The following is a 110,914-nucleotide window of genomic DNA, read 5'->3' as shown; positions in this document are numbered from 1 at the left end:
GCACGGGCGTCGGATGCTCAGGACCACGGACGCGGCCAGGACCGTGACGAGGACGGCGAGGCCAGCAGGTGGCGGGATCCCCGGGATGCTGCTCGATGAAGGCGTCGTCGCCGACCGTCAGGACGGCGAGCACACTGTTTACGGCTACGACGGTGTTGCAGCGGCTGACGGGCTGGCCACGATGGTGACAGTCAAAGCCTCGGCGGTCGTGGGGGAGGAAGCCCGTCCCGAGTCGGGACAAGAGGTTTGTCCCGAGTCGGGACATGACGCCCGTCCCGAAAAGGGACAACCAGAAACCCCGCAGAACAGTTCGGAGCCGCGCGCATGCTCAGCAGGATCCGCCCGCTGTCCGGCCCCCTCGCCGCGCCGGTCCCACAGGAGCTGAACCGTGACGCGGCGGTCGGAAACGAGCCGCGAAGGGAGGGCCGATCGACGCCGTAGGAAGCCCGGCGGTTGCGCAGGCCGACTTGAATGGCAGTCCCGTGCGACTACTTCAGAGCGTCCTCGATCGCCTCGAAGATGTCCGCGTCGGTCTCCTTCTGCCAGTCGGGCAGGGCAGCCCAGTCGGCGACATAGCCCGGCTTCGGGTTCTCGAAGTGCTTGTACATCTGCGCGGTCCAGCAGGTGGCGACAAAGCGGCTCTTCTGCTCGCGGGTGAGGCGGGAGGCGTGGCGGTCGCTGAGGTCGAGGAACTGGCGCACCTGGTCGTGGACGGCGCCGGCGGCCTGGCGCTCCCACTCGGGTGTCTCTTCCCAGGGGGTGACGTAACCGGGCTTGGGCTCGCCGGGGAAGTGCTTGCGCACTCCGGTGATCCAAGCCTCGCGGAACAGTCGGGCGCCCTCGGACTGCGACATGCCTTCCCCTCTCGTCACGTCGTGCACAGTGCGTCGATCTCGGCGCCCAGCTCCGCCACACGAGCGTCGCGGGTGAGCGGGCCGAGGTCGGTTCGTAACCCCAGAAGCTTACGGGCGACGTAACCCGAGGAGGTCGTGCGGGCGAGTCGCAGCGCCTCCCCGCCGTAGGCGATTACTTGGTCGGGGTCCTGGCGCCGGGCGCCGACGGCCGCGAGGTCGGTCAGGACCGCACCGCGTCGGCGGAAGGACTGGCCGGAAGCGAGGATGTCCTGGCTGAGCGCGCTGCTGAGTGCCTTCTCGGCGAGGTCGAGGCGACCGAGCTGGAGGTAGCGCGCGCCACGCTCTTCTGCGAGGCGGGAGCCGTCGAAACGCAGCCAGCCACCGTTGTGGGCCGCCCCGCTCAGGCCGGTCACCTTCTCCGCCTCGTCCAAGGCGCGTTCGCAGGCGGAGAGGTCGCCGAGGCCGGCGTACGCCTCGGCCTGGACGGCAGCGACCCAGTAGCGGGTGGACAGGGAACCGTCCCCGCGCCTTGCCACCTTCTCTGCGGCCGACAGCGCGCCGACCGCGTCGGCGTACCGGCGTTCGTACAGATCGACGTAGGCGTGGCGGACGAGGGCACACGCCCACAGGTCGTAGGACTTCGCCTCCTGGCTGGCAGAGGCGGCGAGCGTGTAGGAGGCGGCGGCGTCGGTGTAGCGGTTGCCGTCGAAGGCCAGTTCTCCGGCGAGCTGGAAGAGGTCACCGGCCGCGCCGCACAGGGCCTGTGCTTCGACCTCGGGCCGTCCGCCGAGGGTCTCGTTCAGGGCGGTGAGCTGGTCGCGGACGACCGGGTAGACGGAACGCTTGGCGCGGGCGAGTTGGTAGACCTGCCACAGGTGTCCGTTCATGCGCAGGAAGTCATCGGACATCCCGCGCAGCGCGCCCTCCGCGAGGGCTGCGCCCTCATCGGGGGGCAGGGCCACCAGGGCACTGGTGACGGTGATGGCGCGCAGGAACTGGCGTCGGATCATGTCGTCGAGGTCCCCTGAGCCATGGTGGTCGCGAGGCGGCGGCCCTGCCGACTCCGGTCGGACTGCTTGTGGCTGTCCCACCAACGCGTCGAGTTCGTCAAGGTCGAGGTGGAGCAGCTCGGCCAGCCGTGGTCTCAGCGGCGGCTGCGGCGTGGTGGTGCGGCCTTCCCAGCGGCCGACGGTTCGTCGGTCCACGCCGAGGGCGTGCGCGAGCTCTTCCTGACTGTAGCCCAGCGCCCTGCGCCTCTCCGCAAGCCCCATGCCGCCCCCTTTCCACGCATCAACCCGCGTCTAACCCGACGGCACCGGGCTGTCCCAGAAGTGTCCCAGGACTGGCCCGTGGATGCCGTGGTCTGCGCCAACGCGAGCCGCTTTTCTGGACGTTGTCAGAAACGACAACGGTGGAGGCCGGAGAAGGGGTGCGGACATGGCAGCAGGAAGCGTCACGTCGTCCGAGGTGGCTGGAGCGTCGATTGTCCTGGAGGCGGTCGACGAGGCCGTGGAGACAGCGCTGGCCATCCGGCTGTCGATGCCCGAGCGCCCGGTGATCGACGCCACGACCCGAGACCTGGTCAGCCACCTGAGAGTGCTGATGGCCGAGGAACTCGGCTTTGACGAGGACCCGGCCGTCCAGGCGCTGTTCCGGGAGGGCTACCGGGTCCTCGACCTGACGCGTCGGCCGACGGAGCAGTCCCCCCACTTCATCGCCTACCAGTACATGCGCGACGTCGGCGCGCTGACCAGACGCTTCGCCGACGTCTACCGCGCGACCCGGAAGAAGGACCAGAACGATGGCTGACCAAACCCCGGCCGAGCCGCCGGTGTGCCGGATCGGCGCCACCCTGCCCGACCAGGAACGAGCACGACGCGTCTTCGTCGGCCGACCTGGCCTCGCGCCGACCGTGGGGCAACAGTGTGGCAAGGACCAGGGCGCGCGGTGAAAGGCCAGGTCACGGCTCAGGTCATGTACATCGCGTGCGTCATGGTGCTCGGGGGATCGATCGTGGTGGCGGTGTCCCGGGGATGGTGAGCCGGCGGCGCAGCAGGCGAGGTCGCCCCTATGGCTGGCGGCAGTGGCTGCCGTCGGCCCTGATCATCGTCTCTACTACCCCGGTCGCCTGGGCTCTGTGGCACCTCGCCCCCGACTGAGAGAGACCACCGGTCCGCTCCGGACCTACCGACTCCCGCTCTGGCCGAGCGAGCCCTCGGGAAGACCCGGTCCCCACCGGGGAAGGGCTCAGCCGCTCTCTCCCCTCGGCCAGAGCGGGCCCCCACCCAACGAGCTCCCGTCCAGTTCGCCGTGAACGCCGGCGGCAGGGACGGGTCCGGGCTCCGCAGCTCGCGGGGCCCGTCCACCCACTCCGCAGGAGGAAGGAACAGCCATGATCATCGACGAACTCTTCACGGGAGACCTGGTCACCGGCGTCCCCAGCATGGACGCGGCGCTGCTCGACAAGATGCCCGGCGGCGGCGACAACGGCGACCACTGCAGCTGACCGGCCGGTGAACGCGGCGGAGCAGGGCCTGGCGTCCTGCTCCGCCGCTCCGTAGAGGAGGGGAGCGGAGTGCTCTCGTTTCGTGTGCGACTGGCAGACACCCGGGACGCCGGCTGGCGATGGGACACAGACCGCTGGGTCAAGGGGGAGAGCTGGATCCGACCCGCTCACGCAACCGTCCTGGTCGCGGACCTCATACCGGGCGACGGATCGAGCGTCTGTGTGCTGGTGCGGGAAGACAGAGACGGTGAAGCCGACTACACGTCGCTGCTCGTCCGGCCCGACGAGATCCAGGTCTCGGCGGGAATGCTGGGTACCGTCCCGCTGTACCTCACAGCTGTCGGCGACGAGATCTTCGGGTCCTGGGACATCGTCGACCTCCGGCCGCACCTGCGACCTGACCAGCTCAATCCACGAGCGGTCGCCCGCACCTTGAGCCGCCAACACCGCTACAGCACCGACACCCTCTTCGACGGCGTGTACCGACTCACCGAACGCGCTACCGCGGTCTTCACGCCGGCAGGGCTCTCCATCCTCTACCCCGAGCCCGCCCAACACGTCCTGGAACCCCGCAGCCTCCGTAGCGGAGTGGACCCCGTGACCGTGTTCGACGCACTGCTCACCGAGGCCGTGGCCGAGTGGCGATCGACGGCCGGCCGCGTCGGCGTCGAGGTGTCAGGCGGAGCGGACTCGGCCAACGTGGCACTGTCCGCCGTCGCGGCCGGATTCGGCTCCGTGCACACCATGGGGCTGCTCATGGGCGGCCGGATCGGCCAGCTCCAGCGAGACCGGCGCCGCTCACTGGTGGATCACCTGGGGTTGCGGGACACCGCCGTGCCGGCGATGCAGCACCCGCCCTTCGTGCCTGGTGGCGTGAGGGAACGCAGACGGCCGCACGATCCGGCAGGCGCCTTCTACCAGGAAGCGTTCGACGTCGTGCGCGGGCACGTGGCCGCACACGGCTGCGAGCTGATCTTCACAGGTGGCGGCGGGGACGAGGTCAACGCCCACCACTCGCGTACGGAAGCCGGACTCCCGCCGATGGAGCCGGTGCCATGGCTCGGCGACAAGGCCACCGCGGCGCTGGCCCAGGTGAACGAGAACCTCGCTCCCATCCCGGTCCTGCCTGTGCCGACGCTCATGGCATTCGGCCTGCACAATCCGGCGTACGTGAGACTCGGTATCTGGCCGGTGGCCCCGCTCGTCCACCCCCGGATGATCCGCTTCATGGAACAGCTGCCGTACGAGTACAAACGCGACAAGAGGATGTTCCGCGACCGACTTCGGCGGACGGGTCTGCCCGAGTCCGTCGCGGCTCCGACCGAGCCGGAGAACTTCCTCGCGGTCATGGAGTCGGGACTGCGCACCTACGGGCTCCCTCTCCTGGACGAGATGCTGACCGATTCCCTGCTGATCGATCTCGGCTACGTTGATGCCGACGCCCTCAGCCGGGCCCGCGACCACGCCGAGCGGACTCCCGCGGTGCCCGACCTGCTGTGCGACACACTCGCCCTGGAAGTCGGACTGCGGAGCCTCGCATGAGCGGCCTGGACATCGCCGAATCCAGACACCTGGCAGCCTCCAACCTCTTCTACCGAGACCCCGCCCTGTACGACAGAGTGCAGTCTGACAGCACCAGCGCGAGCAGCTGTCGGGCGCTCGTCCATCGGCACCGCCCGGACGCCCGCACTCTGCTGGATCTGGGCTGCGGAACCGGGAGAGACCTGGAGCTGCTGGCCCGCCACTTCGACTGCATCGGTGTCGAGTTCCAGCCCGGCCTGGTCGACTACGCCCGCCGCACACGGCCCGGCCTCGACATCCGCCTCGGCGACATGCGCACCATCCGACTCGACCATACCGCTGACGTGCTGACCTGCCTGGGAAACTCCCTCTCCTACGTGCACGACAACCAGGACATCCAGGCGGTCTTCCGGACCTTCGCAGCGCACGCCCGTCCCGGGACGCTCCTTGTACTCTGCTGTTCCGTAGCGCCGATCGAGCGTGATGAGCCGCAGGAAGCAGAGGTCGAGACCGGATCGGGCACGGCCCACGTGACCATCAGCTATGAGTGGGACCTGCGGACCCAGATGAACACCATGCGTCGGCAGTGGGTGTTCAACTCTGGTGAAGAAACACGGGACGTGATCCGTCGGCGTGTTCTCGGGCCGCGTGAGCTGGAGCTGTACGCGACGCTCGCCGGCTTCGACGTCCTCCAGATCACCGACGGGATCGGAGCAGGCACCTTGCACGGGCCTACCGCGTACACCGTGGCCCGGTACAGGTGATCAGGACGCGGTCGTCAGCGCCCACGGCGGGGATCATTCCCTGTCGGGCCGGGCACCGACTGCGTGGTGGGCGCCGAGTGCGAGGTGTGCCGGTTGGCTCGGAGGGCCGTGGCGTTGCGGTCGTCGGGTAGTGCGGGCAGGTGAGCGCTGCGGCGCAGGCGCCAGACGAGGACGTCGCTCATGGATCCGGCGGAGCGTAGTTCGCGCCGTGCCGTGGCTTCGGTCAGCAGGGCGGCCGGGTCATGGCCGGCCCTCCGGGCGTCGTCCAGTGTGGCGGCCAAGGCGGGCCAACCGGACTCGGCTTGGATCTGGTCGGCCAGCTCCGGCAGCACTTGGTGGAGCAGGTTCGCCTGCTGTTGCCGAACACGTTGAGTCAGCCGCCGGCCTCGCTGGCTCAGTGCGGTCATGGGCTGGACTGAGGCGGCCTGGTAGGCGGCGCGGAGGTGCTCGGCGGCTTGCTGGGCTGCTGTGGCCTGCTGGGTGTGATGCTTCCTGGCGTGCCACTTTGCCGCGGCGGTCACGACGAAGACGGCCATGTCGATGAGCATGGCCGTGCAGGCGCCGTCTTCGCCCCGGCCCAGGACCGGCCCGCTGTGGACGAGATCACGGGCGGCTTGTCGCAGGCCCCGGTCGTGCCCGCGTACCGCCTTCACGTGGGAGCGGCTCGCGCGCTCGAACGCGGAGGCTGCCTCGCGCAGTTCGGCCCGGGTGTGGGCGGCGGAGGTCTTGGCCAGCGCGTCCAGGACCTCTCCGGTCGCGGCGATCTGGGCTGCTGCGGTGCCGTCGTCGCCGTGGTCGATCACCAGCAGGGCCTGCCACGTGGCAGCCGCGGCCCGCCGCCGCGCGAACGCGGGGCCTGTCACGGGCGGCAGTGCAGGCTGATCCGGCCATGAACCGTCGATGGCGGTGGGCGTCTCCGAGGGCCGGCTCCAGCGTTCGCGGACACGGGGCAGGGACAGGTCGGGCGCCAGCTTGGAGCCTGAGTAGAAGACCGGCTCGCCGTCCTTGTTCCGGTCATCAGGGAGGGCGACCTTGTACCCGAGGAGATCGCCGGAGGGCGCGAGACGCTTGCGGATCAGCAGACCGGCGGCGGCCAGGCGGTCGAAAAACTCGTCCGTCGAGGCAGCACCGGCCACTGCCCGGCGCACGGACTCACGAAGTTCCTCCCGCGCTGTGCGCTCCCGGCCTTCCCGCTGGGCCTTGTGCCGTTCGGCGCTGGTCGGACGACGGGCTGCGGTGCCATCGCCGGTGGCGAGGCGGCGCAACCCGTAGTCGATCTCGATCACGCGGGCTTCCGCTTGGGAACGCTTACCGTCCTGGCGGATACGGGCTTGGCGGCCGTCCTCTCGTACGACGGTGGCGATGATGTGAATGTGGTCGTCGGCGTGCCGAATCGCTGCCCAGCGGCAGGCGGCGTCGTCACCGTCGGGAGCGATGCCGGTGGCGGCGACCATTCGGCGCGCAATCTCGCCCCACTGCTCGTCCGACAGGACCGGGTCCTCAGGAGCGGCGCGTACCGACAGATGCCATACGTGCTCGGCGGGCCGGCGGTTCTTCGGCAGGGCGTTGACCGGCTGGTCGAGCAGCCGCTGGAGATCGCCGTACGTGGCATCGGAGTCGCGCCCGGGATCAGGGGCGAGGCTGTCCCAGGCGGCCACCAGGTGCGAGTCTGTGTGCTCTTCGTGCGTGCCGGGCCCGTACAAGTAGTGGAGCAGGCCGATGGTGCGCGTGCCTCTTGCGTGGACGCGGGGGATCACCCGGCTGTCCTGTTGTCCAAGTGGTGCTGGGTGAAGGCGTCGACGCGCCTGGCGGCGCGCTGGACGGCGGCGAGGACCGCCTCTGCCTGCGATGCGTCGGCGCCGGAGTTCAGCGCCTTGGCGACCTGGTTGAGGTTGTTGCCGAGTTGCCCGAGGTGGCGCCGCAGCGCGAACAGCTCGTGCAGCATCTCTCGCTCGCCTGCGATGTCCGCGGCGGTACGGCCGAGGTCGTGGGCGGCGTCGAGAGCGGAGCGGGCGAGGAAGCCGGCGATGCTCATGTGGCACGTGGCGGCTGCTCGGGCGAGCAGTTGGTACTCGGCGTCGTTCATGCGGCAGCTGGGCTGGTGCAGGCGCTTGTTCTCGTCGCGCAGGCGTTCGCGCTGCTGTATGCGGGGCTGCGACGGAGAGGTGCGCGCGCAGTCGATGCTGTGGTTCGCGTGTAGCTCTTCCCCGCCGGTTTGCGATCCGTCCTCGGTCGCTTCCGGGCCCGCCGCTCTCGGGGCGGGAGACGCAAGAGCATTGCTCCCGTCGGGAGCAATGCTCTTGCACCAACTTGCTCCGTCGGAGGCTGAGATGGTGGCCCCCTGACGCACGTCGTCAGGAGTGTGCTGATGTGGTTGGTGCATGGGTCGCTTTTCTGGGTGGGTGTTCCACGGTGAGAACCCGTAGCGGCGGCCGTGCGCGGCTGGCACCGGGCGGGCTCGTTACGGGACCGTGTGGGGTGGGCTCCAGGTTGGAGCGGTCCGCGGGGACCGGTCCTCTCTTCCTCTGCGCATCACGCTTGGGGACCGCGGGCCGCGTTGTGCGGGTCTTCGGTCCTCGGCAGGACCGAGACCTGGCAGGGCTCGGTCCTCCCTCACGATTGACTGTCATTCGCGGTGCAGGACCGTTGTTTCCGCCCACCTGGGGGCTGTGACCTGCTGCTTTGCCAGGAGACCGTTTTCGTGTCCGACGGGACCGTCGGGGACCGGTCCCCGAGACGTACGGGACCGGTCCCCGATGTCTGGTGAGGACCGGTCCCCACCTCGGGCGGCCACGGTCCCGGGACCGGGATGCTCGGTCCTCGCATGTGCCATCCGGTCCCCGGCCATTGAGGACCGGTCCCCGACACCCTCGCTCGGTCCTCGACGCGGCACGCGGCCGGTCCTCCTGGTGAAAGGACGCGCGCTCGCAGACTGCCCTTCCGTCGTCCGGTCTTCTTCCTCCATCGTCAGGGGGAGCGGTGACGTCGTCTGTCAGGGCCCTTGAGGATGACGCGGTCGGTCATCTCCGCGAGGCGGGAAGCGACGCGGTCACCGAGGGTGGTGCGCAGCTCGGCGGTGGGGAGGTTGGTCGTGATGAGGGTGGGGAGCATGTGCTCGTACCGGTGGTTGATGAGCCGGTAGGTCAGCTCCTCGGTCCACTCGCTGGTCTTGGCCGCACCGAGGTCGTCCAGGAGCAGCAGTGGGCTGCGGGCCAGGGTCTGCAGGTCGCGTTCGGCGTCGTGGCCGGCACGGGGACGCAGGCGGGCGTACAGGTCGGCGGTGGTGACGGCTTCCCAGCGCAGGCGGACCCCGCGGGTGAGGAGTGCCCGGACGGCGCCGTACGCCTGATGCGTCTTGCCCGTGCCGGTGGGGCCGGCGATCAGCAGGGAGGGACCCTCGGCGATGCCGGGCCCACTGGGGCCGGGGCGTCCGGCATGGGCGATGTGGTCGGCCCAGGTGATGATCTGAGGGTGGTCGGCGAGGGCGCGGCGGTAGCGGGCCGGGATGCGGGCGTCGGCCAGCTCCAAGGCGGTGACGGGTTCGGCGGGCGGCTCCGTGGCTACGGCGCCGGGGTCGATGCCGCGGCCCGCCAGTATGCCGTTCAGACGGTCGGCGAGCAGGCCGACGGGCTGGGGTTCGCGGGTGAGGGTGGAGGTCAGAGCTGTTCTCCGTAGGCGGCTTCGGCGTCGGCGGGGTTTGTCCACGGCCTGTGGATGACGGGCTGGGCGAGGGCGGCGTTCATGGCCTCGTGCACCAGGCTCGGCAGGATGCTGGGGTGCTTGCCCTTGGTCCTGTGGAGGACGAGCCCTGCCCTGATGTGGTCGGGAGCGATGCCTTCGGCGAGCAGCTTGCGCACCTCTCGGCCGAGATGGCCCAGGACGTCCTGGGGCGGGCGGTGGGCGCATGCCGCGCTGTATTCGGCGATGAGCTGCTTGGCCGAGACGGTGCTGGCCGCGGGGGCGCTTGCGCCCCCCGAAGGGGTAGATCCTAGATCCATGATCCTAGGTCCTAGATCCGGACCGTGAGGTGTCACCGCGGCCTCAAGCACGAGTCCATGAGGTTCAGGTGAGGGCTCACTGACTGCCTCCTGACCTGCGGTTTTGTTGGTGGTTTCCGTTTGGTTCGAGGGATCGTGTGGGTTCCGTGCCCCTTCACTGTCACCTCCGTGAGGGTTCGGCGCATGGTCCGCGACGGCTCCGTGCGTTACGGACGGCGCGGGTGCCACGGCCTCGACAGTCTTGGTGCCGCCCGGGGCACCGTTCGGATCGTTGTGGCGAGGGCAGGCCGGGATGCGGCTCTTGCTGGCCCGGTTGATCTTCTGGTGCTTGTGCCACGTGACGATGTGCAGGTAGCGCTTGTCGTCCGGGCCCTTGTACCGGCAGACCAGGCCGGCGTCGGCCAGCTGGGCGAGATCCTTCTCGACCTCGGCGGGAGTGTGCTCCGGACGCAGAACCCACAGCTGACCGGCGATGATCGCCGCGTGGTCGCGATAGCGGCCTTGGTCGTCGGCCTGAGTGAGCAGGCCGAAGAAGGTGCGCTCGGCGGTCAGGGTGACGACGGCGAGGGATTCGGAGACGAAGGCTTCGGGCTTGATGGTGCGGATCCGTGCCAAGAGCGGAGTGTTCCTCACTCGGTGGCCGATGGGCGGGCACCCATGGCTCACCGTCGGTCGTGACGGCAAAGGCGGGGGAGTTGGCCGGCCGTGGACGCGAGGCTGGCTGAGAGCCGGTCGCGCTTTCCGGGGGTGTCGTCAACATAGCCACACCCGAGCGGCACAAGTCCAGCCCTGACCTGTCGAATCTCTGTCGGCAGAAAGGCCGTCGGGAATCGGGGCGGCGAGGGCGGCGTGAAAACGGTAGGTCACGATCGGCGGTTGACCAAATAGTTGTTCTGGGCGTCAAGCCAGAAGGATCACACCGGCAAGGCGTTGACGTCCGGTGAGTGGCGAAGCTACAACACAACACCCCACGTCAGAGACGCTGTCGAGCACTGCTCGGGCCGCCGTCACAGGGAACCCATCGACGAAATGGCCACCCGCCTGCCAAACGCACGGCGGCGCAACATAGCCGACGATCGCCGGTTAACCAAACCGGCGAACACAGCCGAGAATTGGAGTCATGGCAGCACGTTCACTGGAAATCGGCGCAGCCGGGATAAGGGCCGCCCGCACGATCGAAATTCTCCGCACCGAGCGCGGCCTCTCCCAGCGAGAGCTGGCCGCTCGCGTCACCGCCCTTGGCCGGCCAATGTCCAACACGATGCTGTCCCGCATCGAACGCGCTCAGCGCCGCTGCGACGTCGACGACCTGCTCACCCTCGCGCAGGCACTTCGCGTCCCGGCCCGCGCCCTGCTCCAGGACTCCGCGACCTGTTGAAGCCACCACCGGTCCGCCGTGCCCGCTCCAGTTTCGACCTCGGTAAGGAAGTCTCACCGTTGCACCGACTCGCAATAGCCCCGGCCCGTTGCACTCAGCAGCACAGCCGAAAGGGGGCGGTCGCCCATGACTGACCGCCTCCTGACGGTGGCCGAAGCCGCCGAACAGCTCGGTACCGGCGAACGCTTCGTTCGCCGTCTGATCGCCGAGCGCCGCATTCGCTACGTCAAGCTCGGACGTCCCGTGCGCGTCCCCGAGAGTGCCGTCACCGAGTACATCGAGGCGCGCACGGTCGAGCCGACCCGGCGCACCCGCACTCGGTACGGGCGGGCCGCCTGATGCCGACACGCAAGCTCCAGCGTCGTCGGGAGTTCGGTACCGTACGCAAGCTCCCGTCCGGTCGATGGCAGGCCCGCTACCTGGGCCCGGACGGGCAGCGCCACAAGGCCCCCGAGACCTTCGACACGAAGACCGACGCGCAGGACTGGCTGAACCTGGTCCGCGCCGACATCGAGCGTGACCACTGGCGTGACCCGGACGCCGGCGCGATCAACTTCGAGAAGTACGCCCTTCGCTGGATGGAGGAGCGCGGTCTGGCCCCGACCACGGTCGACCGCTACGACGGCCTGCTACGCCTGCACCTCCTGCCGGTCTTCGGCAGCAAGGACCTGGACGAGATCACACCGCCTTCCGTCCGCACCTGGCGAGCCGAGCGGCTCAAGGCAACGGGTGCCACGACGGTCGCCAAGTCGTACCGGCTGCTGAAGGCCATCCTGCAGACCGCGGTCGATGACGACCTCCTGCGGACCAACCCGTGCCGGATCAAGGGCGCCGGTCGGGAGGAAGCCGACGAGCGGCCGACCGCCACCGTGGAGCAGGTCTTCGACCTCGCCGACGCCATGGGTCCGCGCTGGCGCCTGATGGTCCTGCTCGGTGCCTTCGCCTCGCTTCGCCCCGAGGAGCTGGCTGAACTGCGCCGCCGCAGTGTCGATCTCGACGAATGCTCCCTGCGGATCACGCATGCGTCACCGGAGCTGACCAACGGCAGGAGGGTCACCGGCGATCCCAAGTCCCGAGCGGGCAAGCGCACCGTTTACTTGCCCGACTTCCTCCTGCCCGAGCTGCGACGCCACGTGCAGTGGTTCGCCGAGAAGGAGCCGGATGGTCTCCTCTTCGTCGGGGAGAAGGGCGCTCCATTCCGCCGCTCGACGTTCGGACGGAAGTGGCGCAAGGCCAGGACGAAGGTGGGGCTGCCCGACAACTTCCGCTTCTACGACCTCCGGCACACCGGTAACACCCTCGCCGCCGACACCGGCGCCAAGCTGAAGGACCTCATGGTGCGCGCCGGCCAGTCCTCGGAGCGCGCCCAGCTCATCTACCAGCACTCGACGGTCAAGCATCAGCGGAGGCTGGCCCAGGGGATCGACACTGAAGTGCGCGAGCGCTTGCGTGAGGCGGGTGCCGATCGGTCGGAAGCCAATTAGGCGGACCGGTATCGGGGCTACGAGTCCGGCGGGACGGTTCCATCGGCCGGACTCTGGAGGCAGGCGACGGTCTCCGCAGCACCGTGCGCCCCTCGTGCCCCCTTGAGGGATGGCAGCAACTGAGATCAGCTTCTCCCTGTATGCAGTGACAGGGGAGTTGTGGCCGGTCGCGATCAGCCACAGCTGGAGGGGGTAGTAATGGCGATCAAGCTGGTGTCCGTTTCGCCCGCGCAAGAAGAGTTGATCGTTAAGGCCATAGCCCTGGGGGACCGGTACACGAAGACGCTGGGGCTTCTGACGCCTCCTGCCTATGAGAAGGCAGCTGAGGACGGTGGCCTTCTGGTCGCGGTCGAGGCCGGCGAAGTGATCGGCTACGCGCTGTTCGGGCTGCCGAAGAGGAGCGCGCGTATCCGACTCGCGCACCTGTGTGTGGCTGAGGAGGAACGGGGGCGGGGAATTGCGGGCCGTCTGGTGGAGGGCATCAAGGAGCGGTATCCACAACGCCTTGGGATCAAGGCCAAGTGCCGTCGGGACTATGACCTGAGCGGGATGTGGAGGAGTCTGGGCTTCGTTCCGGACGGTGAGGTCCGTGGGCGTGGTCGTGACGGGGAGATCTTGGACGGCTGGTGGCTGGACCTCGGCCATCCGGACCTGTTCACGGAGATGGAGAGCGACGCGCTCCTCGTGGTGACGGTCGACCATGGTGTGTTCGCCGATCTGCGCGGCCTCACGGACACCACCGGTGCCGAGGAGTCCCGTGCGCTCGAAGCCGGATGGATGGCGGATCTCGTTGAGTTTGCCTACACCCCGCAGTTGGTCCATCAGATCCGGGACCTCACGGACACGGCAGAGCGTCAGCACCAGCAGGCGGCGCTGACCGGGCTCCACAAGCTCTCTACCGGCTCCGCGGCCGTGGAGGAGCGAACCCGCGAACTGGTGCAAGCCGCTACGCAGGCGGTTCCCGGCCTGGCTGCCAACCCAGCACTTCTGCGAGGCATGCGGTATGTGGCCGAGACCTCGTGTGCTGGTCTACAAGTCCTGGCGACCCGTGATCCGCTGCTGTCTCGCCTGACAGATGTGGCCTGGGAGGTGGCTCGCGTCCGGGTCGTCTCACCGTCGACCGTGACGCTTCACGTCGATGAGCTGCGGCAGGCCCAGGTGTATCGCCCGGCTGACCTGATGGGGACGGAGTTCCGGTCCGCGGAGGTGGCGCCGGGCGCGGAGGATGAACTGGTCGCCTTCTTCGAGCAGTCGGGCGCTGACGACGGCTCAGCCTTTTCTGAGCGGCTGCGGTCGCTGAACGAGGGCGGGATCGCATGGCGTCGTGAGCTTCTCCGGGACGGCCAGGGCCGACCGGTCGCCCTCTACGCGTGGTCGCTGGACGGCCGAACCCTGGTTGTACCCGTCCTTCGCACAGCTGGCCACCCCCTGGAAGAGACCCTGGCCCGGCAGCTCCTCTTCCTGCTTAAGCGGCTCGGGAGGGATTGCGGGGCCGAGATCGTCCGCATCAGTGATCCGCACCCCTCCGAGGCGGCGCGGGCCGCGGCCGGTGACGACGGCTTCTTCGAGCACAACGGCGAGCTCGTCGCGCTCCTGGTGAACGTGTGCGGGACCGCCGCCGAGGTGGAGGTGGTGGCCGGCGGGTTGGCCCGAGAGCTTGCTGTCGATGCGACCGTGCTCGACGTCGGCATGCCGGCGGAGGTGACCGCCGTGCTGGAGCGTGCGTGGTGGCCGGCCAAGGTCATCGACTCCGAGCTGCCGTCCTTCATGGTGCCCATCAAGCCGCGCTGGTCGACTGAGCTGTTCAACGTCCCGGCCATGCTCATCGCGCGGAGCGACGCCCTGGGCATCAGCAGGGAACACGTCTACTACCGATCTTCGCAGCGTCGAGGAGAGAGCGTCCCGGCTCGACTGCTCTGGTACGTCAGCGACGGCAACTCCACGGGAGAGGGTCAGAGGGTGGTGGGCAGCTCGCGGCTCGACGAGGTGCTCATCGACACTCCGGATGTTCTGTTCTCGAAATTCGAACACCTGGGCGTATATGGTCGGGCTGAGGTCGAGAGGGCTGCAGACGCGTCCGGTCACGCCATGGCGCTGAGGTTCTCGGACACTGAGATCTTCCCGAAGCCGGTGACGCTGCGCCGATTGACCTCGCTGGCCAGGGGCCGGGGGCTAACGTGGTCGCCTGGCTCGCTGATCTCGCTGTCCAAGATCAGCAGTGAGCTGTTCCAGGCGGTTTACCAAGAGGGGCACCGAACGACGTGAGCGATCCGGAACGCGCGATGCTGCTGTCCGTCCACCCGCGCTTCGCCAACGCGATCCTGGCCGGCAGCAAGACGGTGGAGGTTCGCCGCCAGCGCGTCGCCGCGCCTCCGGGAACGCCCGTCCTCTTGTACGCGACCGCGCCCACCATGGCGGTGGTGGGCATGGCGCGCATTGCCGCCATCTACGTCGCCACGCCCAGCGAGGTCTGGTCGGCTCATCGGGGACAGACCGGGATCACCCGGCGGGAGTACGACGCCTACATGAGCGGCGCGAGGCAGGCGAGCGGTCTCACGATGGAGAATCCTGTCTCCTTCGATGAGCCGGTATCGCTCAATGCGCTGCGCTCCGCCGGGTCCTTCCACCCTCCGCAGAGCTACCGCTACATGAAGGGCGACGAGCTTCGACAGGTGGCCGTGGCGGGACCTGTCGTGGGCACGGCGCTTCGCGAGGCGCTGGGAGACCTGGTACCCGCCTAGTGCTGCACTCGCCGCCGGCGGGGCCGAAGCACCGGACGGGGCTTCAACGCAGGGCGTGGCGAATCTTCAAGCGTCCGTATCCCATGACCCCGGAGATTCGAATCGTCGGCCCGCCGGGCCGGGGCTGTCGCGGGATCTTGTAGCGCAGGTCCTTCCATCCCGTGCTCAGTCCTTCGACGTCGACCACCGCGTCCCGGGGCACCGTGATCCGGGCCCCGCCGGTTCCCAGTTGCAGCTCAATGTCGACGATCGGGTGCTCGATGACCGCCCGGGACAGGTCCAGGCGCACCCTTCCATATGCTGACTCGACCTTGAGGACCCGAGGCACCCGCCACGCGCCACGCCGCTTGATCCGCCCACCGGCGGCGGCGATCGTGGCAGTGCTTCCCGGTTGCTCCTCCGGGAGCGCGACCAGAGCGGACGCGAGTTCGCTCCGCGTCTTGGCGCTGAGCACCTGGTGGAGGTGCTCGTCCAACACCTCGTGTGGGATGAGCCCTTCCGCGTACGCCTCCTGCAGACGTCGCACGGCTGCCTCGCGGTCGCCTTCACGGATCAGTGAGGGCGATTCTTCCGGTAAGGAGGTCACGGGTTCACCGTACTGCCGAGTCGGCGAGGTAAACCCGTCAAGGCAGGCCCGGAGACCGGGGCGCCACCCGTCCCGCAAACCACCCTTTGCGTATGCGTCTTGGTGACCCTTTGCGCCCTGTGTGGCGCAGGTCACACGAATTGCGTCTCGCGATATGGGACGCCGGGGCAGGTTGATGCCTGCTGGGCACCCGAATGGCGCTGGTGTGGCGGCCTGGACTCGACTTAGGGCACGCCGAGGGCACGCCGCCCTCTGATTGGACTAGACAACAAGTAAGGCCCAGATCGGTGATCTGGGCCTTCTTCGTGGAGCGGGTGACGAGAATCGAACTCGCGCTCTCAGCTTGGGAAGCTGATGTTCTACCATTAAACTACACCCGCGCAAGATCCAGAACCGCTCCACCGGGAGTGGTCCGGACGCTCGCTCACTCTACCTCATCGCAGGCCCCCGGTGTCCAAGACCCGGGGGCCTGACGGTGTTTCAGGGTGTGGAAGCGGCTGCGGCGGGCACACGGCGGGGCGTACGGTGAGGGCGTTGTGCGCGACCGGGGTGCCGCCTGGAGTGCCGTTCCTTTCATCCCGTAACGTGGCTTTTGTCGTCAGGGCAGCAAGCCAGACGCGGCTCTTGGGGAAGGGACTCTTGGACTTGATGGAGCGCACCGTCGTCCGCTGTGCCGATGGGCACGTGTTCACCGCCGCCTCGTTCCCGATGCAGCAGGCCGAGCGCCTCGGCCCCGGCCGGCTGCTGCGTTGTCCGCGCTGTGCGCGGCTCCGCAGCGTCGTGCCGGTGACCTTGCAGAAGCGGTAGCGGAGACACACGGGGCACAGGACACCCGACGCGGCAGCCAGCGGCAGCGAAGCCGCAGACAGAGGGCACAGGCGCGCGGGACGGCCGGTTTCGGCCGTCGCGCGCGCCTTGCGTATTCTCGGGGCGTGCTTCTCTCAGACAAGGACATCCGGGCCGAGATCGACGCCGGGCGGGTGCGGATCGATCCCTACGACGAATCCATGGTGCAGCCGTCCAGCATCGACGTACGTCTCGACCGCTACTTCCGGGTGTTCGAGAACCACCGCTACCCCCACATCGACCCCTCGGTCGAGCAGGCGGACCTCACCCGGCTCGTGGAGCCGGAGGGGGACGAGCCGTTCATCCTGCACCCGGGCGAGTTCGTGCTGGCCAGCACCTACGAGGTCATCTCGCTGCCCGACGACCTCGCCTCGCGTCTCGAGGGCAAGAGCTCCCTCGGGCGGCTCGGACTGGTCACCCACTCCACCGCCGGCTTCATCGATCCCGGCTTCTCCGGTCACGTGACCCTGGAGCTGAGCAACCTCGCCACGCTCCCCATCAAGCTGTGGCCGGGTATGAAGATCGGACAGCTCTGTATGTTCCGGCTCAGCTCGCCGGCCGAGCACCCGTACGGCAGTGAGCGGTACGGCTCCCGCTACCAAGGGCAGCGCGGGCCCACGGCCTCGCGGTCCTACCTCAACTTCCACCGGACGCAGGTGTGAGCGGCATGCGTGAGAACCTCAGCTACGAACAGTTCGGCGTCGCCGTCCGCGAGCTCGCCCAGACCATCGCCGACGACGGCTACCAGCCCGACGTGGTGCTCAGCATCGCCCGCGGCGGCGTCTTCGTCGCCGGCGGTCTCGCCTACGCGCTCGACTGCAAGAACATCCACCTGGTGAACGTCGAGTTCTACACGGGCGTGGGGACCACCCTCGAGATGCCCGTCATGCTCGCGCCCGTCCCCAACGCGATCGACTTCACCGACAAGAAGGTGCTGATCGCCGACGACGTCGCCGACACCGGCAAGACCCTCAAGCTGGTCCGCGACTTCTGCCTCGACGCCGTCGCCGAGGTGCGCAGCGCCGTCATCTACGAGAAGACGCAGTCGCTGGTGAAGTGCGAGTACGTGTGGAAGCGCACCGACGAGTGGATCAACTTCCCGTGGAGCGTCCTCCCGCCGGTCACCCCCTCCGGTGAGGCCCCCGCCTTCAACAAGGAAGCCCTTTAAGGCTCGTCACAGCACCAGCACGATCTTCCCCCGCACATGCCCGCCCTCCGAGTGGGCGTGTGCCTTCGCGATCTCCTCCAGCGGGTACGTCCGCTCCACGCGCGGCGTGTAACGGCCCTGCGCGCCGAGCGCGGCCGCCTCGGCAAGGTACGTCGGGTCGTTGACCGTGTCGGCCGCCCGTACGCCCAGGCGTCCCGCGTTCAGGTGGTCGGCGACCGTCACCACGCGGGAGGGGTCGCCGGCGATCTCCACCAGCTCCCCGAGCGACCCCGACGCGGCCGTGTCGAGCACCAGGTCGATCCCCTGCGGCGCCACGTCCGCCAGACGCTCCGCGAGCCCCGCCCCGTACGTCATGGGCACCGCGCCCAGCGCCCTGAGGAACGCGTGGTTGTGCGCGCCCGCCGTCCCGACCACCGTGGCCCCTGCCGCGCCCGCCAGTTCGACGGCCGCGCCGCCGACCCCTCCGGCGGCGCCCTCGACCAGGAGCGTGCGGCCGGACAGCGGGCCGAGCGCCTTCAGGCCGCTCAGCGCCGTCACGGCGGCCAGGGCCGCCCCGGCCGCCTCCTCGTCGCTCCACGCCTCCGGCGCCGGCGCCCAGGCCGACAGCACCGCCAGTTCCGCCGTCGCGCCCGTCACCCCGCCGAGCCCGAAGACGCGGTCGCCGAGGCCGACGCCCTGCACGCCCTCGCCGATCCGGTCCACCAGGCTCACGGCGTCACGGCCCGGGATCGCCGGCAGGTCCACGGGGAGGAAGTCCCGCACCGCGCCGCCGCGCACCTTCCAGTCGACCGGGTTGACGCTCGCCGCGGCGACCCTGATCCGTATCTCGCCCGGGCCCGGAGCCGGGTCCGGGGCCTCCTCGACGGTGAGCACCGTCGGGTCGCCGTACTGGTGGTAGCGGGCTGCGCGCATGATGATCTGCCTCCTGCACACAACGGGACGGCCCCCGGCGTGATGTTCACGCCGGGGGCCGTCCCTGTCTTCCGCGCCCGGGTCAGTGCAGGCCCTTGAACGAGTTCCAGCCGCCCGAGCCGACCAGCACCCGGCTGCTGTACGAGCCCTTTCCTGTGGACGCGTACCGCCACAGCTTCCCGGCGGTGTCGCGGGCCAGCAGGTCGGTGCGGCCGTCGCCGGAGAGGTCGCCGGTGCCGACGAGGGCGGAGTAGGCGTTCCAGCCGCCGCCGACCCGCTCCCGCTTGGTCACGCTGCCGGCGGCGGTGCCGTAGTACCGCCACAGGACACCGGCGGAGTCCTGGCCGAGCAGGTCGCCGCGTCCGTCGCCGTTCAGGTCACCGGCGCCGGTGATCCGCTTGTACAGCTTCCAGTTCAGCTGGATCCGCACCCGTGCCTTGAGGTGGTGGTCCGCCGTGCCCGCGTAGAAGTAGATGTCGCCGGTCGTGGTCTGGCGGGCGATCAGGTCGGCGTATCCGTCGCCGTTGAGGTCGCCGGGTGACGTCAGCAGGTCGTACTGGCCCCAGCCCTGGCCGATCACCGTGTACGGCGACGAGGCGCCGACGACCTTGCCGCAGCCGGGGCGGTAGGCCCGCAGCTCGTTGCCCAGCCGGACCAGTACGTCGGCGCACCGGTCGCCGTCCACGTCGCCGACGGGCACGATCACCGCGCCGGCGGGAAACGCCCCTGCGGTCCCGGCGGTGCGGGAGTTCACTCCGCCGGTCCCGGTGCCCCGGTACATCCACACGACCCCGGCGGAGTCCGTGGCCAGCAGGTCGCCGAAGCCGTCGTCGCCCGCCATGTCCCGCCACACGGCGGCGCCGCCGGTGACCTTCACGGTCCCGGAGACGGACAGGCCGGCGCCGGTGCCGTCGGCGGGAGTCGCGGCCAGGGTCCAGGTGTAGGCGCCGTTCGGGACGTACCGCCCGGCCGCGTCCTTGCCGTCCCAGGAGGAGGACAGGCGGCCGCGGGCCTCGCCGCCGGACAGGGTGCGCACGGCCTTGCCGCTCGCCTTGTTCTTCCAGGTCAGCGTCCAGGAGGCGGCGGGCTTCGACAGCCACCAGCGGGACGTCCAGGTCTTCCCGGCCTTGATGTCCAGGGCGGACGACGACGTCTCCGCGTCGATGACGGCGAGGGGGGAGGCCGGGACGCCCGAGGGGACGATCCGCACCCGGCGGTCCGCGCCCGTGTAGGCGACGTGTCCGCCGAAGCGGTCCACGGTCCATCCGGCCCGGGGCACGGTCCGGGCGCCCAGTTCCGCCGCGGTGACGATGACGCGCTGGGGCAGGTCCGCCTCGGTGGCGCCCGCCTGGAGGCCCTCGTGCAGGTCGACGAGGGTGAGGCCGGTCGTGTCCGACTGACGGACCAGGTAGCCGTCCCCGAGGAGCGCCTTGTCGGTGCCGAGCTTCAGGGAGCGCCCGGTCTGCCGGTCGTGGACGCCGCCGCCCCGGTAGTTGGGCCAGGAGTCGTCGCACTGCCAGTACACCCAGCGCCCTACGGCCTGCAGTTCGCGGGGGACGCATCCGGCGTCGAAGGTCTCGCCCGCGGCGCCCGTCGACAGGTTCTTCGCCGTCACCGTGGTCGGGAGGTTCTGACCGGGGTCGTCCCAGCCGGCGGTGGCGCTCCACAGGGTGCTGCCCCAGACGGCCGACGCGGTGATATTCCGCTTCTCGAGGACGCTGCCGGTGTCGCCGTCCTCGAAGCGCAGGACGGCCTGCGAGCCGCCCCAGGCCTGATTCACCACGCCGTACCGGCCGGACAGGTCGACGAGTTCGGGGGCGCCGAGCCCGGAGGTCACCCGCGGGCCCCAGGCGGAGTCGCCGTTGCGGTAGAGCATGGTGACGTCCTGCTCGGCGCCGGCCTCGCGGCCGTGGTGCCCGTCGCCGGAGGCGAACATGGTCACGCAGTAGCCGTTCTCGCTGTCGCCGCAGTCGCTGTCGCGGCCGCTGACGAGGCCGTCGACGGTCGAGTGCAGCTCCTCGGGGCGGCCGGAGGTCTTCAGCCAGGTGCTGCGGTAGGCGCCGACGTAGGTGTGCGGCATGAAGAGCTTGGAGTCGTCGGCCGTGGTGAGGATGCCGCTGCCCAGCGAGATGCCGAACGGTTCGGCCTCCCGGTCCTCGATGTCCGCGACGCGCCTGCGGGTGACGGTGCCGTCGGCGGCGGGCGTGAGGAGGTGGTAGCCCCAGTCGAGCGGGCCGTAGTCGGTGTCCTTCTCGGCGCCGGCCACCAGCAGCGAGCCGTCGGGCGTGCGGTGCACCGAGGGGGAGGCGACGGTCAGCAGCGACTTCCAATTGCCCTCGGTGTCCTCCAGGGCCAGGTGGTTGCCGCGGTACTCGTTGTCGCCGGGGTTGGGCGGGGCCACGGTGGCGAACCGGCCGGCGAAGGGCAGGATCGTGTAGTCGTGCGCGCCCACCTCCCGCAGGTCCAGGGTGGTCGGCTCCGCGTCCAGGTCGTCCCGCCGGTACACCTGGGCGGCGTAGGACTCCGGGGCGCCGAGGTGGAAGACGGTGTCCTGGTCGAACCAGACCTGCTCGCCGTGCGTGGAGAGCGCCTTCAGGGACCCGGTGGCGAGGTCGACGACCCACCACCCCTGGTGCATCGTGGTGTCCTCCCACTTGATCGCGCGGACGGCCACGGACCGGGAGTCGCCGTTGCTGATGGTGAGGTTCCAGCCCTCCGGCAGGCCCTCCAGCTTCTGGTCCCGCACCTGGCCGTTCTCCGTGCGCAGCAGGTGCAGGCTCGTCACCGCGTTCTCGGCGCCGGTACGGGTGATGACGGTGTCGCCGTACGTGGCGACGTACGACTGGCCCTCCGGGATCGGGACCGTGACCGTCGGTCCGTCGCCCGCCCGCTGCTGGAGCGTCACGTGCGGGGACGGGGACGCCGCGTAGAGGGCGACGGTGTCGGAGCCGTGGCCGAACTCGCCGGGGTACCGGTCGAAGCGGAAGTCGTCGACGTCGTAGGCGAGCGGCTTGGGCAGCCGGTGGTCGAGGACGGTCGTCGTGCCGGTGGCGTAGTCGATCCAGCGCAGGCGGTCGTCGCCCTCCCGCGCGGTGAGGAAGCCGGTCTCGCCGGTGTTGAGGACGAGGGTGGCGCGGGGCACGAAGCGGGCGCCGGGGCTGATGACGACGGGTTCGGCGGATGCCGTGGCCGGGTCGGCGGCGGTGGCCGTCCCCGTGGTGGCGCCGATGCCGGCGGTCACGGCGAGCGTGACGACGAGAGCTGTACGGCCGAGCGCACGCCGACGGCGCACGGCCCGCTTGTCCAGCGGACGATTCACGTGTGAAGTCCCTCCCCAGGGCGCCGCGCAGGGGGGCGTGTCACGATGTCGCCGCTCGTCCTGCGCGAGCAGGGGCGACAGTAGCAGGAGGTGATCACGGCGCGGCAGGGGTGGGACCCCGGCGTCACGTGCACACCGGGGCCCGACCGGACGGGTCCAGAGCGGGGCTAGAACGTACCCAGCTTCACGATCGACAGCAGTGCGATCAGCTGGATGGACGACGCGCCCAGGGCCTTGGGCCAGGGCAGGTCGTGGGAGCGGCTGACCATCAGGGTGAGCAGGGCGCCGCCCGCCACCCAGGTGGCCCAGCCGAGGAGCTGTACGAAGGTCGCGTCGCCGCCCGCGAACATGGCGAACACCAGACGCGGGGCGTCGCTGATGGACATGATCAGCATCGACAGTCCGACGGTGGGCTGCCAGGCGCCGTTGCCGCCGAGCTGGCGGGCCAGCGTGTGGGTGACCACGCCCAGGACGAACGCGCTGATCACCAACGCCACGGCCGTCGTCAGCACGATCGGGATCGCGTTGGACAGCGTCGCGTTGATGGCGTCCTCGCGGGCGCCGTCGAAGCCGAAGACGGCGAGCAGGCCGTAGAGGAACGTCACGACGAGGGCGGGGCCCCACATCGTGTAGTCGCGCATCTGCAGGAACGTCTGCTGCGGCGACAGGACGATGCCCTTCAGCAGGGCCTTCCAGTGCAGCCGGGGGCCGACCGGGCCGGCGGGCGGCTGGTGGACGTCGTCCTGGCGGTACTGGTCGTCGATCGAGAACGCCTGCGTGTGACCGGGGTTGTTGGCAGCGTACGGGTCGTGCGGGGCGCCCTGCGGCCCGGTGGGGTAGCCGCCGTCACCGAAGTACTCCGGCTCGCCGTGACCCCCGTGACCGCCGTAGCCGCCCGGGGCGCCGCGGCCGGCGTGCGGCTGCGGCCAGGGGCTTCCGCCGCCCGCGCCCTGCCCGTAGGAGGGCGGCTGCGGTGCCGGCGGGTAGCCGTACGACGGCGCGGGCGGTGTCTGCCGCCCGTGCGGGGGGTGGGGCGGCCGCCCCTGGGGCGCACCGTCGTTGTTCCGTCCGCGTCCGATCCTGAATCCAGCCACGTAACTGAACGTACCTGGTCCGGGGCGGCCGTGTGCCGGGCCCCGGCCACGCGGCCGGGCATTGCTGCCGAGCTGTGACATCCCCTAAGGGGAGTACCCGCATCACCCGGAAGGGGAGTGTCCGGAGCCCTCGGACGGGTCTGCCCGGAGACTCCGGGAACGCCGAAGGGGCCGCCCCTCAGGGCGGCCCCTTCGGCACTCGGCCTGCGTTACTTCACCGGCTCCGGCTCAGGCGCCGGTTCCGGCTCCTCCTCGCCCGCCGGGTCGACCGGGGTCTTGACCGACTCCAGCAGGAGCTGGGCCACGTCGACGACCTGGGTCGACTCCTTGGCCTTGCCGTCGTTCTTCTTGCCGTTGACCGAGTCGGTCAGCATGACCAGGCAGAACGGGCAGGCGGTGGAGATGATGTCCGGGTTGAGGGACAGGGCCTCGTCGACGCGCTCGTTGTTGATGCGCTTGCCGATCCGCTCCTCCATCCACATCCGCGCGCCGCCGGCGCCGCAGCAGAAGCCCCGCTCCTTGTGGCGGTGCATCTCCTCGTTGCGCAGGCCCGGGACCTTGCCGATGATCTCGCGCGGAGGCGTGTAGATCTTGTTGTGGCGGCCCAGGTAGCACGGGTCGTGGTAGGTGATGAGGCCCTCGACCGGCGTGACCGGGATCAGCTTGCCCTCGTCCACCAGGTGCTGCAGCAGCTGCGTGTGGTGGATGACCTCGTAGTCGCCGCCGAGCTGCGGGTACTCGTTGCCGAGGGTGTTGAGGCAGTGCGGGCAGGTCGCGACGATCTTCTTCGCGGACCGGGGCTTCGCCGACTCCGGCGTCACCTTGCCCTCGTCGTCCATCTCCTCGCCGAACGCCATGTTCAGCGCCATGACGTTCTCCATGCCGAGCTCCTGGAACAGGGGCTCGTTGCCGAGGCGGCGGGCGGAGTCACCCGTGCACTTCTCGTCGCCGCCCATGATCGCGAACTTGACGCCCGCGATGTGCAGCAGCTCCGCGAAGGCCTTGGTGGTCTTCTTGGCGCGGTCCTCCAGGGCGCCGGCGCAGCCGACCCAGTACAGGTACTCGACCTCGGACAGGTCCTCGATGTCCTTGCCGACGACCGGGACCTCGAAGTCGACCTCCTTGAGCCACTCGAGGCGCTGCTTCTTGGCCAGGCCCCAGGGGTTGCCCTTCTTCTCCAGGTTCTTGAGCATCGTGCCCGCCTCGGACGGGAACGCGCTCTCGATCATGACCTGGTAGCGGCGCATGTCGACGATGTGGTCGACGTGCTCGATGTCCACCGGGCACTGCTCGACGCACGCGCCGCAGGTGGTGCAGGACCACAGGACGTCCGGGTCGATGACGCCGTTCTCCTCGGCGGTGCCGATCAGCGGGCGCTCGGCCTCGGCGAGGGCGGCGGCGGGCACGCCGGCCAGCTGCTCCTCGGACGCCTTCTCCTCGCCCTCCATGGTCTTGCCGCCGCCGGCCAGCAGGTACGGGGCCTTGGCGTGGGCGTGGTCGCGCAGCGACATGATCAGCAGCTTCGGGGACAGCGGCTTGCCGGTGTTCCACGCGGGGCACTGCGACTGGCAGCGGCCGCACTCGGTGCAGGTGGAGAAGTCCAGCAGGCCCTTCCAGGAGAACTGCTCGACCTGGGAGACGCCGAAGACGTCGTCGTCACCGGGGTCGGTGAAGTCGATCGGCTTGCCGCCGGAGGTCATCGGCTGCAGGGCGCCCAGCGCCGTGGAGCCGTCGGCGTTGCGCTTGAACCAGATGTTGGGGAAGGCCAGGAAGCGGTGCCAGGCCACACCCATGTTGGTGTTCAGCGAGACGACGATCATCCAGACGAACGACGTCCCGATCTTGATCATCGCGGCCAGGTAGACCAGGTTCTGCAGCGTCCCGACGGACAGCCCGTCGAAGAGCTGGACCAGCGGGTACGAGGCGAAGTACGCCGGCTCGTAGCTGTCGACGTGGTGCAGGGCGCCCTCGAGGCCGCGCAGCACGTAGATGGCGAGGCCGATGATGAGGATGACGGCCTCGACGAAGTACGCCTGGCCGGACTTGGAACCGGTGAAGCGGGACTTGCGGCCGGGCCGGGTCGGCAGGCTGAGCAGGCGGATCACGATCAGGGTCGCGATGCCCAGGATCGTCATGACGCCGATGAACTCGATGTACAGCTCGAACGGCAGGAAGCCGCCGATGACCGGGAGCGTCCAGTCGGCCTGGAAGAGCTGGCCGAAGGCCTGGGCGAGGGTCGGCGGCAGGGTCAGGAAGCCGACGGCGACGAACCAGTGGGCGATGCCGACGATGCCCCACCTGTTCATGCGGGTGTGGCCGAGGAACTCCCGCACCAGGGTCACACTGCGCTGGTAGGGGTTGTCGGTCCGGGTGCCGGCCGGGACCGGCTGGCCCAGCTTGAAGTACCGGACGAACTGGCCGATCGCGCGTGCGAGCAGCGCAACGCCGACCACGGTCAGGACCAGCGACACGATGATCGCGGCGAGTTGCATGGGGGCTCCTCGGGCCTGCGAGGGGTTCAGGGGGCGGTTGTGTCGGGGGGTTCACCGGGGTGCGCCGTCCGGCATCCCTCAGGCTTCCGGCCGGCGGCCGGCCGGTTCCGTTCGGTTCCGTCCGGCTTCCCCGAGATTACTAAGCGGTAACTTATGCAGTCCGTCTGAGACTACCCCCATCTCAGGCCGCACTGTAGCCGGGCGCGGGGTGATCTGAATCGCTGAGGGTTGCCTATGAAAGCGCCCTTCCGGGGGTGTCCCGGATGGCGTCCGGGATCCGATCGTGTTATTCACGCCAAATCAGTCCATACGCCCCTAACTTATATCCGTGCTCTACGGGATCGCCGCCGCCGCCACCGCACTGCTGCTCTCCGCCTTCTTCGCCGGAGTGCTGCGGACCCCCGCCCTGCGTCTGGGACTCACCGACCGCAGGCGGCGCCGGCCCCTGCCGCTGTCCGGGGGAACGGCCGTCGCGCTGGCCACCGTCCTAGTCGCGGCCGGCGGCGACGCCACCGGTCTGCTGCCGCTGGGCTCCGGGGTCGGCCGGGTGGTCACGGCCGCCGGCTGTGTCGCCCTGCTCGGGCTGGCCGCCGACCTCCGGCGGCTGCGCTGGTGGGTCACGCCGGCCGGCACGGCGGTCGCCGCGGGCTTCGTCGTGCCGTACGAGGAGACCGGCGTGGCCGCCGGAGCCGCGGCCGTGGCGTGGATCGCCGTCGTGACCGCCGCCTTCCGGGGGCTGGACCACGCCGACGGGCTGGCCGGCACGGTCGGCGCGGTGGGCGCGTTCGGGGTCGCCGCGTGCGCCACGGCCGAGCTGATGGACGGCCTCGCCGCGCTGCTGGGCGTGCTGGCCGCCGCGCTCGCCGGGTTCCTGCTGCACAACTGGTTCCCCGCGCAGGCGGGCCTCGGGGCGGCCGGCGCGCTGTTCACCGGTTTCCTGCTGGCCGCGTCGGCGGTTTTCGTACGGGCCGGGCAGGGAATCGGAGCCGGGGCGTCCGTGCTGTACGCGCTGACGGCGATCGCGTGTGCGGACGCGGCCCTGGTGGTACTCGGGCGGCGGCTCGACCGCCGTACCGTGACCCGTGGACGCCCCGACCACCTCGGGCACCGGTTGCGGCGGCTCGGTCTCGCGCCCCGCGCGGTGCCGGTGCTGCTGGGCGCCGGTGCCGCGGCAGGGGTGCTGGTCGCGGTGTGCGTGCACACCGGCAGGCTGTCCCCCGGGGCGGCGTGGTGGGTCGCGGCGGGCGTCGCGGCGCTCGTGCTGATGCTGGTGAGGCGTCCCGTCACCCCTGTTTTCCGTCCGCGTCAACGTGTCGCCAGCGCGTCGCCGCAGGTCACAGCGCAGTTGCGTGTAAGGAGCGGATAAGAGTTGAGTCTGCTCGACTCAGCTCTGTTGACCCGGCGGCGGCCGTCATGCATGCTTGAGTCTGTTCCACTCAAGTCAGCTGGAGGAATCGAAATGGCACGTGCGGTCGGCATCGACCTGGGCACGACTAACTCCGTCGTCAGCGTTCTGGAGGGCGGCGAGCCCACCGTCATCACCAACGCCGAGGGCGCCAGGACCACGCCTTCCGTCGTCGCCTTCGCCAAGAACGGTGAGGTGCTGGTCGGCGAGGTGGCCAAGCGCCAGGCCGTGACCAACGTCGACAGGACCATCCGGTCGGTCAAGCGCCACATGGGCACCGACTGGAAGATCAACCTGGACGGCAAGGACTTCAACCCGCAGCAGATCAGCGCCTTCGTGCTGCAGAAGCTGAAGCGGGACGCCGAGGCGTACCTGGGCGAGAAGGTGACCGACGCGGTCATCACCGTCCCGGCGTACTTCAACGACGCCGAGCGCCAGGCGACCAAGGAGGCCGGCGAGATCGCCGGTCTGAACGTGCTGCGCATCGTCAACGAGCCGACGGCCGCCGCCCTGGCGTACGGCCTCGACAAGGACGACCAGACGATCCTCGTCTTCGACCTCGGTGGCGGTACCTTCGACGTCTCCCTCCTGGAGATCGGCGACGGTGTCGTCGAGGTGAAGGCCACCAACGGTGACAACAACCTCGGTGGTGACGACTGGGACCAGCGCGTCGTCGACTACCTGGTCAAGCAGTTCCAGGCCGGTCACGGCGTGGACCTGGCCAAGGACAAGATGGCGCTGCAGCGTCTGCGTGAGGCCGCCGAGAAGGCGAAGATCGAGCTGTCCTCGTCCACCGAGACCTCGATCAACCTCCCCTACATCACGGCTTCCGCCGAGGGCCCCCTGCACCTCGACGAGAAGCTGACCCGCGCCCAGTTCCAGCAGCTGACCGCGGACCTGCTCGAGCGCTGCAAGACCCCGTTCAACAACGTGATCAAGGACGCCGGCATCTCCGTCAGCGAGATCGACCACGTCGTCCTGGTCGGCGGTTCGACCCGTATGCCCGCCGTCGCCGAGCTGGTCAAGGACCTCACCGGCGGCAAGGAGGCCAACAAGGGCGTCAACCCGGACGAGGTCGTCTCCATCGGCGCCGCGCTCCAGGCCGGTGTCCTCAAGGGCGAGGTCAAGGACGTCCTCCTGCTGGACGTCACCCCGCTGTCCCTCGGTATCGAGACCAAGGGCGGCATCATGACCAAGCTGATCGAGCGCAACACCACGATCCCGACCAAGCGTTCCGAGATCTTCACGACGGCCGAGGACAACCAGCCGTCGGTGCAGATCCAGGTCTACCAGGGCGAGCGCGAGATCGCGGCGTACAACAAGAAGCTCGGCATGTTCGAGCTGACCGGTCTGCCGCCGGCGCCGCGTGGCGTCCCGCAGATCGAGGTCTCCTTCGACATCGACGCCAACGGCATCATGCACGTCACGGCGAAGGACCTCGGCACCGGCAAGGAGCAGAAGATGACCGTCACCGGCGGTTCGTCGCTCCCGAAGGACGAGGTCGAGCGCATGCGCCAGGAGGCCGAGAAGTACGCGGAGGAGGACCACGCCCGCCGCGAGGCCGCCGAGGCCCGCAACCAGGGCGAGCAGCTCGTCTACCAGACCGAGAAGTTCCTCACGGACAACGCGGACAAGGTGCCCGGCGAGATCAAGACCGAGGTCGAGGCCGCCGTCGCCGAGCTGAAGGAGAAGCTCAAGGGCGAGGACACCGCCGAGATCCGCACGGCCACGGAGAAGGTCGCCGCCGTCTCGCAGAAGCTGGGCCAGGCGATGTACGCCGACGCCCAGGGTGCGCAGGCCGCGGGCGGCGCCTCCGCCGGCGCCGGTGAGGCCAAGGCCGACGACGACGTCGTCGACGCCGAGATCGTCGACGAGGACCGGAAGGACGGTGCGGCGTGACGGAAGAGACCCCGGGCTTCGACGAGCAGCAGCAGCCCGATGTCCCTTCCGGCGCCACGTCCGACGACGCCGAGCCGCAGGCCGCCGCTCCCTCTCCCGAGGAAGAGGCGGCCCCGGCCGGGGACACCGAGCAGAACGCCGCTCTGGTGGCCCAGCTGGACCAGACCCGCAGCGCGCTGAACGAGCGCACGCAGGACCTCCAGCGCCTCCAGGCCGAGTTCCAGAACTACCGCCGCCGTGTCGAGCGGGACCGGGCAGCCGTGAAGGAGACCGCCGTGGCGAATCTCCTGACCGAACTGCTCCCGGTGCTGGACGACATCGGCCGCGCCCGTGAGCACGGCGAGCTGGTCGGCGGCTTCAAGTCGGTGGCCGAGTCGCTGGAGACCACGGCGGCCAAGCTGGGCCTCCAGCAGTTCGGCAAGGAGGGCGAGCCCTTCGACCCGACGATCCACGAGGCCCTGATGCACTCCTACGCCCCGGACGTCACCGAGACGACGTGCGTGGCGATCCTGCAGCCGGGGTACCGCATCGGCGAGCGCACCATCCGCCCCGCGCGGGTGGCCGTCGCCGAGCCGCAGCCCGGCGCGCAGACGGTCAAGCCGGCCGAGGAGGGCACGGAGGCGCAGGCCGAAGGGGAGAACAAGGAGAACGGTGGCCCGGAGGAGGGCTGACGTCACGGCTGACGCAGGGAAGGAGGGACGTCGGGGATGAGCACCAAGGACTTCATCGAGAAGGACTACTACAAGGTCCTCGGCGTCCCCAAGGACGCCACCGAGGCCGAGATCAAGAAGGCGTACCGGAAGCTCGCCCGCGAGTACCACCCGGACGCCAACAAGGGGAACGCCAAGGCGGAGGAGCGGTTCAAGGAGATCTCCGAGGCGAACGACGTCCTCGGCGACCCCAAGAAGCGCAAGGAGTACGACGAGGCGCGCGCCCTCTTCGGCAACGGCGGGTTCCGTCCGGGGCCGGGCGCGGGCGGCGGCTCCTTCAACTTCGACCTCGGCGACCTCTTCGGCGGTCAGGCCGGCGGCCAGGGCGGCTTCGGCGGCGGGCTCGGTGACGTCTTCGGGGGCCTGTTCAACCGGGGCGGCCCGGGGACCCAGCGGACCCAGCCGCGCCGGGGCCAGGACATCGAGTCCGAGGTGACGCTCAGCTTCACCGAGGCCATCGAGGGCGCGACCGTCCCGCTGCGGATGTCGTCGCAGTCGCCCTGCAAGGCCTGTTCGGGCACCGGCGACAAGAACGGCACACCGCGCGTGTGCCCGACCTGCGTCGGCACCGGTCAGGTGGCGCGGGGCTCGGGCGGCGGCTTCTCGCTGACCGACCCCTGCCCGGACTGCAAGGGCCGCGGTCTGATCGCGGAGGAGCCCTGCGAGGTCTGCAAGGGCAGCGGCCGGGCCAAGTCCTCGCGGACGATGCAGGTGCGCATCCCCGCGGGGGTCAGCGACGGCCAGCGGATCAGGCTGCGCGGCAAGGGGGCGCCCGGCGAGCGGGGCGGCCCCGCGGGCGACCTGTACGTCGTCGTGCACGTCGGCGCCCACCCGGTCTTCGGCCGCAAGGGCGACAACCTGACGGTCACGGTGCCGGTGACGTTCCCCGAGGCGGCCCTCGGGGGCGAGATCCGGGTGCCGACGCTGGGCGGCCCGCCGGTGACGCTGAAGCTGCCGCCGGGCACACCCAACGGGCGCACCCTGCGCGCCCGCGGCAAGGGGGCGGTCCGCAAGGACGGCACCCGCGGTGATCTGCTGGTCACCGTCGAGGTGAGTGTTCCCAAGGACCTGTCGGGGAAGGCTCGTGACGCCCTGGAGGCGTATCGCGAGGCAACCGCGGACCAGGATCCGCGGGCGGAGCTGTTCCAGGCCGCGAAGGGAGCTTGATGCGATGGACGGCCGTCGACGCAACCCGTACGAACTGACCCAGGACACCCCGGTCTACGTCATTTCGGTGGCGGCCCAGCTCTCCGGCCTGCACCCGCAGACGCTGCGTCAGTACGACCGTCTGGGACTTGTGTCGCCGGACCGTACGGCGGGCCGGGGCCGGCGCTACTCGGCCCGTGACATCGAACTGCTCCGTCAGGTGCAGCAGTTGTCGCAGGACGAGGGCATCAACCTGGCCGGAATCAAGCGCATCATCGAACTGGAGAACCAGGTCGCCGCCCTCCAGGCCCGTGTGGCCGAACTGGAGGACGCGCTCGACGGCGCGGCGGCGGCCATGCGTCAGCGCGAGGCAGCCGTCCATGCCTCGTACCGCCGTGACCTGGTGCCCTACCAGGAGGTGCAGCAGACGAGCGCGTTGGTGGTCTGGCGTCCCAAGCGCCAGCAGCAGTCCGACTGACGGCGCGCGAAGGCGAAGAGGGGCCCGTGGGTTCGTTGAACCCACGGGCCCCTTCCCTTATGTACGAGCACACCTGTGGCTATGGTATGCCTGCGTGTCCAGGTGATCCCCGCGGAGTGTCCGCAGGACTTTCACGAGTTCAGCGCACCGTGTCGTGTTCATCTCGTTAAGTGGCTGCCTCTTGACGCGGTGGACGCCGAAGCGTTGGCTTTTCAGTCACATGGGCCGCAAAGCTGTGCCCACGTCCAATACGCACCTGAAGTGAGCCCTCGCATGCGTCGTATCGCCATATCCGTGGCCGCCGTCTCCATGTCCGTCACGCTCGCCGGCTGCGGCATGCTCGACGCGACGGGCAGCAGCGACGACGCGAGCCCCGTCAAGGGCGACGACATCACGGTGGGCCTGCTCCTCCCGGAGAAGGCCAACACGCGCTACGAGCAGTTCGACTACCCCATCTTCAAGAAGAAGGTGGAGTCGCTCACCAACAGCAAGGGCAAGGTCGAGTACGCCAACGCCGAGGCGGACGCGGACAAGCAGGCCTCCCAGATGCAGCGCATGATCGACAAGCAGGTCGACGTCATCGTGCTGGACGCGGTGGACGCGCACGGCATCGCGGAGAGCGTCTCCAAGGCGAAGGACGCCGGCATCCCGGTCATCGCCTACGACCGGCTCGCCGAGGGCCCGATCGACGCGTACATCTCCTTCGACAACTCCCTCGTCGGCGAGGTGCAGGGGCGCTCCCTGCTGGAGGCGCTGGGCGGCGACCTGAGTATCACCGACAAGATCGTGATGATGAACGGCTCGTCCACCGACCCCAACGCCAAGCAGTTCAAGGCGGGCGCGCTGTCCGAGCTCAAGGGCAAGGTCACCATCGCCAAGTCCTTCGACACCAAGGACTGGGACCCGAAGAACGCCGAGAAGAACATGAAGGAGGCCATCAGCGAGATCGGCCTCGACAACATCGAGGGTGTCTACTCCGCCAACGACGGCATGGCGGGCGGCATCGTCAAGGCGCTGCGCGCCGCGGGCGTGACCAAGCTGCCGCCCATCACCGGCCAGGACGCGGAACTCGCCGCGGTGCAGCGGATCGTGACCGGCGAGCAGTACATGAGCGTCTACAAGTCCTACCCCGAAGAGGCCGAGAACGCCGCAGAGATGGCCGTGGCGAAGGTCCAGGGCCGGGACATCCAGTTCGACGCGCTCACCCGCGACCGCGTCGACAGCCCCACCGACCAGGACATCCCGGCGCAGCTGGTGCCCGTGGTCGCGCTGACCCAGGACAACCTGGAGGACACCGTCCTCGCCGACGGCTTCTACGAGGTGTCCGACATCTGCACCGGCGAATTCAAGGACGCCTGCGCGGAGATCGGGCTCAAGCAGTAACTCTGTACGCGTCCGTACATATTCGGCCACCCGCCGGTCCCCGGGCCGGTGCGGTGGCCGGTCCCGTGTTGCACAGCAGGTTCCGGCCGCGCATAGTTGCGCTGCGGAAAGACGCTGATACCGGGGGTGGGATGGGCGATGGCCGGGCACGGGGCGGAGGAGCATCCGCACGGTGCTGACCGACTGTGCGAGGCCGGGGACCGCGTGTACTCCCGGGCCGTACGGCGCGGACGGCTGCCGCGCCGGGAGGCCGAGCGGGTCCCCTGCCTGCTGGAGCTGGCCCTGCTGCACCCCGACCCGGACGACATGGACTGGCTGGTCCCCACCTCCCCGCAGGAGGTCATGACCCGGCTGCTGCGCGGCATGTACGACGAGGTGAGCGCGAGCCAGCGCCGGGTCGGCTCGGCGGTCGCCGCCTTCGAGTGGTACGCGGGTCTCGGCCGCCAGGTGCCGGCCCCGGGCGGGTCCTCCGAGGGCCCCGCGATCCGCGTCCTGGACGGACTGGCGCGTATCCAGGCCGCGATGGACGAGGCGACGCAGGCGTGCACCACCGAGGTGCTCACCGTCCAGCCCGGCGGCATCCGGCGCGAGGCCGAGCTGTCGGAGGGCCTGCACCGGGCGATGGCGCTGCGTGGGCGGGGCGTGCGGATGCGGGACCTGTACACCCATGTGGCCCGGCACGGGCACGGGTTGCTCAGCTATCTGGAGCTGTTGGGCGACGCGGTGGAGGCGCGGACGCTGGACGAGGTCATCGAGCGGCTGATCCTCTTCGACCGCACGGTCGCCTTCATCCCCGCGAACTCCGAGCGCACGATGGCGCTGGAGCTGCGGCACCCGGCGCTGGTGGAGTACCTGGGCACGGTCTTCGAGCGCCTGTGGCGCCTCGCCATCCCGCTGACCGCGCCGCTCCCCGACACGGGCATCGAGGGCATCTCGCACCGCGAACAGTCCATCGCGGCACTCCTGGCGGAGGGCCACCAGGACGCGGTCGTCGCGGAACGCCTGGGCATCAGCGTCCGCACCTGCCGCGCCCACATCGCCCGCCTCTCGGAGACGCTGGGGGCGGCGAGCCGGACGCAGCTGGGGGTGCGGATCGCGCAGGCGGGGCTGGACGGCGCACGGCCGCCGGTGGTCATTCCGCCTGGTCGAGGATCCCCGACCGCCCGATGAGGTAGCCGAGCTGCGCGCGGCTGCCGCTGCCCAGGACCGCGGCGAGCTTGGCGATGTGCTCCCGCGCGGTGCGGATGTTCATGCCGAGCCGGTCGGCGATGACGGCGTCGGTGTGTCCCTCGACGAGCAGGGAGGCGATGGCGCGCTGGCGCGGGGTGACGCCGTTGAGGGTGGGCTTCCGGTCCGCCTCCGGGTACATGGGCGAGGCGAGGTGCCACAGCCGGTCGAAGGTGGTGACCAGGAACGTCACGATCGCCGGGTGCCGGACTTCCAGGGCCGTGGAGCGTTCGGGGCCGGCCGGGATGAAGGCGACCTCGCGGTCGACGATGACGAGACGGTCGGTGATCTCGTCCAGGGAGCGCGCCTCGACGTCGCCGCTGAGGCGTTCGTAGCGCCAGGCCAGCGAGGGCGCGTGGCGCAGGGTGTGCTGGTACAGGGCGCGGATGCGGCCGCCGCGGTCCAGCAGGGCCTGGTCGCGCCGGACGGCGGGCTCGTGGACGGCCGGGTCGAAGCGGACGTAGCTGCGGTACGGCTGGACCGCGAGGAGTTCCGTCGCGTCGGCCATCGCATCGCCGATGACCCGCCCGATGCGCTCCATGCCGTTGTGCCGGGTGACGAGGGAGGACTCCTGCTCCGCCGGCTCACGGGCGCGCAGCAGCGGGGCCAGGGTCTCCGCGAGCCGTTCCTGACGCCGCCGCTCCTCGGCGACGCGGTCCTCGGAGGCGCGCAGCAGCCGGTGCAGGGCGAGGTGCGGCGGGACTGGCTCCAGGCGCTCGGGGTCGTCCTGGGCGGGGCGGAGGAGGCCGAGGCGGAGCAGGAGGGGGGCCTCCGCGTCCGTCGCGGCGGGCAGGCGGCCCTCGTCCAGGGCACGGGCGTACAGGTCCAGTGCCTCCGCCCGGAGGGCCTCGGTGGCCTCGTGTGGCGCGTCGCCGCTCATGCTGGTCGCCCCCCGGTCAGTGGTCCTGCTCGAGAATGCCCGACTGTGCGATGAGATACCCCAGTTGGGCACGGCTTCCGCTGCCGAGCGCGGTGGCCAGTTTCGCTATGTGCGCCCGGCAGGTGCGGACGTTCATGCCGAGGCGGCGCGCGATGGCCTCGTCGACGTGTCCCTCGACGAGCAGCTTGGCGATCGAGTGCTGGATGTCGGTGAGGCCGTCCGCGGCGGTCTCGTAGGGGGTGCCGGCGGTGAGCGGGACCGCCCGGCCCCACATGAACTCGAAGACCTTGATGAGGTAGCGGACCAGCCCGGGGTGGCGCAGTTCGAGGGCGACCTGGCGGTCGTCCCGGACGGGGATGAAGGCGACGGTGTCGTCGCAGATGATGAGGCGTTCGACGAGCTCGTCGATGGTGCGGTACTCCACCTTGCCGTCGGCGAACTGCTCGGTCCAGGCGATGCGTTCGGGGTTGTACCGTGCGGTGTGCTGGTAGAGCGTCCTGATGCGCACCCCGCGTTCGATGAGGGGCCGGTCGCGCTCCAGCGCCTCGATCAGGCGCTGCTCCGGGTGACGGTTCTTCGGCTGGACGGTGAGGACTTCGTGCCGGCATTGCGAGGTCGCCAGGTCGAGCGCCTCGTTGATCCTGTCGAGTCCTTCGAGCACGGTGATGGAGTGTGCCGGTTCCGTCAGGGGTGCGCCGAGTCCTATGAAGGGCTCGAACGTCTCCGCCAGTTCCATGGTCAGCCGTCTGCGTTCGGTGATCTCGCGCTCGATCGGGTCGAGGCGCTGCGCCAGGACGACGGACGGCGGGACGGGGCGCAGCCAGTCGGGGTCGTCGGGATCGGGGTGGAGCAGGGAGAAGTCGACCAGGCAGGGTGCGGCTTCGGCCTCCGCCCGGGGGATACGTCCCGTGCGCAGAGCGTTCGCGTACAGACGACTTCCTTCCGCGCACAGCTCCGTCATGGGATGGGGATGCACGGTTTTGGTCCGATTCGTTGACAAATCTCCACCCCCCAGGCTCCTGAACATGCAGGAACATGATGCACCGATCGTGTGGCCATGACGTGCCCGAATGAGCCATCGTCTTACTTGACGGGGGAAAAGGGGACCTTCGAGTGAGGACGAAGCCGACTATGCGTAAGAGAATGCTTCGCTCGGTGCTTGTCGCCGCCTTCTCCGCCGTTGTGGCCTTCGGTGCGCTGAGTGGCCCTGCCGGCGCACAGAGCGACGTGGAGGGTGACACGGTCTGGTCGAGTGAGGCCGTGGGCGCGGGTGACGGCGAGGACGTGGTCTACCGCCCGGCAGACACTGTCTGGAGCTGACGTGACCACCCCACCTGACGACCGCTCCTTCCGGCGCGAGATGGCCACCGCCTACCGGTCCGGATGGCACTTCATCGACCTGGTCACCGCCATCCCCCACAGCGGTGACTCGTTGATGGTGACCGTCTTCGGTGAGCCCGTGGTCGTCACCCGCGACGAGGACGGCGACGTGCGGGCGTACCGGTGCCTGCGCCGGCCCAGGGGGGCGCCCAAGCCCGTCCGGTGCGCCATCCGGTACGGCATGATCTTTGTGAACCTGGACCAGCGGGACCACCGTCAGGTGGAGTCCGACTCCCGGTCCCCGCGGACCATCTCGGCCACCCCCCGCAGTGCCTGACGCGATTCCCCCGTCGTAAAAAGATCGCGCAGGTGCTTCCCCCCGCAGCGGCGTCACCGTGACCTGAACACGGTGACGCCGCTGCAGTTTTGGGCGACATTTCGGGGTATCACCCGGGTCGGCTGATGGCCGGAAGCCATCGCTTTCCGGTGATGATCACACCGCTCCTCACCCTCGCCCCATCGCCCGCGTGAGGGCGATCTCGATGACGACCCGGTCCGGGTTGGGCCCCGGCATCCGCCCGTACCGCTCGGCGTACCGCTCCACCGCGTCCTGGACCCGCTCCGGCCCCGTGCGTACCCGCGCGCGTCCCTCCAGCGTCGCCCACCTCCCGCCGTCCACCTGGCAGACCGCGACGGGCGCCCCTTCGTCCCCGGCCGCCCGGATGTGGCGGACCTTCGCGCTGGTCCGGTTGGTGATCACCCGTGCGAGCAGATGTTCCGGGTCGTAGGTGACCCCGACGGGTACCAGATGTGGCGTGCCGTCCGGGCGGAGCGTGGTCAGCGTGCACAGGTGCCGCTCGCGCCAGAAGCTGAGATAGGAGGCGTCCGGATCGCCCGGATCGACCGAATACGTGAGGGCCATGCCCCGGAACTTAGCCCTCAAGCCCTCGCGGGTACGACCTTGAGTGGAATAGACTCAAGTTTGTGGACGTTGGCCGAGTCAGCCAGACGCACGCCGAGGGTCATCGAAGGGCACCAAGGAGGAGAACGGACACGTGGACGCCGAGCTGACCAACCGGAGCCGGGACGCACTGGCCGCCGCCGGCAACCGGGCCGTGACCGAGGGGCACCCCGACCTCACCCCCGCACACCTGCTGCTCGCCCTGCTCGCCGGGCAGGAGAACGAGAACATCACGGACCTGCTCGCCGCGGTGGACGCCGACCAGGCCGCCGTACGCGCCGGGGCCGAGCGCGTCCTCGCCGGGCTGCCGAGCGTCACCGGATCCACGGTGGCGCCGCCCGAGCCCAACCGTGAGCTGCTCGCCGTCGTCGCGGACGCGCAGGCCCGCGCGAAGGAGCTCGGCGACGAGTACCTGTCCACGGAGCATCTGCTGATCGGCATCGCCGCCAAGGGCGGGGCCGCCGGGGAGGTACTGTCCCGGCAGGGCGCCACCGCGGACAAGCTGCAGGAGGCCTTCCAGAAGGCGAGGGGGACGCGCCGGGTGACCACTCCCGACCCGGAGGGCCAGTACAAGGCCCTCGAGAAGTTCGGCACCGACCTGACCGCCGCCGCCCGCGAGGGCAGGCTGGACCCCGTCATCGGACGGGACCAGGAGATCCGGCGGGTGGTGCAGGTGCTCAGCCGCCGTACCAAGAACAACCCCGTGCTGATCGGTGAGCCGGGCGTCGGCAAGACCGCCGTCGTCGAGGGGCTCGCCCAGCGGATCGTCAAGGGCGACGTGCCCGAGTCGCTGAAGAACAAGCGGCTGGTCGCGCTCGACCTGGGCGCGATGGTCGCGGGCGCCAAGTACCGCGGCGAGTTCGAGGAGCGGCTGAAGACCGTGCTCGCGGAGATCAAGGAGTCCGACGGGCAGATCATCACGTTCATCGACGAGCTGCACACGGTCGTCGGCGCGGGCGCCGGAGGCGACTCCGCGATGGACGCCGGCAACATGCTGAAGCCGATGCTGGCGCGCGGCGAGCTGCGCATGGTCGGCGCGACCACGCTGGACGAGTACCGCGAGCGGATCGAGAAGGACCCGGCGCTGGAGCGGCGCTTCCAGCAGGTGCTGGTCGCCGAGCCGTCCGTGGAGGACTCCATCGCGATCCTGCGCGGCCTCAAGGGCCGTTACGAGGCGCACCACAAGGTGCAGATCGCCGACAGCGCGCTGGTCGCCGCGGCGACCCTCTCCGACCGGTACATCACCTCCCGCTTCCTGCCGGACAAGGCCATCGACCTGGTCGACGAGGCCGCCTCCCGGCTGCGGATGGAGATCGACTCCTCGCCCGTCGAGATCGACGAGCTGCAGCGGGCCGTGGACCGGCTGCGGATGGAGGAGCTGGCCCTCAGCAAGGAGACGGACCAGGCCTCCAAGGAGCGCCTGGAGAAGCTGCGCCGCGACCTCGCCGACAAGGAGGAGGAGCTGCGCGGTCTCACCGCCCGCTGGGAGAAGGAGAAGCAGTCCCTCAACCGGGTCGGTGAGCTGAAGGAGAAGCTGGACGAGCTGCGCGGCCAGGCCGAACGCGCCCAGCGCGACGGCGACTTCGACACGGCGTCCAAGCTGCTCTACGGCGAGATCCCGGCCCTCGAACGCGACCTGGAGGCCGCCTCCGAGGCCGAGGAGGAGGTCGCGAAGGACACCATGGTCAAGGAGGAGGTCGGCGCGGACGACATCGCCGACGTCGTCGCCTCCTGGACCGGCATCCCGGCCGGCCGCCTGATGGAGGGCGAGACGCAGAAGCTGCTGCGCATGGAGGAGGAGATCGGCAAGCGGCTGATCGGGCAGTCCGAGGCCGTGCGCGCCGTCTCCGACGCGGTGCGGCGTTCGCGCGCCGGGGTGTCCGACCCGGACCGGCCCACCGGCTCCTTCCTGTTCCTCGGCCCGACCGGTGTCGGCAAGACCGAGCTGGCCAAGGCGCTCGCGGACTTCCTCTTCGACGACGAGCGGGCGATGGTCCGCATCGACATGTCGGAGTACAGCGAGAAGCACAGTGTGGCCCGGCTGGTCGGCGCGCCCCCCGGCTACGTCGGCTACGAGGAGGGCGGCCAGCTCACCGAGGCGGTGCGGCGCCGGCCGTACAGCGTGGTGCTGCTGGACGAGGTGGAGAAGGCGCACCCGGAGGTCTTCGACATCCTGCTCCAGGTGCTGGACGACGGCCGTCTCACCGACGGCCAGGGCCGCACGGTGGACTTCCGCAACACGATCCTGGTGCTGACGTCGAACCTGGGCAGCCAGTACCTGGTGGACCCGGTCAGCTCCGAGGAGGAGAAGCGGGAGCAGGTGCTCGAGGTGGTCCGGGCGTCGTTCAAGCCGGAGTTCCTCAACCGCCTGGACGACCTGGTCGTCTTCTCCGCGCTCACCAAGGCCGAGCTGGAGCGGATCGCGGGGCTCCAGATCGACGGGCTGGCCCGTCGGCTCGCCGAGCGGCGGCTCACCCTGGACGTCACGCCCGAGGCGCTTCAGTGGCTGGCCGAGGAGGGCCTGGACCCGGCGTACGGCGCGCGGCCGCTGCGCCGGCTGGTGCAGACCGCGATCGGCGACCGGCTCGCCAAGGAGATCCTGTCCGGCGAGATCAAGGACGGCGACACGGTCCGGGTGGACCGTTTCGGGGACGAGCTGATCGTCGGCCCCGCCACGGGCAAGACACTCTGAGTCACGCTTCCGCTTGCCGGGCCTGACGTGACGTGCGGATCTCCCGCGCGCACGTTGGGCCCGCGGTCTTTCCGGGTACCCCGGACCTGACCGGATCGAGTCAGCCCTCGGCTGACAGGCCCCGTCGGGGCTTGCCACCCCCCTCCCCGCATGGGGGAGGATGGCGGGATCCGTACGAAGGGAAATACACGGTGACCATCGACCCGTCCTCGATTCCGAATTTCGGGGGCCAGCAGCCCGAGCCGCAGCCCCAAGGACCGGCGGGCCCCGTCGTCCCGGATCAGGACCTCGTGAAGCAGCTCCTCGACCAGATGGAGCTCAAGTACGTCGTCGACGACGAGGGTGACCTCGCGGCGCCGTGGGAGCAGTTCCGCACGTACTTCATGTTCCGTGGGGAGGGCGACCAGCAGATCTTCTCCGTCCGGACGTTCTACGACCGGCCGCACCAGATCGACGAGAAGCCCGCGCTGCTGGAGTCCATCGACGACTGGAACCGGCGCACGCTGTGGCCCAAGGTGTACACGCACACCCATGACGACGGCACGGTCCGTCTCATCGGTGAGGCGCAGATGCTGATCGGCATGGGCGTCAGCCTGGAGCACTTCGTCTCCTCGACGGTCAGCTGGGTGCGGGCCGCCATCGAGTTCGACAAGTGGCTCGTCGAGCAGCTCGGCCTGGAGCAGGAGATCAACGACGCGGACAAGCCCGACGACGACGCGTAAGCGCCCACACGCGCGAGCGGCGGCGCCGGCCAGGCGCCCGCCGTGAGGGAGCCCAGCCCGGCCCGAAGACCGGCCCACCGGCCGGTCACGGTGCCGGGCTCTCTCCTGCGTGTTTTCCGCCCTGCCGGGCTGCCTATCCTTGGGGCCATGACAGCCGAGCCGGCCCCGCGCGACGACGACCGAGGCGGCCTGCGCGCCTCCCACGACGACCGTGAGGCGGTGGTGGAGCAGCTGCGCGACGCGGCCGCCGAGGGCCGCATCGACCTCGACGAGCTGGACGAGCGGCTGGAGCGGGCGCTGACCGCGAAGACCTACGCGGAGCTGGACACCCTCACCGCCGACCTGCCGAGGCCGCCGTCCCCGGCCGACCTGCCGATCCTGGAACTGAAGGGCGGCCTCCACGGAGCGTCCCGCGGCCCCGCCCGCTGGGAGGTCCCGGCGCATGTGATCGCGCGCGGCGGCCTGGGCGGGGTGAAGGTCGACTTCAGCCGCGCCGAGTGCCGGCTGCCCGAGGTCACGGTGGAGGCGTACGGGGAGGCGGCGGGCGTGACGATCGTCGTCCCGGACGGCTGGGAGGCCGACACCGGCGCCTTCGACCCCGGCATCGGCGGTCTGAAGGACACCACCACCCCGGGCCGTCTCCCGGGCACCCCCCTGATCCGCGTCGTCGGCTCCGGCGGCATGGCGGGCGTGGTGGTCCGGCACCCGAACCGGTGGGAGCGGCGGAAGCTGGCGAGCAACCCGCCGCGGGGTTAGCCGCGGGTCGCCGGACCGCCGATCCTGCGGGTGAGGCGGCCGATCAGCACCGCGTTGACCAGGCCGGCGAGGGTGATGCCGGCGGTGAAGAGCAGCGTGCCCAGCCAGGGGAGTGCGTACTCGGCGGGCGACGAGACCGCCACGGCGAGAAAGCTGAGCGGGGCCGCCGCGAGGATCGGCCAGATGCCCGCGAACCCGGGGTCCGGCGACAGCAGCACGGCGTACAGGAAGGTGCCCAGGGCCGCCGCGACCACGGCGACGTAGACCCGTGCGGGCCAGTTGTCGACGGCGGCCGCGAGCAGCGCGCGGCGCGGGCGCGCCGAGGGCGCCTGGACCGGGAGCTGCTCCGCCGGTCTGCGGTCCGGTCTGCGGAGGAGCGCGCCGACCGCGGCGGCGTTCACCAGGGCGCACAGCAGCAGCCACCCGCCCCCCACCACGGCCGCCGCCACCTGGGCCGGCCCGCTCCCCGCCGCAACGGCCCCGAAGGGAAGGAGGATCGGCAGGAAGGACAGTGGCGCCGTGAGCAGCGTCGGCGCCATGGCGTACGGACTGTCCGGGGCGACGACCGGCGCCAGGACGCCGAGGCCGACGACTCCCAGGTAGGCGCGGGCGGCCAGGCCGTCCGTGGCGAGTGCGAGGAGGCGACGCGGGCTGAAGCGGGGAGAGGTCGGCATCGAAGGCCCTTCCTGAGCCGGTACGGGTTGGTGTTCGCCACGATGACCGGCAACGCCGTGCCCCGGCATGAGTACCGGTACTCAGCACCGGCGCTAGGGCACTCATCCGCACCCCCGTCGAGGTCAACCCGTACTCACCAGCGCGCACTCCGCCCACACCGTCTTCCCCACCGGCTCCCGCGGCTCCCACCCCCAGCGCTCCGCCAGGACGTCCACCAGGAGCAGGCCCCGGCCGGACTCGCCCTCGGGCGGCGCCACGGGCGTGGCCAGGGGAGGCCGCTTGTCCGAGGCGGCGTCCGCGACTTCGGCCCGGACCAGGCCCGCCGTCCGGTCGAGCACCAGCCGTACGCCGAAGTCCCGGCCCGGGACGTGTCCGTGCCGTACGGCGTTCGCTGCCAACTCCCCTACAACCAGGGCGACCGTGCACGACACGTCCGACGCCGGCGGGTGTCCCCACCCCTCCAGACACCGCACGGCGAACCGCCGGGCGAGCCGCGCGCCGTGCGGCGAGGAGGGGAACTGCGCTGCGGCCGTGGGGGCGAGGGGTTCTGTGAGCACGGCGTGGTCCGTCCTTCTCTGTGAGTGACTTGTCACGTTCCGTGGTCAACGTTCGACGGTCCGGCCTACTCTCAGAAGGGGGTGCGGGCTTACCTTTCAGGCCATAAGGAACGGAAGTGACGCTTTGGCCAACGGAATTGACCCCAGTACGTCGATGGCCGCGCTGTTCGGCGCACGGGTGCGGAGACTGCGGACGGCGGCCGGGCTCACGCAGGCCGAACTCGGCGCGCTCACCCACGTGGTGAGCACCCGGATCACCCAGATCGAGCGCGCGTCGGGCGCGAAACCGACGCTGGAGCTGGCGCGGGCGTTGGATGCGGCGCTCGGTGCGGACGATCTGCTCGTGGAGCTGTGGCCGTACGTGTACCGGGAGGCGTTTCCGGACTGGTCGCGGAAGTTCATGGAGTACTCGGAGCGGGCGGTCGCGGTGCGGCAGTACGCGGCCCATGTGGTGCCGGGTCTGTTGCAGACCGAGGACTACGCCAGGGCTGTGCTCAAAGTCGGCCGAACGCTCAGCAGCGAGGCGCAGTTGGAGGAGCGGGTCGCCCTCCGCATGGGACGACAGGAGCGCCTCGGCGCGCCGGATCGGCCGGAGCTGTGGGTCGTGCTCGACGAGGCGGTGCTCCGGCGCCCGGTGGGCGGGTTGCCGGTGATGCGCGACCAGTTGACGCGGCTGCTCGCTTCGGCGACCGAGCCCCACATCACCGTGCAGGTACTGCCGTTCGACCAGGGAGAGCACGACGTCATGGGCGGCTCCCTGACGGTCCTCACCATGCCGGACGGCAGGGAGGTGGCCTACACGGAAGGCGCGCACCACGGTCAACTCGTCGAAGAACCGGACGAGGTCGCGAGTCTCGCGCTGACCTACGATCGGCTGCGGGCGGCAGCGCTGCCCCCGCTCATGTCGCTCGACATGATCCGATCCGTGAGGGAGGACAACCACCGTGGAGCGAACGTCCCGTCCCGATCTGAGCGTCGCCGCGTGGCGCAAGAGCAGCTACAGCAATCAGGAAGGGGGCGACTGCGTGGAGGTGGCCGACGGCCTCCCCGGCCTCGTCCCCGTACGTGACAGCAAGGTCCCGCAGGGGCCGGCCCTCTGCTTCGCCGGCACCTCCTGGGCCGCCTTCATAGGCGACCTCAAGTCCCGCCGCTCCTGAGCCGGTTCGCGCCCACCGATCCCTCGTCCGCGAGGGCCCGGTGGGCCGCTGACCTCCCCAAAGAACCGGGAGAAAGAACTACCCACCCGCCCACCCTCCCCGCCGGACGGCGGCGCTTCACTCGTGCGGGTGACCGGCTTGCAGGGGCGGGACATGGGCCGTTACGTTCGCGGCGACAACCGCAAACAGAGACGGCCCCCGGCCGGGACTGGCATCCCGAACGAGGGCCTGACCGATCAGGAAGTAGCCCCTTCCCGATGGCTGACTCGCAGTCTAACGCGCGCCTGCGCGCCGACGCCGGTGCTCCGCGCTCCGGAGTGATCCACGTTCGCACCCGTCTCACGGCCGACTTCACCGTGGTCGCCAACGCCCTCGCGCAGCGGCGTGGCAGCGCGGTCACCGTCGGCGTCGCGGTGTACATCCTGTCCCTGCCCAGCGGCAGTCCCGTGACCATCGCGGCCCTGTGCGCGCACTTCACCGAGGGCGAGATCCTGATCTCGCGTGCGCTGAGGGAACTGGAGGCCGCCGGTTACCTGGAGCGCCGCCGCGAGCGGATGCCGTCGGGGCAGATCCGTACGCGGACGTACTTCTACGACGTGCCCGGGGGCACCCCGGAGCCGGACCCGGACGGTCCGCCGGACCCGGAGCCGGACGGTCCGCCGGACCCGCCCCGCCCTTCCAAGCGTCCCGTGGCCGACGAGACCCCCGCCGAGGAACCGTCGGTGGCACTCACCGAAGCGGACCCGCAGGCGGTCGCCGTACTCGCGTCCCTCCGCCACGTCGACCCACGCCTGGTGCTGTCCGAACGGGAGGCCGTGCGACTGGCGCCCGCCGTCACCGCGTGGCTGGCGGCCGGTGTCACAGCCGCCCAGATCACCAGAACGCTGACGACAGGCCTCCCCGACCGCTTCCTGACCCGCCCGGCGGGCCTCCTCGCCTTCCGCCTCCGCGAGACCCCGCTGCCCGCCCCGCCACCCCCGGAGCCCGTGGCCCGCCCGTCCGTCCCGCCCCTCCAGACCTGCGACGGCTGCGACCGCGCCTTCCGCGCCCCGCACCCCGGCCACTGCCGGGACTGCCGCGTCACGATGCCGACCGCCGCCTGACCTCACAGAGAGGTCCGCAACGCCACAGCTCAGCGCCCCGCGTTCTTGAGGCGCGCCGCCGCCTCCTCCAGTACATGCCGCTGCTTGCAGAAGGCGAAGCGGACGAAGGGCGCGCCCATGTCCTGGTGGTCGTAGAAGACCGCTGTGGGGATGGCGACGACGCCCGCGCGTTCCGGGAGGGCGCGGCAGAAGGCGATGCCGTCGGACTCGCCGAGGGGGCGGATGTCGGCGGTGATGAAGTAGGTGCCGGACGGGCGGTAGACGGCCAGGCCCGCCTCCTCCAGGCCCGCCGCGAGGACGTCCCGCTTGGCGAGCATGTCCGCCCGGAAGCCGGTGAAGTACGACTCGGGCAGGGCGAGCGCCTCGGCGACCGCGTACTGGAAGGGGCCCGCGGAGACGTAGGTGAGGTACTGCTTGGCCGAGCGGACGGCCGTGACCAGCGCGGGGGAGGCGGTGATCCAGCCGACCTTCCAGCCGGTGAAGGAGAAGGTCTTGCCCGCGCTGGAGATGGTGACCGTGCGGTCGCGCATGCCGGGGAAGGACGCGAGGGGGATGTGCTCGGCGTCGTCGAAGACGAGGTGCTCGTAGACCTCGTCGGTGACGACGAGGAGGTCCCGTTCCACCGCCAGCTCGGCGATGGACGCCAGCTCCTCGCGGGTGAGGACGGTGCCGGTGGGGTTGTGCGGGGTGTTGATCAGCAGGAGGCGGGTGCGGTCGGTGACGGCGTCGCGCAGCTCGTCCAGGTCGAGGCGGAAGCGGCCCTCGCCGGGGCGGAGCGTGACGGGGACGCGGGTGCCGCCGGCCATGGCGATGGAGGCGGCGTAGGAGTCGTAGTACGGCTCCAGGGCGATCACCTCGTCGCCCGGCTCGACCAGCGCGAGCAGGGAGGCGGCGATCGCCTCGGTCGCGCCGGCGGTGACCAGGACCTCGGTGTCGGGGTCGACGGACAGGCCGTACCGGCGCTGTTGGTGGGCGGCGATGGCGGTGCGCAGCTCGGGGATGCCGGGGCCCGGCGGGTACTGGTTGCCGCGCCCGTCCCGCAACGCCCGCACGGCGGCCTCCCTGACCTCCTCGGGCCCGTCGGTGTCGGGGAATCCCTGCCCGAGGTTGATGGCCCCGGTGCGCAGGGCCAGCGCCGACATCTCGGCGAAGATCGTCGTCCCGAACTCCGCGAGCCGACGGTTGAGAAGAGGACGATCACTGGAGGTCATGCGGGCCATCCTCCGCCGGATCGAGGGCGTCCTCAACTCACCGGCGCCGACGCGTGCGTGTGAAACCTCTGGAGTTGCTCAACTCTGCTTTGGGCGCGGAGCGAGGAGGGCATCTCCCGGTCACACCGTGAGCCAGGCACCCACGGGGGGATGCCACGGGGGATCACGGGGGGACACGGAAGGAGGGTGGCGCCATGATCGTCGGCATCATCCTGGTCGTCGGTTTCGTCCTGGTCGTGACGTTCGCCGTGCGGGCGTCCCGGGGCTCCGGAGCGGGTTCGGGGGGCGGCGGGAGTCACTCCGGGAGCCACTCCGGCGGCAGCTGGTGGGCCGGGGACAGCGGGGGTGGGCACGGATGTGGAGCGTCCTCCGGCGGAGGCTCGTCCTGCGGAGGCGGGTCGTCCTGCGGAGGGGGCGGATGCGGCGGTGGAGGCGGCTGACACGGGGCAGCGCGGCTCCACTTCGGGAGAACGCATCCGCGGCAGCGGGGTCCGCACCTGGGGCGGGCCCCGCTGTGGTGTCTCCGGAGGTGGTGAACCAACCGGTTCCGGATACCGCGTTGTGCGCCGGAGCGCACCGAAGTCAGGGGCGTACGCCGTAGTTGAACACGTGAGCTGTGGAGCCCCCCAGGGGATGGAAAGCCCACGAAGTTGGGTAAAAACGCTGTGGTGGCGGCACAGTTCATGATTCCCTATAAATCAACCAGCGCAGCCGTCGGATCTCCCCGCGGACCCTCTTCCAGCCGGGTGACCGGGCTGACGGGCCGAGTCCCCGGTCCCCGGGGGTGCGCGGACCCGTATCTCTCTCCTGTGTGCTTGCGGAGCCGATCCATGCTCACGACCCTGAACACCGCCTATTCAGATACGCGCGCCGCCGATCTCGCCTGGGCTCTGGGCCGCGAGCCCCTTCCGGCACTGGCCACCCTCGACCTGGAACTCCAGGGCGCCAAGCTGCAGTTGAGACTGCTCGGCGCCTCCCACCAGGTGCTGCTCGAGGAGGAGCGCGGCCTCTGCTCGGAGACGGTGGCGTGCATCCCGGGCAGCAGCACGCCGCTCCCGCTCGGCGTGGCCAAGCGGGTGGACGACTGGGAGTACGAGTTCGCCGCCCGGGTGGAGGTGCTGCCTCCGGGCGCCTTCGCCGGCCGGGCGCAGGAGCTGCTCGCCCTGGTCTCGGACCACCCGCAGGGACTGGCCGGCGTCTTCCCCGGCAGCCCGCACGCGTTCACCGCGATGCTCGCCCGCTGTCACGAGGGCCAGTTCCACTGGCGCACCTGGCACGCCTACCCGCAGGACGGCCAGCTCGTGGCCACCCGGACCCGGGTCGGAGCACGCGTCACCGCGCGCACCGGGGCCGTGCGGGCGTAAACAAATATCACGCGTGTGGGTGACGTTGTGCGATGAGTGCGTGACGTAACGTCCCTGGGGTGATCGATCGGCAGGCCCCCGTTCCGCCCGGCTCCACGCAGACCTGGGACGGTCCGGACGGCCCCCGTAAGGGCGACCCGGGCGACGCGGACGCCCCGGGCGACGCGGACGGCCCGGACGGCCCGGGGAGCACGGTCCCGCTGCCCGTGCGGCAGGGCACCGGACGGTGGCTGGTCCTCGCCGGGGTGTTCGTCTGCGCGGCGTGCGGACTGGTGTACGAGCTGGAACTCGTCGCGCTCGCCGCGTACTTGATGGGCGACTCCGTCGCCCAGACCTCCGTCGTGCTGTCCGTGATGGTCTTCGCGATGGGCATCGGCTCCCTCGCCGCGAAACGGCTGCGGCGGCACGCGGCGGCCGGGTTCGGCGCGATCGAGGCGGCCCTCGCTCTGGTCGGCGGATGCAGCGCCATGGCGCTGTACGCGGTGTTCGCCTGGACCGGCGACTGGGGCGGGATGTGGGCGAGCGGCCCGCGCTGTCTGCTCGTCGCGTTCTCCCTCGCCACCGGGCTGCTCATCGGCGCCGAGGTGCCGCTGCTGATGGAGCTGATCCAGCGGATCCGCCGGCAGGACGCGGGCGGCGCGGTCGCCGACCTGTCCGCCGCGGACTACGTGGGCGCGCTGGTCGGCGGACTCGCCTTCCCCTTCCTTCTCCTGCCCGTCCTCGGCCAGTTGACGGGTGCGCTCATCACCGGCGCGGTCAACGCCGTCGTCGGCGGCGCGCTCGTCCTCGGGCTGTTCCGGCACGACCTCACCCCGCGCGCCCGCCGGCTGCTGCTCACCGCCAACGTGTGCGTGCTCGTGGTGCTCGCCTCGGCGGCCGTCCTCGTCGACGACTTCGAACGGGCCGCCCGGCACGCGCTGTACGGGCCCGATGTACGGGTCGCCGTGCACACCGACGTGCAGGAGGTGCTGCTCACCGGCGGGCGGGGCGGGCGGCCGCTCAACCTGTTCCTCGACGGGCGGCTGAAGGTCAGCGGGAGCGACGAACTCCGGTACCACGAGGCCCTGGTGCACCCCGCGATGCCCGGACGGCACGCGCGCGTGCTGGTGCTCGGCGGGGGCGACGGGCTCGCCGTGCGCGAGGTGCTGCGGCATCCCGGCGTACGGCGGGTCGACGTCGTCGAACTCGACGCGGGCGTGGTGCGGCTGGCCCGCACCGACCCCGCGCTGTCCCGCCTCAACGCGCACTCCTTCGACGACCCGCGCGTCCACGTCACGACCGCCGACGCCTTCGACTGGCTGCGGACCGCGCCCGCCGGGGCGTACGACGTCGTGGTGGCCGACCTGCCGCACCCCGGCATCACCGCCAGCACCAAGCTGTACGCGCAGGAGTTCTACGGGCTGGCCCGGCAGGTGCTCGGCCCGGGCGGGCGGCTCGTGGTGCACGGCGGTGCGGTCGCGTCCCGGCCCCGTGACTTCTGGACGCTCGACGCCACCCTGCGCGCGGCCGGACTGCGCACCACCGCGTACCGGGTGGGCGGACGGCAGGCCGGGTCCGCGGCCGGACCCGACCGCGGGCCCGCGGACACGGCCCGCGCCCACCGCGACTGGGGGTTCGTGCTGGCCGCCGACCGGCACGCCCCGCGGCCCCGTCTCGACCCCGCCGGACCCCGGCCCCGCACGCTCACCGACGCGTCCCTCGCCGCGGACGTCCGGGCGGCGCAACGCACCCGGGTGCCCGGACTCCCGCCGTCCACACTGATCCACCCCCGGTACGGCGACTGACGCGCCGCGACTTCTCGCGGACGGGGGTGCGGTACGGCGTCGCGTGGGTAGGCTCCGCACTCATGGAGCACGAGGTGTTCGTTCCGGTCGAGGCGGAGCGGCTCAGGGAGGTGCTGGACGACCCCGCGCGGGTCGCCCGGGCGGTGCCCGGGCTCCAGCACGACGCCGGTGCGGAACCCGTCACCGGGCGGCTGAAGGTACGGATCGGCGGCTCCTCCATCACCTACCGCGGGTCGGTGCGGATGTCCGCGCGGGACGACGGCGGCTACTCCGTCGAGGGCGAGGCGTCCGAGGCGCGCGGCGACGGGACGGTGCGGCTGTCCCTGCGGCTGACGCCGCGCCCCGCCGACGCGGGTACGGAGCTCGTCGTCACGGGGACCGCCACGGCGGACGGCCGCGTCACGGACCTCCCGCGGGACGCGGTGACCTCGGCGGTCGCCCGCCTGCTGAACCGCTTCGCGGAGAACCTCGCCACGGCGGCGGACGAGCTCGCGGAGCCGCCGGCGCCCCTGGAATCCCCGGAACATCTGGCGGCCGGCGACTTCGAATCCGGCGTGACGACGGACTTCGAGACCACCCCGGAGGCGGAGGACCCGCCTCCGCCGCCACCGCAACGGCCCACGGGCGGGTCGGCGTCCACGTCCCCGTCGGACACCGGCGCGGGGGAGGAGCCCACGCCCGCCTCGGACGCGACACCCGGCGCGGAGGAGGACCCCGGCTCCGCGCCCGCTCCGGAGGCCGAGCCCGGGACGGAAGCCGCGTCCACGCCGGACGACGGACAGGCCCCGGACGACGGACAGGCCCCGGACGACGGACCGGCCCCGGACGACGGTCCGGCGCCCTCGCCCCCCGAGCCCTTGGACGCGGGCCTCCCGGACGCCGTCGACGGCCGCCCCCTCCCCGGTGACGACGCCGACGACTCCCTCGCCGAGGCGGCACACGCGCGCCGGACGATGATCGGCCGCAGCGCCGAAGAGGTCGACCACGCACCCCCACGCGGCCGCTACGCCCCGGTCCCGGCCCCCCAGACGGTCACGTCCTCCACCCCCCTCCGCTGGGCGGCCCCGGCAGCGGCCCTGGCGGTCGCCTCGGCGGTCGTGGCGATCAGGGCCCTACGGCGCCGCCGCTGACGCCCGCTCCCACCCCGTGATCCCCCCAGTAGGGTCGAGGCGTGAGTAACGAACACATCACGCTGACCGCGGGTGACGCGGAGGTGGACGTGCTGCCGGGGAACGGCGGGCGGGTCGGGGGGCTGCGGCTCGGGGGTGTGGAGCTGTTGCGGCAGGGGGAGCGGTTCGGGTGTTTCCCGATGGTTCCCTGGTGCGGGCGGCTGCGGGACGGGCGGTTCATGGACGGCGGCACCGTGCGGCAGATGCCGCTCAACGCGCCCCCGCACGCCATCCACGGCACCGCGCGCAACGCCCCCTGGCGCACCGCCCGCAAGAGCACCGACGAGGCCGTGCTGACGTACGACCTGACCGATCCGTGGCCGTACCCGGGGCGGGTCACGCAGCAGGTGGCGCTCACGGAGGACGCGCTGACGCTCACCATGAGCGTCGAGACGCACGGCTCGTCGTTCCCCGCGCAGCTCGGCTGGCACCCGTGGTTCCTGCGCAACCTCGGCGGTGAGGACGTGACGATCGACTTCGAGCCTGCCTGGCAGGAGGAGCGCGGGGAGGACCATCTGCCGACCGGGCGGCGTATCGACCCGCGGCCCGGCCCGTGGGACGACTGCTTCGGGATGCCCGGCGGCGTCGACGTCACCCTCACCTGGCCGGGGCAGCTCCGGCTGAAGGTGACCAGCCGCGAGGAGTGGGTCGTCGTCTACGACGAGCAGGACGAAGCCGTCTGCGTGGAGCCGCAGACCGGGCCGCCGGACGGGCTGAACACCCACCCGCGCCTGGTCACCCCGCTGGAGCCGCTGGAGGCCTCCACGACCTGGACCTGGACCCGGCTTTAAGCTGACAGGCATGACGGACACGCGTGGCGCGCTGCTGCAGCAGATCAAGGACAAGGCCGTGGTGCACGGCAAGGTGACCCTCTCCTCGGGCATCGAGGCCGACTACTACGTCGACCTGCGCCGCATCACCCTCGACGGCGAGGCCGCCCCGCTCGTCGGACAGGTGCTGCTGGACCTGACCGACGAGCTGGAGTTCGACGCGGTCGGCGGGCTCACCATGGGCGCCGACCCCGTCGCCGCCGCCATGCTGCACGCCGCCGCCGCGCGCGGCCGCAAGCTGGACGCGTTCGTCGTGCGCAAGGCCGCCAAGGCGCACGGCCTGCAGCGCCGCGTGGAGGGCCCGGACATCAAGGGCCGCCGCGTGCTGGTCGTGGAGGACACCTCCACCACCGGTGGCTCCCCGCTCACCGCCGTGGAGGCCGTGCGCGAGGCCGGCGCCGAGGTCGTGGCCGTGGTGACGATCGTCGACCGGGCCACCGGCGCCGCCGAGAAGATCCGCGACGGCGCCGGGGTGCCGTACCTGTTCGCCTACTCCAAGGACGAACTCGGCCTGGACTGACCCGTCCGGCCCCGGCCGACCGGCCATCCACAGGGCGGACGGCGGGATGGACGTTCCGGCCGAGTCTGGAAGGATGTGACCGACAATGACGTCGCATCCAAGGTTCCAGGTCAGGGCCGACAGTACGCAGCACCCCACACCGCACTCTTAAGGAGCGGACAGATGCCCATCGCAACTCCCGAGGTCTACAACGAGATGCTCGACCGGGCGAAGGCAGGCAAGTTCGCCTACCCGGCCATCAACGTCACCTCGTCCCAGACCCTGCACGCGGCTCTGCGCGGCTTCGCCGAGGCAGAGAGCGACGGCATCGTGCAGATCTCCACGGGCGGTGCCGAGTTCCTGGGCGGCCAGCACAACAAGGACATGGTGACCGGCGCCGTCGCGCTCGCCGAGTTCGCGCACATCGTCGCCGAGAAGTACGACGTCAACATCGCCCTGCACACGGACCACTGCCCGAAGGACAAGCTCGACGGCTACGTGCGCCCGCTGCTCGCGGTGTCCGAGGAGCGCGTCAAGGCCGGCCGCAACCCGCTGTTCCAGTCCCACATGTGGGACGGCTCCGCGGAGACCCTCGCGGACAACCTGTCGATCGCGCAGGAGCTGCTGGAGCGCGCCCGCGCCGCGAAGATCATCCTCGAGGTCGAGATCACCCCGACCGGCGGCGAGGAGGACGGCGTCTCCCACGAGATCAACGACTCCCTCTACACCACGGTCGACGACGCGATCCGCACCGCCGAGGCGCTCGGCCTGGGCGACAAGGGCCGCTACCTGCTCGCCGCGTCCTTCGGCAACGTGCACGGCGTGTACAAGCCGGGCAACGTCGTCCTCCGTCCCGAGCTGCTGAAGGAGCTCAACGAGGGCGTCGCCGCCAAGTACGGCAAGCCGGCCGGCTCCCAGCCGTTCGACTTCGTGTTCCACGGCGGCTCGGGCTCCACCGAGGAGGAGATCCGCACCGCCCTGGAGAACGGCGTCGTCAAGATGAACATCGACACCGACACCCAGTACGCGTTCACGCGTCCGGTCGCGGACCACATGTTCCGCAACTACGACGGCGTCCTGAAGGTCGACGGCGAGGTCGGCAACAAGAAGACCTACGACCCGCGCACCTGGGGCAAGCTGGCCGAGGCGTCGATGGCCGCCCGCGTCCTGGAGGCCTGCAAGCACCTGCGTTCCACGGGCACCCGCATCAAGTAACCCGCGCGCCCGACCCGCACGCACGCACACGAAGGAGCCCGGCACCTGCCCAGGTGCCGGGCTCTTCCGTATGCTCCCGGTATGCCCGATGTCCGGCTGGCGTCCCCCCAGGGCAGGTGGATCCTGTTCACCACGGTCCTCGGCTCCGGCATGGCCCTGCTCGACTCGACCGTCGTCAACGTCGCCCTGCCGCGCATCGGCGAGGACCTCGACGCCGACCTCGCCGCGCTCCAGTGGACCGTCAACGCCTACCTGGTCACGCTGGCCGGGCTGATCCTGCTGGGCGGGGCGCTCGGCGACCGGTTCGGGCGGCGCCGGGTGTTCGTCGTCGGCGTGCTGTGGTTCGCCGCGGCCTCCCTGCTGTGCGGGATCGCGCCGAACGAGGGCGTGCTGATCGCGGCCCGGGCGCTCCAGGGCGCGGGCGGCGCGCTGCTCACCCCCGGCTCGCTCGCGCTGATCCAGGCGTCCTTCCACCCCGACGACCGGGGCCGCGCGGTCGGCCTGTGGTCCGGCTTCGGCGGCATCGGGGCGGCCGTGGGGCCGTTCCTCGGCGGCTGGCTGGTGGACGGGCCGGGCTGGCGCTGGGTGTTCCTGATCAACGTGCCGCTCGCCCTGCTGTGCGCGCCGGTCGCCGTGCGCCATGTGCCCGAGTCGGCGGGCGCCAGGGCGGAGGGACGCTTCGACGTGTTCGGCTCGGCGCTCGGCGCGGTCGCCCTCGCGCTGGTGACGTACGCGCTGATCGGGGCCGGCGACGGCTCCCCGCTGGTCGTCGTGTCCGCGGTGGCGGGGCTCGCCGCCGCCGTCGCGTTCGTGCTGGTGGAGAAGCGGCGGCCGGGCCCGATGATGCCGCTGGAGATCTTCGCGTCCCGCCAGTTCTCCGCGGTCAACGGCGTCACCCTGTGCGTGTACGCGGCGTTCGGCGGGTTCTTCTTCCTCGCCGCGCTCCAGCTCCAGGTGGTCGTCGGCTGGTCCGCCCTCGCCGCCGGCACCGCGCTGCTGCCGACGACCGCCCTGATGCTGCTGCTCTCCGCCCGCTCGGGCGAGCTGGCCGACCGGATCGGCCCGCGCCTGCCCCTGACCGTCGGCCCGCTGCTGGCCGCCGCCGGGATGCTGCTGATGCTGCGGGTCGGGCCGGACGCCTCCTACGCCGCCGACGTGCTGCCCGCGCTGCTGGTGCTGGGCCTCGGCATGGTCACCCTCGTCGCGCCCCTCACGGCGTCCGTGCTGGCCTCCGTGGACACCGCGCGGGCGGGCCTGGCCAGCGGGGTCAACAACGCCGCCGCCCGGGCCGCGGGACTGCTCGCGGTGGCCGCGCTGCCGCTGCTCGCCGGGATGGGCCCCGAGGCGTTCCGGCAGCCCGCGCGGTTCGACGCCGCCTTCGACCGGGCGATGCTGCTGTGCGCGGGCATCCTGGTGATCGGCGCGGTCCTCGCCGCCGCGACCGTGCGCCGTCCCGCGCCGGGCTGCCGGCGCCCCGAGTGCCGTACCCACGGCAGTGTGGCCGTGCCCCCGCTGGAGGCGGACCCGCGCCGGGGGAGCACCGCCCTGTGATGTACGAGACTGGACCCATGTCCATTCACGAGAACCTCCTCGGGGGCCCGCCCCCGACCCACCTCCCCGACGACCCGGAGCCGCGCGAGCTGCTGGCGACCGGCGCCACCGCCGCCGAGGTCGCGGGCCGCTACCCGACCTCCTCGCTGGCCTGGGCGCGGCTCGCCGACGAGGCGTTCGAGCGGGACAGCGTCGTCGAGTCCTACGCGTACGCCCGCACGGGCTACCACCGCGGCCTGGACGCGCTGCGCCGCAACGGCTGGAAGGGCCACGGCCCGGTGCCGTGGGAGCACGAGCCGAACCGCGGCTTCCTGCGCGCCCTGCACGCCCTCGCCCGCGCCGCGCAGGCGATCGGCGAGCAGGAGGAGTACGAGCGCTGCAGCCAGTTCCTGAAGGACTCCTCGCCGACGGCGGCCCAGGTCCTGGGCTGAACCGGCCGGAAAACGGAACGTGATCACCACGGGGCCCGCCTGTTTCGACAGGCGGGCCTTGCGGTGGTGGGGGACGATTGCGCAGGATGCCCCGTGGGGACCGGGGCCCCCGTGCCGGTAACGGCAGGGGCGGACCGCTACCCGGAGTACATTTCAGGAGACAGCGATGTCCCACGAGGCTCACGAGCCCGAGACCCCGCATCTCGACTTCCAGGGCACGACGCCTTACGAGGACTACGTCAAGGCCGACGTCCTCACCCACCTCCAGCACACCCTCTCGGACGATCCCGGAGAGATGGTCTTCCTGGTCACCACCCAGGTCATGGAGCTGTGGTTCACCGTGATCGTGCACGAGTGGGAGACCGCGGCGCAGGCGCTGCGCCGCGACGACGTGCCGGTCGCGCTCGACGCGCTGCGCCGCTCACGGCGCGAGCTGGAGGCGCTGAACGCCTCCTGGCGGCCGCTGGCCGGGCTCACCCCCGCGCGGTTCAACAGCTACCGGAGCGCCCTCGGCGAGGGCTCCGGCTTCCAGTCGGCGATGTACCGGCGCATGGAGTTCCTGCTCGGCGACAAGTCCGCGTCGATGCTGGTCCCGCACCGGGGCGCGCCGCGCGTGCACGCCGAGCTGGAGAAGGCCCTGCACGAGCCCAGCCTCTACGACGAGGTGCTGCGGTTCCTCGCCCGGCGCGGCCACCCCGTGCCGAAGGACGTGCTGGAGCGGGACGTGTCGCGGAAGTACGAGCCGTCGCGTGAGGTCGAGGAGATCTGGACGGCCGTCTACGCGGGCGACGAGCGGGACGAGGTGGCGCGGCTCGGCGAGGCGCTGACCGACGTCGCCGAACTGGTGTGGCGCTGGCGCAACGACCACCTGGTCGCCACCCGCCGGGCCATGGGGTCCAAGACCGGAACAGGAGGGTCCGCCGGAGTGGCGTGGCTGGAGAAGCGGGCGCAGAAGAGCGTGTTCCCCGAGCTGTGGACGGCGCGGTCGTATGTCTGAGCTGACGGTGAAGGCGGAGAAGCTGGACGCGGGCGACGAACTCGCCGCCAAGCGCGCGGAGTTCGTCCTCGACGGACCCGAGGGCGCGGTGTACCTGGACGGGAACTCGCTGGGCGCGCTGCCCGTCGCCGTGCCCGGCCGGGTCGCGGACGTGGTCGGCCGCCAGTGGGGCGAGATGCGCATCCGCTCCTGGGCGGAGAGCGGCTGGTGGACGGCGCCGGAGCGGATCGGCGACCGCATCGCCCCGCTCGTCGGCGCGGCGGCGGGGCAGATCGTGGTGGGCGACTCCACCAGCGTCAACGTGTTCAAGGCGCTGGTCGGCGCGGTGCGGCTGGCCCAGGAGAACGGCCCCGGTCGGGACGAGATCCTGGTCGACGCGACCACGTTCCCGACGGACGGGTACATCGCCGGTTCGGCGGCCCGCATGACCGGCTGCGCCCTGCGCCCCGTGGAGCCCTCGGAGGTGCCCGGCGCGCTCGGGGAGCGCACGGCGGCCGTGCTGCTCAACCACGTGGACTACCGCACCGGCCGGCTGCACGACCTGCCGTCGCTCACGGCGGCCGTGCACGCGGCGGGCGCGTACGCCGTCTGGGATCTGTGCCACAGCGCGGGCGCCCTGCCGGTCGGCCTCGACGAACACGGCGTGGACCTGGCCGTCGGCTGCACCTACAAGTACCTCAACGGCGGCCCCGGTTCGCCCGCGTACCTGTATGTGCGGGCGGACCTCCAGGAGCGCTTCGACTCCCCGCTGCCCGGCTGGAACTCGCACGCCGAGCCGTTCGGGATGCGCTCCGAGTACGCGCCCGCCGAGGGCGCGGTGCGGGGGAGGGTCGGCACTCCCGACATCCTCTCCATGCTCGCCCTGGAGGCGGCGCTCGAGGTGTGGGACGGGGTGACGGTCGAGGTGGTGCGCGCCAAGTCCCTCGCCCTGACCGACTTCTTCCTGGAGTGCGTCGGGACGTACGTCCCCGAGGGCCGCGTGGAGTGCCTGACCCCGCTGCCGCACGAGGAGCGGGGCAGCCAGGTCGCCCTGCGCTGTGCCGACGCGGGTCCCGTGATGCAGCGGCTCATCGGGCGGGGCGTGGTCGGCGACTTCCGCCACCCGGACGTGCTCCGCTTCGGTTTCACCCCGCTCTACGTCGGTTTCGCCGACGTGGAACGGGCCGCGCGGGTGCTGGCCGAGGAGCTGGGTTAGCCGGGCGGGGCCGGGACGGAGGCGTCCCGGCCCCGTTCCCGCCGGTCAGCGGGGGCCTCCTGGTGAGAGGACCGGGCGAAGTGCTGGTACCGTCCCGCCCGAACGGCCGCGTACACGCCCGGTCCGGTCGAACCACGTTGTATCGCTGAGAGGTTGGAGCATGACGGACGACGTCGCAGCCGCCCGGGCCGCCGCCGAGGAGAAGTCGGCCTTCTCCCACCCGCCGGTCGATCCGGACACCACGGCGGCCTACGGCGACGACCCCGACCACGTCATCGACTTCTGGACGCCGCGCGGCGGGAACGGTCCCGCACCCGTGGTCGTCGTCCTGCACGGCGGCGCCTGGCGCGCCCCCTACGACCGGCGTCACGTCAGCCCGTTCGCCGCGTTCCTCGCGCACCGCGGGTTCGCCGTCGCGAGCGTCGAGTACCGGCGCGGCGCCACCCAGGCCGACGGCGGCGACCCGGTGGCCGGGCGCTGGCCCGACACCTTCGACGACGTCGCCGCCGCGGTGGACGCCCTGCCCGCGCTGATACGCGAACACCTCCCGGCGGGCGACCCGCGCCGCATCGTCCTCACCGGCCACTCCGCGGGCGGACATCTCGCCCTGTGGGCCGCCGCCCGGCACGTCCTGCCCGCCGACTCGCCCTGGCGCACCGACGCCCCGGCGCCCCTGCGCGGGGTCGTCGCCCTCGCGCCCATCGCGGACTTCGAGGTCGCCGACAAGCTCGGTGTGTGCGGCGGCGCCGCCCGCGAACTCCTCGGCGGCGACGACCACTTCGCCGAGCGCAGGCCGCACGCCGACCCGGCGCTGCTGCTGCCCACCGGCATCGCCACCACCCTCGTCCAGGGCCGCGCCGACATCGACGTCCCGCACGCGGTCGCCGAGTCGTACGCGGACGCGGCGGCGAAGGCCGGCGAGGTCGTCGGGGTCACCCTGCTGCCGGACGTCGGCCACTTCCCGCTCATCGATCCCGCGGCGGACGCCTGCGCGGTCGTCGCGGAGGAGATCGCCCAGCTCGCGTGGTGAGTCCGACTCCCGTGCCCGGGAGGCTCGTTCATACCCCTAGTACCTGAGAGCTACCCCGCGGATGAGTCCCCCGGTGGGACGCGGGTTACCGACCATGCTCCGTAACTTCCCTTCCGTACAAGCCAGATGGCCGGCGGACGGAAAGGAAGCGACGACGATGGAGCAGGGGTGCGAGCGGGAGACTCCGGGCACGAGACCGGTCACGGCGGAGGCCACGGCACAGCGCCTCGCGGGCCGGCTGCGGCGCGGGCTGCTCGCCGCGCTCGTCGCCGCCGCCGTGGCCGTGCCCCTCGCCGGGGCCGCCCGCCCGCAGGCGCCCGCGCCGCCGCCCGCCCAGCTCCCGTCCCCGGCCGTCGCCGGACTCGACGCGACCTACGCCGCCCACCGGGCCAACGCCGCCGAGGCGGCCCGTACGGCGGCCGAGCACGGGTACCGGAACCACGCGGCCATCGAACGCGCCCTCGCCGAACGGCAGTTGCTGTACTTCGACGGACGCGGCGCCGGACTGGTCACCGAGGTGCTCGGCGACCTCGCGCACGCCGACCGGGTCGCCGTCCTGGTGCCCGGCTCCGACACCGGCATCGACACCTACGCCCGCTTCCGCGCCACCGCCGTCGCCCTGCACCAGCGGCTCACGCGGGAGGCGCCCACGGGGGTGCGCACGGCGGTCGTGGCGTGGCTCGGCTACGAGACGCCCGGCACGCTCAGCCCCTCGGTCGCGACGACCGGCCGCGCGAAGGGGGCCGCCCCTGAACTGCGCTCGCTTGTGAGGGACTTGCGCGCGGTCGCCGCCCCTCGCGCCCGCGTCTCCCTCCTCTGCCACTCCTACGGCTCCGTGGTCTGCGCGCGGGCCGCCGGCGGACTCGACGTGGACGACCTGGTCTTCCTCGGCAGCCCCGGCACCGGCGCCGACACCGCCGCCGATCTGCGCACCCGCGCGCGGGTGTGGGCCGCGCGCGGCGCCGCCGACTGGGTCGAGCACGTGCCGCACCTCGACACCGCCCTGTTCGGCACCACCGTCGGCCTCGGCACGGACCCCGTGTCCGAGGAGTACGGCGCCCGTGTCTTCTCGGCCGGCGACGGCGGACACAGCGACTACTTCGCCCCCGGCTCCCTCTCCCTGGCCAACCTCACCCGGATCGTCCTCGGCCACACCCGGGAGGTGACCCGATGACCCGCCTCCCCGTCGCCCTGCGCGACACCGCCGCCCGCATCGACGCGGCCACCCCCGACCGTCGCGACCGCGCCGTGGACGCCCTGCGGGCCTTCGCCGTCCTGGGCGTGGTCCTCGGCCACTGGCTGGTCACCGCGCTGGTCGCGGACGGCCGCACGCTGCACACCGCCGGCCCGCTCCAGCACATGCCGTGGCTGGCCCCGGTGTCCTGGGCCTTCCAGACACTCGCCGTGTTCTTCCTGGTCGGCGGGCATGTCGCGACCCGCTCGTACGCCTCGGCGCGGGAGCGCGGGACGCCGTACCGGCGATGGCTGCACGCCCGGCTGGCGCGGCTGTTCGGGCCGGTCGTCGCCGTCCTCACCCTGTGGACGGCCGTGACGCTCGCTCTGCTGCTGTCCGACGCCGAGTACGCGACCGTGCGGACGCTGGTGAAGCTCGCGCTGTCCCCGATGTGGTTCCTGCTGGTCTTCGCCGCCCTCACCGCCGTGACCCCGCTGGTCGCCCGGCTGCACCCGCTGTGGCCGCTGGCCGTCGTCCTCCACGTCGACGTGCTCCGCTTCGGCCTCGGCGCCCCCGACGCGCTGGGCTGGGTGAACCTCGCCGCGGGCTGGCTCGTGCCGTACACGCTGGGCGCGGCCTGGACCCGGGGCGAGCTGGAGGGCCGCAGGTCCGGGTGGGTGCTGCTGGGCTGCGGTACGGCGGCGACGGTGGTGCTGGTCGCGTGGGCGGGGTACCCGGCCGCGATGGTCGGGGTGCCGGGGGCCGAGGTGTCCAACCTCAACCCGCCGACCCTGGCCGCCGTCACCTTCGGCCTCGCCCAGTGCGGGCTCGCGCTGCTGCTGCGGGACCGGCTGCGCCGCGCCATGCGCCGGCCGCTCGCCTGGGCGGCGGTGGCGCTGGTCAACCTGTCCGCGATGACGGTGTTCCTGTGGCACCAGACCGCCCTGATGGCGACGACCGCCGCGCTTCTCCCGGCCGGTCCGCTGCCGGGTCTGCACACCGTCCCCGACGGCCTCGGCTGGGTCGCCGCCCGGCTGCCCTGGCTGGTGGTCTTCCTCCTCGCCCTCGCGGTGTGCGGGGCCGCGTTCCGCACCTGGGAGCGGGGCGGCCGCCGGCGAGGGCGCGCACGCCCGTCGACGGTGGTCCGCGCGCACCGCCCGATGACCGAGAGGGCCCCGCATGTCTAGGCTGAACGGCGTGGCGGACACGGGGGTGGAGCGCGTACGGCGGTGGCTGGGCGTTCTGCGCGAGGACCTGGGGACCGCGCGCGTCGACCCCCTGCCGCCGTCGACCTGGCTGCGCTGGCTGCCCCACGGGGTGGTGTGCCTCTCCGCCTTCGGCGTGTTCGTCGGCGACCTCCCGCAGCTCCAGGACCACGGTCTGGTCCCCTTCGGGATCGCCTTCCCCGTCGCGCTCGCCCACGGCGGGGCGATGGTGCTCGCGCTGTGGCGGCCGGTCCCGGGCTGGTGGACGTCGATGGCCGCGACGGTGGCGGGCGCGTTCGCGGTGCGCGCCGAGATGGCCGTCGGCGACGGCGAGTCGTTCACCTGGCCGTGGACCTCGGCGGGCCTCATCGGGCACATGTTCGTGATGCTGCTGCTCGCCCTGCGGGTGCGCACCCGGGTGTCCGTGGAGGCGCTGGCCCTGACCGCGCTGGTCACCTGGGTGCTGCAGGGGTGGATCGGCGCCCAGAGGTACCAGGCCACCGGCCTTCTGGCGGTGATCCTCTCCGCCGTCGTGGTCGTCCTCGGCATCGCCCTGCGCGGCCGCCGTGAGGCCCGCGCCGAGCTGGAGCAGCAGACCACGCTCACCGCCGAGGAACGGGCCCGCCGCACGCTGCTCGAGGAACGCGGCCGTATCGCGCGGGAGTTGCACGACGTGGTGGCCCACCACATGTCGGTGATCTCCATCCAGGCGCAGGTCGCCCCGCACCTCGTGAAGGACCCGCCGGACGAGCTGAAGGAGAACCTCGCCGGCATCCGGCAGAACGCCGTCGAGGCGCTCACCGAACTGCGCCGCGTCCTCGACGTGCTGCGCTCGGAGCACTCGGCCGACGACGGCCCGGCCGACGCGTCCGGACGCGCCCCGCGCGCCCCGCACGCCCCGCAGCCCACCCTGGACCGGCTGGCGGCGCTGGTGGAGAACACCCGCGCCGCCGGACTCACCGTGACCACCGAGATCACCGGCGAGCGGCGCCCGCTGCCGCCCGGCGTGGAGCTGTCCGCGTACCGGATCGTGCAGGAGGCGCTGAGCAACGTGCTGCGGCACGCGCCCGGCGCCACCGCGCACGTCACCCTCGCCTACGGGCCGCGCGCCCTCAGGGTGGAGGTGGTGAACACCGCCCCCACCCGGGAGGCGCCGCCGTCCGCCGGGGCCGGGCACGGGCTGCTCGGCATGCGGGAGCGCGCGGTCATGCTGGGCGGCACGCTCACCGCCGGCCCCTGGTCCGGGCGCGGCTACCGCGTCGAGGCCCGCCTTCCCGTGACCGCCCCGTCTGCCACCGACCCCCTCCCCCAGGACGGCACCGCATGATCCGCGTACTGATCGCCGACGACCAGCAGATGGTCCGTCAGGGCTTCACCGTGCTGCTGAACACGCAGCCCGACATCGAGGTCGTCGGCCAGGCGGTCAACGGGTTCGAGGCGGTCGAGAAGGTGGACGAACTCCCCCCCGGACGTCGTCCTGATGGACATCCGCATGCCCGAACTGGACGGCATCGAGGCCACCGCCCGCGTCACCGCCGCCCACCCCGAGGTGAAGGTGCTGGTGCTGACCACCTTCGACCTCGACGAGTACGTGTACGAGGCGCTGCGCGCGGGCGCCTCCGGCTTCCTCCTCAAGGACGCCTCCGCCGAGCAGCTCGCCGAGGCGGTGCGGGTGGTGGCCGCCGGGGACGCGCTGCTCGCGCCGGGCGTCACCCGCCGGCTGATCGCCGAGTTCTCCCGCCTGGACCCGCGCCCCCGCACCCCTCTGCGCCGCAAGGTGGGCGACCTCACCGAACGGGAGACGGAGGTCCTGTCGCTGATCGCGCAGGGCCTGTCCAACGCGGAGATCGCCGTACGGCTCGTCGTCGCCGAGCAGACCGTGAAGACACACGTCGGCCGCATCCTGGTGAAGCTCGGCCTGCGCGACCGCACCCAGGCGGCCGTGTTCGCCTACGAGTCGGGACTGGTGCGTCCCTCCGGTTACTGACCCGGTGCGTACCGTGGCGTAACCCGCCGTGGCCTGCGTAGTACTTCAGACGGACGCCACGGAACCCCTCTCAGCGGGGACGACCCGGCTCACCCGCCCGGCCTACCGTGTGAGCGTGACCGAGACGACGCACCAGCAGCCCGCCGGCGCCCCCCGCTCCGGGGACGGGCGCCGCAGCCCGGAGTACCGGCTGGCCCAGAACTCGCTGCGGGGGCTCCGCGAGGACCTCTTCCGCAACCCCTTCGCCTACCGCCCGCTGGCGCCCCGCCCGGCCGACGGCCCGCTCCTGCGCCGGCTGCCCCCGCGGCCGCGCACGGCCGCGGAACGGCTCCCGCACGCGGTGGTGGCGGCGATCGCGCTGCTCACCCTGCTGGTCGGCACCGTCTCCGGCAGCGAGCCGGGCGGCGACGGCCGGGCCCTGCTGGCCGGACTGCTGTGCGCGCTGCCCGTGGCCGCCACGCTGACCCGGCCGGTCGGCGCGTTCTGGCTGTCCCTCGTGGCGAGCCCGCTGACCGCGCTGCTCAACGGCGACGGGTCCGACTGGCCGTGGATGCCCGGTTCGTTCGTCTCCCACCTCACGGTCCTGGTGGTGGTGGCGCTGCGCACCCGGCCCCGCACCGCCGTGTGGATGTGGGTCGTCACCGCCCTGTACGTCGTGTTCGGGGACATCCTCTTCGGCGGGTCGTACTACTACACCAACGGCGCCCCGATGCTCGTGCTCTCGGCGTTCGCGCTGCTCCTGGTCTGCCTCTGGCACGTCCGGCACACCGCCCAGCAGGAGGTGACCGCCCAGCAGACCGTCACCGAGCAGGAGCGGTCCCGGCGCACGCTGCTGGAGGAGCGCACCACCATCGCGCGCGAGCTGCACGACGTGGTGGCCCACCACATGTCGGTGGTCGCCATCCAGGCCGAGGCCGCCCCGTACCGGGTGGAGAACCCTCCGGAGGAGCTGGAGCGCGCCTTCGCCACCATCCGGGAGAACGCCGTCGCCGCCCTCACCGAGCTGCGCCGCATCCTCGGCGTGGTCCGCGCCGAGGACTACGAGGCCCCGGACGCCCCGCAGCCCACCCTCGCCGATCTGGACGCCCTCCTGGTCAACGTGCGGGACGCCGGGCTGACCGTGGAGAAGGTGGTCACCGGCGCCGTGCGGGAGCTGCCGCAGGGCGTGGAACTGTCGGCGTACCGGATCGTGCAGGAGGCGCTGAGCAACAGCCTGCGGCACGCTCCCGGCGCGAGCGCCCGTGTGGAGATCGGGTACGTTCTCGGCGGTCTCGGCGTTCGTGTCGTCAACGGAGCGATGCCGGAGCCGGGTCTCGTTAAGCCGTCGCCCGGAGCCGGTCACGGCATCACCGGCATGCGGGAGCGGGTCGCCATGCTGAACGGCGAGATGGCCGCCGGACCGACCGAGGACGGCGGCTACGAGGTCGCGGTGTTCCTGCCGGTCACCGCGGTGAACGAGGGTGACGCATGACCATTCGCGTGCTGATCGCGGACGACCAGATGATGGTGCGCGAGGGCTTCTCGGTGCTGCTCAACGCGATGCCGGACATCGAGGTCGTCGGCGAGGCCGTCAACGGCCGTCAGGCGGTCGACAAGGTCCGCGAACTCGCCCCCGACGTCGTCCTGATGGACATCCGCATGCCGGAGCTGAACGGCATCGAGGCGACCCGCGAGATCGTCGCCGCGGACGGCGCGGCCAAGGTGCTGGTGCTGACCACCTTCGACCTCGACGAGTACGTCTACCAGGCGCTGCGCGCGGGCGCCTCCGGCTTCCTGCTGAAGGACGCCTCCGCGCGTCAGCTCGCCGACGGCGTCCGGGTCGTCGCGGCCGGGGAGGCGCTGCTCGCCCCGTCGGTCACCCGGCGCCTCATCACCGAGTTCTCCAAGCTGTCCGACGCACCCCGCGTGCTGCCGTCCGCGCAGGCCGCGTACGGGGACCTCACCGAGCGGGAGACGGAGGTGCTGGTGCTGATCGCGCAGGGCCTGTCGAACGCGGAGATCGCCGAACGGCTGGTGGTCGCCGAGTCGACGATCAAGACGCACGTCAGCCGCATCCTGGTGAAGCTGGGCCTGCGCGACCGCACCCAGGCGGCGGTCTTCGCCTACGAGGCGCGTCTGGTCACCCCGGGCTGAGCCCGCACGTCCTAGGGTGAGCCGCATGGAACAGCGCATCACCCTGATCACGCTGGGGGTCACCGACCTCGCCCGCGCGAAGGCTTTTTACGAGGCCCTGGGCTGGCGGGGCCAGGAGGTCCAGGAGACGGTCTTCTTCCAGGCGGGCGGTCTCGGCCTGGTCCTGTGGGGCCGGGAGAAGCTCGCCCGGGACTGCGGTCTCGAGCCGGGGACGCCGGGCGGGTTCGGCGGCATCGTCCTCGCGCACAACGTCCGCTCCGACGCCGAGGTGGACGAGCTGCTCGCGGCGGCCGACCTGGCCGGGGGCACGGTCACCAGGCAGGCCGTGTTCAACGAGATCGGCTTCTACTCCGGCGCCTTCACCGACCCCGACGGCCACGCCTGGGAGGTCGCCCACAACCCCGGCTTCCCCCTCGCCGAGGACGGCACGGTCACCCTGCCCGACTTCGGCGCCCTTTGACGGAACGCCCGGCACCCCTGGTCAGAGGGCGGGGCGGCGGTCTACCGTCCGTCCATGGCAGCTCCTTCCGACCTCGCTTTCGACCCGTGGGACCCCGCGTTCGTCGCCGACCCCTACCCCGCCTACGCCGAGCTGCGGGAGCAGGGCCGGGTGCGGTACTTCGAGCCGACCGACCAGTGGCTGGTCGCCCACCACGCGGACGTCTCGGCGCTGCTGCGCGACCGGCGCCTGGGACGCACCTACCAGCACCGGTTCGGCCACGAGGAGTTCGGCCGCACCCCGCCCCCGCCGGAGCACGAGCCGTTCCACACGCTCAACGACCACGGCATGCTCGACCTCGAACCGCCGGACCACACGCGCATCCGCCGCCTGGTGTCGAAGGCGTTCACGCCGCGCACGGTCGAGCGCCTGCGGCCGTACGTGGAGCGGCTCGCCGGTGAGCTGGTCGACGGGCTGGTCGCGGCCGGCGGCGGCGACCTGCTGCGGGACGTCGCCGAGCCCCTGCCGGTCGCGGTGATCGCGGAGATGCTGGGCATCCCCGAGTCCGACCGTGCGCCGCTGCGCCCCTGGTCGGCGGACATCTGCGGGATGTACGAGCTGAACCCGTCCGAGGAGGCCGCGGCGAAGGCGGTCCGCGCGTCGGTCGAGTTCTCGGACTACCTGCGCGACCTGATCGCCGAGCGCCGGAAGAACCCCGGCGACGACCTGATCTCCGGCCTGATCGCCGCCCACGACGAGGGCGACCGGCTCACCGAGCAGGAGATGATCTCCACCTGCGTGCTGCTGCTCAACGCGGGTCACGAGGCGACGGTGAACTCCACGGTCAACGGCTGGTGGGCGCTGTTCCGCCACCCCGACCAGCTCGCCGCCCTGCGCGCCGACCACTCCCTGGTCCCCACCGCGGTCGAGGAGCTGATGCGCTACGACACCCCGCTCCAGCTCTTCGAACGCTGGGTGCTGGACGAGATCGAGATCGACGGCCAGGTGATCCCGCGCGGCGCGGAGATCGCGATGCTGTTCGGCTCCGCCAACCACGACCCGGCGGTCTTCGCCGACCCGTCCCGCCTGGACCTCGCCCGCCGCGACAACCCGCACATCTCCTTCAGCGCCGGCATCCACTACTGCATCGGCGCCCCGCTGGCCCGCATCGAACTGGCCGCCTCGATGACAGCCCTCCTGGACCGCGCCCCCACCCTCCGCCTCGCCGCGGAACCGGTCCGCAAGCCGAACTTCGTGATCCGGGGGCTGGAGGGCCTGGAGGTCGAGGTGGCCTGAGGACCCGTACGCCGTGCCTGGCGCCGTGCCTAGCGCGCCGGGACCGTCAGGCCCCAGGCGCCCTCCCGGACCTCCCAGGTGCGGGTGCGGACCGGGCCCGAGACCGTCGCGTCGGCGCGGTAGCGGAAGTGGGCGCCGGAGACCGTGATCGTGCGGGCCTCCGCCGACAGGGGGGACGCCTCCGCGCCGACCGAGGCGGGGCGGACCTCCACGCGGGCCGTGCCCGAGGCGCCGGGGACGACCGAGACGGCCTCCACCGACTGGTGCAGGTCGACCAGGGTCTCCCCGTCCACCTCCACCCGCAGCCGCGTCGGCCCCGACCCGGGTGCGGCGGGCGGCCGGACGGGGGCCAGCGTGCGTACAAAGGAGCGGCAGGTCTGCAGCCACGGCCAGGTCACCCCGCCGGCCGAGTGCCGTTCGGGGGACGTGGAACCCAGCGGAGGGATCCGCAGCGCGCCCAGCACCACGCCGTCGCTGTCGTCGACCAGCAGATCCATCCGCCGCTCCGTCCCGTCGAGCACCGCCCGCGCCGCGGCCACCGCCCCGCACGGCACGCCCAGCGCCCGGGCGAGCGACACCGAGCCGCCCACCGGCACCAGGGACAGCGCGCACCCGGCCAGCTCCCGGTGCCGGTGCAGCAGCTCCACCGCCCGCACCAGCGCCCGGTCGTCGCCCACCACCACGGGACGCCGTGAGCCGCGCCGGGCGAGCGCGCGGGCGAACTCCTCGGGGCCGTCCGGCAGGCACACCTTCGCGCCCGCCGCACCCGCGCGGAGCACGTCCCGCGCGATCCGGACCGACTCGCCGTCCGCCCGCCGGGCGACCGGATCGATGACCACCAGAAGCTGATCGGACGTCGCGGAAGAAGTCCCGGATGTCGCCACCTCGGCCATGCCTCGCTTCCTCGGGTAGCATCTTTGTGCAAGAGCCCCTTTGCGCTATTGCGCCAGGGGCTTCGTCTATTCCGGGGCATCCGGTCCGACGGTTGGCGGCCAACGGTGGTCGCGGTGCACGCGGCGGAGATCCTCCGTGTGCGCCCCTGACCTTGGACATGCCCCGCCCGGAAGGGGTGTACGCGCGTGCCCGCACTTGTGCTGCTCGGTGCTCAGTGGGGTGACGAAGGCAAGGGAAAGGCGACGGACCTTCTCGGTGGTTCCGTCGACTATGTGGTGCGCTACCAGGGCGGCAACAACGCCGGCCATACGGTGGTCGTGGGCGATCAGAAGTACGCCCTTCACCTGCTCCCTTCCGGAATCCTGTCCCCCGGCTGCACGCCGGTCATCGGTAACGGCGTCGTCGTCGACCCGTCGGTCCTGCTCTCCGAGCTGAGCGGTCTGAACGAGCGCGGCGTCGACACGTCCAAGCTCCTGATCAGCGGTAACGCGCACATCATCACGCCGTACAACGTGACGGTGGACAAGGTGACCGAGCGTTTCCTCGGCAAGCGGAAGATCGGCACCACCGGCCGCGGCATCGGCCCGACCTACGCCGACAAGATCAACCGCGTCGGCATCCGGGTGCAGGACCTCTACGACGAGTCGATCCTCACCCAGAAGGTCGAGGCGGCCCTCGACGTCAAGAACCAGATGCTCACCAAGCTCTACAACCGGCGCGCGATCGCCGTCGGCCAGGTGGTCGAGGAGCTGCTGGGCTACGCGGACAAGCTGGCGCCGTACGTCGCCGACACCGTGCTGGTGCTGAACGAGGCGCTGGAGCAGGACAAGGTGGTCCTCTTCGAGGGCGGCCAGGGCACCCTGCTCGACATCGACCACGGCACGTACCCCTTCGTCACCTCGTCGAACCCGACCGCGGGCGGCGCCTGCACCGGCGCCGGCGTGGGCCCGACGAAGATCAGCCGGGTCATCGGCATCCTCAAGGCGTACACCACCCGCGTGGGCGCCGGACCGTTCCCGACGGAGCTGTTCGACGAGGACGGCGAGGCGCTGCGCCGCATCGGCGGCGAGCGGGGCGTCACCACCGGCCGTGACCGCCGCTGCGGCTGGTTCGACGCGGTCATCGCCCGCTACGCGACCCGGGTGAACGGCCTGACGGACTTCTTCCTCACCAAGCTCGACGTCCTCACCGGCTGGGAGCAGATCCCGGTCTGCGTGGCCTACGAGATCGACGGCAAGCGCGTCGAGGAGCTGCCCTACTCGCAGACGGACTTCCACCACGCGAAGCCGGTCTACGAGATGCTGCCGGGCTGGAACGAGGACATCAGCAAGGCGAAGTCCTTCTCCGACCTGCCGAAGAACGCCCAGGCGTACGTGAAGGCCCTGGAGGAGATGTCCGGCGCCCCGATCTCCGCGATCGGCGTGGGCCCGGGCCGCACCGAGACGATCGAGATCAACTCGTTCCTCTAGGAGCGGCCGCCCTGTGCACCGGCGCCCGGGCGGGCGCCGGTGCACAGGCATAGCCTGGACGTGTACGCGGCATGCACATCGACCTGGAAGAGGGTGAGTGCGATGCGCGTGATGCTCAAGGCGACGCTGGACACGGAGAAGTCGAACGAGGCCCTCCGCAGCGGGAAGCTGCCCGACATGATGCGGGAGACCATCGAGCGGCTCCACCCCGAGGCCGCCTACTTCGGTCCGCTCGGCGGCCGCCGGACCTGCCTGCTCGTCCTCGACGTCGAGGACAGCTCACAGATCCCGCCCATCGGCGAGCCGTTCTTCTCGCAGTTCGACGCCGAGGTCGAGATGACCCCGGTGATGAACGCGGACGACCTGCGGAAGGGGCTCTCCGAACTGCGGTGACCCTCAGCTGAAGACGATCATCGAACCCTGCGCCAGGCTCCGGGTGGCCGCCGCGTGGAGGCCGAGCCAGACGTGGCGTTCGCGGGCGAACGGGCTCGGGTCGTAGGGGGCGGGGACGGCCGGTTCCTCCAGCTCGGTGGGGGCCCGCGGCGGCTCGGGAGCGGCCGGCGGGTTCGCCGGGTCGATGCCGATCGACGGGGCGACCGACTCCAGTTCGCGCAGCAGCGCGTGCGAGGAGCCCAACGGGCCGCCCCCAGCGAGGAGTTCGTCGCTGGACAGGGGGCTCGGGAAGTCCACGGGCACGTACGCGCCCGCGTGGTCGTAGTGCCACACCAGATGCGACTGCTGGGCCGTGGTTTCGAACATCTCCAGCAACTGCTCGTAGTCGCCGCCCAGTTCGTCCACCGGGGTGACCGGAAGGCCGCAGACCTGGAGCAGGTACACGCGCCGCAGGAAGTGCAGGGCGTCGTAGTCGAACCCGGCGACCGGGGCGACGTCGCCGGTCAGTCCCGGCATGTACTGGTACACCGGCACCGGCGGCAGTCCCGCGTCGGCCAGCACCGTGTTGTACTGCGCGAGTTCCTCGGCGAAGGGGTTGTCGGGCGTGTGGCACAACACGTCGACGAGCGGTACCAGCCACAGGTCACAGGCCAAAAGAGCACTCCTCGCATCGCGCGGTCGTCGGGTGGGACGTCCGGGTCCGGGAAGACGGTTCGGGACAGCGGTCAGGGAAGCGTATCGGCGTCCCGGGCGGGCGGATCCTCCTGTGCGGGCCGTCGTACAGGTCCCTTACCCGCCGCGTCGGTCGTCAGGCCCTCCACGAGGGACAGGGAGTACGCGGTGTACGCGTCGAGGATGGCCCGCGCGGTGTCGGTGTCGCCCTCGGTCAGGGCGTCCACCAGCTCGGTGTGACGCGCCCACAGCCGGCCCCGCGGATCGGGCAGCTGCCGCAGGTGCTGCACCACGTACACCCACATCTGCACCCGCAGCCGGTGCAGGAAGTCGGTGAGGTACGGATTGCCGAACGCGGACGCCAGCTCCCGCCAGAACCGCAGGTCGTAGCCGATCAGCACGGTGACCTCGCCGGCCAGCGCCGCGCGCCGGGCCTCCTCGCCGCGCCGCCGCACCCCCGCGAGGTGCGCCGCCAGCCGGGGCTCGTCGGGCCGCAGATGCGGCGCGCCGCCGTGGGTGAGCGCGTGGAACATCCCCTCGGTGACCAGGCTGCGCGCCTCGATCATGCCGCGGAAGTCGTCGGCGGAGTACTCGTGCACCCGGAAGCCGCGGTGCTGGTCGGCGTCCAGCAGCCCCTGCGCCGACAGGTCGACCAGCGCCTCCCGCACGGGCGTCGCGGACACCCCGTACTGGTCGGCGATCTCCTTGACGGTGAACTCCTGCCCCGGCTGGAGCCGCCCGGCCAGCACCTCGTCGCGCAGCGCGTCGGCGATCTGCTGCCGCAGGGTGCTGCGGGTCACGGCGACGTTGCCGAGGCGGGGCATGGTCGGGGCGTCTCCCTCATCGCGTTCGAGTGGCGTGCTCGCAAAAGTCCACGGGCACGCCACCTTACGCGGTCCGGGCGCGGCGCCGGATGTTCGAACGGGCGCGAGGGGAGACCCCTCGCGCCCGCCGGAAGGCCGCTGACTCAGCCGGTCACCTCACGTACTCGTCGGCTACCGACAGAGCCGCGTCCAGGGCCGCCAGGCCCTCCTTCAGCTCGGCCTCGCTCGTGTTGAGCGGCGGCACCACATGGGTGCGGTTCATGTTCACGAAGGGCCACAGGCCGGCCTTCTTCGCGGCGGCGGCGAACGCGGCCATCGGGGCGTTCGCCTCGCCGGACGCGTTGTACGGCACCAGCGGCTCCCGGGTCTCCCGGTCGCGCACCAGCTCCACCGCCCAGAACATGCCGGTGCCGCGCACCTCGCCCACGCTCGGGTGACGCTCGGCCAGCTCCCGCAGACCGGGGCCGACGACGGACGCGCCGAGGGAGGCCGCGTTCTCGACGACGCCCTCCTCCTCCATCACGTTGATCGTCGCGACGGCGGCGGCGCAGGCCAGCGGGTGCCCGGAGTAGGTCAGGCCGCCCGGGTAGGGGCGGGTGGCGAAGGTGGCCGCGATCTCCGCGGAGATGGCGACGCCGCCCAGCGGCACGTAGCCGGAGTTCACGCCCTTGGCGAAGGTCATCAGGTCCGGCACGACGTCGTACAGGTCGGCCGCGAACCACGTGCCGGTGCGGCCGAACCCGGCCATCACCTCGTCCAGCACCAGGACGATGCCGTACTTGTCGCACAGTTCGCGGACCCCGGCGAGGTAGCCGGGCGGGGGCGGCATGATGCCGGCCGTGCCCGGGACGGTCTCCAGGATGACCGCGGCGATCGTCGAGGGCCCCTCGAAGGCGATCGTCGTCTCCAGGTGCTCCAGCGCCCGCGCGCACTCCTGCTCCTCGGTCTCGGCGTAGAAGCGCGAGCGGTACAGGAACGGCGCCCAGAAGTGCACGACCCCGGCGGTGGCGCTGTCGGACGCCCAGCGGCGCGGGTCGCCGGTGACGTTCACGGCCTGCTGCGTGCCACCGTGGTACGAGCGGTACGCGGAGAGCACCTTGGGCCGGCCGGTGTGCAGCCGGGCCATGCGCAGGGCGTGCTCCACGGCGTCGGCGCCGCCGTTGGTGAAGAAGATCTTGTCCAGGTCGCCGGGGGTGCGCTCGGCGATCAGCCGGGCCGCCTCCGAGCGCGCCTCGACGGCGAACGCGGGCGCGAACGTCGTCATCCTCGCCGCCTGCTCCTGGATCGCGGCGACGACCTTGGGGTGCTGGTAGCCGATGTTCGTGTAGACGAGGCCGCTGGTGAAGTCCAGGTAGCGGCGGCCGTCGTAGTCCCAGAAGTAGGACCCTTCCGCCCCGGCGACGGCGAGCGGGTCGATGAGCTCCTGTGCGGACCAGGAGTGGAACACGTGCGCACGGTCGGCGGCCTTGACGGCGGCGCCGGCCTCGGGGTTGGGCTGAGGGGTCATGCGCCCGAGCGTAGGCGGCGGTGATGGACGAGCGACATCGGCGGGGTGTCTGCGGTGCGGGGGTTTCCGCGACAGGTTGTCGACACGCGGGAGGGGTGGGGGAGGTGATGCGGGCGTGGGAACACCTGTCCACGGTGATCGAGCGCCTGGGCCCGCCTGTTACGGAACCGTAGACGGCGGCCGGCTCACCCGGCACCGGCCCGCCACTATCCTCGATCCGTTGCTCACTGCGGGGGGAAGGCGGCGCAGCGATGGACCAGCTCGGGATCGGGGATCCGCAGACGATCGGGGGCTACCGGCTGCTCGCACGGCTGGGCGCCGGCGGCATGGGCCAGGTCTACCTCGCCCGCTCCGACCGGGGGCGCACCGTCGCCGTGAAACTGGTCCGCGAGGAGCTGGCCCGGCAGGAGGAGTTCCGCGCCCGCTTCCGCCAGGAGGTACGGGCCGCCCGGCAGGTCGGCGGCGACTGGACCGCGCCCGTGCTGGACGCCGACACCGAGGCGGCCGTGCCGTGGGTGGCCACCGGGTACGTCGCCGGGCCGAGCCTCCAGCAGGTCGTGGGCCACGACCACGGGGCGCTGCCCGAGCGGTCGGTGCGCATCCTCGGCGCGGGTCTGGCGTACGCCCTCAAGGACATCCACGCGGCCGGGATCATCCACCGCGACCTCAAGCCGTCCAACGTGCTCGTCACCATCGACGGGCCGCGCGTCATCGACTTCGGCATCGCCCGCGCGCTGGAGACGGTCACCGACGGCGGGCTCACCCGCACCGGCGCGCTCGTCGGCTCGCCCGGCTTCATGGCGCCCGAGCAGGTGCGCGGCGACCGCATCACGCCCGCCTGCGACGTGTTCTGCCTCGGCTCGGTCCTCGCCTACGCGGCGACCGGGTCGCTGCCGTTCGGCACCGCCAACAGCGGGGTGCACGCGCTGATGTTCCGCATCGCGCAGGAGGAGCCGGACCTGACGCAGGTGCCGGAAGGGCTCGCCGACCTGGTGCAGGCGTGCCTGCGCAAGGACCCGGCGGCCCGGCCCACGCTCGACGAGGTGCTGTCCGCCACGGGCGCGGAGGACACCGTGGCCGACGGCCGCTCCCGCGACCCGTGGCTGCCTTCCGCGCTGGTCGCCCAGCTGGGGCGGCACGCGGTGCGGCTGCTGGACGCGGAGGATCCGCACGCGCCGGGGTCTTCCGGGGAGCCGGTGTCGCTCGGGAAGCCGGTGCCTTCCGGCGAGCCGGGAGGGGACGCGCCCGCCGAGCACGCGCGCGCCGCCGACGACGGCGCGGCCCCGCCCCCGCCGGGCCGGCCCGGCGTGAACCACCTCCCCACCATCGTGGTCGGCCAGGGCGGCGACCCGGCCCCGCCGCCGGGACCGGTGCCGGGCGCGGGCGGCGGAGGCGCCTACGGCCACCCGCGGCAGCACCCGCACCCGCCGGCGTACGGCGGCTACGCGTACGGCGTGAACGGCACCCCGCCCTACGGCCCGCCGCCCTACGGTCCGTACCCCCCGCCCGCCCCCGAACCGCGCCGCGACACCCGCTCCACCGCGCTGCTCGTGGTGATCGCGCTGGTGGTGGCGCTGGCCGCGGGCGGCAGCGTGTACGCGCTGATGAGCGGCGCCCGCGGCGAGGACCGGGCGGGCGGCGACCCGTCGACGCCGGCCGCGCCGAGCAGCGCATCGCAGAGCACGGGCGACGCGTCCACCGCCGACGACGTGCCGCCCTCCGAGACGCGCTCACCGAGCAGCAGCGCGCCCGAGGACGGGTCGGTCCCGGAGGAGTTCCTGGGCCGCTGGTCCACCACCATCGACAACGACAGCGGCTCCCACAGCCGCCGCCTCACCGTGCAGCAGGGGGAGGTCGGCGACGCGGTGATGTCCCTGGTCGCCGAGGGCCCCACCGGCAGCGGCACCTACCACTGCGTCTTCGAGGCCCGCCTCACCGGCACCTCGGGCGGCGACCTCCGGATCGGCCCCTCCACGGTCACGGTCGGCGAACCCCGCAGCGCCTGCACCCCCGGCAGCCCGAGCGAAATCACCCTCCTCCCGGACGGCTCCCTCCGCCGTACCAGCACGGGGACGGGGGAGCAGCTGACGTACACGCGGGACTGACGTCCCCCCGCCGTCTGCGGGCACCCGTGCCGCTGGGCGCAGACGGCACCCCTGCAACGCCGGGTGCGGGTGGTCCGTGGCTGGTCGCGCAGTTCCCCGCGCCCCTTGAGGCGCCGCAGCTGCGGGCAGTCGTGCCGCTAGGGGCGGCACGGGTGGGCGCAGCGGCACCCCGCACACGCCGGGTTGCGCAACACCCCGCCCAGCCCCGCCCCGGCGCCGGTGAACGCACCGCGTGCGAAAAACGCCCTCACCGCGCCTCAGGCGGCCGCTGCCGAGGCATGTTCGGCCGAGCCCCGTTGGGCGCAGCCGCGAACCGCCCGACGGGCAACGCCGTCTCGGCCCGCCCCCCGCCGGCCAAGGAGTTCCGCACACCCAACGGCACCCCGCTCCGAAACTCCAGCATCCAGTCCGCCGTCTCCACCCGGACCAGCTCCGTCACGTCCTCCGTGAACCGCCGCAGCACCGTCAGACACCGCTCCGCGGCCTCGCTGGCCGTCCCCTCCGCGGGCCCCAGCACCTCCCGCACACACTCCGACGCCCAGTCGAACTGAAAAGCCTGCAGCCGCCGCTGCACAGCCTGCGCGGTCGCCACGTCCCGCATCCACCCGGACGTCATCCCGAAGAAACGGTCAGCCGCCACACACGCCACGGCGACCAGCAGCGCCAGATACCCCCACGGAGTGACCCCCTCCGCCGCCCCGGTCAGATCCAGCAGCGGCAGCGCGGCCCCGGCCAGCGCCCCCGCCGCCGTACCGCCCCGCAGGGCCCACGCGCACCGCCGCTTCCACATCCGGTCCTCGAGGTACCACGCGGCGGTGTCCAGCGCCCCGCGCTCCACCCACCGGTACAGCTCGTCCAGCCGCGCGGCCGGCTCCCCCCAGTCGCCGAGCGGGAACGCCCGGCCGACGGGGTCGCCCGGGCGCCGCCCCGCCGCGCCCTCGCCCCGCCCGTCGTGAGGCCGACCCTCGGGCTGCATCTCCGGCTGACCCACCCGGTATCTCCCCTCCTGATGCGACCTGACCGACCCCGCGCGCCCGCGCCCCGCGCACACCGTGCGCGGTCGGCCGGTCACGCGTGGTGCTCGCGCGCCGGGCCCTTCCTACCGCCCAACGGGTGGGCGCGTCGGGGGTTCGCGCGCTTTTACGCCCGGAAGGGGGCCGTGATCAGGTATAGGGCCCGGGAGGAGACTCACCCGAAAGAGTGCCGGGGCGACGGCGGTCCCGAGCACGTAGGCTCGTGCCGAGGGTGCGGCCTCGCACCCGGACGGACCAAGCGAGCCGAGGTACGACTCGACGTACCGACGCGACGTACCGACCTAGGAGCGAATCGTGATCCCCGGTGGTGGCCAGCCCAACATGCAGCAGCTGCTCCAGCAGGCCCAGAAGATGCAGCAGGACCTGGCCAAGGCCCAGGAGGAGCTGGCGCGCACGGAGGTCGAGGGCCAGGCGGGCGGCGGTCTGGTGCGGGCCACCGTCACCGGCTCCGGCGAGCTGCGGGCGCTGAAGATCGACCCGAAGGCCGTGGACCCCGAGGACACGGAGACCCTCGCGGACCTGGTCGTCGCGGCGGTCCAGGCGGCGAACGAGAACGCGCAGACGCTGCAGCAGCAGAAGCTCGGCCCGCTGGCCCAGGGCCTCGGCGGGGGCGGCATCCCCGGCCTCCCCTTCTGACCGGGGCTTCCCGGCCTGCGGGGGCTTCTGCGCGGGGCCGCGGCCCTCTACCGTACGTAGTGAAGGAACATCAGGAAGGACGGCAGTCCGTTGTACGAAGGCGTGGTCCAGGACCTCATCGACGAGCTGGGGCGGCTTCCCGGCGTCGGTCCCAAGAGCGCGCAACGGATCGCCTTCCACATCCTGCAGGCGGAGCCGACGGACGTACGGCGTCTGGCGCAGGCGCTGATGGAGGTCAAGGCGAAGGTCCGCTTCTGCGCGGTGTGCGGGAACGTCGCGCAGGAGGAGCACTGCAACATCTGCCGCGACACCCGGCGCGACCCCGCGGTCATCTGTGTCGTGGAGGAGCCGAAGGACGTCGTCGCGATCGAGCGCACGCGTGAGTTCCGCGGCCGCTACCACGTGCTGGGCGGGGCGATCAGCCCGATCGACGGGGTGGGCCCCGACGACCTGCGGATAAGGGAGCTGCTGGCCCGGCTGGCGGACGGCACGGTCACCGAGCTGATCCTCGCCACGGACCCCAATCTCGAAGGCGAGGCCACGGCCACGTACCTCGCCCGCATGATCAAGCCCATGGGCCTGAAGGTCACCCGCCTGGCCAGCGGCCTCCCGGTGGGCGGCGACCTGGAATACGCGGACGAGGTCACGCTCGGCCGCGCCTTCGAGGGGAGACGACTCCTAGATGTCTGACGCCACGCTGCACGCGACCGAGCAGAACCCGGACGACTTCGCGGTCCAGATCGCCGATCAGATCGAGAGCTTCCTGGTGGCCGTCACGGAGGTCGCGAAGGGCGACGAGCCGGACTCGGCGGTGCCCTTCCTCCTGCTGGAGGTCTCCCAGCTGCTCCTGGCCGGCGGCCGTCTCGGCGCCCACGAGGACATCGTCCCCGACGAGCGCTACGAGCCGGACATGGGCCCCGAGCCGGACGTGGACGAGCTGCGCGAGAACCTGGCGCGGCTGCTGGACCCGATCGACGTCTACTCCGAGGTCTTCGACCCGTACGAGCCGCGCAAGGCCCCGGTCCCGGCCCGCATCTCCGACGACCTCACGGACGTCATCACCGACCTGCGCCACGGCATGGCCCACTACAAGGCGGGCCGCACGTCGGAGGCGCTGTGGTGGTGGCAGTTCTCCTACTTCTCCAACTGGGGCTCCACCGCGTCGGCGACCCTCCGCGCCCTCCAGTCGGTCGTCGCCCACGTCCGCCTGAACCAGCCCCTCGCGGAACTCGACGGCCTGGACACGGACCAGGGCCTGGGCGACGAGGCCCTGGAGGCGGAGGCCGGCAGGGTCATGGCCGAGGAAATCGGCACCCCGTTGCGCATGCGCCCGGTCCAGTAACCGGGCACCGGCAGCTCTTCACGCCCTTCACCGGCCTCCGGCCCGGGCGGCCTCCACGGCCCGGAGAACCAGTGCGCGGTCCTCGGCCCGCTCCGGTGTCCCCTCCGCGGCCTTGCGCGCGTCCGCCAGCGCCCGCTCCGTGGGCTCGGCACCGCGTGCGAGCAGCAGCCGCACCGCTTCGACCTGCCCGAACGAGACGGCCCACTCCAGAGGCGACCGCCCCTTGAAGTCCCGGTCCTCGATGTCGGCCCCGCGGTCCAGCAGCAATTCCACGACGTCCGGGTGCCCGCAGGTCGCTGCGAGCACCAGCGGCACGTGAGGGCTGCGGACGCGCTGCGCCCCGGTGGACACCCCGGCGTCGATCAGCGCCTCGACCACCGCCGCGCGGCCGAACATCGCCGCCTCGGTCATCGGCGTCAGCTCGTGGTACGGGCCCGCGCGCCCTTCCGGGTCGGCCCCGGCGGCGAGCAGCAGCCGGACCACGTCCGCGTGCCCCTCCTGCACGGCGAGATCCAGCGCCGAGCGCCCCTCCCGGTCGATCGCGTCGATACCGACCCCCGAGGCCAGCAGCCGCGCGACCTCCGCCGGACGGTTGTCCTTCGCCGCCAGGGGCAGCGTTTCCGACCTCGCCGTAGGATTCGTCATGCCCCGATCATGGGCCACCCGCGCCGATACCGGGGAACCCCTCGTTGATCGCGAACAGCACCGTCATCAGCGCCGACAGGGACAGCGGTACGACCCAGGGCCCACCCCGCCTCCCGGCTTCCGACGACGTTGAACGCGACGAACGCCCCCAGCACGAACAGTGCCGGCGACGCCCACAGGTGCCGCAGCGCCTGTGGGGTGCCCGGGTCGGTCATGGATGTGTCCCCCGTGCAACGTGCCCCTCGTACCGCCGCGCCGGTCGGGCGACGGCGGCCTGTGCGCGTCGACCTGGCTGGTCAGGCCCGGTGGGTGTGTTCGACGCGGCAGGAACGTAACACGATCGGAAATGCGGTTATTGCGCACTGAACCACCCGCTGGCCGTGAGGGTGATACCGACCGAAAAGGGCCGGGTGCGGTGTGACGCGGGGCACTTTTCCGAGTGGTGGGCGTGGGGCTGGGCAGGAGCCCCTCGCGGACGGCCGATGTCTCACCATGCGATATCGCGAAGGGTGGATTTTCGGACGTCGATAGACTGAGCGGACCGCAGCGCACACATATGTGGGCGGACTGTGGACAACGACGGACTGAGCGAGGAGCGCACGTGGGCCTTGTCGTGCAGAAGTACGGAGGCTCCTCCGTAGCCGATGCCGAAGGCATCAAGCGCGTCGCCAAGAGGATCGTGGAAGCCAAGAAGAACGGCCACCAGGTGGTCGCCGTGGTTTCCGCGATGGGCGACACGACGGACGAGCTGATCGATCTCGCCGAGCAGGTTTCCCCGATCCCTGCCGGCCGCGAGCTCGACATGCTGCTGACCGCCGGAGAGCGGATCTCCATGGCCCTGCTGGCCATGGCGATCAAAAACCTGGGCCACAACGCCCAGAGCTTCACCGGCAGCCAGGCAGGTGTCATCACCGACTCGGTCCACAACAAAGCCCGCATCATCGATGTCACGCCGGGCCGCATCAAGGCCTCCGTGGACGAGGGCAACATCGCCATCGTCGCCGGGTTCCAGGGCGTCAGCCAGGACACCAAGGACATCACCACGCTGGGCCGCGGCGGCTCCGACACCACCGCCGTCGCCCTCGCCGCGGCGCTCGACGCCGAGGTGTGCGAGATCTACACGGACGTCGACGGTGTGTTCACCGCCGACCCCCGCGTGGTGAAGAAGGCCAAGAAGATCGACTGGATCTCGTTCGAGGACATGCTCGAACTGGCCGCCTCCGGTTCCAAGGTGCTGCTCCACCGTTGTGTGGAGTACGCCCGCCGGTACAACATCCCGATCCACGTCCGCTCGTCCTTCAGCGGACTCAAGGGCACGTGGGTCAGCAGCGAGCCGATCGAGCAAGGGGACAAGCAGGTGGAGCAGGCTCTCATCTCCGGTGTCGCACACGACACCTCCGAGGCCAAGGTCACGGTCGTCGGCGTGCCCGACAAGCCCGGCGAGGCCGCGTCGATCTTCCGCACCATCGCGGACGCCGAGATCAACATCGACATGGTCGTGCAGAACGTGTCCGCAGCGTCCACCGGCCTGACGGACATCTCCTTCACCCTGCCGAAGTCCGAGGGCCGCAAGGCCATCGACGCCCTGGAGAAGAACAAGGGCGCCATCGGCTTCGACTCCCTGCGCTACGACGACCAGATCGGCAAGATCTCCCTGGTCGGCGCGGGGATGAAGACCAACCCCGGGGTCACCGCCGACTTCTTCACCGCGCTCAGCGACGCCGGTGTGAACATCGAACTGATCTCGACCTCCGAGATCCGCATCTCGGTCGTGACCCGCAAGGACGACGTGCCGGAGGCCGTGCGCGCCGTGCACACCGCCTTCGGACTGGACTCCGACAGCGACGAGGCCGTGGTCTACGGAGGCACCGGCCGCTGATGACCGGGACCGCAGGACCCGGGCGTTCCGGGCGGCCGACGCTCGCGGTCGTGGGAGCGACCGGGGCCGTCGGCACGGTCATGCTCCAGATCCTGTCCCAGCGCGCGGACGTCTGGGGCGAGATCAGGCTCGTCGCCTCCCCGCGCTCGGCCGGCCGCAAGCTGGCCGTGCGCGGTGAGGAGGTCGAGGTCGTGGCGCTCACCGAGGACGCCTTCGACGGGGTCGACGTCGCCATGTTCGACGTGCCCGACGAGGTCTCCGCCGAGTGGGCGCCCGTCGCCGCCGCGCGCGGCGCGGTCGTCGTCGACAACTCCGGCGCCTTCCGCATGGACCTGGACGTGCCGCTGGTCGTCCCCGAGGTCAACCCGCACGCGGTACGCAGCCGTCCCCGCGGCATCGTCGCCAACCCCAACTGCACCACCCTGTCGATGATCGTCGCGCTCGGCGCGCTGCACGCCGAGTTCGGCCTGCGCGAGCTGGTCGTCTCGTCGTACCAGGCGGTCAGCGGCGCCGGGCAGGCCGGCGTGCGGACCCTGCGCGAGCAGCTCTCCCTGGTCGCCGGCACGGAACTGGGCACCAACCCCGGCGACGTACGGCGGGCCGTGGGCGACAACACCGGTCCTTTCCCGGAGCCGGTCGCGCTGAACGTCGTGCCGTGGGCCGGGTCGCTGCGCGAGGACGGCTGGTCGTCCGAGGAGATGAAGGTGCGGGACGAGTCCCGCAAGATCCTCGGCCTGCCCGCCCTCCCGGTCGCCGTCACCTGCGTCCGCGTCCCCGTGGTCACCGTGCACTCCCTCACCGTGCACGCCCGCTTCGAGGGCGAGGTCACCGTCGACAAGGCGCGCGAGATCCTCGCGACCGCCCCCGGCGTCGTCCTCTTCGACAACCCGGCCGCCGGGGAGTTCCCGACGCCCGCCGACGTCGTCGGCACCGATCCCACCTGGGTCGGCCGGGTGCGCCGGGCCCTGGACGACCCCACGGCGCTGGAGCTCTTCGTGTGCGGGGACAACCTGCGCAAGGGGGCCGCGCTCAACACCGCGCAGATCGCCGAACTGGTCGCGGCGGAGCGCAAGGGCGCCTGACACGGGAGGGCGGCCCCGTGCCGCCGGCGGCCGGGCGGAAAAAGTTCTGGATCACAGAGGATTCATTTGTAGGATCTGTGCGGAGCTTGTGAGCCGGACCGGTCGGTCCAAGCCACTTGAACATGCAACTTCCTGGGCCGAGGATTGCAGACGGGATTCACCTCCCCGCCAGCCGCAACCGAGCGGAGGGCGGGGAGCGTCTTTGCGGTCACCCTTGTCCGGGACGTGGGGACGCTGCTTCCCAGACGTGGGGACGTCTGGAGCCGGGCGTGGGGACGTCCGTTCATATGAAACACAGGGGAAGAGCGGGACGCATGAGGGCATTCGATGTGCTGTCGGTGGTGCTGCCTGACGCGGGTGGGCGGTGGACGGCACGGGTCGGCGCAGACGTGACGCCCGGCACGTACAACCCTTACGGGGGGAAGCGTGTCCAACTGGCGTGGCAGAGGTACTCGACTTCACAGCGCCCCGTGGCACGGCGTTCCGGCCGCCTCGCGGCACGCTCCGGCCCCGCGTGGCCGGCGCGGCCGGCGGCATGCCGGTGATCGCGCCCATGCCCGCAGCGCGCCCCGCCCGCATCCCCGGTCAGCGTGACGGCGCCGACGAGACGGTGGCGGCCGGCACCACGGTCGACCACCTCACCGAGACCTACCGCGCGCACTACCGCTCGCTGCTGGGCCTCGCCGCGCTGCTCCTCGACGACACGGCCTCCTGCGAGGACGTCGTCCAGGAGGCGTTCATCCGCGTCCACTCCGCCCGCAAACGCGTCCGCGACCCGGAGAAGACCCTGGCCTACCTGCGCCAGACGGTCGTCAACCTCTCCCGCAGCGCGCTGCGCCGCCGCATCCTCGGCCTGAAGCTGCTGTCCAAGCCCATGCCCGACATGGCGAGCGCGGAGGAGGGGGCGTACGACCAGCTCGAACGCGACTCCCTCATCAAGGCGATGAAAGGGCTTCAGCGCCGCCAGCGCGAGGTGCTGGTGCTGCGCTACTTCGCGGACATGACGGAGGCCCAGGTCGCCGAGACGCTCGGCATCTCGCTCGGCTCGGTCAAGGCGTACGGCTCACGCGGCATCGCCGCGCTGCGGGTGTCCATGGAGGCGTCGGCATGAGCGACGGCCAGGACGCGCGGGACCCGCGCCCCGAGGAACGCGAGCCGGAAGGCTCGCGGGATTCCTCCGGCGGTACGGAGGACACCGCGACGGGCGGCCAGGAGCCCGCGGACGGCTCGGACGGCTCGGACAGCCCTGACGGCTCGGACAGCCCGGACAGCCGTACGGCCGGATCCGGACGCACCGCCGACACGGTGGGGGAGGATGACTCCGCACCGCAGCCGGAGGCCGAACGGGACCCGGACCCCGAGCCGGAGGCCGAACGGGACCCGGAATCGAAGAGGAAACCGGCCCCGGATCCGGACCACGGGGGCATGCCCGAGGGGGACGGGCTCGCGCGGCTGCGCGCGCTCGTGACACCGCACGGGCAGAACCCGACACACACGCACGCTGGGAACGGAACTGTGAACGACGGCCGGGACGAACAGAGCCCCGAGGGGCTCGACTCGGACGAACTGCATCTGCGCACCCTGCTGCACCACGCCGTCCAGGACGTGGAGCCGAGCGACGGCACCCTGGACTACCTGCGCCGGGCGGTCCCCGCCCGCCGTGCGCGCAAACGCCAGGCACTCGTCGGCGCGGCGGCGGCCGCGCTCTTCCTCGGCACGGCCGTCCCCGCGCTGGTCCACGTCTCCAGCACCTCCGGCTCGGACGCCAACCCGTCGGCCGTCGGCCACGCCTCGCAGGCACAGGGCGGCACCGGCCAGGGCAAGGACCCCGGCAGCGGCGAGACCACCGCGGGCGGCGCCTCCGACGAGGTCGGCGGCGACAAGAAGGACCCCACGAAGGAGGGGGACAAGGCCGGCGCGAGCACCGGTACGAGCACGGGCGCGTCCGAGGGCGGCGACCCCTCCGCCGGCACCGAGGCGGACGCCCCCGCCTGCACCGCCGGCCAGCTCGGCCCGGCCACCGCGACCAGCGCGGCCCCCGACACGGCGGGCGCGGTCTACGGCTCCTTCCGGGTCACCAACGTCTCGGGCACGGCCTGCGTCGTCGAGGGCGCGGGCAGCGTGAGCGCGACCCCGCAGGGCGCGGCGGACGCGGCGAAGATCGGCACGGCCCGGCATGTCGCGGGCGACGCGGCGGCCGCCCTGCCGGACCCGTCGCTGGAGTCGGCGACGGTGGTCCTGGAGCCGGGCGAGGCGTACGAGGTGCGGTTCGCGTGGGTGCCCTCGGAGACCTGCCCGGTCCCCGGCGACACCGCGGGCGGCGGCACGGGCGGCCCCTCGGCGGACCCGACCCCGACGGAGGAGCCGACGAACACGACCGGCGCGTCCACGGGCCCGGGCGCCGCCCCCGGCACGACGACCCAGCTGGTCCGCGAGGACGGCGGCACCGAGGGCAGCGTGGCGGTGACCTACACGACCCCCACAGGCGCGGGCTCGGCCACCACGACGGTCACCAACGCCTGCGCGGGAACGGTCTACTGGACGGGGCTGCTGGCACAGGCCTGAGGCCGCCGCTCAAGGCTCGCGGACGGCGGTGACGCGGCGCGGAGACTGCCCGGCACCGGTCGGCACGGTCAGGGCCTCGAACCCCCCATCGGAGCGGAGCGGCAGCATGGCATGGGCAGTGGGAGGAACGTGCGCGTTCGTGGGGCTGCTGGCCGTCGTGCTGGGCACCGTGACGCTCCGGACGGGGTGGGTCCTGCCCACGGCGCGCCGACACGTCACCAGGCCCGGGCTGCACGGCCTCGGCGCCCTGTTCATGGGCACGTCCATCCTTCTGCAGGGCCTCGTCCACCTCGGCATCCTGGCGGGCGTCTCGTGGGAGGCACGCGTCCTGGGCGAAGTCGGCTGCCTGTTCACCGGCCTGCTCCTCATCGCCCTCAGCCACCTGCTGCCACCCCGCCGCACCTTGGAACACGCCGATCCACCGGGAGCCTGAGGGCTCAAGGGTCACACCCCGGACGTGCTGGACGGCTCCCGCTCCGCCACCGGACCCGCGGAGTCCGCGGAGTCCGCGGAGTCCGCAGCGTCCTCCGCCGTCCCGGCCTTCGCGTTCGGCTCCGCGTCCTCCGGCAGGATGCCCAGCTCCGCGTCGCGCGCGAGTTCCACCTCGCGGCGGAACAGGCGGAACCACATGAAGAGCGCGAAGCCGACGAAGGCGAACCACTCGGCGGTGTAGCCGAGGTTCTGGAACGCCTTCAGGTCGAGGCCGGTGCCGCCGGGGGCGGTCGCGGGGACCGCGCGCATGCCCGAGTCGCCGTCGTTCAGCGTGACCCAGGCGTCGTAGACGTCGTACGGGACCAGGTTGATCAGGGAGGCCGCGCTGATCGCGGCGGTCTGGCCCTGCGGGAGGCCGCTGCGGGCGCTGACGCCGTTGCTGCCGGGCGTCTCGGAGGCCTGGAGCGCTCCGGTGACGGTGACCTTGCCGGCGGGCGGCGCGGGCGCCTTCGCCGGGTCGGGCTCGCCGGGCAGCCAGCCGCGTACGACGGGCAGGGCGCGGCCGGTGTCGGTGCGCAGCAGGGTCAGGACGTAGTAGCCGTCCTTGTCGTCCAGCGTGCGGCCGGGGACCAGGAGCTGCGTGTCGTACCGGCCGGTCGCGGTGGCCTGCTTGCCGGAGGTGGCCTTGGTCACGGGCAGCAGCTCGTCCAGCGGCCGCGGCGCGTCCTTCTTGGCGTCGGCGACCTGCGCCTCCGCCTCACGGTGGTTGTCCACCCGGTCCTCGAACCGGCCCAGCTGCCATGACCCCATGAACACGCAGAAGGGGATCGAGAGCAGCAGGAAGACGTTGATCGCCCACCAGCGCGGAGTCAGCAGAAACCGGTACACGCCCTCAACGGTACGGGCCCGCGGACGGTTCCCGTCCCGCGGGGTGGCCTCCGGGACGGCCCTCGGAGGGCCCGGGCGGGCGTCCGGTGACGGGCCGTGCGCGGTCCGGTCGTCACATCGTGTGAAGGGTCCGGTGGAAGTTCCGGAGGAAGTTGTCCACAGGCTGGGGACCGAGGACGCGCGATGACGGCTCGGACGGGCAGTATGGGGTCATGACTGAGAGCAACGGGTCCGACGCGCCGGACCGGGCGGACCACCAGACCGAGCGAGCGCAGCAGACCGGGGAGATGCCGGACTGGGAGAAGCGCTTCCGCGCACCCCGGGTGTCCCTCCCCGACTGGGCGGAGGACGCCCCCGACCGTTCCCTGTTCGTGTCGAACGCGACGGGGACGTACGAGCTGTACGCCTGGGACCGGGCGACCGGTGAGCAGCGCCAGGTGACGGACCGGCCGAACGGCACGACGGACGGGGTGCTCTCCCCGGACGGCGAGTGGATCTGGTGGTTCGACGACAAGGACGGCGACGAGTTCGGCGTCTGGCGCCGGCAGCGGTTCTCCGGCGGCGAGGACGAGCTGGCCGCCCCGGGCCTGGACCCCTCGTACCCGGCGGGCCTCGCGCTCGGCCGCGACGGCCGCACGGCGGTCGTCGGCCGCTCCACGGACGAGGACGGCACGACGATCCACCTGGTGCGTACGGGCGAGGCGCCGGTGGAGCTGTACCGGCACCGCGAGTCGGCGGGCGTCGGCGACCTCTCCCACGACGGCTCGCTGATCGCCGTGGAGCACACGGAGCACGGGGACGCGATGCACTCCGCGCTGCGCGTGATGCGCCCCGACGGCACGACGGTCGCCGAGCTGGACGACACCCGCGGCGGCACCGAGGAGCTCGGCCTGGAGGTGCTGGGCTTCGCGCCCGTGGCGGGCGACACCCGGCTGCTCATCGGCCACCAGCGGCGCGGACGCTGGGAGCCGATGGTGTGGGACGTGGCGACGGGCGAGGAGACCGACCTGGAGCTGGACCTGCCCGGCGACGTCAGCGCCGAGTGGTACCCGGACGGCAGCGCCCTCCTCGTCGCGCACGGCTTCGAGGCCCGCGGCGAGCTCTTCCGCTACGACCTCGCCGGACGCCGGCTGGAGAAGATCCCCACGCCGCGCGGCGCGGTCTCCGGTGCGACGGCCCGGCCCGACGGCACCGTCGAGTACCTGTGGTCGTCGGCCGCGCAGCCGCCGGCGGTGCGCTCCACGTCCGGCGGCGTGGTCCTGGACCCGCCCGGCATGAAGTCGCCCGGCTCGGTGCCGGTGGAGGACGTGTGGGTGGAGGGCCCGGGCGGCCGCATCCACGCGCTCGTGCAGAAGCCGGCCGGCGCGACCGGCCCGCTGCCCACCGTCTTCGACATCCACGGCGGCCCGACCTGGCACGACAGCGACTCCTTCGCGGCGGGACCGGCCGCCTGGGTCGACCACGGCTACGCGGTGGTCCGCGTCAACTACCGCGGCTCCACCGGGTACGGCCGGGCCTGGACGGACGCCCTGAAGCACCGGGTGGGCCTGATCGAGCTGGAGGACATCGCGGCGGTCCGCGAGTGGGCCATCTCCTCCGGCCTGGCCGACCCGGGCCGGCTGATCCTCACCGGCGGCTCCTGGGGCGGCTACCTGACCCTGCTGGGCCTCGGCACGCAGCCGGACCACTGGGCGCTGGGCATCGCGGCGGTCCCGGTCGCGGACTACGTCACGGCGTACCACGACGAGATGGAGGCGCTGAAGGCCATGGACCGCACCCTGCTGGGGGGCACGCCCGAGGAGGTCCCGGAGCGCTTCGAGGCGTCGTCCCCGATCACCTACGTCGACCAGGTGAAGGCCCCGGTCTACATCTCGGCGGGCGTGAACGACCCGCGCTGCCCGATCCAGCAGATCGAGAACTACGTGAAGCGGCTGGAGTCGCGCAACGCGGTCCATGAGGTCTACCGCTACGACGCGGGCCACGGCTCGCTGGTGGTGGACGAACGGATCAAGCAGATCCGCCTGGAGCTGGACTTCGCGGAGCGGCACCTGCCGAAGTGAGGGGCGCGTCCCGCGCGCCGGGGGAGTCCGGGTTCACCCCTCGGCGCGCGGCGGCTCCCGCACACCCCGTCATGTGGGGACGGGCACCGTTGGCGCGGGGGCGCGCGGCGGCCCCGGCGTCCGTCCCGTCGGGTCGGGCTCACCGCGTACTCCGCGTCCGCCTCCCCAGCAGTTCCGCCAGCCCCCGCCGGGTCGCCGCCAGGACCACGCGGTCGCCGGCGCGCAGGACGTACGTGTCCGGGAGGTCCCACACCAGGCCGGAGCCCGGCGGCTCGGCGCCCGCGGTGTCGCCCCGGGCGGCCGTGTCCAGGGCCAGCACGCGCCAGGCGCCCGGCCGGAACGCCTCCGCCACCGTGCGTCCCTCCAGCTGCGGGTGCCCGTCGACGACGACCGCCGCGAACAGCAGCACCCGCCGCTCCACGGGGATCGCGCCCAGGATCTGGCGCCCCATCATCGCCCCGGCGAAGGCGGGCGCGGCCAGATGGGACACGGACCGGCTGCGGGTCAGCGCGGCCGGGTGGGCGGTGCGCAGCGTGCGGTAGACGGCCTTGGCGAAGTCGTCGTCGTACAGCCGCAGCACCGCGCGCAGGTCGGGGCGTACGGAGCGGGCGTAGAGGACGGCCTCCAGGTTGGTGGTGTCGATGCTGGTCAGCGCGAGCAGGGCGTCGGCGCGGTGGATCTTCGCGGACTCCAGGACGCCCTCCTGCGTGACGTCCCCGACGACGACCGGCACGCGTAACCGCCGGGCGACGGCCATGCCCCGCGCCTCGGGGTCGGCCTCGACGCACACCACGGGGATGTGCAGTTCGCGCAGCCGGGTCAGCACCCGGGTGCCGATCTTGCCGAGCCCCAGCAGCACCACGTGCCCGCTCAGCCCGCGCGGCGGTTTCCGCAGCGCGGACGCCGTGCGGAAGGTGCCCAGCGCCTCCAGCACCGCGGCGAGCAGCACCGGAAGCAGCAGCAACCCGACCAGCCCGGACAGCAGTTGCAGCACCTGTTGCCCGGTCGGCGCGCCGAGCGCGGGCTCGTTGATGGCGAACAGGTCCAGCAGCGTGATGTAGACGGCGCGCAGCGGATGGTCGTCGGTCACCACGATCAGCGCCACCGCGAGCGCCACGACCGCGGCCACCAGCCCCGCCAGCGACCACCGCAGCCGCGCCGAGAACAGCGAGGCGAACGGCATCACCCCGGCCCGCCGGGCGGGCAGCGGGGGACCGGAGTACGACACCTGTTCGAGGACCACCGTGCCGCGCCCGGTCGCCGCCGCCACCGCCTCGGCGTCCGGCAGCAGTTGAGGCCCGTCGCCGCTGTCCTCCGAACCCTCCGCGCCCGCGGGGTCGTTGCTGGTGGCGGACAGCAGCGCCAGCGTGCACAGCCCCGGGTCGGCCACCTCGCCGGGCCGCGGCGGCCGGCGCTCGACCGCCCTCAACAGCAGTCCCTCCGCGTCGACGACCTTGCTGGTGCCGACGAGGGCGGTGGCGACGAGCGCGGGCGCGGTGGTGTCGGCGTCGGACAGCACGGTGGTGGCGATGTCGGCGCCGCCGTGGCCACTGCGTCCCACCGGCGTGCCGCCCGCCAGTTCGGCGGCCTGGTCGAGGAGTTCCTCGATGTGCTGGCCGAGCCGCCGGTTGTAGAGGCGCAGCACCAGACGGAGGCGGGGGTTGAGGCGGCGGGCGGTCAGGGCGGCGCGGATGTTGGTCTCGTCGTCGTCGTAGACGAGGGCGAGCGCGGCGGCCAGGTCCACGCCCGCGTCGGCGAGCACGGCCTCGGTGGGCTCGGCTGCCTCCATCACCCGTTCGTCGGGGACGAGGGTGTCGTCGGAGCCGCCGGTGCCGCGGTTGACGGCGGTCACCATCCGGCCGAACAGCGCCGCGGACGCGGCCCGGGCCCGTCCGGCCATCGGCTGGGGAGGGGTGAGCCGCGAGGGCGGTACGACGAGGACCACCTGTTCCCGGTACACACCCCGCAGTTCGGCGGCGAGGCGGTGCGCCAGCCCGTCGTCGCCGCACACCACCATGTGGGCGGACGCGTCGCTGGGCGGGGCGGGGTTGGGAAGGAGGCTCACCACAGGGCAGAAGACTGCCTGATCATGGCGGCTGGTTCCAGGGCGCACGACTAGCATGACGGGCGCATGCCTGAGGTGGACGCCGTACACCGGGACGTGCGGTGCGTACGTCAACGAGGGAGAGATGTGAGGGAGTTGCCCGGTCGGCCCGACCCGGCCCGCCGGTCCCGTACGCCCCTGAGCCGGCTGCGGGTGCTGTCCGCCGCCGTCGCCCTCGCGGACGAGGGCGGGGCCGACGCGCTCAGCATGCGGAAGATCGCCCAGCGGCTCGGTGTCGTCCCCATGGCGCTCTACAAGCACGTGGCCAACAAGGACGAACTGCTCGACGGCATGATCGACACCGTCGTCGGCGAGATCGACCCGCCGGTCGAGGGCGCGGACTGGAGGACCACCGTCCGGCTGCGGGTGCTGTCGGCCCGCCGCATGCTGCTGCGTCACCCATGGGCGTCCGCGGTCATCGAGACGCGGATGAAGGAGCGCCCCGCCCCGACGCCCGCGGTGATGGCCTACCTGGACGAGATGATCGGCGTGTTCCGCGCCGGCGGGTTCTCGCTCGACCTCGTCCACCATGCGATGCACGTGATGGGGAGCAGGCTGCTGGGATTCTCCCAGGAGTTGTTCGTGGACTCACCGTCCCCCGCCGCGCCTTCGTCCTCCCCCTCGCCTCCGCCGGAGGAGATGGCCGCGCGCTACCCGAACATCGCCGAACTGGCCGGCGCCGTCGCCCATGACGCCGGGTCGGTCGTCGGCGCCGGCTGCGACGACCAGTACGAGTTCGAGTTCGCGCTCGACCTGACCCTGGACGGCCTCGAACGCCTCCGTGACGCAGCCGCCTGAGGGCACGGTCCGCACGCCCCCTTGCCAGGTGTACGGCGTACACCCATCATGAGAGGTGTACGCCGTACACCCACCTCCACATCCCCCCACGTCCACCCTCGGTGCGATGGAGGCGACAGGATGAAGGCGATCGTCCAGGACCGTTTCGGCCCCCCGGACATTCTGCGGCTCGCGGACGTCGACCGTCCCGAACCGGCCGACGGACAGGTGCTGGTCCGCGTGCGCGCCGCCGCGGTCAACCCGTACGACTGGCACATGCTGCGCGGCGACCCCTACGCGGCCCGGCTGCTCGGAGGGATCGGCCTGACCCGCCCGAAGCAGCGGGTGGCAGGCATCGACGCGGCGGGCGAAGTGGCGGCGGTCGGCGCCGGGGTGTCGACACCGAACCCCGGCGACGAGGTGCTCGGTTTCTGCCCCGGAGCCTTCGTCGAGTACGCCGTCACCACCTCGGACCTCCTCGTCCCCAAGCCCGAGGGGCTCACCTCCGGGCAGGCGGCGGCCCTCCCGATGGCGGCGGTGACCGCGCTGCGCGGCATCAGCACGGTGGGCCGGGTCAGGGCGGGGCAGCGGGTGCTCGTGAACGGGGCGGGCGGAGGCGTCGGCACGTTCGCCGTGCAGGTGGCCGTGTCGCTGGGGGCGGAGGTCACCGGCGTGTGCGGCGCGAGCAAAGGTGACCTGGTGCGCTCCCTCGGCGCCGCGCACGTCGTCGACCACGCCCGCGAGGACTGGACGGACGGACGCCGGCGGTACGACGTGATCCTCGACAACGTCGGCAACCTGCCGCCCTCCCGGGTGCGGCGGGCGCTGACCCCGACGGGCACCCTGGTGGCGAACGGCGGAGGGGCGCCGGGGCGGGTGTTCGGCGCGATCGGTGGCATGCTGCGCGTGCTCGCCCTGAACGCCGTGGTCCGGCAGCGGCTGGCGGTGATCGTCCCGTCGGTCCCGTCCGGACCGACGCGGGCGGACCTCACGGCCGTGACCGAGCTGGCCGGGGCAGGTCGGCTCACCCCGGTGATCGGCCGCACGCTCCCCCTGGCGGACGCCGCCGAGGCCGTGCGCCACGTAGAGCGGGGCCACGCGCTCGGCAAGACGGTCCTCGCCGTGCGCTGAACGGCGACGCGCCCACGGACAGGGTGCGGACATAGGGGACGACACCCACGTTCCGCGCCATCCGTGCGGGTGTCGCCCCTACCGTCTCTGGGTGCCGTCACGGATGGTGTGGGCGCGCGCGTCGGGTGAGGGTGTGATCACCACACTTCACACTCCCCCTCTGCCACCTGGGGCGCGTGTGGGCACCGGTCCCCTCGGAAGGAGTCCGCACCCTGATGCACGCGGCATCGCGGCGAACCGGCCTGAAGGACGACCTGTCGGCCTCCGGCGGTCCGCGGTGAGCGTCACGGCGTGGATGGCGGTGGCGGTCTTCGCCGCCGTGTACGTGCTGATCGCCACGGAGTGGGTGCACCGGGTCGCCGCCGCGCTGGGCGGCGCGGTGCTGATGCTGCTCATCGGCGCGACCGACGCCGAGCACGCGTTCTTCTCCGAGGACGCGGGCATCGACTGGAACGTCATCTTCCTGCTGCTCGGGATGATGCTGATCGTCGCGGTGCTGAAACGCACCGGCGTCTTCGAGTTCATCGCCGTCTGGGCGGCGAGACGCGCGCGGGGACGGCCGTACCGGCTGATGGTGCTGCTGGTCGTGGCGACCGGCTTCCTGTCGGCGTGGCTGGACAACGTCACCACCGTGCTGCTGATCGCCCCGGTAACGATTCTGGTCTGCCGGCGGCTCGGGGTGCCGGCGGTGCCGTACCTCATCGCCGAGGTGATGGCCTGCAACATCGGCGGCGCCGCGACCCTGATCGGGGACCCGCCGAACATCATGATCGGCTCCCGGGCGGACCTGTCGTTCAACGACTTCCTGGTCCACATGACGCCGATCGTCGTCGTGCTGATGATCATCTTGGTGCTGATGTGCCGGGTGATGTTCCGCACATCGTTCCACTACGACCCGGAACGCGCCGAGTCGCTGATGGAGCTGGACCCCAAGGCGGAGATCAAGGACAAGCGGCTGCTGCTGATCAGCGGGGTCGTGATCGTCGCCGTCATGGTGTGCTTCGTGCTGCACACCTGGCTCCACATGGAACCCTCGGTGGTGGCCATGAGCGGCGGTCTGCTGCTGCTCGCGGTGTCCAGGCTCAGCCCCGGGAACGTGGTCAAGGACGTCGAGTGGGAGACGCTGGCGTTCTTCGCGGGACTGTTCGTGATGGTCGGCGGGATGGTGCAGACGGGCATCATCGGCGACCTGGGCGAGCTGGCCGCGGAGGCGACCGGGGGCAACCTCGAGACGACGGCCATGGCGCTGGTCTTCGGCTCCGTGGTCCCGTCGGCGATCATCGACAACATCCCGTTCGTGGCGTCGGTGAGCCCGATCGTCAGTGAGATCGTGGCCTCGGCGGGCGGGGCCGGCGAGGCGGAGATGCTGTGGTGGTCGTTCGCGCTCGGGGCGGACCTGGCCGGAAACGCGACGATCATCGCGTCCTCGGCCAACGTGGTGGTGATCGGCATCGCCGACCGCGAGGGCCATCACATCTCGTTCTGGCAGTTCAGCAAGTACGGCCTGATCGTCACGGCGGTCACCGTGTCGGTGGCGGGGGCGTACGTGTGGCTGAGGTACTTCGCACTGGCCTGAGCGACGGTGTGAACGTCGCTGCGTGACCGGCGAAGCACGGTGCGCTGCCGCTCGTTTTACACGCCTCGCACATGTATGCGACGTACACGAAATTTGTCGTACGGTAAACTTTACCTGGCCTTGGCGCTCCGTTGAGCTGCCGAATGCTCAGTCCGCGGGAAGCGGACCCGGATGCGAGGGGGGACGTGACATGAATCGACGCGCTGTACGCCGCGACACGAACCGGCCCGTGCGCATCGACATCACCCCCCGCGACAGCGTTCCCGAACCCGGCGCCGCCGTCTCCGGCGCCTGATCCGCCCGGCCGCCCCGCCTCTCCGTCAAGGGCGCGGCAGCCCGCCCGCACGCCAACCCCGCCCGCCCGATGTGGGCCTCCGGCGTCGTGCCGTACGCGGACCAGGACCACCCGCCGTCACACCTCACCGCACCCCCGCGGGTCCCGCGCGCGACCCGGCGCCTCGAGAAGACCGCCGTCCGCCCGCACACCACCCGAGCCCCTTTCAGGCACTGACGCCGCCGTCACCGACCCGGAGGACCGACGCCCGTGCACAACACCGCCACCATGCTCATCGAACTGGGCGCGATCATCCTCGCCCTGGGCCTGCTGGGCCGCCTCGCCGGACGCGTGGGCTTCTCGCCCATCCCGCTCTACCTGCTGGCCGGACTCGCCTTCGGCCACGGAGGCATCCTGCCGCTGCAGGCCAGCGAGGAGTTCACCGCCGTCGGCGCCGAGATCGGCGTCATCCTGCTGCTGCTCATGCTGGGCCTGGAGTACAGCGCGTCCGAACTGGTCACCAACCTCAAGACGCAGTACCCGTCGGGGGCGGTGGACTTCGTCCTCAACGCGGTGCCGGGCGCCGTGGCGGCGCTGATCCTGGGCTGGGGCCCGGTCGCGGCGGTCGCGCTGGCGGGTGTCACGTGGATCTCGTCCTCCGGTGTGATCGCGAAGGTGCTGGGCGACCTGCGCCGGCTCGGCAACCGCGAGACACCGGTGGTGCTCGGCGTCCTCGTCATCGAGGACCTGGCGATGGCGGTCTACCTGCCGATCCTCACCGCGGTGCTGGCGGGCGCGGGCCTGGCGGGCGGCTCGGTCACCCTGCTGATCGCGCTCGGCACCGTGGGCGCCGTCCTCTACCTGGCGCTGCGTCACGGGCGTCTGATCAGCCGCGCGGTGTCCTCGGACAGCGCGGAGATGCTGCTGCTGGTGGTGCTGGGCCTGACGCTCCTCGTCGCGGGCCTCGCGCAGGAACTGCAGGTGTCGGCGGCCGTCGGCGCGTTCCTCGTGGGCATCGCCCTGTCGGGTGAGGTCGCGGAGGGTGCGAGCGCCCTGCTCACCCCGCTGCGGGACCTGTTCGCCGCCGTCTTCTTCGTCTTCTTCGGCCTGTCCACGGACCCGTCGGACATCCCGCCGGTGCTGGTCCCGGCGCTGCTGCTGGCCCTGGTCACGGCCCTGACGAAGGTCGCGACGGGCTGGTACGCGGCCCGGCGCGCGGGCATCAAGGGCGGAGGCCGCTGGAGGGCGGGTGGCACGCTGGTGGCGCGCGGCGAGTTCTCGATCGTCATCGCGGGCCTCGCGGTCGGCGTGGAGCCCCGCATCGGCCCGCTGGCCACGGCGTACGTCCTGATCCTGGTCGTCGTCGGCCCGCTGACCGCGCGCTGGACGGAGCCGCTGGCGCGGAAGCTCACGGGCCGTCCGGAGACGCCGGTGGAGAAGGAGTTGGCGGCGCCGGAGCCGGCGAAGGTGTGAGGCGTTGAAGAAGGTGAGGGGCTACTCGCGGCCGAGGATGTCGGCGGCGACGCCCACGCCCTCACGGGTGCCGATGACGATGAGGGTGTCGCCGCCGGCCAGCCGGAAGTCGGGCCCGGGGGAGGGGATGGCCTCGGCGCGGCGCAGCACGGCGACGACGGACACACCGGTCTCGGTGCGCATCCGCGTGTCGCCGAGCACGCGCCCGTTCCAGTAGGAGGTCGCCGGCAGCTCGATCCGCTCGGCGACCAGGCCCAGTTCGGCCGTCGCCAGCAGGTTGGGGCTGTGGTGCGAGGGGAGCAGCGCGTCGACGACGGCGGCGGCCTCCTCGGCGTTCAGCTTCAGGCACACCGCGGTGTCGTCCGGGTCGTCCCTGCGGTAGACGTTCAACGTCCGGGAACCGTCGAGATGGGCGATCACCGACAACCGCCGCCGCTCCCGCGTCACGAGGTCGTACCGCACCCCGATCCCCGGCAGCGGAGTGTGCCCCATCCGCCCAGCGCCGCCCATGACCGTCCCCCTACACCGTCTCAGTTCACCTACGGGCCATGACCGACGGCACCCTACGGCACGGGGGGTTGGGGGGCGACATCCGGGCGGGGGGCGAGACGCCCCGGAGCCGGGCGCGGCGGGCCGGGGTGGGACGAAGCCCCAGCGTACGGTGCGCAGGGACCCTCCGTTACTCTGCGGCAGCGCCCGGGGGGAGCCGGGCCTCCACACGCTGGACCGGGGGGTTCCGGTCGGCCCGAGTTCCAGGAGTAGGCCCCGTGAACGGACCGCGCCGCAGTGCGCTGCTCGCCTCCGTCAGGCCGATGCTCGAGCCCGACGAGCGGATCGAGGTCGTGACCATCGTGACCACGAGCCCCGTCTCGCTCGGCAGGACCACGGCGTTCGCCCTGGCGTCGGCGGTCGTGAGCGGCGGCGGCATGACGATGGCCCCGGCGCCGACGGCGATGCACCTGGTCATGACGGACCGCCGCTTCTTCCTCTTCCGAGGGGAACCGATGGTCGTCTGGCCGCGAGAACTGGTGATGACGTTCCCGCGCGCCGGCCTGGTCCGCTCGGAGATCGACGACCGCAAGATCAACTCGTCCTTCGTCCTGTCCTGCCCGGGCCACGAAGAGAGCCTCCAGCTCACGTTCTCGGCGTTCGGCAGGAAGAAGAGGAACCAGATAGCGGCGGCGGTGCCGGTGGGGTGCTGACACCGCAGGCACCGCCTGGACGGCGCGCAGCACGCGGCAGGCGGTGCCGGTCAGGCAGGCGTCCAACGGACGCCGGAGCGCTTCAACAGCCGCTGATACGCGGTGAAGAAGCATGCGACGGCATCGCGAGCGCTCATCGGCGTGCGTGCGGGCGCCGAAGGGGAAGGGCTGCGTGTCGGGTCACACCTTCTTGACCACGATCGTGTCCGGGACCAGCTTCTCCAGGTCGTCGACGTCCGAGGTGAAGACGGTGACCTGTCCCTTCTGCTGTCGCGCGATGACGGCGAGCACGGCGTCGATCGCGTACGTGTGGCCGTGCAACTTGGCACCGGCCAGGAGCCGGCGCGCCTGGCGGGCCTCGTCCTTCCCGATGTCGACGACCTGGAGCCGGGACAGTACCCAATCCCAGCGCTGCTCGGTCGTTCTGCCGTCGTACGCCTCGACCAGCGTCATCGGTGACGTCACCACCTCGGCTTCCCCGCGTGCCGCGAGATCGAGCCAGGCGATCATCTTCCGGTCCCCGCGTACCGCGAGGGACAGGGCTTCACAGTCCAGCACGAAGACGCGAAGGGGCCGCCCACCGCGCTCACCGGCTCGCTGCTTCACGCAGCCTCTCCGGCATCGCGCTTTCCGGCGGCCCGACGCCGCTCGTGTTCGGCGTCGAGTTCGTCCAGCTCCTCGAGCGCTGCCGCCTGCTCGTCCTCGGTGACGGGGCCGTGTTCTTCCTGCAGCCAGTCGACCAGTTCCCGAAGTCGGTCCCGGTCACGCTTGAAACGCAGCGCCTCGGTGACATACGCCGACAGGCCCCGCTCGGCCGCGTCCACGCGGATCTCGTCCAGGAGATCCTCGGGGATCGTGACGGTCACCTTCTTCGTCGCCATACAAAGGACCATACTCCTGGTATCAGACTCCTTACCACTCGGCCCACGTGACCGAGCCCGGTGATCAGACGGCGGTGGCGGCCACGGCCGACGGCTGAGTAGAGGTCGGCGTGGAGTGAAGGCGAAGGGCGGGAGACACGTCCGGAAGTTGATCCTCGACTCGGCTCCCGAGCGGACCCCAGAAGCACTCAGGGGCCCGACCCGCTAAGCGGATTAGGCCCCTGAAGTGGTGTTACGGCTGTCGGGGTGGCGGGATTTGAACCCACGACCTCTTCGTCCCGAACGAAGCGCGCTGCCAAGCTGCGCCACACCCCGGTGTCGCTCGCTGTCGCGGCGACGACGTTTACTTTAGCCCACCGGTGGCTAGAGACGAAATCTGGTTTTCGGGCGGGTGTGGTCCAGGGCCACCAGGAGGACCGCCACGGCGTAGATCGCGAGCCCCACGAGGAGCGCGTTGGCCAGCACGCCGCGGTAGCCGTGGCGGGCGACGTCCAGGAACGGGTAGAGGTAGCGGCCGGCGGAGCCGGGGAGCAGTTCGCCTCGGGCGAGGGTGAAGGCCAGGTACGCCAGCGGGTACAGCAGCCACGTCGTGGCCTGGCGCAGGTGCATGCGGGCCGGTGGTGTCAGGACCAGCCAGTCCAGCAGCGCGGCCACCGGCAGCGCCGTGTGCAGCAGGTGGCCCGCGACCGGCTCGAGCCACGCGGCGCCGCCCCCGCTCGACCCCGCCGTCATGGCGTACGCCGGCGCCGCGTCCGCGAGGGCTATGTGGTGGACCAAAGCCCCTACGACCACATACAGCAGCGCCGCCCCCGTCACCGCGCCCGGCAGCGGGTGCCGTGCCGCCCACGCCCGGCGTGCCGAGGCGAACGTCACCAGCGCCAGCAGCGCCGTGCTCTGGATCACGAAGTAGCTCAGTACCCGGGTGGGGCTGCCGAGGAGGATCTCGATCAGCACGGCCGCCGTCGCCAGCACGGCCAGGGCCAGCCGGTACACCGCGGTCAGCGGCCGGCGCACCGGCGGTATGACGGCTCGGGCGGGGACGGGGGAGGGGAGTACCTGCGGAGCCGTCCGCGGGAGGGCGGGGATGTCCGGGAGGTCCCTGGGTATCGGGGCGGTCATGCCCCCAGCGTGGGACGGCCGGCGGGGTGCGGCGATGTGGCGTGGGCCGGTCGGGTTATCCGTCCGTCAGACAACCCGCCATAACGCCGGCACGCCAACCCGCCGTGACGCCGGCACGCCAACCCGCGAACCCGCCGTGACGCCCGCACACCAACCCGCCATTACGCCGGCATGCGAACCCGCCATGACCGCCGGCCCGCCAACCCGCCATGACCGCCGGCCCCTCGCCCTCGCCTCAGCGCCCCACCAACGTCAGCAGCGTCGCCTCCGGCGGGCACGCGAACCGCACCGGCGTGTAGCGGCTCGTGCCGCACCCCGCCGAGACGTGCAGGTACGACCTGCGGCCCTCCGCCGTGTGCGTGGACAGGCCCTTCACGCGGTCCGTGTCCAGGTCGCAGTTGGTGACCAGGGCGCCGTAGAACGGGATGCACAGCTGTCCGCCGTGCGTGTGGCCGGCGAGGATCAGCGGGTAGCCGTCCGCCGCGAACGCGTCCAGCACCCGCAGGTACGGCGCGTGCACCACGCCCATCGAGAAGTCAGCCCCGCTCGACGGGCCGCCCGCCACCTCCGCGTACCGGTCCCGCTTGATGTGCGGGTCGTCCAGTCCCGTCAGCTCGATCGACGTGCCCTCGATCTTCAGGGTGCCCCGCGTGTTGGTGAGGTTGAGCCAGCCCGCCGAGTCGAAGCCGTCCCGCAGGTCCTCCCACGGGTTGTGGACGGCGTCGACGACCGGCGGGTTGCCGTTCAGGCCGTGGCGGCCCTGCACCTTCTCGACCAGGTAGCGGGCGGGGTTGCGCAGCCGGGGGCCGTAGTAGTCGTTGGAGCCGAAGACGTACGCGCCGGGGAACTCCATCAGCGGGCCGAGCGCGTCCAGGACCTCGGGGACGCCCTCGGGGTCGGACAGGTTGTCACCCGTGTTGATCACGAAGTCGGGGCGCAGGCCCGCCAGCGAGCGCAGCCACCGCTGCTTCTTGCGCTGGCCGCCGACCATGTGGATGTCGGACACCTGCAGCACGCGCAGGGGACGCATCCCGGAGGGGAGGACGGGGACGGTCACCCGTCGGAGTCGGAAGGAGCGGGCCTCGAAGCCCGCGGCGTAGAGCAGTCCGGCGGCGCCGGCCGCCGTGATTCCCAGGGGGATTCGGTATCGCGCGCGCATGGGCCCATCGTGTCAGACCCTGACGGTTCCTCCGTACGACCCTCGGGGCCAACTGGTACGCCCCTCAAATCAGCAGGCGCAGCCGCGGCCGCACCTGCGACAATCAAGTCATGACCACGCTCAAGTCGAAGCTGCAGGATGACCTCAACGCCGCGATCAAGGAGCGCGACGAGCTCCGCTCCTCGACGCTCCGGCTGACGCTCGCCGCGATCACCAAGGAGGAGGTCGCGGGCAAGGAGAAGCGCGAGCTCTCCGACGACGAGGTGCAGAAGGTGATCGCCCGCGAGGCCAAGAAGCGCCGTGAGGCGGCCGACGCCTTCGCGCAGGGCGGCCGTCCCGAGCAGGCCGAGCGGGAGAAGGCGGAGGGCGAGGTGCTGGCCACGTACCTGCCCAAGCAGCTGTCCGACGACGAGCTGAACGCGATCGTCGCCCAGGCGGTCGAGGAGGCCCGCGCCGCCGGCGCCGAGGGGCCGCGCGCCATGGGCGCCGTCATGAAGATCGTGAACCCGAAGGTCGCCGGCCAGGCGGAGGGCGGCCGGGTGGCCGCCGCGGTGAAGAAGCTGCTGGCGGGCTGAGACGCCGTAACGACGGCATACGGCAAAACCAACGGGCTGCGGCCCCTTCCCCGGACAGGGAAGGGGCCGCAGCCCGTTGTCGGACGACCGTCGTCAGTCGCGGCCTCCCGGCCCGTTGCCCGGGCCCTGGATGAAGCCCTCCGGGATGGAGAAGGTCGGGTCCGGCTGGCCGCCGTTGCCGCCCCCGTTGCCGTTGCCGTTGCCGCCGCTGATCAGGCCGCCGATGAAGCCGTCGTCGCCGTTGCCGTCGTCGTCACGGTCCCGGTCACGGTCGCGGTCCTTGGGCTTCTTCGCGTCCGGGATGTGCACCCGGTTGAACCCAGGGGCGTCCTTGCCCTCCAGCGCGCCGGACATCGCGTCACGCCAGATGGGGCCCGGGACGGCGCCGCCGAAGACCAGCTCGTGGTACTGGCCGCCGATGGTGATGTCCCGCATCTTCACCTTCTGGCTGGCGCTGCCCACCCACACGGCGCCCGACAGGTTCGGCGTGTAGCCGACGAACCAGGCGTTCCTGCGCTCGTCCGTCGTACCCGTCTTACCGGCGTTGTCGCGGCCCGAGAGCCCGGCCTGCTGACCCGTACCGGAGTCGATCACGCCCCTGAGCAGCTCGTTCACCGTGTCCGCCGTCTTCTCGCTCATCGCGCGCGAGCACGTGGACTTCGGGACCGGCAGGGACTGCGACTGGTTGCCCGTCTTCTGGGTGATCGACTCGATGGCGACCGGTGTGCAGTACATGCCCCGGGAGGCGAAGGCCGCGTAGGCGCTCGCCATGGTGAGGGGCGACAGACCGGTGGAACCGAGGGTCATCGAGGACGGCACCTCGGGGATCTTGTCCCCGTTGCCCTGGACCACGCCGAGCTTGTCGGTCATGGTCACCACCGGGCACATCCCGATGTCCTCGATCATCTGCACGAAGTACGTGTTGACCGACTTGGCCATCGCGTCCTTCAGCGCGTACGGCCCGACCTCGGTCTCGTTCTCGTTCTCCAGCTTGTAGTCGCCGTCGTTCACCCACGGCTTCTCGCAGCCGCGGACGGTGTCCGGGTACGGCATCTCGTACGGCGCGGAGTACTCCTGCGTCGGCGGCCGGCCCTCCTCCAGGGCGGCGGCGGCCACGAACGGCTTGAACGTCGAACCGGTCGGGAAGCCGAAGTTGGAGCCGCCCCAGGCGGAGTCCACGGAGAAGTTGATCTCCGTCTGGTTCTTGCCGTAGCCGTACGGCTTCGACTGGCCCATCGCGACGATCTTGCCGGTGCCCGGCTCGACCAGCGTGGACGCGGCGGCGACGTTGTCCGACTCGTAGACGTGGTTCTTGAGCGACTCCTGCACCGACTCCTGGGCCTGCGGGTCCAGCGTGGTGCGGATGGTCAGGCCGCCCTGGTTCCAGATCTTCGCCCGCTCCTCGCGGGTCTTGCCGAAGACCGGGTCGTTGAGGAACACCTTCTCCACGTACTTGCAGAAGAAGCCCGCGCCCTTGGCCGCGGTGATGCAGCCGTTCTTCGGCTCGCTGACCTTGAGGCCCAGCGGGGAGCGCATCGCCTCGGCGGCGTCCTCCGGAGACACGTCCCCGACCTCGGCCATCCGCTTCAGCACGACGTTGCGCCGCTTCTTCGCCTCGGCCTCGTCGTTGACCGGGTCGTAGCGGCTCGGCGACTGGACGATGCCGGCGAGGAGCGCGGCCTCCTGGAGGTTGAGATCCTTGGCCGGCTTGGAGAAGTAGCGCTGGGACGCGGCCTCGACGCCGTACGCCTGCTGGCCGAAGAACGTGATGTTCAGGTAGTTCTCGAGGATCTTCTTCTTGCCCAGCTCCTCCTCGACCTGGATCGCGTACTTCAGCTCCTGGATCTTGCGGCCGATCGTCTGCTGGGTGGCCTGCGCGACCTTCGTCGGGTCGTCGCCCGCCTCCTCGACGAAGACGTTCTTCACGTACTGCTGGGTGAGCGTCGAGGCGCCCTCGGAGACCTCACCGCTGCGGGCGTTCTTGTTGAGCGCGCGCAGCACGCCCTTGAGGTCGATCGCCCCGTGCTCGTAGAACCGCGAGTCCTCGATGGCGACGATCGCCTTCTGCATGTACGGCGAGATGTCCTTGAGCTCCACCACCGTGCGGTCGCGCGAGTAGACGGTGGCGATCAGGCCGCCGTCGGCGTCGAGGATGGTGGTGCGCTGGCTCAGCGGCGGCGTCTTCAGAGCGGCCGGGAGCTCGTCGAAGCTCTCCACCGACCCCTTCGCCGCCAGGCCCAGCGCGCCCACGGCGGGCAGCGCGATGCCGGCCAGGACGGCACCGGACAGGACACTGACACCGAGGAACTTGGCGGCCTGCTGCGTGGAGGACAGACCACCGCCCGAGCGCTTCTTTGGCATGGGAGCAGCCTACGTTCTCATTCGCCGGACAAGCGTATATGCCTTGGCCTAAGCTGCACTCAACTGTCACAGCAGTGAGGCCACGTATCAATACGTCCGGCGACCCCGAATCGTTCCGGATCTTCTCGACTTTCTTCGTATGCGTTCGGTCGAGGAGCGTGGAGACCGTGTCCGGATCGCCTCGTGTGTCACGCGGTGCCCGTTGTGACGCAACTGAACTGACCCGCAACGCCCCTTTTGTCACGCATGTCGCCCCCTCACTCCCCCGGGTGATCTGCCGCTTACCCATAGTCCGTTCGGACCATTCAAGATTGGGCCCGCTGGGGGTGTTGCGCTGTGCCCACCTTCCGTAACGTCCTCAACTGGCGGCGGTGAATATGCCGCTGCCGCCGTGGGGGAGCCTCGATTCGGGAGAGGACGGCGCCGGTATGGGCTGGGTTACCGACTGGAGTGCGCAGGCTGCCTGCCGCACTACCGATCCGGATGAACTGTTCGTTCAAGGAGCAGCGCAGAACAGGGCCAAGGCGGTGTGCACCGGCTGCCCGGTGCGCACGGAGTGCCTGGCGGACGCGCTGGACAACCGCGTCGAGTTCGGCGTGTGGGGAGGCATGACGGAGCGCGAGCGCCGTGCGCTGCTGCGCCGGCGGCCCACCGTGACCTCCTGGCGTCGGCTGCTGGAGACCGCGCGCTCGGAGTACGAGCGCGGCACGGGCGTCGTGCCGCTCAACGACGACCAGGTCTACGAGGACTACGCCGCGGTGAGCTGAGAGCTCTCGGTGAGGGCTCTCGGGGGGTCCTCGGCGTGCCCGGTCCCGTGACCGGGCCCACGCGGTTCACCTTCGGCGGTGGGCGGTAGTCCGGGTGGTCCCGGGGCGCCTTGTCGTGCGCGGGGGCGCCCCTGTTGGGCGGGGGCGTACACGCGCACGCCCAACAGGCGTACCCGCGCGCCCCTCACGCCGTACCCGGCAGCTCCGTGCCCCCGGCGGCCAGCCGCTCGCCGATGTCGCGCAGGCCCGCGAGGTCGTGGACGTCGCCGGGCAGGGCGGCCACCTCGGTCATCGCCACCTCGGGGTGGAGCGCCGTGAAGCGGTCACGCGTGCGCCGCTCGCGCTCGAGCAACTGCATGCGCTCCGCGTGCAGCCTCAGCAGACCGGCGGTGAGACGCTCCACCGAGCGCTCGCCGTCCGGCGCGGTGGGTTCGGTCGATTCAGTCGGTCCGTCCTCGGGAGCCGCGCCCTCGGCGTCCTCGGTGGCGGGGGAGCCTCCGTCGGTGACGTTACGCGCGGGTGATTCTGAACTGCCGTACGTGTCGGGAGAGTTACGAAGTCCAGCTTTCCCGTCCGGCTGATCCACAATGCGGGAGTCCTCAAGATTTTCCGCGGCGGCCAGCGCCCGCTCCGCCGACAGCCGGCCGGCCCCGCTGCCGTGCACCCGGTTCAGCACCAGGCCCGCCAGCGGCATGTCCTCCGCGGCCAGCCGCTCCACGAAGTACGCGGCCTCCCGCAGCGCGTCCCGCTCGGGCGCCGCGACGACGAGGAACGCCGTGCCCGGCGCCTGGAGCAGCTTGTACGTGGCGTCCGCGCGCGTCCGGAACCCGCCGAACATGGAGTCCATCGCCGCCACGAACGTCTGCACGTCCCGCAGCAGCTGACCGCCGAGCACCTTGCCGAGCGCGCCGGTCATCATCGACATCCCGACGTTCAGGAACTTCATCCCCGCCCGGCCGCCCATCTTCGCCGGCGCCAGCAGCACCCGGATCAGCTTGCCGTCGAGGAAGGAGCCGAGCCGCTTGGGCGCGTCCAGGAAGTCCAGCGCGGAACGCGACGGCGGGGTGTCGACCACGATCAGGTCCCACTCGTCCCGCGAGCGCAGCTGCCCCAGCTTCTCCATCGCCATGTACTCCTGTGTGCCGGCGAAGCCCGCGGAGAGCGACTGGTAGAAGGGGTTGCCCAGAATCGCGGCGGCCCGCTCGGGGTCCGCGTGCGCCTCGACGATCTCGTCGAAGGTGCGCTTCATGTCGAGCATCATGGCGTGCAGTTCGCCGCCCGCGGAGTCGTCGATGCCCTTCACCCGGCGCGGGGTGTTGTCGAGGGAGTCGATGCCCATGGACTGGGCGAGCCGGCGCGCCGGGTCGATGGTGAGGACCACCACCTTGCGGCCCCGCTCCGCCGCCCGCAGGCCCAGCGCCGCGGCCGTGGTCGTCTTGCCGACTCCGCCCGAGCCGCAGCACACCACGATCCGGGTGTCCGGGTTCTCGATCAGCGGATCGATCTCCAGCGCGCGGGCGGGCGAGAGGTGCTCACGGACCGGGTCCTGGTCCTGCGCCGGTTCCGGACGACGGCTCATGACATCCCCTGCTTCCGGTGGGTCCGACTCGTGACGGGGGCGACGCGGTGGCGCGGGTGACGGTCCGAGGAACGGGTGTGGCCGCTCATGACACGCCCTGCCCGCGCAGCTTCCGCGCCAGCGCGTACAGCCCGGCCAGGTCCATCCCCTCGGCCAGCAGCGGGAGTTCGTGCAGCGGCACGCCCAGGTCGGCCAGCACGGCCCGCTGCTCGGTCTCCAGCGCGTACCGCTCGGCGTACTCCTCCGCCTGCGCGAGCAGCGGCTCCACCAGCCGCTCCGCGTGCCCGCCGCGCCGTGCGCCGCCGAGCCCGGCCGAGGACAGCGTGCGCGCCACGGCGGAACGGGGGACGCTCCCGACGAGTTCCAGGTCGGCGGCGTCCAGCACCTGCGGCCGCACCATGTTCACGATGACCCGCCCCACCGGCAGCCGGGCCGCGCGCAGTTCCGCGATGCCGTCCGCGGTCTCCTGGACCGGCATCTCCTCCAGCAGGGAGACCAGGTGCACGGCCGTCTCCGGCGACTTCAGCACGCGCATGACGGCCTGCGCCTGATTGTGTATCGGGCCGATCTTGGCGAGCCCGGCCACCTCGTCGTTGACGTTGAGGAAGCGGGTGATGCGGCCGGTCGGCGGGGCGTCCATCACGACGTAGTCGTAGACGAACCGGCCGCCGCGGTCCTTGCGCCGCACCGCCTCGCACGCCTTGCCGGTGAGCAGTACGTCCCGTACGCCGGGGGCGATGGTGGTGGCGAAGTCGATCGCGCCGAGCTTGCGCAGGGCGCGGCCGGCGCTGCCGAGCTTGTAGAACATCTGGAGGTAGTCCAGAAGGGCCAGTTCGGGGTCGATGGCGAGGGCGAACACCTCCCCGCCCCCGGGAGCGACGGCGATCTTCCGCTCCTCGTACGGCAGCGCCTGCGTCTCGAAGAGCTGCGCGATGCCCTGCCGGCCCTCGACCTCGACGAGAAGCGTCCGCTTCCCCTCCTCGGCCAGGGCCAGCGCCAGAGCGGCGGCCACCGTGGTCTTGCCGGTTCCGCCCTTGCCACTCACGACCTGGAGCCTGCTCACGCCTTCGAGCCTAAATGCTCACCGCGCGTGGCGGCGGCTCCGGGTGATGTTCCCGCCTCCGTGTGCCGTCCGGCCGGGGGTGACGGCGACGCGGGCGGCGGGCGCGGCAGCGGCTAGAGTCGGCCGCATGACCAAGTGGGAATACGCGACTGTGCCGCTGCTCGTCCACGCGACGAAGCAGATTCTGGACACCTGGGGCGAGGACGGCTGGGAGCTCGTCCAGGTCGTGCCCGGGCCGAACAACCCCGAGCAGCTGGTGGCCTACCTGAAGCGCGAGAAGCAGGCATGAGCGGCGTCGTCGAGTCGCGGCTGGCCGAGCTGGGCCTGAGCCTGCCCGAGGTCGTCCCGCCGCTCGCCTCCTACCAGCCCGCCGTCGTCTCCGGCCGGTACGTGTTCACCTCCGGTCAGCTGCCGATGGTGGACGGCAAGCTGCCGGTGACCGGCAAGGTCGGCGCGGAGGTCACCCCCGAGGAGGCCAAGGACCTGGCCCGCACCTGCGCGCTGAACGCGCTCGCCGCGGTCAAGTCCGTCGCCGGTGACCTGGACCGCGTCGCGCGCGTGGTGAAGGTCGTCGGCTTCGTCGCCTCCGCCGCGGACTTCACCGGCCAGCCGGCCGTCGTCAACGGCGCCAGCGAACTCCTGGGGGAGGTGCTCGGCGACAAGGGCGTGCACGCCCGCAGCGCGGTCGGCGTCGCGGTCCTGCCGCTGGACGCGCCGGTCGAGGTCGAGATGCAGGTGGAACTCACGGAGGCCTGACCCTCCGGGCGGCCGCCCCCGGATGTCCTCCGGGCCACGCTCCCGCCGTCGCCGTACGCCGCCCCGGCCGGCCCCGCGCCTGCCGGGGCGCGGTGCGTTCGGCCTCCGGCGGGGCGTGGGCTCGGGTGCCCCACTCGTCGGGGCGAGGGCGGTCGTCCCGAGCCGTCCGGCCGCCAGGGTCCCTGCCGGCGGGCCCGGGCTGTCGGGCCGCCGCCCCGTCAGGGGCCGTTCGCTGTTGCGGGCAGAGGACGATCGCCCGGTCCTCGGAGGTGCACCCGCTGTCTCCCGCCCGGCCGCCCCACCGGTCGCGGTTACCTCGGCGGCCCGGTTGCCCGGACCATGAGTGTGCCCCCGGCCCGCCGGGCCACCCCGCGTCGCCTCCGTCCCCAGGGGCACTCGAACATCCGGGCGTCTCGGGATAGCCTCCGGCCATGGCGAATGCGCAGGCTGGGGGGCAGTGGTACCCGCCGGAGTGGCCCGGGCGGATCAGAGCGCTGGCGAGCGGTGAACTCACACCTGTCGCGCCGAAACGGGCGGCCACCGTCATGCTCCTCAAGGACACCGGCGCCGGGCCCGCCGTGCACATGCTGCGCCGCCGTACGTCCATGGCGTTCGCGGGCGGCGCGTACGCCTATCCCGGCGGCGGCGTCGACCCGCGCGACGACGAGCGGCACGTCCGCTGGGCCGGGCCCTCGCTCGACTGGTGGGCCGACCGGCTCGGCGTGGACCGCGCCGGCGCCCAGGCGATCGTCTGCGCGGCCGTGCGGGAGACGTACGAGGAGGCCGGCGTGCTCCTCGCGGGCCCCGCCCCGGACGCCGTCGTCGGCGACACCACCGGCGCGGACTGGGAGGCGGACCGCGCCGCGCTCGTCGCGCGCGAGCTGTCCTTCGCGGAGTTCCTCGACCGGCGCGGCCTGGTGCTGCGCTCCGACCTGCTGGGCGCCTGGACCCGCTGGATCACCCCCGAGTTCGAGCCGCGCCGCTACGACACCTGGTTCTTCGTCGCCGCCCTCCCCGAGGGCCAGCGCACCCGCAACGCCTCCACGGAGGCCGACCGCACGGTGTGGATCACCCCGCGCGAGGCGGCCGACGGCTACGACCGGGGCGAACTGCTGATGATGCCCCCGACGATCGCGACCCTGCGCCAGCTCACCGCGTACGGCACGGCCGCGGAGGCGCTCGACGCGGCGCCCGCGCGGGACCTCACGCCGGTGCTGGCCACCGCGCGCCTGGTGGACGGCGAGATCGTCCTCGCCTGGCCGGGGCACGACGAGTTCACCAAGCACATCCCGACCGGGGGAGCCCCCGCATGACGGACGCCACCGCCCTGCCCGGCCAGCCGCGCGGCGGGGTCCTCTCCGGTCCCGCGACCGCGCGGGCCGTCAACGTGCTCGCCCCGAACCCCTCGGCGATGACGCTGGACGGCACGAACACCTGGATCCTGTCCGAGCCGGACTCCGGACTCGCCGTCGTCGTCGACCCGGGTCCGCTGGACGACGGGCACCTGCGGCACGTCGTCGCGACCGCCGAGCAGGCCGGGAAGCGGGTCGCCCTCACCCTGCTGACGCACGGTCATCCCGACCACGCCGAGGGCGCCGCCCGGTTCGCCGAGCTGACCGGCACCAAGGTGCGCGCCCTGGACCCGGCGCTGCGCCTCGGCGACGAAGGGCTGGCCGCCGGGGACGTCGTCACCGTCGGCGGCCTGGAGCTGCGCGTCGTGCCGGCGCCCGGGCACACCGCCGACTCCCTGTGCTTCCACCTCCCGGCGGACCAGGCGGTCCTCACCGGCGACACCGTGCTGGGACGCGGCACGACCGTCGTCGCCCACCCCGACGGGCGCCTCGGCGACTACCTGGACACCCTGCGCCGGCTCAGGTCCCTCACTGTCGACGACGGCGTCCACACGGTCCTGCCGGGACACGGGCCGGTGCTGGACGACGCCCAGGGCGCCGTCGAGTACTATCTCGCCCACCGCGCCCACCGGCTCGCCCAGGTGGAGACGGCCGTCGAGGACGGCCACCGCACTCCCGCCGAGGTCGTCGCCCACGTCTACGCCGACGTGGACCGCTCCCTGTGGCCGGCCGCGGAACTCTCCGTACGGGCCCAGCTGGAGTACCTGAAGGAGCACGGGATCATCTGACGGAACGGCCGCGCCCCCACAGCCGGAGCCGTGGGGGCGCGGGGAAGCCGTGCGGCGCGTCAGCGGGAGCGCTTGGCGAGCCGCTCCACGTCCAGCAGGATCACCGCGCGGGCCTCGAGCCGCAGCCAGCCGCGCTGGGCGAAGTCCGCCAGGGCCTTGTTGACCGTCTCGCGGGACGCGCCGACCAGCTGGGCCAGCTCCTCCTGCGTGAGGTCGTGCACCACGTGGATGCCCTCCTCCGACTGCACGCCGAAGCGGCGGGAGAGGTCCAGCAGGGCGCGCGCGACACGGCCCGGGACGTCGGAGAAGACCAGGTCGGACATGGCGTCGTTGGTCTTGCGCAGGCGGCGGGCGACGGCGCGCAGCAGCGCCGTGGCCACCTCGGGGCGGGCGCTCAGCCAGGGCGTCAGGTCGCCGTGGCCCAGGCCCAGCAGCTTCACCTCCGTGAGCGCCGTGGCGGTCGCCGTGCGCGGACCCGGGTCGAAGAGGGACAGCTCACCGATCAGCTCGCCCGGGCCGACCACGGCCAGCATGTTCTCGCGGCCGTCGGGGGAGGTGCGGTGCAGCTTCACCTTGCCCTCGGTGACCACGTACAGGCGGTCGCCCGGGTCTCCCTCGTGGAACAGTGAGTCGCCCCTCGCCAGGGTCACCTCACTCATGGAGGCGCGAAGCTCCGCGGCCTGCTCGTCATCGAGCGCCGCGAAAAGCGGGTTCCGCCGCAGAACGTCGTCCACGAGTTCTCTCCTATTCGACCTGCTCAGGGGATCTTGGTTCCCCTGCGTGCCAGGGGACCGTGGTTCCCATTTTGCCGGACCGTCCAAACAGTGTGATCTGTCACAAGGATGCCGCACAGGTCGGCCGGGGTATGCGGCAGGGGTCCAATTGGACGCCGATCTTCTGGGTCCGGGGCGGATGTCCGTGCCGGGTCGTAGGCTGGCCGGGTGTCCAAATCGCCGGTGAGAGCACAGGCCGAGGGGGCTGCGCGGGTGAGTGCAGAACGCGATTCCGCTGTGGGCGAACAGGTCTCCGATGGCGGTAGGAAGACGGCGAAGAAGGCCGCGCCCGCCAAAAAGGCTGCGCCCGCCAAGAAGACGGCGAAGAAGACCGCGCCCGCCAAGAAGGCGGCGCCCGCCAAGAAGGCCGCGCCCATGAAGAAGGCGGCTGCCAAGAAGCCCGCTGCCAAGAAGTCCGCCGCGGATGCGAAGGCGCCTGCCGCGAAGAAGGCCGCCGCCAAGAAGGCTCCCGCCAAGTCCTCCGCCGCGGTCAAGAAGGCCCCCGCCCCCAAGAAGCAGGTCGTCGCGCCCAAGAAGGCGACCGTCTCCGTCCCCGCCGCCCCGGCGAAGACGGTCGCCGCGCACCCGCAGGGCGAGTCCCGTACGGCGCTGGTGCGGCGGGCGCGCCGTATCAACCGGGAGCTCGCCGAGGTGTACCCGTACGCCCACCCCGAGCTGGACTTCGAGAACCCCTTCCAACTCGTCGTCGCCACCGTGCTGTCGGCCCAGACCACCGACCTGCGCGTCAACCAGACGACCCCCGCGCTGTTCGCGAAGTACCCCACCCCCGAGGACCTGGCGGCCGCCAACCCGGAGGAGGTGGAGGAGATCCTCCGCCCCACCGGCTTCTTCCGCGCCAAGACCAAGTCGGTCATCGGCCTGTCGAAGGCGCTGGTGGAGCAGTTCGGCGGGGAGGTGCCGGACCGGCTGGAGGACCTGGTCAAGCTGCCCGGGGTGGGCCGCAAGACCGCGTTCGTCGTGCTCGGCAACGCCTTCGGCCGCCCCGGCATCACCGTCGACACCCACTTCCAGCGCCTGGTGCGCCGCTGGAAGTGGACCGACGAGACCGACCCGGACAAGATCGAGGCGGCGGTCGGCGCGCTGTTCCCGAAGAGCGAGTGGACGGACCTGTCCCACCACGTCATCTGGCACGGCCGCCGCATCTGCCACGCCCGCAAGCCCGCCTGCGGCGCCTGCCCGATCACCCATCTCTGCCCGTCGTACGGCGAGGGCGAGACGGACCCGGAGAAGGCCAAGAAGCTGCTGAAGTACGAGAAGGCCGGGCAGCCGGGCCAGCGGCTGAAGCCCCCGCAGGCCTACCTGGACGCGGGCGGCAAACCGGCCCCGCCGCTGGGGGCCGGATGAGGGCAGGCCGGGGGCCCCTGCGCCGCGCGGAACGATCTCGGGAGCGTCGCGCGTTGCACCCGTGGGACGAGGCCGGACGACGGGGGTGGGCATGACGCGCGCGAGCGGGACGCAGGGCGGTCCGGTGGCCCTGAGCAGGGACGGGCTGCCCGAGTGGCTGGACCCGGTGGTCCGCGCCGCCGAGACGGTCCGGCCCACGCAGCTGAGCCGCTTCCTGCCGCCGCGGGACGGCTCGGGACGGCAGTCCGCCGTCCTCATCCTCTTCGGCGAGGGCGAGCGCGGCCCCGAGCTGCTGCTCATGGAGCGGGCCAGTTCGCTGCGCTCGCACGCCGGGCAGCCGTCCTTCCCGGGCGGCGCCCTCGACCCCGAGGACGGCGACCCGCAGGGCGAGGGACCGCTGCGGGCGGCGCTGCGCGAGGCCGAGGAGGAGACCGGGCTCGTCCCGTCCGGGGTGCAGCTGTTCGGCGTGCTGCCGAAGCTCTACATCCCCGTCAGCGGCTTCGTCGTGACGCCCGTGCTCGGCTGGTGGCGCGAGCCCAGCCCGGTCGGCGTCGTCGACCCGAACGAGACGGCCCGGGTGTTCACCGTGCCCGTGGCCGATCTCACCCACCCGGACAACCGTGCGACCGCGATCCACCCCAGTGGCTTCCACGGACCCGCATTCCTGGTCGAATCGGCCCTCGTGTGGGGGTTCACCGCGGGGGTCATCGACCGGTTGCTGCACTTCGCGGGCTGGGAGCGCCCCTGGGATCGGGAGAAGCGGGTCCCGCTGGACTGGAGGGCGTGACAGGGTGGGCGCCGTGCTGCGTAGGACGAGGCGAGGCTTGAATCGGTGAACGTGCTGGACATCCTGCTGCTGGTGGCAGCCGTGTGGTTCGCCGTGGTCGGCTTCCGACAGGGCTTCGTCGTCGGCATCCTGTCGGTGATCGGCTTCCTCGGGGGCGGTCTGGTCGCCGTCTACACGCTCCCCGTCATCTGGGACGCGCTGACGGACAACTCGGAGGTGGGCACCACCGCGGCCGTCGTGGCGGTCGTGGTCGTCATAGTGTGCGCCTCCGTCGGCCAGGCGCTGACCACCCATCTGGGCAACAAGCTGCGCCGGTACATCACCTGGTCCCCGGCCCGGGCGCTCGACGCCACCGGCGGGGCGCTCGTCAACGTCGTCGCG

The 110,914-nt window shown here is 71.8% G+C and carries 105 protein-coding genes, 2 tRNA genes and 1 pseudogene (1 of these 108 running past the window's edge); 72 read left to right on the top strand and 36 right to left on the bottom strand.

Annotated features, from left to right (window positions below):
* Window positions 1-488: 488 nt before the first annotated feature.
* On the bottom strand, window positions 489-854 hold the full coding sequence (locus ACQY0Z_RS06100) for a hypothetical protein (RefSeq protein WP_007453337.1): 366 nt from the start codon (window positions 852-854) through the stop codon (window positions 489-491).
* Window positions 855-868: 14 nt separating this feature from the next.
* Window positions 869-2,125: a helix-turn-helix transcriptional regulator gene (locus ACQY0Z_RS06095; RefSeq protein ID WP_007453339.1), complete on the bottom strand. Its 1,257-nt coding sequence runs from the start codon at window positions 2,123-2,125 to the stop codon at window positions 869-871.
* Between the two features lie 166 nt (window positions 2,126-2,291).
* Here ACQY0Z_RS06095 and ACQY0Z_RS06090 point away from each other — a divergent pair, with 166 nt between their 5' ends.
* From ACQY0Z_RS06090 to ACQY0Z_RS06075, 4 genes are all read left to right on the top strand, one after another.
* Window positions 2,292-2,663 (top strand): hypothetical protein, encoded by a 372-nt coding sequence (locus tag ACQY0Z_RS06090; RefSeq protein ID WP_007453357.1) that lies wholly within the window; start codon window positions 2,292-2,294, stop codon window positions 2,661-2,663.
* Window positions 2,656-2,805 carry a hypothetical protein gene (locus ACQY0Z_RS06085; RefSeq protein ID WP_158002360.1) on the top strand — a complete coding sequence of 50 codons (150 nt, stop codon included), beginning with the start codon at window positions 2,656-2,658 and terminating at the stop codon, window positions 2,803-2,805. Before ACQY0Z_RS06090 ends, ACQY0Z_RS06085 begins: the two co-directional genes overlap by 8 nt.
* A gap of 783 nt (window positions 2,806-3,588) precedes the next feature.
* Window positions 3,589-4,902: a hypothetical protein gene (locus tag ACQY0Z_RS06080; protein ID WP_203550459.1), complete on the top strand. Its 1,314-nt coding sequence runs from the start codon at window positions 3,589-3,591 to the stop codon at window positions 4,900-4,902.
* Window positions 4,899-5,645, top strand: coding sequence for a class I SAM-dependent methyltransferase (locus ACQY0Z_RS06075; protein WP_033276647.1), 747 nt, complete (start codon window positions 4,899-4,901; stop codon window positions 5,643-5,645). The genes ACQY0Z_RS06080 and ACQY0Z_RS06075 overlap by 4 nt, the downstream gene beginning before the upstream one ends.
* A 14-nt stretch (window positions 5,646-5,659) precedes the next feature.
* Here ACQY0Z_RS06075 and ACQY0Z_RS06070 read toward each other — a convergent pair whose 3' ends face one another.
* From ACQY0Z_RS06070 to ACQY0Z_RS06055, 4 genes are all read right to left on the bottom strand, one after another.
* Window positions 5,660-7,402, bottom strand: coding sequence for a relaxase/mobilization nuclease domain-containing protein (locus ACQY0Z_RS06070; RefSeq protein ID WP_054103069.1), 1,743 nt, complete (start codon window positions 7,400-7,402; stop codon window positions 5,660-5,662).
* On the bottom strand, window positions 7,399-7,752 hold the full coding sequence (locus ACQY0Z_RS06065) for a plasmid mobilization protein (RefSeq protein ID WP_390366028.1): 354 nt from the start codon (window positions 7,750-7,752) through the stop codon (window positions 7,399-7,401). Before ACQY0Z_RS06065 ends, ACQY0Z_RS06070 begins: the two co-directional genes overlap by 4 nt.
* Before the next feature lie 860 nt (window positions 7,753-8,612).
* The gene (locus tag ACQY0Z_RS06060; RefSeq protein WP_030401442.1) at window positions 8,613-9,305 is read right to left on the bottom strand and encodes an ATP-binding protein; all 693 of its coding nucleotides are present in this window, start codon (window positions 9,303-9,305) and stop codon (window positions 8,613-8,615) included.
* Entirely contained in the window at window positions 9,302-10,258 is a 957-nt protein-coding gene (locus ACQY0Z_RS06055) for a hypothetical protein (protein ID WP_037640754.1), read from the bottom strand. Before ACQY0Z_RS06055 ends, ACQY0Z_RS06060 begins: the two co-directional genes overlap by 4 nt.
* A 505-nt stretch (window positions 10,259-10,763) precedes the next feature.
* On the opposite strand from ACQY0Z_RS06055, the gene ACQY0Z_RS06050 reads away from it, so the two are divergent.
* The 5 genes from ACQY0Z_RS06050 (at window position 10,764) to ACQY0Z_RS06030 (ending at window position 15,246) form a co-directional block, all read left to right on the top strand.
* Window positions 10,764-11,021 (top strand): helix-turn-helix domain-containing protein, encoded by a 258-nt coding sequence (locus ACQY0Z_RS06050; RefSeq protein ID WP_030401440.1) that lies wholly within the window; start codon window positions 10,764-10,766, stop codon window positions 11,019-11,021.
* Window positions 11,022-11,147: 126 nt separating this feature from the next.
* Window positions 11,148-11,360: an excisionase family DNA-binding protein gene (locus tag ACQY0Z_RS06045; RefSeq protein WP_031043819.1), complete on the top strand. Its 213-nt coding sequence runs from the start codon at window positions 11,148-11,150 to the stop codon at window positions 11,358-11,360.
* Window positions 11,360-12,505: a tyrosine-type recombinase/integrase gene (locus tag ACQY0Z_RS06040; RefSeq protein ID WP_037640757.1), complete on the top strand. Its 1,146-nt coding sequence runs from the start codon at window positions 11,360-11,362 to the stop codon at window positions 12,503-12,505. The genes ACQY0Z_RS06045 and ACQY0Z_RS06040 overlap by 1 nt, the downstream gene beginning before the upstream one ends.
* A gap of 198 nt (window positions 12,506-12,703) precedes the next feature.
* On the top strand, window positions 12,704-14,770 hold the full coding sequence (locus ACQY0Z_RS06035) for a GNAT family N-acetyltransferase (protein ID WP_058916382.1): 2,067 nt from the start codon (window positions 12,704-12,706) through the stop codon (window positions 14,768-14,770).
* Window positions 14,767-15,246 (top strand): ASCH domain-containing protein, encoded by a 480-nt coding sequence (locus tag ACQY0Z_RS06030; protein ID WP_224219990.1) that lies wholly within the window; start codon window positions 14,767-14,769, stop codon window positions 15,244-15,246. The genes ACQY0Z_RS06035 and ACQY0Z_RS06030 overlap by 4 nt, the downstream gene beginning before the upstream one ends.
* 43 nt (window positions 15,247-15,289) lie before the next feature.
* On the opposite strand, the gene ACQY0Z_RS06025 is transcribed toward ACQY0Z_RS06030, so the two are convergent.
* Window positions 15,290-15,832: a DUF1707 SHOCT-like domain-containing protein gene (locus tag ACQY0Z_RS06025; protein WP_037640758.1), complete on the bottom strand. Its 543-nt coding sequence runs from the start codon at window positions 15,830-15,832 to the stop codon at window positions 15,290-15,292.
* 306 nt (window positions 15,833-16,138) lie between these two features.
* Window positions 16,139-16,212: transfer RNA gene (locus ACQY0Z_RS06020), tRNA-Gly, on the bottom strand.
* Window positions 16,213-16,480: 268 nt separating this feature from the next.
* Here ACQY0Z_RS06020 and ACQY0Z_RS06015 point away from each other — a divergent pair.
* The 3 genes from ACQY0Z_RS06015 (at window position 16,481) to ACQY0Z_RS06005 (ending at window position 17,846) form a co-directional block, all read left to right on the top strand.
* On the top strand, window positions 16,481-16,639 hold the full coding sequence (locus ACQY0Z_RS06015) for a hypothetical protein (protein ID WP_168713453.1): 159 nt from the start codon (window positions 16,481-16,483) through the stop codon (window positions 16,637-16,639).
* A 125-nt stretch (window positions 16,640-16,764) separates the two neighbouring features.
* Window positions 16,765-17,340: a dCTP deaminase gene (gene dcd / locus ACQY0Z_RS06010; RefSeq protein ID WP_189897643.1), complete on the top strand. Its 576-nt coding sequence runs from the start codon at window positions 16,765-16,767 to the stop codon at window positions 17,338-17,340.
* Window positions 17,337-17,846 (top strand): phosphoribosyltransferase, encoded by a 510-nt coding sequence (locus tag ACQY0Z_RS06005; RefSeq protein ID WP_019524242.1) that lies wholly within the window; start codon window positions 17,337-17,339, stop codon window positions 17,844-17,846. The genes dcd and ACQY0Z_RS06005 overlap by 4 nt, the downstream gene beginning before the upstream one ends.
* 6 nt (window positions 17,847-17,852) lie before the next feature.
* Here the strand turns inward: ACQY0Z_RS06005 and ACQY0Z_RS06000 are convergent, their stop codons facing one another.
* The 4 genes from ACQY0Z_RS06000 to ACQY0Z_RS05985 all read right to left on the bottom strand — a co-directional run bounded on the left by ACQY0Z_RS06000 (window position 17,853) and on the right by ACQY0Z_RS05985 (window position 25,663).
* Window positions 17,853-18,758: an NADP-dependent oxidoreductase gene (locus ACQY0Z_RS06000; RefSeq protein ID WP_439811930.1), complete on the bottom strand. Its 906-nt coding sequence runs from the start codon at window positions 18,756-18,758 to the stop codon at window positions 17,853-17,855.
* Window positions 18,759-18,840: 82 nt separating this feature from the next.
* Window positions 18,841-22,077, bottom strand: coding sequence for an FG-GAP-like repeat-containing protein (locus ACQY0Z_RS05995; RefSeq protein WP_439811929.1), 3,237 nt, complete (start codon window positions 22,075-22,077; stop codon window positions 18,841-18,843).
* Window positions 22,078-22,244: 167 nt separating this feature from the next.
* The gene (locus ACQY0Z_RS05990; protein WP_254587292.1) at window positions 22,245-23,252 is read right to left on the bottom strand and encodes a Yip1 family protein; all 1,008 of its coding nucleotides are present in this window, start codon (window positions 23,250-23,252) and stop codon (window positions 22,245-22,247) included.
* A gap of 128 nt (window positions 23,253-23,380) precedes the next feature.
* The gene (locus ACQY0Z_RS05985) at window positions 23,381-25,663 is read right to left on the bottom strand and encodes a (Fe-S)-binding protein (RefSeq protein WP_254587291.1); all 2,283 of its coding nucleotides are present in this window, start codon (window positions 25,661-25,663) and stop codon (window positions 23,381-23,383) included.
* Between the two features lie 328 nt (window positions 25,664-25,991).
* Here ACQY0Z_RS05985 and ACQY0Z_RS05980 point away from each other — a divergent pair, with 328 nt between their 5' ends.
* The 7 genes from ACQY0Z_RS05980 to ACQY0Z_RS05950 all read left to right on the top strand — a co-directional run bounded on the left by ACQY0Z_RS05980 (window position 25,992) and on the right by ACQY0Z_RS05950 (window position 33,854).
* A complete protein-coding gene (locus tag ACQY0Z_RS05980; protein ID WP_189897637.1) occupies window positions 25,992-27,029 on the top strand; it encodes an undecaprenyl/decaprenyl-phosphate alpha-N-acetylglucosaminyl 1-phosphate transferase in 1,038 nt (345 codons plus the stop codon).
* Window positions 27,030-27,122: 93 nt separating this feature from the next.
* Complete coding sequence (dnaK, locus tag ACQY0Z_RS05975) at window positions 27,123-28,967, top strand: molecular chaperone DnaK (protein WP_189897636.1); 1,845 nt, start codon at window positions 27,123-27,125, stop codon at window positions 28,965-28,967.
* Window positions 28,964-29,638, top strand: coding sequence for a nucleotide exchange factor GrpE (gene grpE / locus ACQY0Z_RS05970; RefSeq protein WP_189897635.1), 675 nt, complete (start codon window positions 28,964-28,966; stop codon window positions 29,636-29,638). The genes dnaK and grpE overlap by 4 nt, the downstream gene beginning before the upstream one ends.
* Window positions 29,639-29,674: 36 nt before the next feature.
* Window positions 29,675-30,844: a molecular chaperone DnaJ gene (gene dnaJ / locus ACQY0Z_RS05965; protein ID WP_189897634.1), complete on the top strand. Its 1,170-nt coding sequence runs from the start codon at window positions 29,675-29,677 to the stop codon at window positions 30,842-30,844.
* Window positions 30,845-30,848: 4 nt separating this feature from the next.
* Entirely contained in the window at window positions 30,849-31,301 is a 453-nt protein-coding gene (locus tag ACQY0Z_RS05960; protein WP_006134641.1) for a heat shock protein transcriptional repressor HspR, read from the top strand.
* Between the two features lie 273 nt (window positions 31,302-31,574).
* Entirely contained in the window at window positions 31,575-32,684 is a 1,110-nt protein-coding gene (locus ACQY0Z_RS05955; protein ID WP_381726072.1) for a sugar ABC transporter substrate-binding protein, read from the top strand.
* A gap of 138 nt (window positions 32,685-32,822) precedes the next feature.
* Window positions 32,823-33,854: a helix-turn-helix transcriptional regulator gene (locus tag ACQY0Z_RS05950; RefSeq protein ID WP_189897631.1), complete on the top strand. Its 1,032-nt coding sequence runs from the start codon at window positions 32,823-32,825 to the stop codon at window positions 33,852-33,854.
* On the opposite strand, the gene ACQY0Z_RS05945 is transcribed toward ACQY0Z_RS05950, so the two are convergent.
* Both ACQY0Z_RS05945 and ACQY0Z_RS05940 read right to left on the bottom strand, forming a co-directional pair.
* Window positions 33,817-34,791: a helix-turn-helix transcriptional regulator gene (locus ACQY0Z_RS05945; RefSeq protein WP_189897629.1), complete on the bottom strand. Its 975-nt coding sequence runs from the start codon at window positions 34,789-34,791 to the stop codon at window positions 33,817-33,819. The two genes, ACQY0Z_RS05950 and ACQY0Z_RS05945, sit on opposite strands and share 38 nt — an antisense overlap.
* A gap of 16 nt (window positions 34,792-34,807) precedes the next feature.
* Complete coding sequence (locus ACQY0Z_RS05940; protein ID WP_019524254.1) at window positions 34,808-35,752, bottom strand: hypothetical protein; 945 nt, start codon at window positions 35,750-35,752, stop codon at window positions 34,808-34,810.
* Between the two features lie 170 nt (window positions 35,753-35,922).
* Between ACQY0Z_RS05940 and ACQY0Z_RS05935 the strand changes: the two genes are divergently transcribed.
* Together ACQY0Z_RS05935 and ACQY0Z_RS05930 are read left to right on the top strand one after the other, a co-directional pair.
* Complete coding sequence (locus ACQY0Z_RS05935; protein WP_254587288.1) at window positions 35,923-36,111, top strand: hypothetical protein; 189 nt, start codon at window positions 35,923-35,925, stop codon at window positions 36,109-36,111.
* A 1-nt stretch (window position 36,112) separates the two neighbouring features.
* A complete protein-coding gene (locus tag ACQY0Z_RS05930; protein ID WP_189897628.1) occupies window positions 36,113-36,448 on the top strand; it encodes a hypothetical protein in 336 nt (111 codons plus the stop codon).
* Between the two features lie 168 nt (window positions 36,449-36,616).
* Here ACQY0Z_RS05930 and ACQY0Z_RS05925 read toward each other — a convergent pair whose 3' ends face one another.
* Window positions 36,617-37,033 carry a pyridoxamine 5'-phosphate oxidase family protein gene (locus ACQY0Z_RS05925; protein WP_381726077.1) on the bottom strand — a complete coding sequence of 139 codons (417 nt, stop codon included), beginning with the start codon at window positions 37,031-37,033 and terminating at the stop codon, window positions 36,617-36,619.
* Between the two features lie 133 nt (window positions 37,034-37,166).
* On the opposite strand from ACQY0Z_RS05925, the gene clpB reads away from it, so the two are divergent.
* The 3 genes from clpB to ACQY0Z_RS05910 all read left to right on the top strand — a co-directional run bounded on the left by clpB (window position 37,167) and on the right by ACQY0Z_RS05910 (window position 41,242).
* Window positions 37,167-39,764: an ATP-dependent chaperone ClpB gene (gene clpB / locus ACQY0Z_RS05920; RefSeq protein WP_254587286.1), complete on the top strand. Its 2,598-nt coding sequence runs from the start codon at window positions 37,167-37,169 to the stop codon at window positions 39,762-39,764.
* Window positions 39,765-39,955: 191 nt separating this feature from the next.
* Window positions 39,956-40,486 (top strand): YbjN domain-containing protein, encoded by a 531-nt coding sequence (locus ACQY0Z_RS05915; RefSeq protein WP_020700092.1) that lies wholly within the window; start codon window positions 39,956-39,958, stop codon window positions 40,484-40,486.
* A 147-nt stretch (window positions 40,487-40,633) separates the two neighbouring features.
* Window positions 40,634-41,242, top strand: a complete 609-nt coding sequence (locus ACQY0Z_RS05910) for a DUF1707 SHOCT-like domain-containing protein (protein ID WP_439811928.1) — start codon at window positions 40,634-40,636, stop codon at window positions 41,240-41,242.
* Here ACQY0Z_RS05910 and ACQY0Z_RS05905 read toward each other — a convergent pair.
* A complete protein-coding gene (locus tag ACQY0Z_RS05905) occupies window positions 41,239-41,916 on the bottom strand; it encodes an SCO4225 family membrane protein (RefSeq protein WP_381729338.1) in 678 nt (225 codons plus the stop codon). The two genes, ACQY0Z_RS05910 and ACQY0Z_RS05905, sit on opposite strands and share 4 nt — an antisense overlap.
* A 123-nt stretch (window positions 41,917-42,039) precedes the next feature.
* The gene (locus ACQY0Z_RS05900) at window positions 42,040-42,474 is read right to left on the bottom strand and encodes an ATP-binding protein (RefSeq protein WP_254587284.1); all 435 of its coding nucleotides are present in this window, start codon (window positions 42,472-42,474) and stop codon (window positions 42,040-42,042) included.
* A gap of 154 nt (window positions 42,475-42,628) precedes the next feature.
* Here ACQY0Z_RS05900 and ACQY0Z_RS05895 point away from each other — a divergent pair, with 154 nt between their 5' ends.
* From ACQY0Z_RS05895 to ACQY0Z_RS05885, 3 genes are all read left to right on the top strand, one after another.
* Window positions 42,629-43,543 carry a helix-turn-helix domain-containing protein gene (locus ACQY0Z_RS05895; protein ID WP_254587283.1) on the top strand — a complete coding sequence of 305 codons (915 nt, stop codon included), beginning with the start codon at window positions 42,629-42,631 and terminating at the stop codon, window positions 43,541-43,543.
* Window positions 43,500-43,631 carry a DUF397 domain-containing protein gene (locus ACQY0Z_RS05890; protein ID WP_337662796.1) on the top strand — a complete coding sequence of 44 codons (132 nt, stop codon included), beginning with the start codon at window positions 43,500-43,502 and terminating at the stop codon, window positions 43,629-43,631. The genes ACQY0Z_RS05895 and ACQY0Z_RS05890 overlap by 44 nt, the downstream gene beginning before the upstream one ends.
* Before the next feature lie 257 nt (window positions 43,632-43,888).
* A complete protein-coding gene (locus tag ACQY0Z_RS05885) occupies window positions 43,889-44,734 on the top strand; it encodes a hypothetical protein (RefSeq protein WP_381726084.1) in 846 nt (281 codons plus the stop codon).
* A 29-nt stretch (window positions 44,735-44,763) separates the two neighbouring features.
* Here ACQY0Z_RS05885 and ACQY0Z_RS05880 read toward each other — a convergent pair whose 3' ends face one another.
* Window positions 44,764-45,954, bottom strand: a complete 1,191-nt coding sequence (locus ACQY0Z_RS05880; RefSeq protein WP_254588621.1) for a pyridoxal phosphate-dependent aminotransferase — start codon at window positions 45,952-45,954, stop codon at window positions 44,764-44,766.
* An 821-nt stretch (window positions 45,955-46,775) separates the two neighbouring features.
* Between ACQY0Z_RS05880 and ACQY0Z_RS05875 the strand changes: the two genes are divergently transcribed.
* The 19 genes and pseudogenes from ACQY0Z_RS05875 (at window position 46,776) to ACQY0Z_RS05785 (ending at window position 66,244) form a co-directional block, all read left to right on the top strand.
* A complete protein-coding gene (locus tag ACQY0Z_RS05875) occupies window positions 46,776-47,309 on the top strand; it encodes a DUF2617 family protein (RefSeq protein ID WP_189897614.1) in 534 nt (177 codons plus the stop codon).
* Window positions 47,310-47,368: 59 nt separating this feature from the next.
* A complete protein-coding gene (locus ACQY0Z_RS05870) occupies window positions 47,369-49,093 on the top strand; it encodes a polyamine aminopropyltransferase (RefSeq protein ID WP_439811927.1) in 1,725 nt (574 codons plus the stop codon).
* A 62-nt stretch (window positions 49,094-49,155) separates the two neighbouring features.
* Window positions 49,156-50,223 (top strand): SRPBCC domain-containing protein, encoded by a 1,068-nt coding sequence (locus tag ACQY0Z_RS05865; RefSeq protein WP_439811926.1) that lies wholly within the window; start codon window positions 49,156-49,158, stop codon window positions 50,221-50,223.
* Window positions 50,224-50,264: 41 nt separating this feature from the next.
* Window positions 50,265-51,053 (top strand): aldose 1-epimerase, encoded by a 789-nt coding sequence (locus ACQY0Z_RS05860; RefSeq protein WP_381726090.1) that lies wholly within the window; start codon window positions 50,265-50,267, stop codon window positions 51,051-51,053.
* 10 nt (window positions 51,054-51,063) lie between these two features.
* Window positions 51,064-51,612, top strand: a complete 549-nt coding sequence (gene pyrE, locus ACQY0Z_RS05855; RefSeq protein ID WP_254588459.1) for an orotate phosphoribosyltransferase — start codon at window positions 51,064-51,066, stop codon at window positions 51,610-51,612.
* Window positions 51,613-51,774: 162 nt separating this feature from the next.
* A complete protein-coding gene (gene fbaA, locus ACQY0Z_RS05850; RefSeq protein WP_019524277.1) occupies window positions 51,775-52,806 on the top strand; it encodes a class II fructose-bisphosphate aldolase in 1,032 nt (343 codons plus the stop codon).
* 81 nt (window positions 52,807-52,887) lie between these two features.
* Window positions 52,888-54,357: an MFS transporter gene (locus tag ACQY0Z_RS05845; protein WP_381729347.1), complete on the top strand. Its 1,470-nt coding sequence runs from the start codon at window positions 52,888-52,890 to the stop codon at window positions 54,355-54,357.
* 17 nt (window positions 54,358-54,374) lie between these two features.
* Complete coding sequence (locus ACQY0Z_RS05840) at window positions 54,375-54,788, top strand: DUF3151 domain-containing protein (protein ID WP_019524279.1); 414 nt, start codon at window positions 54,375-54,377, stop codon at window positions 54,786-54,788.
* A 166-nt stretch (window positions 54,789-54,954) separates the two neighbouring features.
* A complete protein-coding gene (locus ACQY0Z_RS05835; protein ID WP_439811925.1) occupies window positions 54,955-55,785 on the top strand; it encodes a tryptophan 2,3-dioxygenase family protein in 831 nt (276 codons plus the stop codon).
* Entirely contained in the window at window positions 55,778-56,980 is a 1,203-nt protein-coding gene (gene kynU / locus ACQY0Z_RS05830; RefSeq protein WP_439811924.1) for a kynureninase, read from the top strand. Before ACQY0Z_RS05835 ends, kynU begins: the two co-directional genes overlap by 8 nt.
* A 160-nt stretch (window positions 56,981-57,140) precedes the next feature.
* Complete coding sequence (locus ACQY0Z_RS05825) at window positions 57,141-58,010, top strand: alpha/beta hydrolase (RefSeq protein WP_439811923.1); 870 nt, start codon at window positions 57,141-57,143, stop codon at window positions 58,008-58,010.
* A gap of 157 nt (window positions 58,011-58,167) precedes the next feature.
* The gene (locus ACQY0Z_RS05820; protein ID WP_347225848.1) at window positions 58,168-59,184 is read left to right on the top strand and encodes an alpha/beta hydrolase; all 1,017 of its coding nucleotides are present in this window, start codon (window positions 58,168-58,170) and stop codon (window positions 59,182-59,184) included.
* Window positions 59,181-60,371, top strand: a complete 1,191-nt coding sequence (locus ACQY0Z_RS05815) for an acyltransferase family protein (protein WP_189897597.1) — start codon at window positions 59,181-59,183, stop codon at window positions 60,369-60,371. The genes ACQY0Z_RS05820 and ACQY0Z_RS05815 overlap by 4 nt, the downstream gene beginning before the upstream one ends.
* Entirely contained in the window at window positions 60,364-61,716 is a 1,353-nt protein-coding gene (locus ACQY0Z_RS05810) for a sensor histidine kinase (protein ID WP_439811922.1), read from the top strand. Before ACQY0Z_RS05815 ends, ACQY0Z_RS05810 begins: the two co-directional genes overlap by 8 nt.
* Window positions 61,713-62,376 (top strand): annotated as a pseudogene (locus ACQY0Z_RS05805) (response regulator). The gene ACQY0Z_RS05810 and the pseudogene ACQY0Z_RS05805 overlap by 4 nt, the downstream one beginning before the upstream one ends.
* Window positions 62,377-62,491: 115 nt before the next feature.
* Window positions 62,492-63,847 carry a sensor histidine kinase gene (locus ACQY0Z_RS05800; RefSeq protein WP_254587982.1) on the top strand — a complete coding sequence of 452 codons (1,356 nt, stop codon included), beginning with the start codon at window positions 62,492-62,494 and terminating at the stop codon, window positions 63,845-63,847.
* The gene (locus ACQY0Z_RS05795; protein WP_189897592.1) at window positions 63,844-64,509 is read left to right on the top strand and encodes a response regulator; all 666 of its coding nucleotides are present in this window, start codon (window positions 63,844-63,846) and stop codon (window positions 64,507-64,509) included. The genes ACQY0Z_RS05800 and ACQY0Z_RS05795 overlap by 4 nt, the downstream gene beginning before the upstream one ends.
* 25 nt (window positions 64,510-64,534) lie before the next feature.
* On the top strand, window positions 64,535-64,969 hold the full coding sequence (locus ACQY0Z_RS05790) for a VOC family protein (protein WP_439811921.1): 435 nt from the start codon (window positions 64,535-64,537) through the stop codon (window positions 64,967-64,969).
* 54 nt (window positions 64,970-65,023) lie between these two features.
* On the top strand, window positions 65,024-66,244 hold the full coding sequence (locus ACQY0Z_RS05785; RefSeq protein WP_189897588.1) for a cytochrome P450: 1,221 nt from the start codon (window positions 65,024-65,026) through the stop codon (window positions 66,242-66,244).
* Window positions 66,245-66,273: 29 nt separating this feature from the next.
* Here the strand turns inward: ACQY0Z_RS05785 and ACQY0Z_RS05780 are convergent, their stop codons facing one another.
* Window positions 66,274-67,137 carry a diacylglycerol kinase family protein gene (locus ACQY0Z_RS05780; protein WP_189897586.1) on the bottom strand — a complete coding sequence of 288 codons (864 nt, stop codon included), beginning with the start codon at window positions 67,135-67,137 and terminating at the stop codon, window positions 66,274-66,276.
* Between the two features lie 186 nt (window positions 67,138-67,323).
* Here ACQY0Z_RS05780 and ACQY0Z_RS05775 point away from each other — a divergent pair, with 186 nt between their 5' ends.
* Complete coding sequence (locus ACQY0Z_RS05775) at window positions 67,324-68,607, top strand: adenylosuccinate synthase (RefSeq protein WP_026243734.1); 1,284 nt, start codon at window positions 67,324-67,326, stop codon at window positions 68,605-68,607.
* A 102-nt stretch (window positions 68,608-68,709) separates the two neighbouring features.
* Window positions 68,710-69,000, top strand: coding sequence for a hypothetical protein (locus ACQY0Z_RS05770; protein WP_189897584.1), 291 nt, complete (start codon window positions 68,710-68,712; stop codon window positions 68,998-69,000).
* Window positions 69,001-69,003: 3 nt separating this feature from the next.
* Here ACQY0Z_RS05770 and ACQY0Z_RS05765 read toward each other — a convergent pair whose 3' ends face one another.
* The 3 genes from ACQY0Z_RS05765 to ACQY0Z_RS05755 form a co-directional block, all read right to left on the bottom strand.
* Window positions 69,004-69,654 carry a hypothetical protein gene (locus tag ACQY0Z_RS05765; protein ID WP_254587980.1) on the bottom strand — a complete coding sequence of 217 codons (651 nt, stop codon included), beginning with the start codon at window positions 69,652-69,654 and terminating at the stop codon, window positions 69,004-69,006.
* A 71-nt stretch (window positions 69,655-69,725) separates the two neighbouring features.
* Window positions 69,726-70,496, bottom strand: coding sequence for a GntR family transcriptional regulator (locus ACQY0Z_RS05760; protein ID WP_189897582.1), 771 nt, complete (start codon window positions 70,494-70,496; stop codon window positions 69,726-69,728).
* 151 nt (window positions 70,497-70,647) lie between these two features.
* Entirely contained in the window at window positions 70,648-72,003 is a 1,356-nt protein-coding gene (locus ACQY0Z_RS05755) for an aspartate aminotransferase family protein (protein ID WP_254587979.1), read from the bottom strand.
* Between the two features lie 251 nt (window positions 72,004-72,254).
* Here ACQY0Z_RS05755 and ACQY0Z_RS05750 point away from each other — a divergent pair, with 251 nt between their 5' ends.
* Window positions 72,255-74,108 carry a serine/threonine-protein kinase gene (locus ACQY0Z_RS05750; RefSeq protein ID WP_439811920.1) on the top strand — a complete coding sequence of 618 codons (1,854 nt, stop codon included), beginning with the start codon at window positions 72,255-72,257 and terminating at the stop codon, window positions 74,106-74,108.
* A 247-nt stretch (window positions 74,109-74,355) separates the two neighbouring features.
* Here the strand turns inward: ACQY0Z_RS05750 and ACQY0Z_RS05745 are convergent, their stop codons facing one another.
* Complete coding sequence (locus tag ACQY0Z_RS05745) at window positions 74,356-75,099, bottom strand: SLATT domain-containing protein (protein ID WP_347225853.1); 744 nt, start codon at window positions 75,097-75,099, stop codon at window positions 74,356-74,358.
* A gap of 337 nt (window positions 75,100-75,436) precedes the next feature.
* Here ACQY0Z_RS05745 and ACQY0Z_RS05740 point away from each other — a divergent pair, with 337 nt between their 5' ends.
* From ACQY0Z_RS05740 to ACQY0Z_RS05730, 3 genes are all read left to right on the top strand, one after another.
* Entirely contained in the window at window positions 75,437-75,778 is a 342-nt protein-coding gene (locus ACQY0Z_RS05740; protein ID WP_078492938.1) for a YbaB/EbfC family nucleoid-associated protein, read from the top strand.
* Between the two features lie 90 nt (window positions 75,779-75,868).
* On the top strand, window positions 75,869-76,468 hold the full coding sequence (gene recR / locus ACQY0Z_RS05735) for a recombination mediator RecR (protein ID WP_019524300.1): 600 nt from the start codon (window positions 75,869-75,871) through the stop codon (window positions 76,466-76,468).
* The gene (locus ACQY0Z_RS05730) at window positions 76,461-77,120 is read left to right on the top strand and encodes a DUF5063 domain-containing protein (RefSeq protein WP_189897575.1); all 660 of its coding nucleotides are present in this window, start codon (window positions 76,461-76,463) and stop codon (window positions 77,118-77,120) included. Before recR ends, ACQY0Z_RS05730 begins: the two co-directional genes overlap by 8 nt.
* Window positions 77,121-77,147: 27 nt before the next feature.
* On the opposite strand, the gene ACQY0Z_RS05725 is transcribed toward ACQY0Z_RS05730, so the two are convergent.
* A complete protein-coding gene (locus ACQY0Z_RS05725) occupies window positions 77,148-77,765 on the bottom strand; it encodes an ankyrin repeat domain-containing protein (protein WP_137207520.1) in 618 nt (205 codons plus the stop codon).
* A gap of 601 nt (window positions 77,766-78,366) precedes the next feature.
* Between ACQY0Z_RS05725 and ACQY0Z_RS05720 the strand changes: the two genes are divergently transcribed.
* The 5 genes from ACQY0Z_RS05720 (at window position 78,367) to ACQY0Z_RS05700 (ending at window position 83,724) form a co-directional block, all read left to right on the top strand.
* The gene (locus tag ACQY0Z_RS05720) at window positions 78,367-79,644 is read left to right on the top strand and encodes an aspartate kinase (protein WP_189897573.1); all 1,278 of its coding nucleotides are present in this window, start codon (window positions 78,367-78,369) and stop codon (window positions 79,642-79,644) included.
* Window positions 79,644-80,726, top strand: a complete 1,083-nt coding sequence (locus ACQY0Z_RS05715) for an aspartate-semialdehyde dehydrogenase (RefSeq protein ID WP_439811919.1) — start codon at window positions 79,644-79,646, stop codon at window positions 80,724-80,726. The genes ACQY0Z_RS05720 and ACQY0Z_RS05715 overlap by 1 nt, the downstream gene beginning before the upstream one ends.
* A 535-nt stretch (window positions 80,727-81,261) precedes the next feature.
* Window positions 81,262-81,837, top strand: coding sequence for a SigE family RNA polymerase sigma factor (locus tag ACQY0Z_RS05710; protein ID WP_189897755.1), 576 nt, complete (start codon window positions 81,262-81,264; stop codon window positions 81,835-81,837).
* A complete protein-coding gene (locus tag ACQY0Z_RS05705) occupies window positions 81,834-83,291 on the top strand; it encodes a hypothetical protein (RefSeq protein WP_439811918.1) in 1,458 nt (485 codons plus the stop codon). Before ACQY0Z_RS05710 ends, ACQY0Z_RS05705 begins: the two co-directional genes overlap by 4 nt.
* A 106-nt stretch (window positions 83,292-83,397) precedes the next feature.
* Entirely contained in the window at window positions 83,398-83,724 is a 327-nt protein-coding gene (locus tag ACQY0Z_RS05700) for a hypothetical protein (RefSeq protein WP_254587625.1), read from the top strand.
* Window positions 83,725-83,735: 11 nt separating this feature from the next.
* On the opposite strand, the gene ACQY0Z_RS05695 is transcribed toward ACQY0Z_RS05700, so the two are convergent.
* A complete protein-coding gene (locus tag ACQY0Z_RS05695; RefSeq protein WP_439811917.1) occupies window positions 83,736-84,611 on the bottom strand; it encodes an SURF1 family protein in 876 nt (291 codons plus the stop codon).
* 212 nt (window positions 84,612-84,823) lie between these two features.
* On the opposite strand from ACQY0Z_RS05695, the gene ACQY0Z_RS05690 reads away from it, so the two are divergent.
* Window positions 84,824-86,671, top strand: a complete 1,848-nt coding sequence (locus tag ACQY0Z_RS05690; RefSeq protein WP_189897564.1) for a S9 family peptidase — start codon at window positions 84,824-84,826, stop codon at window positions 86,669-86,671.
* 139 nt (window positions 86,672-86,810) lie between these two features.
* Here ACQY0Z_RS05690 and ACQY0Z_RS05685 read toward each other — a convergent pair whose 3' ends face one another.
* Window positions 86,811-88,688 carry an NAD-binding protein gene (locus tag ACQY0Z_RS05685; protein ID WP_439813349.1) on the bottom strand — a complete coding sequence of 626 codons (1,878 nt, stop codon included), beginning with the start codon at window positions 88,686-88,688 and terminating at the stop codon, window positions 86,811-86,813.
* A gap of 240 nt (window positions 88,689-88,928) precedes the next feature.
* On the opposite strand from ACQY0Z_RS05685, the gene ACQY0Z_RS05680 reads away from it, so the two are divergent.
* The 4 genes from ACQY0Z_RS05680 to ACQY0Z_RS05665 all read left to right on the top strand — a co-directional run bounded on the left by ACQY0Z_RS05680 (window position 88,929) and on the right by ACQY0Z_RS05665 (window position 94,006).
* Window positions 88,929-89,573 (top strand): TetR/AcrR family transcriptional regulator, encoded by a 645-nt coding sequence (locus ACQY0Z_RS05680; protein ID WP_439813348.1) that lies wholly within the window; start codon window positions 88,929-88,931, stop codon window positions 89,571-89,573.
* Between the two features lie 120 nt (window positions 89,574-89,693).
* Window positions 89,694-90,683 (top strand): NAD(P)-dependent alcohol dehydrogenase, encoded by a 990-nt coding sequence (locus ACQY0Z_RS05675; protein WP_439811916.1) that lies wholly within the window; start codon window positions 89,694-89,696, stop codon window positions 90,681-90,683.
* A 295-nt stretch (window positions 90,684-90,978) separates the two neighbouring features.
* Window positions 90,979-92,259, top strand: a complete 1,281-nt coding sequence (locus ACQY0Z_RS05670) for an SLC13 family permease (protein ID WP_381726131.1) — start codon at window positions 90,979-90,981, stop codon at window positions 92,257-92,259.
* A 544-nt stretch (window positions 92,260-92,803) separates the two neighbouring features.
* On the top strand, window positions 92,804-94,006 hold the full coding sequence (locus tag ACQY0Z_RS05665; RefSeq protein WP_189897557.1) for a cation:proton antiporter: 1,203 nt from the start codon (window positions 92,804-92,806) through the stop codon (window positions 94,004-94,006).
* Window positions 94,007-94,027: 21 nt separating this feature from the next.
* Here ACQY0Z_RS05665 and ACQY0Z_RS05660 read toward each other — a convergent pair whose 3' ends face one another.
* A complete protein-coding gene (locus ACQY0Z_RS05660; protein ID WP_254587630.1) occupies window positions 94,028-94,498 on the bottom strand; it encodes a cation:proton antiporter regulatory subunit in 471 nt (156 codons plus the stop codon).
* A gap of 275 nt (window positions 94,499-94,773) precedes the next feature.
* Here ACQY0Z_RS05660 and ACQY0Z_RS05655 point away from each other — a divergent pair, with 275 nt between their 5' ends.
* A complete protein-coding gene (locus ACQY0Z_RS05655) occupies window positions 94,774-95,208 on the top strand; it encodes a hypothetical protein (RefSeq protein ID WP_439811915.1) in 435 nt (144 codons plus the stop codon).
* Between the two features lie 180 nt (window positions 95,209-95,388).
* On the opposite strand, the gene ACQY0Z_RS05650 is transcribed toward ACQY0Z_RS05655, so the two are convergent.
* The 5 genes from ACQY0Z_RS05650 to ACQY0Z_RS05630 form a co-directional block, all read right to left on the bottom strand.
* Window positions 95,389-95,814, bottom strand: a complete 426-nt coding sequence (locus tag ACQY0Z_RS05650; protein ID WP_189897552.1) for a PIN domain-containing protein — start codon at window positions 95,812-95,814, stop codon at window positions 95,389-95,391.
* On the bottom strand, window positions 95,811-96,089 hold the full coding sequence (locus ACQY0Z_RS05645) for a CopG family transcriptional regulator (RefSeq protein ID WP_137207511.1): 279 nt from the start codon (window positions 96,087-96,089) through the stop codon (window positions 95,811-95,813). The genes ACQY0Z_RS05650 and ACQY0Z_RS05645 overlap by 4 nt, the downstream gene beginning before the upstream one ends.
* 241 nt (window positions 96,090-96,330) lie before the next feature.
* Window positions 96,331-96,404 (bottom strand) — tRNA-Pro (locus ACQY0Z_RS05640).
* Window positions 96,405-96,452: 48 nt separating this feature from the next.
* A complete protein-coding gene (locus tag ACQY0Z_RS05635; RefSeq protein WP_439811914.1) occupies window positions 96,453-97,208 on the bottom strand; it encodes a Pr6Pr family membrane protein in 756 nt (251 codons plus the stop codon).
* Between the two features lie 235 nt (window positions 97,209-97,443).
* Window positions 97,444-98,367 carry a metallophosphoesterase gene (locus tag ACQY0Z_RS05630; protein ID WP_137207492.1) on the bottom strand — a complete coding sequence of 308 codons (924 nt, stop codon included), beginning with the start codon at window positions 98,365-98,367 and terminating at the stop codon, window positions 97,444-97,446.
* Between the two features lie 110 nt (window positions 98,368-98,477).
* On the opposite strand from ACQY0Z_RS05630, the gene ACQY0Z_RS05625 reads away from it, so the two are divergent.
* On the top strand, window positions 98,478-98,942 hold the full coding sequence (locus ACQY0Z_RS05625; protein ID WP_019527062.1) for a GatB/YqeY domain-containing protein: 465 nt from the start codon (window positions 98,478-98,480) through the stop codon (window positions 98,940-98,942).
* Window positions 98,943-99,035: 93 nt separating this feature from the next.
* Here the strand turns inward: ACQY0Z_RS05625 and ACQY0Z_RS05620 are convergent, their stop codons facing one another.
* Complete coding sequence (locus tag ACQY0Z_RS05620) at window positions 99,036-101,303, bottom strand: transglycosylase domain-containing protein (RefSeq protein ID WP_254587015.1); 2,268 nt, start codon at window positions 101,301-101,303, stop codon at window positions 99,036-99,038.
* A 428-nt stretch (window positions 101,304-101,731) separates the two neighbouring features.
* On the opposite strand from ACQY0Z_RS05620, the gene wblA reads away from it, so the two are divergent.
* Window positions 101,732-102,070 carry a transcriptional regulator WblA gene (gene wblA, locus ACQY0Z_RS05615; protein ID WP_019527064.1) on the top strand — a complete coding sequence of 113 codons (339 nt, stop codon included), beginning with the start codon at window positions 101,732-101,734 and terminating at the stop codon, window positions 102,068-102,070.
* Window positions 102,071-102,254: 184 nt separating this feature from the next.
* Here the strand turns inward: wblA and ACQY0Z_RS05610 are convergent, their stop codons facing one another.
* Window positions 102,255-103,649, bottom strand: coding sequence for an ArsA family ATPase (locus tag ACQY0Z_RS05610; protein WP_439811913.1), 1,395 nt, complete (start codon window positions 103,647-103,649; stop codon window positions 102,255-102,257).
* 85 nt (window positions 103,650-103,734) lie between these two features.
* The gene (locus tag ACQY0Z_RS05605; protein WP_254587016.1) at window positions 103,735-104,712 is read right to left on the bottom strand and encodes an ArsA family ATPase; all 978 of its coding nucleotides are present in this window, start codon (window positions 104,710-104,712) and stop codon (window positions 103,735-103,737) included.
* Window positions 104,713-104,839: 127 nt separating this feature from the next.
* On the opposite strand from ACQY0Z_RS05605, the gene ACQY0Z_RS05600 reads away from it, so the two are divergent.
* From ACQY0Z_RS05600 to ACQY0Z_RS05585, 4 genes are all read left to right on the top strand, one after another.
* On the top strand, window positions 104,840-105,001 hold the full coding sequence (locus tag ACQY0Z_RS05600; protein WP_003975360.1) for a DUF4177 domain-containing protein: 162 nt from the start codon (window positions 104,840-104,842) through the stop codon (window positions 104,999-105,001).
* Window positions 104,998-105,468: a RidA family protein gene (locus ACQY0Z_RS05595; protein WP_048456988.1), complete on the top strand. Its 471-nt coding sequence runs from the start codon at window positions 104,998-105,000 to the stop codon at window positions 105,466-105,468. Before ACQY0Z_RS05600 ends, ACQY0Z_RS05595 begins: the two co-directional genes overlap by 4 nt.
* A 431-nt stretch (window positions 105,469-105,899) precedes the next feature.
* Window positions 105,900-106,781, top strand: a complete 882-nt coding sequence (locus ACQY0Z_RS05590) for an NUDIX hydrolase (protein ID WP_189897526.1) — start codon at window positions 105,900-105,902, stop codon at window positions 106,779-106,781.
* Window positions 106,778-107,608 (top strand): MBL fold metallo-hydrolase, encoded by an 831-nt coding sequence (locus ACQY0Z_RS05585; RefSeq protein WP_189897525.1) that lies wholly within the window; start codon window positions 106,778-106,780, stop codon window positions 107,606-107,608. Before ACQY0Z_RS05590 ends, ACQY0Z_RS05585 begins: the two co-directional genes overlap by 4 nt.
* A 59-nt stretch (window positions 107,609-107,667) precedes the next feature.
* Here ACQY0Z_RS05585 and ACQY0Z_RS05580 read toward each other — a convergent pair whose 3' ends face one another.
* A complete protein-coding gene (locus ACQY0Z_RS05580) occupies window positions 107,668-108,342 on the bottom strand; it encodes a Crp/Fnr family transcriptional regulator (protein WP_006132548.1) in 675 nt (224 codons plus the stop codon).
* 252 nt (window positions 108,343-108,594) lie between these two features.
* Between ACQY0Z_RS05580 and nth the strand changes: the two genes are divergently transcribed.
* The 3 genes from nth to ACQY0Z_RS05565 all read left to right on the top strand — a co-directional run.
* Window positions 108,595-109,746 (top strand): endonuclease III, encoded by a 1,152-nt coding sequence (gene nth / locus ACQY0Z_RS05575; RefSeq protein ID WP_439811912.1) that lies wholly within the window; start codon window positions 108,595-108,597, stop codon window positions 109,744-109,746.
* 91 nt (window positions 109,747-109,837) lie between these two features.
* Window positions 109,838-110,533 carry an NUDIX domain-containing protein gene (locus ACQY0Z_RS05570; RefSeq protein WP_189897521.1) on the top strand — a complete coding sequence of 232 codons (696 nt, stop codon included), beginning with the start codon at window positions 109,838-109,840 and terminating at the stop codon, window positions 110,531-110,533.
* Between the two features lie 45 nt (window positions 110,534-110,578).
* Window positions 110,579-110,914, top strand: partial view of a MarP family serine protease gene (locus ACQY0Z_RS05565; RefSeq protein ID WP_189897519.1) — the beginning only. It continues 864 nt past the right edge of the window; 336 of the gene's 1,200 nt are visible here — the first part of the coding sequence; its start codon is at window positions 110,579-110,581; its stop codon lies off the right edge, out of view.

This window comes from Streptomyces sp. P9-2 (genome assembly GCF_051903975.1).
In the GTDB taxonomy this organism is placed as follows: domain Bacteria; phylum Actinomycetota; class Actinomycetes; order Streptomycetales; family Streptomycetaceae; genus Streptomyces; species Streptomyces cellulosae.
The sequence above is the reverse complement of the archived record's forward strand: the minus strand, read 5'-3'. Positions and strand labels throughout refer to the sequence as shown.

Bases quoted from the DNA above. Each gene is read 5' to 3' on its own strand.
- ACQY0Z_RS06100 (WP_007453337.1), bottom strand. From the start codon at position 854: ATGTCGCAGTCCGAGGGCGCCCGACTGTTCCGCGAGGCTTGGATCACC.
- ACQY0Z_RS06095 (WP_007453339.1), bottom strand. From the start codon at position 2,125: ATGGGGCTTGCGGAGAGGCGCAGGGCGCTGGGCTACAGTCAGGAAGAG.
- ACQY0Z_RS06090 (WP_007453357.1), top strand. From the start codon at position 2,292: ATGGCAGCAGGAAGCGTCACGTCGTCCGAGGTGGCTGGAGCGTCGATT.
- ACQY0Z_RS06085 (WP_158002360.1), top strand. From the start codon at position 2,656: ATGGCTGACCAAACCCCGGCCGAGCCGCCGGTGTGCCGGATCGGCGCC.
- ACQY0Z_RS06075 (WP_033276647.1), top strand. From the start codon at position 4,899: ATGAGCGGCCTGGACATCGCCGAATCCAGACACCTGGCAGCCTCCAAC.
- ACQY0Z_RS06050 (WP_030401440.1), top strand. From the start codon at position 10,764: ATGGCAGCACGTTCACTGGAAATCGGCGCAGCCGGGATAAGGGCCGCC.
- ACQY0Z_RS06045 (WP_031043819.1), top strand. From the start codon at position 11,148: ATGACTGACCGCCTCCTGACGGTGGCCGAAGCCGCCGAACAGCTCGGT.
- ACQY0Z_RS06040 (WP_037640757.1), top strand. From the start codon at position 11,360: ATGCCGACACGCAAGCTCCAGCGTCGTCGGGAGTTCGGTACCGTACGC.
- ACQY0Z_RS06035 (WP_058916382.1), top strand. From the start codon at position 12,704: ATGGCGATCAAGCTGGTGTCCGTTTCGCCCGCGCAAGAAGAGTTGATC.
- ACQY0Z_RS06015 (WP_168713453.1), top strand. From the start codon at position 16,481: ATGGAGCGCACCGTCGTCCGCTGTGCCGATGGGCACGTGTTCACCGCC.
- ACQY0Z_RS06000 (WP_439811930.1), bottom strand. From the start codon at position 18,758: ATGCGCGCAGCCCGCTACCACCAGTACGGCGACCCGACGGTGCTCACC.
- ACQY0Z_RS05990 (WP_254587292.1), bottom strand. From the start codon at position 23,252: ATGTCACAGCTCGGCAGCAATGCCCGGCCGCGTGGCCGGGGCCCGGCA.
- ACQY0Z_RS05985 (WP_254587291.1), bottom strand. From the start codon at position 25,663: ATGCAACTCGCCGCGATCATCGTGTCGCTGGTCCTGACCGTGGTCGGC.
- dnaK (WP_189897636.1), top strand. From the start codon at position 27,123: ATGGCACGTGCGGTCGGCATCGACCTGGGCACGACTAACTCCGTCGTC.
- dnaJ (WP_189897634.1), top strand. From the start codon at position 29,675: ATGAGCACCAAGGACTTCATCGAGAAGGACTACTACAAGGTCCTCGGC.
- ACQY0Z_RS05960 (WP_006134641.1), top strand. From the start codon at position 30,849: ATGGACGGCCGTCGACGCAACCCGTACGAACTGACCCAGGACACCCCG.
- ACQY0Z_RS05955 (WP_381726072.1), top strand. From the start codon at position 31,575: ATGCGTCGTATCGCCATATCCGTGGCCGCCGTCTCCATGTCCGTCACG.
- ACQY0Z_RS05950 (WP_189897631.1), top strand. From the start codon at position 32,823: ATGGCCGGGCACGGGGCGGAGGAGCATCCGCACGGTGCTGACCGACTG.
- ACQY0Z_RS05945 (WP_189897629.1), bottom strand. From the start codon at position 34,791: ATGAGCGGCGACGCGCCACACGAGGCCACCGAGGCCCTCCGGGCGGAG.
- ACQY0Z_RS05940 (WP_019524254.1), bottom strand. From the start codon at position 35,752: ATGACGGAGCTGTGCGCGGAAGGAAGTCGTCTGTACGCGAACGCTCTG.
- ACQY0Z_RS05935 (WP_254587288.1), top strand. From the start codon at position 35,923: ATGCGTAAGAGAATGCTTCGCTCGGTGCTTGTCGCCGCCTTCTCCGCC.
- ACQY0Z_RS05925 (WP_381726077.1), bottom strand. From the start codon at position 37,033: ATGGCCCTCACGTATTCGGTCGATCCGGGCGATCCGGACGCCTCCTAT.
- ACQY0Z_RS05910 (WP_439811928.1), top strand. From the start codon at position 40,634: ATGACAGCCGAGCCGGCCCCGCGCGACGACGACCGAGGCGGCCTGCGC.
- ACQY0Z_RS05905 (WP_381729338.1), bottom strand. From the start codon at position 41,916: ATGCCGACCTCTCCCCGCTTCAGCCCGCGTCGCCTCCTCGCACTCGCC.
- ACQY0Z_RS05895 (WP_254587283.1), top strand. From the start codon at position 42,629: ATGGCCGCGCTGTTCGGCGCACGGGTGCGGAGACTGCGGACGGCGGCC.
- ACQY0Z_RS05885 (WP_381726084.1), top strand. From the start codon at position 43,889: ATGGCTGACTCGCAGTCTAACGCGCGCCTGCGCGCCGACGCCGGTGCT.
- ACQY0Z_RS05880 (WP_254588621.1), bottom strand. From the start codon at position 45,954: ATGGCCCGCATGACCTCCAGTGATCGTCCTCTTCTCAACCGTCGGCTC.
- ACQY0Z_RS05875 (WP_189897614.1), top strand. From the start codon at position 46,776: ATGCTCACGACCCTGAACACCGCCTATTCAGATACGCGCGCCGCCGAT.
- ACQY0Z_RS05865 (WP_439811926.1), top strand. From the start codon at position 49,156: ATGGAGCACGAGGTGTTCGTTCCGGTCGAGGCGGAGCGGCTCAGGGAG.
- pyrE (WP_254588459.1), top strand. From the start codon at position 51,064: ATGACGGACACGCGTGGCGCGCTGCTGCAGCAGATCAAGGACAAGGCC.
- fbaA (WP_019524277.1), top strand. From the start codon at position 51,775: ATGCCCATCGCAACTCCCGAGGTCTACAACGAGATGCTCGACCGGGCG.
- ACQY0Z_RS05845 (WP_381729347.1), top strand. From the start codon at position 52,888: ATGCCCGATGTCCGGCTGGCGTCCCCCCAGGGCAGGTGGATCCTGTTC.
- ACQY0Z_RS05840 (WP_019524279.1), top strand. From the start codon at position 54,375: ATGTCCATTCACGAGAACCTCCTCGGGGGCCCGCCCCCGACCCACCTC.
- ACQY0Z_RS05835 (WP_439811925.1), top strand. From the start codon at position 54,955: ATGTCCCACGAGGCTCACGAGCCCGAGACCCCGCATCTCGACTTCCAG.
- kynU (WP_439811924.1), top strand. From the start codon at position 55,778: ATGTCTGAGCTGACGGTGAAGGCGGAGAAGCTGGACGCGGGCGACGAA.
- ACQY0Z_RS05825 (WP_439811923.1), top strand. From the start codon at position 57,141: ATGACGGACGACGTCGCAGCCGCCCGGGCCGCCGCCGAGGAGAAGTCG.
- ACQY0Z_RS05820 (WP_347225848.1), top strand. From the start codon at position 58,168: ATGGAGCAGGGGTGCGAGCGGGAGACTCCGGGCACGAGACCGGTCACG.
- ACQY0Z_RS05815 (WP_189897597.1), top strand. From the start codon at position 59,181: ATGACCCGCCTCCCCGTCGCCCTGCGCGACACCGCCGCCCGCATCGAC.
- ACQY0Z_RS05810 (WP_439811922.1), top strand. From the start codon at position 60,364: ATGTCTAGGCTGAACGGCGTGGCGGACACGGGGGTGGAGCGCGTACGG.
- ACQY0Z_RS05795 (WP_189897592.1), top strand. From the start codon at position 63,844: ATGACCATTCGCGTGCTGATCGCGGACGACCAGATGATGGTGCGCGAG.
- ACQY0Z_RS05790 (WP_439811921.1), top strand. From the start codon at position 64,535: ATGGAACAGCGCATCACCCTGATCACGCTGGGGGTCACCGACCTCGCC.
- ACQY0Z_RS05785 (WP_189897588.1), top strand. From the start codon at position 65,024: ATGGCAGCTCCTTCCGACCTCGCTTTCGACCCGTGGGACCCCGCGTTC.
- ACQY0Z_RS05780 (WP_189897586.1), bottom strand. From the start codon at position 67,137: ATGGCCGAGGTGGCGACATCCGGGACTTCTTCCGCGACGTCCGATCAG.
- ACQY0Z_RS05770 (WP_189897584.1), top strand. From the start codon at position 68,710: ATGCGCGTGATGCTCAAGGCGACGCTGGACACGGAGAAGTCGAACGAG.
- ACQY0Z_RS05760 (WP_189897582.1), bottom strand. From the start codon at position 70,496: ATGCCCCGCCTCGGCAACGTCGCCGTGACCCGCAGCACCCTGCGGCAG.
- ACQY0Z_RS05755 (WP_254587979.1), bottom strand. From the start codon at position 72,003: ATGACCCCTCAGCCCAACCCCGAGGCCGGCGCCGCCGTCAAGGCCGCC.
- ACQY0Z_RS05750 (WP_439811920.1), top strand. From the start codon at position 72,255: ATGGACCAGCTCGGGATCGGGGATCCGCAGACGATCGGGGGCTACCGG.
- ACQY0Z_RS05730 (WP_189897575.1), top strand. From the start codon at position 76,461: ATGTCTGACGCCACGCTGCACGCGACCGAGCAGAACCCGGACGACTTC.
- ACQY0Z_RS05725 (WP_137207520.1), bottom strand. From the start codon at position 77,765: ATGACGAATCCTACGGCGAGGTCGGAAACGCTGCCCCTGGCGGCGAAG.
- ACQY0Z_RS05715 (WP_439811919.1), top strand. From the start codon at position 79,644: ATGACCGGGACCGCAGGACCCGGGCGTTCCGGGCGGCCGACGCTCGCG.
- ACQY0Z_RS05710 (WP_189897755.1), top strand. From the start codon at position 81,262: ATGCCGGTGATCGCGCCCATGCCCGCAGCGCGCCCCGCCCGCATCCCC.
- ACQY0Z_RS05705 (WP_439811918.1), top strand. From the start codon at position 81,834: ATGAGCGACGGCCAGGACGCGCGGGACCCGCGCCCCGAGGAACGCGAG.
- ACQY0Z_RS05700 (WP_254587625.1), top strand. From the start codon at position 83,398: ATGGCATGGGCAGTGGGAGGAACGTGCGCGTTCGTGGGGCTGCTGGCC.
- ACQY0Z_RS05690 (WP_189897564.1), top strand. From the start codon at position 84,824: ATGACTGAGAGCAACGGGTCCGACGCGCCGGACCGGGCGGACCACCAG.
- ACQY0Z_RS05685 (WP_439813349.1), bottom strand. From the start codon at position 88,688: ATGGTGGTGTGCGGCGACGACGGGCTGGCGCACCGCCTCGCCGCCGAA.
- ACQY0Z_RS05675 (WP_439811916.1), top strand. From the start codon at position 89,694: ATGAAGGCGATCGTCCAGGACCGTTTCGGCCCCCCGGACATTCTGCGG.
- ACQY0Z_RS05670 (WP_381726131.1), top strand. From the start codon at position 90,979: ATGGCGGTGGCGGTCTTCGCCGCCGTGTACGTGCTGATCGCCACGGAG.
- ACQY0Z_RS05660 (WP_254587630.1), bottom strand. From the start codon at position 94,498: ATGGGGCACACTCCGCTGCCGGGGATCGGGGTGCGGTACGACCTCGTG.
- ACQY0Z_RS05645 (WP_137207511.1), bottom strand. From the start codon at position 96,089: ATGGCGACGAAGAAGGTGACCGTCACGATCCCCGAGGATCTCCTGGAC.
- ACQY0Z_RS05635 (WP_439811914.1), bottom strand. From the start codon at position 97,208: ATGACCGCCCCGATACCCAGGGACCTCCCGGACATCCCCGCCCTCCCG.
- ACQY0Z_RS05630 (WP_137207492.1), bottom strand. From the start codon at position 98,367: ATGCGCGCGCGATACCGAATCCCCCTGGGAATCACGGCGGCCGGCGCC.
- ACQY0Z_RS05625 (WP_019527062.1), top strand. From the start codon at position 98,478: ATGACCACGCTCAAGTCGAAGCTGCAGGATGACCTCAACGCCGCGATC.
- ACQY0Z_RS05620 (WP_254587015.1), bottom strand. From the start codon at position 101,303: ATGCCAAAGAAGCGCTCGGGCGGTGGTCTGTCCTCCACGCAGCAGGCC.
- wblA (WP_019527064.1), top strand. From the start codon at position 101,732: ATGGGCTGGGTTACCGACTGGAGTGCGCAGGCTGCCTGCCGCACTACC.
- ACQY0Z_RS05610 (WP_439811913.1), bottom strand. From the start codon at position 103,649: ATGAGCCGTCGTCCGGAACCGGCGCAGGACCAGGACCCGGTCCGTGAG.
- ACQY0Z_RS05600 (WP_003975360.1), top strand. From the start codon at position 104,840: ATGACCAAGTGGGAATACGCGACTGTGCCGCTGCTCGTCCACGCGACG.
- ACQY0Z_RS05595 (WP_048456988.1), top strand. From the start codon at position 104,998: ATGAGCGGCGTCGTCGAGTCGCGGCTGGCCGAGCTGGGCCTGAGCCTG.
- ACQY0Z_RS05590 (WP_189897526.1), top strand. From the start codon at position 105,900: ATGGCGAATGCGCAGGCTGGGGGGCAGTGGTACCCGCCGGAGTGGCCC.
- ACQY0Z_RS05585 (WP_189897525.1), top strand. From the start codon at position 106,778: ATGACGGACGCCACCGCCCTGCCCGGCCAGCCGCGCGGCGGGGTCCTC.
- ACQY0Z_RS05570 (WP_189897521.1), top strand. From the start codon at position 109,838: ATGACGCGCGCGAGCGGGACGCAGGGCGGTCCGGTGGCCCTGAGCAGG.